This window comes from Paraglaciecola sp. L1A13 (assembly GCF_009796745.1).
In the GTDB taxonomy this organism is placed as follows: Bacteria; Pseudomonadota; Gammaproteobacteria; order Enterobacterales; family Alteromonadaceae; genus Paraglaciecola.
In genome coordinates this window covers 4,554,937-4,670,279 of sequence record NZ_CP047024.1, presented here as the reverse complement: position 1 = coordinate 4,670,279, position 115,343 = coordinate 4,554,937, and the positions used below count along the sequence as shown (strand labels likewise).

Sequence of the window (115,343 nt, the reverse complement as noted above, 5' to 3'; positions counted from 1 at the left end):
TTCTAACACTTCACGGTAGCTTAGTTTGTTAGTGTCAAAATTAACTCGTACTACTTCTGCATGCCCAGTCTGTCCGCTACATACAGCCTCATAGGTTGGGTCTTGAGTTTGCCCACCGGCATAAGCACTAACGGCCAGTTCTACGCCATCAACTGTGTTAAATGCAGATTCTAAGCACCAGAAACAGCCGCCGCCTAGAGTGGCCTGTTGAATATTTGCCATGACTTACCTCGTTAGATTCGTAAACCCTTAATGTGGTCACGCTCGTGCCTTGGTTCAAGGTGTAAAAGAGATTAATCTATTTTACACCTTGAAGCGTACTTATCTTAGTACACATATTGTGACGTTCGTTAGGAGAAATGCATGCAAATTAGGATATTTTACGATGGCTATTGTCCTTTATGTTTAGCCGAAATGAATAAGCTGAAAAAATACGATACGGCGCACAAAATTACGTTTGTAGATATTCAACAGCCAGACTTTGTAGAACATTTTCCTGATCTTAACTGGCACGACTTAGATGCCCGTATTCATGTGCAAAAGCTAGATGGAACTATGGTGACTGGCCTAGATGCAACTTATTTAGCATGGAAGATCGTCGGAAAAGGCTGGTTGTATGCTTGGCTTCGCTGGCCAATCATCCGTTGGTTTGCGGATGGATTTTACAGCATTTTTGCTCGAAATAGATATGCCATTTCATATTTATTGACTGGAAAGAAGCGCTGCCAGTCCTGTAAAATTCCAAAGCTTGTTGGTACCGATACAAGCCGGTCAGCATCAAGCAAAGTTAATAACGGGAGTGCCCAGTAATGGAGCAAAAAGGTAATGCACTAGTCATTGGCGCGTCAGGTGGCATTGGTCAAGAAGTGTTTCGGCAGCTTATCGATTCAACTCGTTATAATATGGTATATGGTGTGAGCAGAAAATTGCAGCAACAAGCTGGCGCCGATATATCGCACTTCGTGAAAGGCGCTCAGCTAATTGAACTTGATTATACTGAAGAGTCGGCGGTTGCCCAATTTTGTCAAGAGCAGCAAGGAACGGGGCAATTTACCCGTGTTATCTGTTGTAGTGGTGTTTTGCATGGATCCAGTGGCGACGGAATTAACTTACAGCCAGAAAAACGCTTAGAGGAAATGTCGGCGGATAAGCTTAGCGCTTATTTTTCAATCAATACGATTCAGCCTGCTATGTGGTTACGATATTTACTGCCTTTGGTTAAAGGCAATCAGTCAGCTGACATTAGTTTTTTTAGTGCGCGGGTAGGCAGTATCCAAGATAATCGCTTAGGCGGCTGGTATGGTTATAGAGCGAGTAAAGCAGCGCTAAATATGTTGGTAAAAACCGCGCAGGTAGAATACCAACGGCGTGCCAAAAATGTCAGTTTGATCTGTTATCACCCTGGCACGGTTGATACGGCCTTATCAAAACCCTTTCAAGCGAATGTAAAAGCACAGAAACTGTTTACCCGTGAATACAGTGTATCCCGCTTGCTAAGCTATTTGAATGGGCTTACCCCAGAGCAAGGGCCATATTTTATTGATTGGGACGGCAAAGCGATCCCTTGGTAACTAAGCACGTTTACACATTGTAAATATTTTAGGCTTTTTACCATCTTTATGAATGCACCTGAGCAAAGACTTTTTAATTATCTGCTGTTAACATCCGCTCATTACAATAAAAATATAACAACAATAAAGGATGACACTATGGGTGCACCTCGCGAACAGTTTGGGTCTCGTTTAGGTTTTATTCTCGCGGCAGCAGGCTCAGCTGTTGGGATCGGAAATATGGTTGGGTTTCCGGTTGCGGCAACAAAAAATGGTGGCGGCGCTTTCCTGCTAATGTATGCCATTTTCGTTGCATTTATCTGTTTACCTGTGATGCTAGCCGAAATGTCGATCGGCCGTGCTAGCCGTAAAGATCCCCTCGGCGCTTACAATGTGCTTTCTGGTGGTCAGTGGCATTGGAAAATAGCCGGTTGGCTTGCCATTATTACCCCTTTTATGATTGCCATATTTTACTTGGTACTGACGGTATGGATTTTTGGTTATTTAGTACAAAGTGTGCTGGGAAATCTTGATTTATTAGCCGATCCAAACACCTTTGGTGTATTTATTAACGGTTATGAACTTTTTTATTACATGATAGGCGTTCTGATTATCGTGTATCTGATTCTGCAAGGCGGGGTTAAACAAGGTATAGAGAAAGCTGCAAAGCTGATGATGCCTGCACTTTTTGTTATGTTAATAGGTTTAGTTATTTTCGTATTGACACTAGATAACGCTTTCGAAGGCGTCAAATACTACCTTATCCCAGACTTTAATAAGATTGATGCGGCAGTTGTTAGCGCTGCGTTGTCCCAGGCATTTTTCTCCTTATCATTGGGCATGGGGATCATGCTCACATACGGTTCCTATTTAGACAAACACAGTGATGTGCCCGGTTCGGCGAAACTGGTTGCCTTAATGGATACGGGCGTTGCGTTTATTGCAGGTCTACTCATATTACCCGCGGTGTTTTCGTTTAACCCAAATACCAACACGGAAAGTTTAAGCGACTCCTCTGTAGGTATGATTTTCACTTTCCTGCCAAAAATATTCTTAGCACTGCAAACAACGATTGGCTACGCAGGCGCAAGCGTGGTGGCAAGTTTGTTCTTCTTGTTAGTATTTTTTGCTGCGATTACGTCTTTGGTGTCCATTTTCGAAGTACCGGTTTCGGCTATGATGGATGAAAAAGGCTATAGCCGTAAGAAGTCTTTGGGGCTGCTTGGTGCTTTACTGGTCGTACTGTCCATTATGGCGGCTACGTCGTTTGGTATTTCATCCTTCTTCACCGAGTTTGTGAGTTATGCGGGCCAAACTAAATCTGTTTTTGACGTGATTATTGACGTGTTTTACGACACTATATTGCCGTTTAATGGCTTGTTAGTTTGTTTATTCGTTATCTACCGGTGGAAGAAAAGTAACTTAAATGCCGAACTGGATATAGGTGCGCCAAAATTTGCTAAAAGCTGGTTCGAAAGGTATGTCAATTTCTCTTTAGGTACCTTTATTCCCGTTATTTTACTGTTAGTATTTATTAATACCGTAGCCCTCAAATATTTTGGTAATGCATTGATTGGCTAGACACAAAAGGCAAGGGCATTACATGTCTTGTTAGCGCTATAACATCCGTCTATATGGGTGTTATAGCATGTCGTAGGGGCTAGGGTATTCGAGGGTCAGCGATAGTCTCTGTAAGGAATAACTGGCATCAATTCGTTTACCGAGTTTAGGCTTAGTCTCACTTACAAAATGAGGCGCTGGTAAGCCAAGCTTATTCGCAGCCCACGTGTAATATTCTTGACGCGAAGGATGTGCTTGAGCGGCTAAATGCAGTGTTTCTCCCCATACATGCCCACCTATTATTTTTTCAATTGCGCTGATGACATCTTGCTGGTGGATAAGGTTAACGACCTGACTTGCTCCACTTAAGTGTTGCCTTCCCGCCAGAAATTTACCCGGGTGACGAGCAGGCCCTACCAAACCAGCCAAACGCAATATACAGGCTGACTGTTTAAGGTGTTGAAGAATAAACGCTTCTATTGCTTGATGGGCACGGCCCGACTCGGTTGTAGGTGCTACTTCACTTTGCTCGGTGACATCCTCTAGCGCATCGGAGTAAACAGCACTAGTACTTATGAATATAAGCTTGGCAGATTGATTTATACTGACTTGAGTGATCAACATACACATATCGGCGACAAACTGTTGGCTAGCTTGAGGGTTGTCGGCGAGATGTTTGCGTCCAGGCGGAATATTAATAATGACAACATCATTGTTGAGTAATTCCGCAGCGTCCTTGTGAGTAAAAAGACTTTCACCTAGAGAGAAAGGGTAAGCATTTAGGCCATCCTCTTTAAGGGTAATGATGGTTTGTTCGCTGCGCGCAGTAACACGCACGTGATAACCATTTTGATTTTTTGTTGAGTTGGGAGTCTTGCTCATTTTAACGCTAAGCGTTGTCGCGAGGGGCTGACCTAGCCAGCCACCGCCAAAAATAGATACGTTCATAGTAAACTTTGTAAAATTACATTGAGTAGTGTTTTACCTGAAGTACGTCCATATCTGCAAGCTGAGGGACGTCATTTTGCAGTTTTTCTTCTAAGCGATCGATATTTGCCAAGCTAGCACATAATACTTCAGCACGTGCTTCAAGGGCTTCGCTTTGGTGATCGAATTTATGTTCCATGTCCTCGGCAAAGGTTTCCATACGCTGCTCGAACTCGTCAAAATCGCCACCGTTGAACATCAGCTCGCTACCAATTGTAACCATTATTTGACCAATTGAGTGCGTCACGATAGTTTCTATGGCTTTTTCGAATTTATCTTCGAACGCTTTACTTAAAAATTCATCTTCACCGAATTGGGCTGAATTTAAACGTATTTTACCATCGTCACCGTAAAAACTGCGGTCTAGCTCTCGTTTAAGTTCTTGTAATTGCTCAGTGATGTCAGCCACCACTGCGCTGTCTTCACCTAGTAATTGGGTGAAGGTTTCATCTAATGCATATGTGGCTAGTTCAATTGCGTCCGAGGCTATACCCGCAGCTGCTGGTACAGCCGCATTAATACTGTCGTAAAATTCATTTAAGTGTGCCTGTTGCTTGGCAGACAAACTGGTTTTCTGATCATTAACATACAGCTGCTTACTTTGGTTAATAACGATTTTATTTTCTTGCTCTGTAGTAAGGGTTAGTACTTGATTTTCGAGTTGCAAAGCGCCGTTGAATTCTACGTCGCATTGTTGTTCTGCAGCTGTTGCAGTGGTGCTTAACATAAGAGCGGTACAAAAAATAAAATTACGCATGGCCATTTTTCCTTTGACGTTAATTTAATTAGTTCACTTAGCTGTGAGATGAAAGTTACCAAGCAAGTACTGAACCAAACTAATAATATTCTTTAAAAACAGATGGTTGATTGTCAGGCGTGTAACGTGAAAGACGATTTTTATACTGTGTTGCTATTAAACCTACTAATAGTTAGGCAATTTCGCCAGTCTATGTTTTCTTGTCAAAATTAATATATAATTCCGGCATAATTTGTGTGGGCTTTTAGAATCGTTATACTATTTTGAGGAACAAAGATGAGTAATTGGACTGATGCAATATTGTTTGGGTTTGGTTTAGTAGCGTTTGTTTTAGGCGTAAGCAGTATCATCATGGGATTTATCGCTCAACCAGCAGCTCAAGAATCGGCTATGAAATCACGTGTTGAATATGGCTTCTTCGGTGTATCTGGCGTGGTATTGTTTATGTTATTTTGGTATGCCTTGTCTGTAAGCTAAATGCCTACAGACAATTGTTAGTTACCTAGTGAGGCCTATCACTGATGCGTTGATAGGCTCGCAATCCAAATACTGGCAACATCGCTAGTGCATGATCAAAAATATCCGCCTGAATACCTTCATAAGCGATCCAATCTTTATTGGCGCTAAAACAATATATCTCTAGTGGTAGGCCCAGTTCAGTGGGAGGGAGTTGACGCACCATCAAGGTCATATCTTGATTTATGCTTGGGTGGTGATGTAAATAGGATACTAAGTATGCGCGAAGTGTCCCTATATTGGTTAAACGGCGACTGTTTAGAAGGTCTTGAATATCAATTTTTTGCTCTTTGTGATAAGCGTCTAATTCGGCACGTTTATTCTCTATGTACTCGTTGATAAAGCGTATGTTACAGAAGTCATTAAGCATATCTTGATCGCAAAATTTAATGCTGTTCACATCAATATATAACGAGCGCTTAATGCGCCGTCCCGCTGACTCTGACATGCCCCGCCAGTTTTTCATCGAATCAGTGATCAGGCTATAAGTCGGTACGGTAGAGATAGTTTTGTCCCAGTTTTGAACTTTAACCGTAGTAAGCCCGACTTGTAAAACAGTACCGTCGGCTCCGTACTTAGGTAATTCAACCCAATCACCAGTGTTCACCATACGGTTAGCGGCAATTTGAATGCCTGCTACAAAACCCAAAATTGTATCTTTAAAAAGCAACAGTAATATGGCTGTGACTGCACCTAATCCAGATAGCAGTAATAGTGGCGATTTATCTAATAAGTTGGATATGATCAGTAAGCCAGCAACGATCACGATAAATAACTTACCCACTTGAATAAACCCAGTGACTGGCGCGCGTTTAGCTAATTCTGAGGCGTTATAAACATCTTCAACGGTATTAAGTAAGGCACTACTGGCGGCTACCGCGGCGATTAACATGTAAATGACCGCAATTTTTTGGAGCATTGAAAAAAGAATAGGGTCTTCAACAAGCATACTGCTGCATAGATAAATCACCATAGCTGGCACAATATGAGCGATCCGTCTGAATACACCATGTTCGTGCAGTTCGTCGTCTATGGTGTTTTTACTATGAAAAATGACCCGAGTAAGTCTGCCGGTTAATGCCATCCGTGCTAATAGAAAACTAAGCCATGCTAAACACAACAGTAGCACCACCGCCGTTATGGCAAATAACCCCCCATCATTGCTTACTGTTAGGCCAATCAATTCATAGCCTTGGATGATATAGTCACTTAGTTGTGCACTTTGTTCCACTTATTTGTCTCCGTGTAATTGCTTGATTTGGTTATCTTTATGCGCCCAGCGTGCATTCAGCCAAGATTGAAAATTATCTCTGAAGTCATTATCACTAAAATAATCACCAATAATCCCCTGCTCAATTGGCATCACGCTTGCGCGCAATATAACCTTACTTAGTCTGCCTGCTAACATATCTAACATGGGCCGATTCGGGTTGTTAGGGTACATCAGCGTGACATCTAAAATACCTGTGAATAACTCACCCATTGCAGCGAGGGTAAAGGCTATTCCGCCAGCTTTTGGGGGTAACAAATGGGTAAAAGGGCTGCTGCGATGTTGGTGTTTTTGCGTGGTAAATCGACTGCCCTCGACAAAATTAATGACTGTGGTGGGACATTCTCTAAATTTTTCACAGGATAGCTTGGTAGTTTGAATATCTTTACCTTTCAAGTGAGGATATTTTTCAACGAATTCTCGGCTGTATCTTTGCATAAATGGCATATCCAGCGCCCATGCGCCTAAACCCACAAAAGGTAACCAAATTAATTCTTTTTTAAGGAAGAATTTTGGGGCGGGGATCTTATCTGCTGCAAAGTCCACCAGCAAAATAATATCTAACCAACTTAAGTGGTTTGGCATCATCAGATACCATTCTGTTTTGCTCAGAGTGCCTTCAATTTCTACATCTATTTCAATCCGATTAAACAGACGAATAAGGTGTACGCTCAGCACTCCGAAAGCGCATAACATGTAGTCGAGAAGGTGATTAACAGGTCTAGAAACTAATGCAAAAGGCAGTATGAGCTTGATTAGTCCAAAGAAAATAATTAACACTGCCCAAAACGATAAGTTAATGATTTGCAGACAAAGATGGACCGGGAAAATAAGCACACTGCGTAATATCGAAAGCATCGGCCTACTGCTCTGCCGACATTTGCTCAATTCTACGGTCTTTTTCCGCCCAAACACTATTTAGCCAGCGCTGAAATATCACGCGCTGTGCTGGGTTATCGAAGTAATCTTTTGCGAACGCGTCACTTTGCAATAACTCACTGATTGGCGTTACAGATACATGGACTTTGATTGATTTAACTTTCCCGCAAACAAAATCCCAAAAGGTAGGTATTCCTTGCGGATAGTAAATTGTCACATCAAGCAATTTATGTAATTGAGTACCCATAGCACTTAACACAAATGCCATGCCGCCAGCTTTGGGTTTTAATAAATGTTGAAATGAGGGGGATTGACGCTGATATTTTTCAGGCGTGAAGCGTGTGCCTTCAACGAAATTCATAATGCTTACTGGTTTAGTTTGAAACTTTTCACAGGCTTTTTGAGTGGTTTCCAAGTCTTTACCTTTTAGGTGTGGGTTTTTCGCCAAAAACGACTTAGTGTAACGACGCATAAAAGGGAATTCCAAGGCCCACCAAGCAATTCCTAAAAACGGCACCCATATAAGTTCTTGCTTTAAAAAGAATTTAAGAAAAGGAATTTTGTGATTAAACACCCGTTGCAGAATAAGAATATCCACCCAAGATTGATGATTAGCGATGACCAAATACCAGTCTTGCAGGGTGAGTGATTCGGTGCCGGTGACTTCGATTTTTGTGCGGCTAAATATATTTTGATTAATGTTATTAACCGTTATCCATGACGTTGCACATCCATCCAATGGATAAGACAATGCTGTGCGCCAAATTTTTATAGGGATAAGTTTCAAAAACGACAGTAATACGATGGGGATCACCCAAAAAACTGTATTAATGAAATACAAAATAACCGAGAGCACACCCATAACATTGCCAAACAACCGCGCCACTACATTCACCCCAATACCAATCAAATACGAACAATTGCGTAGTGTAAACTAAAGTTGAATAAACCTAATAGCGAAGTATCACTGTTTTTAACCAATTTCGCCCTAAGTTGACCTAAATACCGACAGTATTGAGGTTATATGATGTTTCCCATTCTCGGTTTTTAGAAAAGTGACTGCCCAAAAATGCCATCTGATCGACGCGTATTCGCCGATTCATTAAATAGAATCTTTCATAAATATTAGGCGTAAAGGGCACGGCGATTAACGTTAACCCAGCTTCCTCTGGCGTGCGATCGGCTTTAAAGCAATTGCAGCGAGTGCAAGCTGATGCACTGTTGGTCCAAATATCACGCCCTCCTTTTGAACGGGGTATAATGTGGTCCCGAGTGAGTTCTGTAATACGGAATTTTTGCCCACAATACATGCACAGATAATTATCTCGGCGAAATAGGTAACGATTGTTTAGTGGAACCTTGCCGGAAGGTCTGGTGACTTTACCTTCGCAACCGATAATAGATGATAAGGCTAGGCGGCTTCGTAAGCCTTGATTATTCCAGCCTCCACGTAATACACGTTTACTATCACCTAATTCGAACAGCACTCTGTCTTGAGCATAGTATTTGGCCGCTTCTTCTAAGGTTATCCATGCCTGAGGTAGGCCAGATTTGTTCAATCTTAATACCAACATACACTTGCCTCGCTAAAGGTAGACAAAATAAATTTTGCTTGGGTAATCCTGAAACACTTCGGCTACGCTTAAAAATCGATCTTACCACTGTACTGTGTACTTATTTTGACCAACTGTCATTAATTGTTATTTTCCAATACGTATGTATCGCATATAAAAGTGAAGCTAAAACAAATTATACAAGCTAGGGCCGGATGGATTCTTCATGCCAATGAGATTGCGCGTCTTGACGGTATAATACGCGCAAATGAGGAGCAGGCATTAGGCGTAAATAATCTACTTGAGTGATATGCAATCTCAATAGTACGAAGTGTTCGCTAGGATTGGCCGCATCATAATCGTCAGCATAACTTTCACGCAATGCGTCGCTTAGATTTCGCCAATGGGCATGTCGCAGCTTTTGAGTATAATAATTAGAATGTTCATTCATATTATCAGTATGCTGACTCTCTATGCTAGGCTGATGCCCGATACAATCCATATGGCCGCTAAAACGAAATTGCTCTCGGGTTTTTTCGAAGTACCAGCATGCCTCGACCTGACTTTCTTGGGTTAGATGAGACACCTTTTCACTGCGATTGTCTGTGTGCAGGTATATTTGGTTTTTACTTTCATTGAACCCTCTAAATACTATAGTACGGCAGTGGGGGTGGCCATGATGGTCTACGGTAGCCAATTGTAAATAACGACTTGTCGCTGAGGATAAATGTGCTTCTAATGCACGTTCTATAGCAGATTGCCAAGATGGATGTTGCTGCATAATTGCTCCTAACAGATAAAACCTAGGTAAAGCTTAATAAGCGTATATTGATGATATCTTAAATTTAAAAGTCTCAATCTTAATATATTTGTAATGGCTAGTTATTTATTATTAATTCTTACAAATCAACTACTTAAAGGAATAAGTAGAGTAAGAGGAAATGCAAATTGAACGCTTGCTCAAATAATAATTGAACGATCGTTCATTCATGTGTATCTTAATACCACTGGCTAGGCAGTAGTCATCTTATTAATTTTATAAACTGGAGAATTAACAATGGCAGATTTCACCCTTCATACAGTAGAAAGTGCACCAGAAAAAAGTAAACCTATTCTTGAGCAATCTCTAAAAACCAATGGCATGATACCTAATTTGCATGCAGTAATGGCAGAAGCGCCTGGTTTGCTTGAGGGTTACCAAGTCTTGCATAAGTTATTCATGGATTCTTCTTTCGATGCAGAAGAGCTTACCGTCGTATGGCAGACCATAAATGTGGAGCACAATTGCACTTACTGTGTTCCTGCTCATACCGCTATCGCAAACTCAATGAAGGTTTCATCTGAGTTAACAGAAGCGCTACGTAATAAAACTGCTATGCCTACTGATAAATTACAAGTACTTCACGACACTACATTGGCGATGGTACGTGGTCGTGGTGTGATATCAGATGACGTTATAGATACGTTTTTTGCCGCGGGTTACGGACAAAGACAACTACTCGAAATTATTTTAGGTTTGTCACAAAAGGTAATGAGTAACTATACAAATCATATAGCGAAAACACCTGTTGATGCGCCATTTAAAAAATTCGCGTGGTAGTAGTGTGAATTAGTAAAAACTTAGGCCGCTGTATAGCGGCCTTTTTTGTGGATGATATGCATAACATGTATAGAGTTGCTTACTAATGCTATAATACGCCGCTAGTTTATCCTCACAGGCATGTAGTGAGGGTCTCGGGGATAACTACTAGTGTCTGGCGTTTATTAAAAATTCTAAATATCAAAGGTTTGCAGTGAATAATTCATCCTCTTCAATCAACCGCACCATCTCTGTCGCTCCAATGCTTGATTGGACCGATAAGCATTGTCGTTATTTTTTGCGTCAAATATCTAAGCATGCATTGCTGTATACCGAAATGGTGACCACCGGCGCTATTATTTTTGGTAAAGGCGATTACTTAGCATACAACGATGCGGAACATCCAGTTGCGTTGCAATTAGGTGGTTCTGACCCGACAGATATGGCGCGTTGTGCTGCACTTGCGCAAGAGCGGGGCTATGATGAGGTAAACATCAACGTAGGGTGCCCATCAGATCGAGTTCAAAACGGACGATTTGGCGCATGCTTAATGGCAGAGCCAAGTACTGTGGCTAAGTGTATTGAGGCGATGCAAAAGGAAGTAGATATACCGGTGACAGTTAAATCACGTATCGGAATCGATGATATGGATGAGTATCAGGATCTAACTAATTTTATCCACGTTGTAGCTGATAGTGGATGTAATATTTTTACTGTGCACGCTCGAAAAGCATGGCTAAAAGGTCTAAGCCCGAAAGAGAATCGTGACATCCCTCCATTGATGTATGACCGAGTATATGCCCTTAAAGAAGAATTCCCCCAGTTGAATATAAGTATCAATGGTGGCGTGAAAACATTAGACGATGCTGCATTGCATTTAGAAAAGCTCGACGGCGTAATGATTGGCCGCGAGGTATATAGTAATCCTTATATTCTTGCCGATGTAGACAGACGTTTTTATCAAAATGATAGTGCAGTACTTACTCGTGAAGAAATAGTACACGCCATGTTGCCTTACGTTGAAGCCCAAATGGCCAGTGGCGCTAGAGCATGGAATATCGCCAGACATATGTTAGGTTTATTTCAGGGGCAGCCTGGAGGGCGCATTTGGCGTCGGTATTTGAGTCAACATGGAACAGGACAAAGTAAAAATGGTTTGCAAGTTGGGCCGGAGTTACTTATCAACGCCCTAGCTGCTGTTAATGAAGCACGAGCGACGGCCAAAGCATATCAAGATACGAGAGTTAGTTAATTTAACCACCTAGGTGGTTATTTTTACGAATCTGTTGTTTTTTTCACTTAACTTAAGTTTTCTGTGTGCTGTTATTTTATTTAAAATTCAACCTAATCAATTGATTACGAAAAAATATCACTTGGCACAACTCTCGCAATAATTTCTTCGACTTAACTGTGACAAGCAAAATAAGCATCGTCACATTACTTTTAAAGATGAGGAATATTATGTTTACTAAATCAACTATCGCTGCCATTGCATTAACGTCTACTTTTGCTTTTAGTTCACACGCTTCGGCTGCTGAAGTTAACTTAGAGCAATTCGTAAGCCACTTAATGGTGAAAACCATCGAAAGCACTAAAACAGAGCTTCAGTATGGAATACAAGAGGCGGTGTTAACCGCAAGTAATATGTTTAGCATTAATGATGAGCCAGTCATTGCTAGTAAGGTAACCATCACTGATTTAGATGAAATAAAAGTGACAAAAAACCGAACTGAGTAGGATATGAATATGTTTGATCATCATGCCCTTATTACGCTTTTACTCGCACCAGTGGTCGCTTATTTAGCGGGTGTAATTTTGTTTTCAGTCGTTGCCTACCTGCAGGAAAACAAGGCAGTAGCTTTGGGCTTTACAGTTTCAAATATAAATAGCGGTCACTCTTTGTAGTATTGATCGCTGTAATATTGTTGAAGATAATTTACTTAGCAATCATTGGCATCCAATGAACTAACTTACCCCATCCCCATTTTTTTATTTCATCCACTTTAATCGCTTTACATAATATTTCAGACACCCAAGAAAGCCCGATATACATAATTAGCACAATGCATAAGCGCTTGGGCCAGCCAGTAGAGAATACCAAATTGACAATTGGCTCTATTACAAAGTAAAGAGGCATATGTCCTATGAAAACAATGATCGTGTTACGTGAAAAAAAGCGCACGATACGCCCAGCTTTCATGCGACTAAACACCACAATACTAAAGATTGTATTACATAAATAAACGATTGAAACTGCAATAGATGTGTACAGCGCATTCATCAAATCAGTGCTAACTTGAATATTTTTAAACGGAAAGCGGCGTGTAACATTTATCTCATTTAATATTACAGCCCAAAGAATTATGAATGTTGCCCAAGCAATTACGCCTAGAATTAAACCTTTGGAACTGTCTTGATCTTTCTGTTGGCACATATACATACCGAGCATAAATAGCGTGAGCCAATTCGGTAATGACATGTAAGCTATAAAAGTGGAATGGTCATGAATAAAATAACTGCGTGTTAGAATTTCTACTATTAGACTTAATATAAGTATCAAAGGGGTTACCTTAATACGGTATAGAACCAGTGCCCAAAGCAAAATAATATGAAAATACGTACCGATAAACCATGTGGTGGGATTGGCAGGAAAAAAATTAAAAATGACATTAATGCCGAACACAAACGGTGCGTAATTACTCTCAGAAATATCGTTGATGACAAAATAACTGATTACGCTAATAAATAGCGCAATGACAATTCCCCAGAAAAACATTGGAAATAAACGATTATAGCTAACTTGGTACCTAGGGCCGGTCGCTTTGCCCAGCCCCCAGCCCATAATGAAGACAAACATCGCTACACCTAGTTGCTTCGGATAAACTGGCTGGGTAAATTGATCAAATGGATCACCAAAAAAATGCCCAAAAACGATTAAAAACATACCAACCGCTTTCATCCAATCGACGAAGTCGCAACGTTTCATATTATTTCCTCAGCGTTAAGCCTGTGATTTTAAGGCTGGGTTCTTTAGTTCTGTGGCAGTTGCTTCTTCAGTTGCCGTTGGCGCGAAGCTTTTAACAAATCTTGCAGGGTTACCAGCGACCACAACATTCGCTTTTACATTGGTGTTAACCACGGCTCCCGCTGCCACCAGTGAGCCTTTTCCAACGCTAGCTAGTATTATTGCACCCTCTCCAACCCATACATTTTCGGCGATATTTATGCGATTAATATTGCTTGACGAGAAAGGCATCCATTCTCCACTTTCGTCGTTACGCAAATGTTGGGTGTTACCGCTGAGTAAGCTTGAATGGCTGCCTATTAGGCAATTCTTCCCTAAATGCGCTGAACCTATAGAACAGTATATGCCGGTGTATACGTTGTCCTCTACTACCGTACTGCGGTGCGCGAATATTGTGCCAAAGCCTATAAAACTATTTAAAGAGCACTTTTCCAGAGTTAAAGAATAAAATGCCCTACGTAAGAACACGCCTGGCAGTCCTGGCAATATGGAGAATAGGTGAGTCCAGAAGGAAAAAATGGCCTCTGAATGCTTACTTAATGAAGACTCTAACCAACAGGTGATTGCCATGGGTAACACTAATAATTGACATAAGCGGTTTATAAATAATTTAAGTGCGTGGTACATAGTAAATATCCTTAATTACGAGTAGCTCCGATTCAATTTGTGGCAAATTGGTTAAGAGCGTTTGCGCATCCTTTTGAACCGTGCATTATGAGTATAGCTATCAATCAGCGTTATTTTTTTAGGAATTTTGTAGGCCTGTAAAAGACCTTCGCAATGCCGTCTCAATCTAACTTTGAATTCCGTTAACGTCTCATCAGTACTGAGTTTAACTTCTATGGCCACAATCATCCCCGTAATCGTGTGTGGTAAAGAATACACAGCTGCATCTTCGACACCTGGCATATCTAGCACAACACTTTCCACCTCAGCAGGGTAGACTTTTTCACCGCCAACGTTGATGATTTCACTTTGTCTGCCAAGTATTTTAAGCCACTCCCCATCTTGCTCAACTTGATCGCCAGTGTCCAAAAAACCATCCTCATCGAATGGCGACGGGGCATTCAGGTAACCAAGCATCGCTGACTCAGATTTTATCCAAAGACGACCATCGACTATTTTTGTCTCAAATTCTGCGCCACCGACCTTTACCCAGAGTGATTTAGAGTCTCTAGATTTAGAGCGTAATATACCGACTTCTGACAGCCCATATGTTTGCAATAGTTTAGTTTCCGGGAACCTAGTCGTTATAGCTGTTAGCGTGCTATCAGGCATGGTCTCAGTCCCGTAGGTAATGAGTTTGAGGGAACTTAAATCAACATTATCGGCGGCGCCAGATAATAAAAGCAGGTTGAGAAATGTAGGTGACGTAGGTAGTACTTCCACCTTGTGTTTTTCAATGGCCTGGCAAACCGACTCTGGCGTGCGGTGAGACGGCACCACTGCGGTGCCCCCATTAGCCAATGTGTATAGTAGTGTGTTCACTCCACCAATATGGTCAAACTGCAAAAATGCTAGCGTACGCATCATTTTTCTTGGCACGGTAAATTTATTTAGCAGTTGTGACAGATCATGAAATATCGCTTTACTTTTACCCGTCGAGCCAGAAGAAAATAATACCAGCCCAGGGTGGTTTTTTTCTCGTAGTACATCGTATAAAGGGTGTGCTGGCCGGTTATTTGTTCTTATTAGCTGAGTGTCGTTTTCACTGACAATAATATCATATTGATTTTGAGCTATATCGCAGAAGGTTTCAAAATGCGCCTTCGAATCATTGGAAAGCGGCACAATTATATTGCGGTTATGGGTCAATGCTAAAAATAAAGAGATACTTTCTGCACAATAGTCAGACTTGATGCTGACCACCTCACCTGGTCTTATATTTTCCGTTGCTATCCAGTCCAACCAGTTATGGTATTTTTCTAATAATTCACCGTAAGTAATAATATTGCTGCCAACCGCAACTGCCTCTTGGGTTTCGAGTTCAGACATTTTGTCTAATAGAAATTGCACTGTCATGATATCCCTCCTAGATAAATTATCTGCCCGGTAATCATGTTGCTCTGGGGCTTCATGAAAAAGTCGACCAGGTTCAGTACATCCTCTGGTTTTGCCATTTTTTGTATAGATTGCTGCTCTACTAAACGTGAAATTTTTTCTTCGCTAACACCGCTAATTAAATCAGTAGCGATAGGTGATGGGCCGATGGCATTGCACGTAATATTAAATGTACTGAGTTCTTTAGCAATCACTCGAGTAAGAGATTCAACGGCACTTTTTGAGGCTGCGTATGCAGCTTCACCTTGCAAATTCATGGGAACTGCAACTGTGCTCATATTTATAATTCGCGGATTGGGCGACTTTCTGAGCAAGCTAATTGCTTTCTGACTGCACATAAACGTGCCTGCATAATTGACGTCCATGGTTTCACGCATATTTTTGAAGGGGGTAAGTGCAAACGCATTCATTCGAGCAACGCCAGCATTGTTTATTAACACATCTATATATTTGAAGGCTTTTCGGATTTTAATAAATAGTTCTTGAACGTGCTCTTCGATTGCAACGTTGGCTTCAAAGTGATGGTAATTGGGGTGTGAAACTTCACTCGTACTTCTAGAGCACCCAATAACCAAATGCCCCTGAGCTAATAGATGCTGCACAATAGCTAAACCAAGCCCACGGCTTGCTCCTGTAACCAATATGTGTTGCATGGGGCTATTCCCCTTTTAACAAGTGATCAATATGCTCAACGAGTGAACTGACGTTCTTAAAAGGACTGTTTGCCGCTGACATTGCTCGCTCGTCACTTAAGGATACATTTATATCTTGGTCTTGCAGCATATCTTCAATGTCGATGAGTAGTGCAACTAACCCCATAGAGTCTAGATATCCTTGTCTACCGAATAATGGAGTGTCAATCGATACGGGAACTTGTTCCGCGTCTTCTCGTGATTGGTTTGTCAGTTCAATTGCTGCCAAGACTAGAGATTGTATTTCGTTATGGGTCATATGCTTATTCCTTAGCGTGAGTTAAACGATTGTTCAGTCATTAATCATAATACGTTCAAGAAACGACCTCCTGCAATCCTTAATTTCCAATTAATGGCTATATTTCATTCTCTAAAAGTGGTTTTTTTCACTAATGAAATTAGTGGTTTTAACCACTTATTGCTGCATATAAATATCGTTACTATTACTCATCGAATAAATAACCTTCAATTTCAGATGCTTACAGTTGCTTAAGTGATTGGCATAACACTTGTAAATAGCAATAGATAATAGGTGGCATCTAATACAGATAAACCTACTTTGATAACGCCAATATAGTGGCGAAGAACCTAACCAAGTGGAGAATCATCATGGGAATCATTTCTAGAGTGTCAGACATAGTACAGTCGAATATTAATGCACTACTCGATAAGGCTGAAGATCCTGAAAAAATGATTAAGCAGCTGATTTTAGAAATGCAAGATACCCTAGTGGAAGTGCGTTCTGTGGCCGCCACGGTATTGGCCGATAAAAAACACATCGAGCGCAATATGAGTAAGCTGAACGTTGAAAGCGAAAATTGGCAAAATAAAGCTGCAATAGCATTAACCAAAGGGCGTGAAGATCTTGCTCGAGCTGCCCTCGCTGAAAAGCAACGTGTTGATGCTGCACTAAAAGGATTGCATGGACAGTTGAGCGATGTGCAAGAGTCGATTGAAACATTGCAGAATGACAGTAGTAAATTAAATGAGAAGCTCATCGAAGCGAAAATAAAACAAAAAAGTTTATTAATTAAACACCGTACTCTAGGTGCGCGTTTGAAACTTAAAAGCACCGGCGGCTGTGACAAGGTCGACAGCGCTATCGTGAAGTTCGATCAATATGAACGTCGAATTGATGACTTAGAGGCACAAGTCGATGCGTTTGACCTAGTTAGCGAATCAAAGAACCTGACGACTGAGCTGACGCAACTTGAAGCGAGTGATGACATTGAAAGGCAGCTTGCTGAACTGCGTAAAAATGTTGCTTAGTAAATAACTATTAGCAAGAACTTAGCACCGTATAACTATTTATACGGTGCAGCTTATATTAGGAGAGCAATATGAGAGAATACATAAATGTGAATCGCTTACATCGCGATACGTTACACGCGAAAGTTTCTGGTGTCTGTGCTGGGCTAGCCAAGCACTGGGGTCAGCCCAGGTGGGCTATAAGAGTAGCAGCAATTGCATGTCTATTATTGCTGCCAGTTGCAACGGCAGTCGCCTATGCTATGGCCGTTGTATTGTTGCCAACACGCTCATGAATGTGTTGAAAAACTTAGCGTTAGCGGTGCTTATCGCTATTTTAATTACCTACAGCCTTGGGTATGCGGCATCTGATTTACTCGATATACGGGTGCAACTTGATGATAGTTTCGTTGAGCCTATGACCTCTCTCGCTATATTGGTGGCGGTGGGTGTTGTGCTCGTGATGGTGGGCTTCGCTGTGGCATTAAGTGTCGTCGCCGCAATAGGCTTTACCTTATTTGCTATTTTAGGGGCATTAGTCTTTGCTGGTTTAAGCAGTATTTGGCCGATACTACTTGCAGCGGTCATAATAGTTTGGGCGCTCAAAGGCAAGACGCGAGAAGATCATTACCGGTAGTGCGCATCGAAAATAAGTCTCAGACATGATCTAACATGAGTGGGAATGGGTAGCATATTTAACAGATTTGCTGAATAATTCCGTTCTGATTTATTTAAAATGGAATTGCAGATGCTTGTGAATGTTAGACGTATAATCGCTATGGCAATGATTTTAATATCGAACGCGGCTCTTGCTGAACTAAATATCACTGATGCGACAGTAAGATTGTTGCCTCCAAGCGTACCCAACACCTCAGCATATTTTACGCTACAAAATATTAGTGATAAAAACGTAACGTTAGTTGGCGCCCAAGCAGGTATTGCTAATAAGGCTGAATTGCATAATCACATTATGCATGGTGATGTTATGCGAATGGAAAAACAAGATACAATAGTCGTTCCTGCAGGAAAAATAGTGAATTTTACACCGGGCGGATTACATATGATGCTCTTCGGTTTAACAGAACCTCTTAAAGAAGATCAAGTCGTTACACTCATCTTGTTAACTGAAGATGACCAACAGATCAGTTTCGACGCAGTCGTCGCTTCGCCTAAAAAACATAGTCATCACTAGGAGGTGAACATGCAAAAATATCTAACCCCAAAATGGTTGCTTAGCATTGCAGCTCTACTCTTTATTATTTTTTGGCTGATTGCTGTTTACTGGAGTTTTGAACCAGAAACTTTCGATCCGCGCCAGACAGCACAGAGTTACGCGCAGCAGCATAATGAAAAAATTGTGCCTGGGTATACCTTAACGACAAGTTTAGTTACCGTAATTGAAACGTTGTTGAATAAATCAGGTGGTTATCTGTCAAATGATGTGATGCCCCCAAGCCTCTTTATGGACAATATGCCGAGCTGGGAATTTGGGGTATTAGAAATGACTCGAGATCTAGCATTATCTATGCGCAAAGACATCAGTCGCTCTCAATCCCAGTCCAGCGAAAATCCATTTTTGACTGATGCGCAACCTAAGCTAAATATTGACCATCGTAGCTGGTTGTTGCCCTCTGCCGAATCTCAGTATCAGGATGCGATTGATAAGCTATACCAATATCGTTCTAGCTTATCTACAAGTCGCGAAGGCACCGCGCAATTTTATGCTCGTGCGGACAACTTAAGAGACTATGTTAAACAAATCGAAAAACGTTTGGGTAGCCTGTCACAGAAGTTAAGCGTCAGCGTTGGCCAAGACCGCCTCAATACTAATTTCGCCAAAGTCAGTAGCGCAGATAATATTCCCGCCGCTGAGTTGCGTGAACAAACAAGTTGGTTTCAGTTAGACGACAACTTCTATGAGGCGCGAGGTGCAAGCTGGGCGTTAATCCATTTTCTTAAAGCGGTTGAAGTAGATTTTGCTGATGTACTAGATAAGAAAAATGCACGAGTCAGCGTTCAACAGATTATTCGCGAGCTAGAGTCGACCCAAGAATCTATTTTCAGCCCTATGATATTAAATGGTAGCGGCTTTGGCATGCTGGCTAATCACTCTTTAGTTATGGCGAACTATATTTCCCGAGCGAATGCTGCTCTAATTGAACTTTCTGAACTATTAAATCAAGGATAAACCATGAACAAACCTCTTTGTGCCGGCGTACTGGCGATGGCCTTAACGAGTTTATCGAGTCAGGCTGATACGTTACTAGGCGTATACGCGGGCGCTCAGGCATGGGATATGGAGACCACAGGCGGGTTTTCAGATAGTAATGACAATGTAGACTTCAACTTTGACGACGAAACCAAAGGGAGTTTTTATGTTGCATTAGAGCACCCAGTGCCCTTTGTCCCGAATATTAAGTTACAACGTACGGGTCTAGATACAAATGGACAAACCGTTTTGTCTTCGAGTATGACGTATGGTGGTGAACTATTTTCGGCTGATACTACCGTTAACACTAATCTTGACTTAGTAAGCACCGATTATATTGCTTATTATGAATTGTTTGATAATGACTTGGTTAGCTTTGATTTAGGCATAAATGCGAAACACCTAGATGGTGACATTTATTTAGAGGCTCAAAACGATGCGACCCAAAGTGCGGCTCGCGATTTTTCTGGATTTGTTCCGATGTTGTACTTGCGCGTAGAAGTTGGTGTGCCGTTTACTGGATTTGGTGCGTTTGTAGAAGGGAGTTTCTTAGCTTTTGATGACAACAAGATTACTGATTATCAAGCCGCTATTACTTACGGACTCCTCGATAACTTAGCAATTGATGCCACGTTGCAGCTTGGTTATCGCTCGTTGGAAATGGAATTAGATGACTTAGATGGGATTTACACTGATTTCGAATTCAGTGGAGCATTCATTGGTGTTGAAGTACATTTCTAATTCAAGTGGCCTGTAATGGAATGTTGACTTTTCTCTCATTCCATTAAGTAATAAAAAATCAGTATTTATTCTTTCCAGTTATGATTATAGATCGCTAACCTAGTGCAATAGCATTCGAGGTTAGCGATATTATGTCATCAAATACACAACAAAATTTAGGTTCTACTACCGCTCTTAACGACACTCAGTGGGCTCAACTTAATCAGTTGACACCTTCACTTACTCCGGCCCAACTAGGTTGGTTAAGTGGGTATTTAGCTGGATTAGCGCAGACGCAATCCGCTGATAATTTACCCCAGGTAAATCCATCGGCAGGTGAAGCTCAGAGGCCGGAAAAATTCATTACTATTCTTTATGGCTCTCAAACGGGCAATGCTAAAGCGTTGGCCCAAGGCTACAAAGCAAAACTTGATGCGGCAAATATTCCAGCCAAGCTAGTCAATATGGCTGACTACAAGGTCAAGCAACTTAAAAATGAAACGCATATCGTTGCTATCGTCAGTACTCATGGCGAAGGTGATGCGCCAGACGATGCCGTTGAGTTACATGATTTTCTGTCTAGCAAGAAAGCGCCGAAGCTAGCTAACCTAAGCTTTTCAGTTTTGGGATTGGGTGATAGTAGTTATGAATTTTTCTGTCAAACAGCAAAAGATTTCGATAAAAAACTAGCTGAGCTAGGGGCTACACGTCTTGTGGATCGTGTCGATTGTGATGTTGATTATGATGAAGCATCAGACATTTGGGCTAAGCAAGTGTTAGATAAGGTTCAAGACGAGCTTAAAGCAAAAGGCCATTCACATGTCGTGGCTATGCCACACTTGGGTAAGCCAACCTTGTCTGTTGCCACTACGCAATACTCAAAGAAAAATCCGTTTACTGCGAGTTTGCTTGAAAGTCAAAAAATTACCGGTCGTGATTCAGTTAAAGATATCAGGCACGTTGAAATATCTCTTGAAGAATCAGGTATTCAGTACCGTCCTGGTGATGCTTTAGGTGTTTGGTTTAAGAACGATCCTAGCATGGTGGATGAGTTACTTACTTTACTTGCGATTGACGCTACCGCTCAGGTAACCGTATCTGGTGATGTTTTATCTGTTCGTGAAGCCTTAATTGAAAAGCGCGAATTAACTCAGAGTTATCCTTCGTTTGCAACTGCATATGGCCAGATTGCAAATAACCCTGAACTTAATGCGTTGATTGAAGATAAAGCCGGATTACGCGCTTTCTTAGGCGAGCGCCAAATTATAGATATTGTGCGCCAGTATCCTGTTAAAACAGATGCTCAGTCCTTAGTTGATATGTTGCGTGGTATGACGCCTCGCCTTTATTCAATTGCTTCAAGTCAAGATGAAGTTGAAGACGAAGTTCATTTAACGGTGGCGCTGGTGGAATACGATGCCCATGGGCAAGTTCATCAAGGCGGTGCTTCTAGTTATTTAACTAAACGCTTGGAAGAAGGTGGAGAAATACAGGTTTTCGTAGAAAAAAACGATAACTTCCGTTTACCTGAAAGCAACGACACGCCAGTGATTATGGTGGGGCCTGGTACTGGCATAGCACCATTTAGAGCGTTTATGCAAGAGCGAGAAGTTCAAGAGGCAGCCGGCAAAAACTGGTTGTTCTTTGGTAATCCTAACTTTACACAGGATTTTCTGTATCAAACTGAGTGGCAACGTTTCGTAAAAGACGGGGTACTTAACAAGGTCAGCTTGGCATTTTCTCGAGACCAAGAAGATAAAATTTATGTTCAACATCGTTTACTTGAGCAAGGTGCTGAAGTATTTGAATGGTTAGAGCAAGGTGCGCATTTTTATGTGTGCGGTGATGCAAATCACATGGCTAAAGATGTACACGCAGCACTTGTTGAGATTGTACAGAAGCATGGTGCAAAGAGCGCCCAAGCAGCAGAAGAATATTTAACTGCATTACGCCGAGCAAAACGTTATCAGAAGGACGTTTATTAATGACGACAGACAATAATAATTTAGTTGTACAAGGCAAACAGGCCGACAACGAGCGCCTAAAAGGCGAGAGTAATTTTTTACGTGGCACAATTGCACAAGACCTGAAAGATGATCTTACCGGCGCTTTCGTTGGAGATAATTTCCAGTTGATTCGTTTTCATGGCATGTATCAACAGGATGATCGCGATATTCGAGCGGAGCGGGCTAAGCAAAAACTTGAGCCGCTGCAAAACGTTATGTTACGTGCACGTTTGCCTGGTGGGATAATTAAACCGCATCAGTGGTTATCAATTGATAAATTCGCCGACGAAAAAACGTTGTACGGCAGCATTCGATTAACGACTCGACAAACATTTCAGTTTCATGGCGTGTTAAAACCCAATATTAAATTGATGCATCAGACCTTAAACCAAGTCGGTATCGATTCTATCGCTACCGCTGGTGACGTTAACCGGAATGTACTTTGTACATCTAACCCAATTGAGTCAGTTGTTCATCAGCAAGCTTATGAATGGGCGGTAAAAATAAGTGAGCATTTACTACCAAAAACCCGGGCGTACGCTGAAATTTGGTTAGATGGTGAGAAAAAAGAAACTACCGACTATGAGCCTATTTTGGGTTCACATTATTTACCACGTAAGTTCAAAACGACGGTCGTAATTCCTCCACTTAATGACATTGACGTGCACGCCAATGACCTCAATTTTGTCGCGATAGCGAAAGACGGAAAATTGATAGGTTTCAATGTGTTAGTTGGTGGTGGACTTGCCATGACCCACGGTGATGAAGCCACATTCCCGCGTAAGGCTGATGATTTTGGCTTTATTCGTGTTGAGGACACATTAGCTGTTGCTGAAGCGGTAGTCACTACGCAACGTGACTGGGGTAACCGTGTTAATCGTAAGAATGCGAAAACTAAATATACCCTTGAACGTGTCGGTGTTGAAACGTTTAAAGCTGAAGTTGAAAAACGTTCGGGTGTAATTTTCGCTGAAAGCCAGCCATATGAGTTTACCGAACGTGGTGACCGTATAGGTTGGGTTGAAGGTATTGATGGTAAACATCATTTGACGTTATTTATCGAAAACGGCCGCATTTTAGATTATCCCGGTAAGCCTCTGAAAACCGGCTGTGCAGAGATAGCAAAAATTCACGACGGGGATTTCCGTCTAACGGCCAATCAAAACCTAATCGTGGCAGGCGTCAGTGAAGCTAACAAAGAAAAAATTGAAGAAATTGCTAGAGCACACGGTTTGATAATAGATGACCTATCCGCTCAGCGCCGAGACTCAATGGCATGCGTAGCGTTACCCACTTGCCCATTGGCAATGGCTGAAGCTGAGCGTTATTTGCCAGAAGCAGTGACGCAATTGGAAGGGATCTTGAGCAAACATGAAATAGCGCAAAAGAGCATTATTTATCGTGTAACGGGTTGTCCAAATGGATGCGGTCGCTCAATGTTGGCTGAAATCGGCTTAGTGGGTAAAGGCCCAGGTAAATATAATTTGCATTTGGGCGGTAATCGTCAAGGTACGCGGATCCCTAAAATGTATAAAGAGAACATCGGTGAACAACAGATCATGGATGAACTGGACGTGTTAATTGGCCAATGGGCTAAACAAGGACAAAACGAAGAGTCATTCGGAGATTTTGTTATTCGAACCGGTGTTATCGCAGAAGTGGTTAATTCCGCTGAGGATTTTTATGCGTAACCTAGCATTGCAGTCGTCGCAAAATGCTGAGCCAAACGACGGAACACCTAAAATTTTAACGCAGGTATCATTGGAAGAACTGAACCAGCAGTTGGAAGCAAAAAGTGCGGTTGAGCGAGTGACATGGGCCCTAGATAACTTGGAGCCAACTTTTATGTTGTCTTCAAGCTTCGGTGCTCAAGCTGCAGTTATGTTACATATGTTGACTCAACAATTTCCTGATATACCCGTTGTATTAACCGATACAGGGTATTTATTTCCTGAGACATATCAGTTTATTGATGATTTGACAGAGCGCCTAAATCTAAACTTACAGGTTTATCGAGCTCCTATGTCAGGTGCATGGCAGGAGGCTCGTTTCGGTAAATTATGGGAAAATGGAGCCGATGGGATAGAACAATATAACAAGATGAATAAAGTTCAACCTATGCAGCAGGCTCTTGGTGAACTGGAAGTAAAAACTTGGTTTGCTGGCTTGCGTCGTAGCCAATCAGAAATGCGTGAGTCGTTGTCAATTTTGCAGAAACTTAATCGCCAAGTGAAAGTTTATCCAATCTTAGATTGGAGCAATAAAGATGTTCATTATTACCTGAAAGATAATAACTTACCTTACCACCCATTGTGGGAGCAGGGATATGTATCGATCGGTGATTGGCATACTACGCGCTCGTTACAAGAAGGTATGGACGAAAAAGATACCCGTTTCTTTGGTTTAAAGCGAGAGTGCGGTCTACATGAGTTTGGTGACGGTGATGGTATCTAGTCGATTGTAAAAGCACTGATTAATGTTAGCTTGAGTGCCTCTAAGTATTTTTCCTGCTTATTGGCACCGACTAGTGTAAAAAGTTCTGCCCCGGTAGTGGTAAATTTATAGTATTTTAACGTTGTTCCATTTTTCCTCGCCGTTAAATTAAAGATTTGACCGTTACTTCTCCATTCAAATTTGGCATCCATTGGCCATTCCCCTGACTCAATCTCGGTTTGATGAATTAAACCTAAATCCATTAAAGAGAGTAGATCTGGATAACTTAACCCAAACATTGCTAAGTTTAGTTGTTGTTCTTTGCGCAAACTAAATAAAGCGAACATAGATGGTTTCTGATAGAAACCGGTCAGCAACTTTGGAGTGGTATCGTCTCTTCGTCTGCTCGATAGCGATACGGCTCGGCGAAAGGTTTGCGCATCTTTTTGGGTGAGTTGCTTCAGCGTAAGCAGAGTGCGCAACGAAAAGCTTCCTGGGCGGCTTGTTTCAACTGCAAATATTTTCCCCCACAACTCCTGCATAGACGAAGAATGTATCTCTTCGGCCATAGATACAAAATTGTAGAACCAATCAGGATCAATTCGTTCATTTTTATCCTGCTCGATGCAAAATGCTAATGCCTTTTCAAATACTCTCTCAATATTATTTAATTTGCGCTGTGCCGCTATTTTTTCACGCTTATGTACACGGCTTTCAATGCTATTAGTTCGTAAGCCTTGGTATGGCAAGGACACGCCTACTTGGGCAAACCACTGGGTAATACGTGCCGCAGTACCTTTTATCTGCTCTTGGGTGCCTTTTGGGGCTTCTGCAGGGGCAAGAGAAGACTTAGATGATTTAACGGATTTTGTTTGTGCCGTTATTGCGTGAGGATTATTTTGGTTTTCGATTTTCATTCACATATCTTATTTAGTAAATATTATTTACCATAGTATGCTTATCCCTAGTAGCATTGCATCAGGTAATAGATTGGCAAAATCATTTTGATTTATTCAGGAATTAGCTAAGCTTAAGAAATACTGCTGCACTAAGCAGATAAACTCAAGAGAATCGTAAATTAAATGTGTCCGATGGAATATGAAAATGATGAGCTAATTTTTCTTTCTGAAGAAAATACAGCAGACAATACTGAATATGCAGGAAGTTGGAATGTTTTAGTCGTCGATGATGACGAAGAAATCCATTCGGTCACTCGCCTAGCTTTGTCTGATCTCGTTCTAAATAACCGGAATTTAACTTTTTATCATGCGTATTCTAAAGCTGAAGCGTTAGAAATCATACAAACGTTGGGTTCTGAGTTAGCGATAATTTTGCTCGATGTAGTGATGGATACTGATGATGCTGGTTTGCAAGTAGCGCGTATTATGCGTAACGAAATGAACCTGACAGAGCCACGCATTATTCTTCGTACAGGGCAGCCCGGTTACGCACCTGAAGAGAGTGTAATTAAAGAATATGACATCAATGATTATAAAACTAAAACAGAGCTAACGCGTAGCAAATTAGTCACTACTATCATTGCCTCACTACGTTCCTACCAGCAAATATTGACCATAAATCAAAGCCGAATAGGTCTTGAAAAGATTATTCGTGCCTCAGCTAATCTATTGGAAGAACACTCCATCAATCGCTTCTGCGAAGGTGTTGTGACTCAAATCAGTTCGCTTATCGGGCTTGACTCATCCGGGGTCGTTTGTGCGCGCGCAGGTTCGGTATTAAATAAAGATGATGATGCGGTCTACGTACTCGGGGCGGCGGGAGAATTCGCCAGTTACATTAATAAAAAAATTGAACATTTACATGATGTAAAAATTGTACAAGTGGTAAACGAATGCTTGCAACAAAAACAGCATATTTATGAAAATAACTATACGGTTTTATACCTCAAGAGCACTGATTACGATGCTGCCGTTTATTTGAAAATAGGCCAACAAATTTCAGATGCTTATAAACAACTTATTGAGGTTTTTTTATCAAGTATTTCAGTCGGCTACGAAAATGTTAATTTATTTCACCAGTTACATTCTGCGGCCTTTAAAGATTGGCTGACTAAATTGCCCAATAGGGTGGAGTTTATCAATCAGCTGGATAATATCAGTACTGACAAAAAGCACGCTAATGACGTTGTGGCGTTGATTGATATTAATCACTTTGCGGATATTAACGATGGTTTGGGGCAGGATACCGGCAACGATACCTTACTTGCATTAGCACAGCGTATTGAAAGCTCATTTCCTAATGCGGCTGCCTTAGGACGCATAGGTTCAGATGTATTTGCCGTTGTTGGAACAGAGCGAGAGGTTAATTCTGCGACCCTTCAAGCGCTTTTTAATCACGCATTTGAAGCTGGTGACCAAATGCTGCCCTTAAGTGCAGCATTTGGTTTTTATCGTTTTAACGGCAAGGCACAGACAGGTATTAATATACTTAAACATGCCAATATCGCGTTAAACCGCGCCAAAAAGAGCCTTAAAACTAACTTCGAATACTATGCCCCTGAAATGGAAGAACAGACAACCTGGCGATTGGAGATGATCCGTCAACTGCGCAGTGATTTTAATCAACGAAAATTACAGTTGTGGTATCAGCCTCAAATTGACCTTGTTACTCAAAATATAATTGGCATGGAGGCTCTTTTGCGTTGGCCGTCTTCAGATGGAGGGTATGTTTCACCTGTTGTATTCGTGCCTTTAGCTGAATATTCTGGACTAATCATAGAGATTGGGGCTTGGGTGATGCAGGAAGCTTGCGAAAAACTGCGCTTGTTGACTGATGAAGGTTTTAATAATTTGCGAATGGCTGTCAACATTTCAATGCCGCAATTTCGCGATTCAGCGTTTATAGAATTGGTGAAAAGTGCCATTAACGATAATAACTTAGCCCCAGAGAGTATAGAGCTCGAAATTACGGAAAGCATTGTAATGGACGAACCTCATATTGTGGTAGAAGCACTGCAAGAGCTTAAGGAATTTGGCGTAAAAGTTGCCCTGGATGATTTTGGAACTGGCTTTTCATCTATGAGTTATCTACAACAGTTGCCGCTAGATCGTCTGAAAGTTGACCGAGCATTCGTCAACGAAATAAGTCCTAATAAGTCGGCCTTTATCGCTGAGACTATTGTAACGCTAGGCGCAAAATTGGGGCTACGCACAATTGCGGAAGGAATTGAAAAACCTGAGCAAGCTAATTTTTTACTCAAGTTAGGCTGTGATGAAGCACAGGGCTTTATGTATGCGAAACCTATGCCTTTTGAAGATTTACTGATATTTATGAGCAGCAATCTAAAAAAATAGCGAATAACCTGAAGTTAAGGTGTAACTAGCGGCGCTACTACGCTTTGTATTTTTGGCACAACGTTCTCTTCAAACCAAGGATTTCTCTTTAACCAAATGTTGTTTCGTGGAGAAGGGTGTGGCAAAACAAAATAGTTTGGCTGATAGTCCTGCCAATTTTCAACGCGCTTTGTCAGACTTAGCTTATCCTTCAGGTAATATGTCTGTGCGTACTGACCTATCAAGAAAATATACTTAATTGACATATTTCCTATGAGCCTTTTGTGCCATAACGGTACGCATTCTTTACGAGGGGGCATATCACCACTCTTTGCTCTACCAGGATAGCAAAACCCCATAGGCAAAATGGCAATGTTATCTGCATCATAAAATTGATCATCGCGTAAACCTAGCCATGCACGTAATCGTTCTCCCGACGGATCGTTCCAAGGCTTTTCAGTTTGATGGGCTTTTATACCAGGAGCTTGACCGACAATTAGTATCTTAGAATTATTATTCCCTTGAATAATCGGCCTTGGCTCAAAAGGTAAATGAGCCTTGCATACGCGGCAATTTCTAGCTTGCTGAAAGTCGTTATTCAAAAAGATCTACCAAAAGTACCTGATTTGTCATATTATTGTAACAATCCTGTGGTTTAGCATCTTTAGTCTGTTTCCAAATAGGATTGTGATGCTTGACGTTCTGTTGAGCGATTTATCAAGGAAATCATTATGTTAAAATTAAAATCATCTTTTATTATTGTATTCTTGGGCACATTGTCCTCTGCCGCTACCTTTGCCAACACACAAAACAATAGATTGTTTGATTGTATGGAATCAAGCACGTTCGCCATCGATGGTTCATGCATGGCAAATAAAATTCAGCAAAATGTACAATTTCGTCAAATGCAGTTAAATATAGCTGAAAAATCACAAGTTCAAGACAGTAATGCTATGGCAACTATGCAATTCTTTGAAAAAGATATGCGCATAAATATAATTGCTCATAAAGATGCGTTAGATGCTTCTGAACTACTTGTACTTAACGTAGCTGAATAACACAGCGCTTTAAAATCGTTCAATATAAAAGCTTAGCCAATGTATTGAACGAATAGTCCTACCTTTATTCTGCCCGTTCAAAATCCATTTCTTTTATGATATTTCTCATTCACTGCAGTACTGTGCATATTTGAGGAAGTTGCTTTGAGAATTGAGAAACAAAAAAACTCCCGAAGGAGCTTTTTTATGCTAATTGATATTTGACTTGATATAACTGCAGCCATTTTTGTTTGTGCAGCTCTAAGTTGTACTTCAACTCGCGGTATTTAAAATCCAGTTCAAGCTTTTCATAATTCCGTTTTATTTTGTATTTACGGATCTCCATCAAACGTTTTTTGGTAGCATACATCTCTGCCATCTTCTGCAAGATTAAGTCGTATTCTTGTTGCAAGCTATGCAAAATTTCATCAGCATTAGGCAGTACAGATAAGCGTTTCTGAGCGCGTTGCAGCTGCATTGCTATTTTTGCTTTTTCGATACGCTCTTCAGGACAGCGACGTAAATTTTTGGTCCAACCGATGAAAGACAATCCGCGGATAAGCCATTTTGTTGGGTCAAATTGCCACCATTTTATTCCGTTCCGATAGTCATATTCAAAAATATGATGGTAGTTATGATAACCCTCTCCAAAAGTGAAGAAAGCTAATATATCGTTATCGCGCGCACTATTTTTGTCTGTATATGGTTGACGACCCCAAATGTGTGCCAGTGAATTAATGAAGAATGTGACGTGATGAACAACCACTAAACGGAAGAACCCAGCGAGTAACAACATTCCTAAAACATCGCCATTGAGCAGTCCAAGTAACATTGGAATACCAAAATTAGAGACTAACATAATAGGTAAATAATATTTGTGCTGCCAAACGACCACTTTGTCTTTTTGCAAATCTTTACAGTTACTATAGTCCGAATAACGGTGTACTTGATATTCACGTAACATCCAACCCATATGAGAATACCAAAAACCACGTTTTGCTGAGTAAGGGTCTCTGTCATTGTCATCTACATGACGATGATGGATACGATGATCAGATACCCAATGTAGAATGCTATTTTGCAGTGCCATCGCGCCGCCTATGGCTAGCACTACTCTGACAAATGCATTTGCCTCAAAGGCTTTATGTGCCCATAGCCGATGGTAACCAGCTGTAATCGACATACCAGAGAAATAAATGAGAATAATACAGGCGATGATCTCTGCACTGTCGAATCCCTGAGTTAGCGCTACATAAGGTACGAGAATCAAGGCGACTAAGCCAGTAATCACAAAGACTAATAAATTGGTGATAATTAAACGGGGTTTTTTCATTTCAAATAAGGGATCTTTATTGAGCTTACACTTGTACGCTAATCTATCTAGCAAATGTACATATAGCAAGCTATTTCTGTGAGGTAACGGCATTTCTTGGTGTAGATTTACACTAAATGCAGATAATATATAGGAATTCTGTATTTCATTTTGGAGCGCCCTTTGAGTCGTCAAGAACAAAAACTTAAGACGAGACGAGCAATTATAGAGGCTGCTTTTAGTTTGCTTGATGAACAGCGAAGTTTGTCCAGTATTAGTTTGCGAGAAGTCGCGCGCGCTGCTGGTATCGCGCCCACATCATTCTATCGTCACTTTAAAGATATTGACGAACTTGGTTTGACCTTAGTTGATGAGGCGGGTTTAAATCTTCGCCAACTGATGCGCCAAGCTCGGTTGCGTATAGCTTCTGGTGGTGGGGTTATCAATACCTCGGTAGATACTTTCATGGAATTTATTTGTGCTCACAGCAATGTATTCAGACTATTACTTCGTGAACATACAGGTACATCGTTGGCCTTTCGGGCGGCAGTACTAAGAGAGATACAGCATTTCATTGTGGAGCTAACCGATTACACCATGGCAACAACTGGGCTGCCTCACCAATTTGCCAATCTACAAGCCGAGGCGATGGTGAAGCTAGTTTTCAGTGCCGGAGCTGAGGTTTTAGACTCAGGGCCTGAACAACAGGCCGTGTTAGCTCAGCGCGTGAAATTACAATTACGTTTTATCGCAAATGGAGCTAAAGAAGCCGCAGGTATTTAACGCTTTTGCAGATAGACCCCTGATTCAACATGATGTGTATAAGGAAACTGATCGAATAACGCGAAGCGTACTATGTCATGGGTTTCTTGCAAAACGGCAAGGTTGTCTTTTAGTGTGTCAGGGTTGCATGATATATAGACGATATTGGCATAGCCTTGGACCATACGAAGCGTGTCGTCATCAAGACCAGAGCGAGGCGGGTCCACTAATACTGTCTGGCAGTCGTAATCGTGTAAATTGACGCCTTCTAATCGGCGGAAGGTTCGCTCATTGTTCAATGCCTGCACAAATTCTTCACTCGACATGCGCAGTATCGTGACATTATCGATCTCATTTAAGCTAATATTGCATTGCGCCGCAGCGACGGATGACTTAGAAATTTCAGTCGCTAGAACTTGGTTGAAATTCTGGGCTAATGGCAAGCTAAAATTACCAGCCCCACAATAGAGCTCTAGTAAATCACCTTTACAATTTTGAGTCACATTTAATGCCCATTCGAGCATTTTACTATTTACGCTAGCGTTGGGCTGAGTGAAACTGTTTTCAATTTGCTTGAATTTGTAGAGTCTATTATTTACTGGCAATTCTTCTAATATATAATCTTTGTCGAGTAGGATTTTCTGCTTCTTAGAGCGGCCGATGATATCGATTTTAAATTCAGTTCTTAACAAGGTGCAAAGGTTTTGAGCCTCAGACTCCCATTGCTCATCTAGCGGCTTGTGATAAACCAAGGTCACAAGAATTTCATCGGTTAAAGTACTTAAATAATCAATTTGAAATAATTTTCTACGCAACATTTGATTGTGTTTTAGCAACTCAACCAGTTTCGCCATTACTGCATTTATGATTTCACTTGCAGGAGGAAATTGATTAACTGGATATTTTTGTTTAGTTGCTTGATCAAACATAACATGATCGAGGTTATCGCCGTCGTGCCACATTCTAAATTCTGCACGCATCCTATAATGTAAAGGGTCTGAGCAGAATGTTTCCAAATCAGGCATTGTAAACGACTGAAAAGCTTGCTTAATACGACTGATCTTATCAGCGAGTTGTTGGTCATAGTCCGCAGGATTAATTTCAGTTGGGCGCAAGGCAATTCTCCAGTTGATCAATTTATCGAGCGCGGGATTGTAAGTGTTTTCAGCGCTTGTGCAATATTAGTTTTTACTTCTAAAGAATTGTACTAAATTTCGACACTATGCGGCCGATACCCTAATAGAGGAAAGTGAGGTAGCTGAAATGAATATTAACGAGATAAAGGCTTTCATGCGTGAAAAGCCAGCACATTTAGGCGAAGCTAACAGCCTGCAAAATCGGCTGCGTGATAGCGGGCTAGAACAAGCGAGCGCATTAAATGATGATAAAGCGTCTCTAAGTGGTGCATCAGCATCTAAAAGTCTTTTCGGTGCACAGGTCTTGACCAATGCATTGAATCACAGTGTGTCATTGGGACTCATTAAACCAGAGTTGCGAGTACCCCAGGAAGCTGAGCAAGAAAGCGACAATGAAAGTTTGTTCAACTTTGAAGAGGTTGCCCGTAACGTATTGAATTTTGTTGGCGGGGCGATCAAAAATGCACAAGGTAAGGGCGCAGACGATAAAGCACTAGAATCACTGTTTAATCAAGCTAGCTCAGGTGTACTTAAAGGTATTGGCATGGCTAAAAAAGACCTTGCTGGCGTCATGAATGACGATATTAGCGAGGGTATTAGTCGTAGCCAAGAATTGATTGATACAGGGTTGCAGAAATTACGCGAATCGATATTTGGTAACGCTGAGGAAGTAAGCAATTCCGCAGCTTCAAAAGTTGCCTTGGAGAACCAAGTGAGCTATCAGCGCCGTGATACAGGTGAATTAAGCATTCGTACTTTAGACGGTGATGAAGTCAATATTCGCTTCGAAGACTTAAAAGGTTTTGAATTAAATCAAAAATCACTGATTGAAAAAGATAATCAGCAGGTTTTTAAACAACCTGTTGAGCCACCAACAGTGGGTGCTACAAGTGCTCCTCAAACGTCATCAGTAAATAGCGCTAGCGAAGAGAGTGTTTCAAGTGATGTTGAATCTACAGAGTCAACATTATCGCCGGATAATGTCATTCAAGGTGAAAGTGTTGCGAGCACAAAGGTATCGTCTGTTACACGCTATGAGCATTTTAACAGCAGCGCTCTGTCGTTTACTGTTGAGGGTAATTTGGACGAAGATGAATTAAAAGCTATTGGCTCGTTAGTCTCTGATGCTAGTGATTTGGCAGACGAATTTTTTCATGGTGATATTGAGTCAGCGTTTAATCAAGCGCTTAAATTAGGTTATGACGAGAAAGAATTGACCGGTTTTGCATTGCAATTAACAAGGCAGGAGCAAACACAATCTATTCAGGCCTATGAGTCGGTCTCACATTTTAGCGAAGACGATCCTAGAGGTGACCCAAATAAAACAGTAAAACCTGTCGCTCATTATTTGGATAAGATGCTTGATGTATTTGAGGAGTCTAGACAAAAGCTTGAAAGTGGGGAGCAATACGATGATTTAATCAACGGATTGATAAATCAAATGGGGGATGTACATACTCCTGATTTAATCTCTGCTATCCAGCGTTTCCATTCTTTTAATCAGAAATTATTAAATGGCTTACCACTCAATTTTTCTGAAGGCAGTATGAGCGAATAAGAGACACGTTAGGTACATTGACAATCAATGTACCTAACGGATTGGTTAAATCAATCTTCTAAATTTAATTTCTTTAGTAACAACACCGCTTGAGTTCGGGTATTTACTTCTAATTTTCTAAAAACAGCACTTATATGGGCTTTAATGGTTGCTTCGGTGACATTTAGTTCATGGGCTATCTGTTTATTTAATAAGCCATCATGAATCAATTTCAACACTTGGAATTGCTTTGGTGTTAGTTCAGCAATCCTTTGTGCTAAATTCACTCCCTCATCGTCTATGTCAGCAATTTGAGCTCTTAGTTCATCCGTTAACCACGTTTCGCCATTCATAATGGTTTTTAGCGCGTCAGCAATAAGTAAAGTGGGAGTGGACTTAGCGATAAACCCTTTCGCACCAAAGCTCATAACATTAGAAACTACTTCAATCGAATCACTCGCCGATACCACCGCAACAGGTATTTGCGGGAAATCCTGTGTAACACGAATAAGACCATAAAAATTTTCACAACCTGGCATATGCAGGTCGAGTAAAATTAAATCAATATCATTATTCTCTTGAAGCATATTTAGCGTGGAGTCGAGGGAATCGGATTGCAAAATCTCAACTTCTTCGAATAGCGGACTTAACGCACCCACTAAAGCTTCACGAAAAAGCGGATGATCATCTGCGATTAAAAATTTTGCCATTTATATGCCTTCAATAAAAGATTCAATATTAAGATATAAGATTAATACTTTAGTCGTAAATAATGAAGGGATAATTGTTCTCCCTCCGATTTATGTAACACATACTACCAGAAGGCTTTAGTTCGATGTAACTAATACGCCACTCAATTCGCTTATCCCATGACTTATGACAGGTTATTCAGTGGTTAAGGCAGTTGAATCGGTCAACGCAATTGCTTGGTCGATGTCAGGCGGGTAGAATTGAGCCAATTTTTTTCCTAGAAGTTATTAATGACATGCAAACAGGCAAAGACGCCATTTATTCACAGCCTCAGCAGGTCAGTGGATTTCGCTTTGATGATTCAGTAGCAGAAGTTTTTCCGGATATGATTCAGCGCTCAGTTCCTGGGTATAGCACCATTGTTGATGCTATTGGTCAGCTAGCGGGGCGCTATGCTACTGAGCATTCCAATATCTACGATTTAGGCTGTTCTTTAGGGGCGGTGAGCCTTGCTGCTGCGCGTTATGTGGAGGCTAAATCCTGTAATATTATTGCGGTAGACAATTCTGAAGCAATGGTCCAACGCTGTAAACGGCATGTTCAGGCATACAAAGCTAATACACCCATAGAGGTGATTTGTGATGACTTACAAAACGTGCACATTCAGCGCGCATCAAGTGTGGTGATGAATTTTACACTTCAATTTATTGAGCCAGCAAAGCGCGACAAAATCATTAAGTCTATATATAACGGTCTGGCGCCCGGTGGCATTTTCATTCTGTCAGAAAAACTTCGCCATGATTCGGAGCAAGGCAACGAGCTACTAGTCGATTTACACCATGAGTTTAAGCGGCGTAATGGCTATAGCGAACTTGAGATAAGCCAAAAACGCGAGTCGCTAGAGAACGTGTTACGTGCTGAAACGTTTGAAGCACATAAAACGCGTTTAACCAATGCCGGCTTTGATGACGTTATCTTGTGGTTTCAGTGTTTTAATTTTGCTTCTTTAGTCGCGATTAAAAACTAGTCTTTTCATCACTCTATTCAGTAGGGCCTATTTCATGTCAGTAACCTGGTTTAATCAGTTTTATAAAGAAATCGCCGATTCGCCCTTGAGTCCTTGGCTTGAATTGTTGCCCAGACAAATATCGATTTGGCATAAAGAGCAGTTACACGGTGATTTCAATAAGTGGGTGAAGTTACTTAGCAAGTTGCCGCAAACTGCCCCTAGTGAGGTCCAGCTAAAAGATAAAGTGGAATTTGGGCTTGCTGAAGATATAAATGACTACACCCAAAAACAAATTGTTGGTTTACTCAAACAGTTCATGCCGTGGCGTAAAGGTCCATTTTACGTGCATGGTATACATGTTGATACCGAGTGGCGATCTGATTGGAAATGGCAGCGGGTGCAGCCTCATATACAATCCTTAGAAAATCGATATGTGCTTGATGTAGGGTGTGGCAGTGGATACCACATGTGGCGTATGTTGGGCGAAAACGCGAAAATGGTAGTGGGGGCGGATCCTTCACAGTTATTTTTAATGCAATTTCAAGCAATGAAACATTTTAACCCAGACCCCCGTATTCATTTATTACCGGTTGGCGTAGAGCAACTACCTGAGAAAAACGCGTTTGATACGGTATTTTCTATGGGGGTATTTTATCATCGTAAGAGCCCATTAGATTTTTTACAGCAACTTAAGAATCAGTTACGCCCTGGAGGTGAACTTGTGCTTGAAACCTTGGTGGTTGCAGGGGATGAAAATACAGTATTAATGGCCGGTGAGCGCTATGCGCAAATGCGCAACGTTTGGTTTCTACCTAGTACTGATGCGTTATGTCTGTGGATGCGACGACTGGGTTTCAAAAACGTTCGGGTAGTCGATGTAGCCAGTACTACACTTGATGAACAGCGAGCAACGCAATGGATGGACAGCCAGTCGTTGGTTGACTTTCTTGATCCCCACGATCATACCAAAACGATTGAAGGTTATCCTGCTCCGCTAAGAGCAGTGGTAATAGCTGAACGCTAAAAATTACCTTATTGGTTAATGAAAATTCGTTTGGCGCGCGTTGGCATGCGGGTTACTAACTCATAACCTAACGTATCTGACCATTGGGCAACCTCATTAACTAATAATTGTTTCCCCCACAATTCGACTTCGGCCCCAACGTTCACATCGCCTAGGTGGGTGACATCTACGCATAGCATATCCATGGACACGCGGCCCGCTAACGGAGCAATTCTGCCGTTGATCAAAACAGGGGTACCCGACTTCGCAGTGCGTGGGTAGCCATCTCCATAACCAGCGGCAACGGTAGCGATAATGCTGGTTTTTTTTGCAATCCAAGACGCACCGTAGCCCACGGGATCTCCAGTATTCACTTTTCTTATCGCTATGACCTTTGAGCAAAATTGCATTGCAGGGATAAGTGGCAATGCCAATGTGTTTTGTTGATCAAAAGGACTGATACCATAGAGCATGATGCCGGGGCGATTCCAGGTACCGTGACTTTCCGGTATAGCCATCAATGCAGCAGAGTTTGCCAAACTGTTGGGTATCGGAGCGTTGCTTTGCGATATTGCGTTGGCTGCTGTTTTAAAGCTGTCAAGTTGCTGACTAACTAACGGATGGTCGGGTATATCAGAGGTCGCAAAATGTGTCATTAAGACAATAGAAGATACATTTTGACTGTTTGATAGTCTTTGGTAGATGTTTAAGCTGTCTATCAAAGGTACACCTAATCGGTGCATGCCTGAGTCTAACTTTAACCACACACTGATTGGTTTAGACAACTCTGCAGCAAGTAAATCGTTAATTTGTTCTTGGTTATGGATCACAATTTGTAATCCTAAATCGTCTACTACGCTCAATTCACTCTTACAGAAGCAGCCTTCGAGCAGAAGGATGGGGCTGCGAATATGGTTTTGACGCAAAAGAACCGCTTCTTCAATACTCGATACTGCTAGTAAGGTGGTTTTATTTGCTAACGCCCGGGCAGTCGCAACCGCACCGTGTCCATATGCATCTGCTTTAATAACAGCCATCGTCTGGCTGTTATTACCAGCAGATTTATTCCCTATAGCGTGGGCGTAATCGAAGTTCTGACGAATAGCGTCGAGATCAATAGTAATCGAAATGGGTCGTGACATTGTCTGTGTCTAATATTGGTATTTGTATTGACTAAATAGTGCCTGGGCTTGTTGCCAGACATCGCCGACTGTTCCATTACCAACTGGCACCCCATCTAAGGTGATGATCGGAGCAACCTCTTTACTGGAACTGGTCAGCCAGAGTTCATCGGCGTTTTTCACTTCTTCCATGCTGATAACGCGTTCTTCAATTGCGTATGAGCTGTACTCGCGCAGAATTGCTAATAATATTTTTCGCGTTACGCCGGGTAAAAGCTGGTTATCTAATGCAGGCGTAGCAATTACATTGTCTTTCACCAAAAATACGTTACACGAACTCGCTTCAGTCAGTTGCTGCTGCTGATTAAACAGAATAGTTTCTTGCATACCTAAATCTTGGCTTTGCTGATAATGCATTACATTGCCAAGGAGTGACGTTGATTTGATGTTGCAACGCTTCCAGCGCAGATCTTCGCTGCTGGTTACATTAAATGGCTTAACTTTCGATTTGTCAGGCGTTGGCGCCGGTGGAATTTCGAAGGAGAAAGCAAATACGGTCGGGGTGACGCCGGTTGGATAAGCATGTGCTCTTTTGCTATCGGTGCCCCGACTAACGTGTAGATAGATCCCACGGTTACCTGCATCATTTTTATTTAATAAGTTGTCGATAATCGCCTGCCAATCGTCATGGCTGTAGTCAAGTTCAATACCGATAGAAGCTAGGCCGCCCTGCATTCGTTCTATATGAGCTGTGAAACCAACCGTTTTGCCTAGATAAGTTGGGATAACTTCGTAAATTCCATCACCAAATAAAAAACCACGGTCCATAGGAGAAATTTTTGCTTGTTCTTGGGGTAGGTAATCCCCATTTAAAAATACGATGCTCATAGTAAGGACTCAAAAAAATAGCATTAGAAGAAGGTCGACTGGTTGCGGATTATGCCACGAATTTTGACGTCGAATTAAGCTTCTTTGTTAGCAAATTTGAATTTTTACCGTCTACATCTATGTTATCAGGTACAATAAGGTTCGCTTTTATTCCTCAATACAGACAGGTTTTATGCTGCAAATAGGTAAGTTCAACTCATTAAATGTAATTAAGCAGGTTCCTTTCGGGTTTTACCTCGATGGCGGAGACGACAAAGAGGTGCTTTTACCCACTAAATTTGCCGATGAAGCCTGCAAGATTGGCGACACGTGTCGAGTATTTGTGTATCACGACAGTGATGGCAGATTAGCGGCAACGACTCAAATACCTCTAGCAGAAGTGGATGAGTGTGCATTTTTGAAAGTCGTAAGCGTTAATAATGTCGGAGCCTTTGTTGAATGGGGCATCGATAAAGATTTGCTCGTACCCTATAGTGAGCAAGATTTTCCAATGGCGGAAGGCGTGTCTTACGTTGTTTTTATCTATTTCGATGATGAAACCGGAAAAGTCGCAGCCTCGACTCGACTACGAGATTTTCTGTTTGAAGAAGGCGAGAACTTTGTGCCTAAGCAAGAAGTTGAGTTACTTATTTGTGGGCTCAGTGATATGGGTTATAAAGCAGTCATAAATGGCACCCATTTAGGACTGCTTTTTAAAGATGAAGTATTCAAACCCTTGCGTATAGGTGAGAAGACCACCGGATTCATTAAGCGAGTGCGTGAAGACAACAAAATCGACTTGTGTTTTCAGTTTCATGATGACAACGCCCGCAAAGATTTAGCTGAGCAAATTATCGACGATTTAGAAGCCCATGGGGGCATATCTACACTAACGGACAAAAGTTCAGCTCAAGAAATATCCAAGCGTTTCAATGTCAGCAAAAATGTTTATAAAAGAACACTCGGTGCTTTATATAAGCAAAAACGTATTTTGCTAGATAAAAGCAAGATAACCTTAATTAAACAAGACGTTTAAAATATTATTTGGTGCGGAGTGGAATGAATGAAAGCGACAGTTAGCTGGCAAACTGATATGAAGTTTATAGGTGAAACAGACACCGGTAAGCGTATTGAAATGGACGGTAATGGCAGTCAAGCAACTCCTATGGAAGCGGTTTTGTTGGCTGTTGGGGCGTGCTCTTCAATTGATGTGGTAGAAATTCTTAAAAAATCACGACAAGCCATAACGGCTTGTGAATGCCAACTTGATGCCCAGCGTGCCGACGAAGCACCACGGGTGTTTACGCAGATCCATGCGCATTATGTACTCAGCGGAGAAACTTTAAACGAGAAGCATATTCAGCGTGCAGTGCAGCTTTCAGCCGAAAAATATTGCTCGGTCATGTTAATGCTTGAAGGGACAGTAAAGATTACGACCAGTTTCAGCATAAATTAACAAATGGACGAGCGTCGTTTCTCGTCAATTTGCTAAATTAGACAAGCCGCATCATTATAATGCGGCGAAGGCTTGTTCAAAGTCAGCCACGATATCGTCGACATCCTCAATACCGACAGAAAAACGTAGCATATTGTCATTAATGCCCATCTCAGCCCTTTGTGCCGCAGTATTTTCAAAATAAATTGTCTGTGCTACGGGTAATCCTAACGTTCGTGTATCACCTAAGTGTGTTGCACAAAGCACGAGATTAAGTTCGTTTAAGAACGCGAGAGGATCGATATGCTCCACTAAATCGATGCTTACAATACCGCCGTAACCTGCAAATAATTCACGGGCGATATAATGCTGAGGATGATTTGCTAATCCAGGATAATAAACATGCCGAACATGCTCATGACCATGGAGATAACTTGCTAGACGTAAGGCATTTTGACAAATTCGCTCGACGCGTAAGGCTAGTGTTTCTAAGCCAATTGAAATGCTGTGAGCTGCTTCAGGTGACAATGTGGCACCCATATCGCGTAAACCGCGCTTTTTAATTTGGGTTAGACCCCATTGCTGGGTATCAGTGGAACGGTAAATTGGCAGTATATTGTCAAATACACGCCAATCGAACAAGCCGGTATCAATCACTACACCACCTAATACATTACCGTGGCCAGAAACGTACTTCGTTAAGGACGCTATAGTAAGTGAAGCTTTAACACTTTTTGGTGAAAAAATATTGGCTGGTGTCATAGTGTTATCTACGATAAACAGCATTTTATTCTCTTCGCATAACTGACCTATCGCACTTAAATCCGCCACCTGCGTCGCCGGGTTAGCAATAGTTTCTGCATAAACCAGCTTGGTTTCTGGTGTCATCGCCTTGGCAACATTTTGCACATCGGTGACGTCTACATAACTAATTTGAATGCCTAGCCCTTGTAACGTACTGGCTAAACTACTGGTATTACCGAATAGAAACTGGCTCATAATGATATGGTCACCAGCACGTAATAAGCTTAAAAATGTTGCGCTGATTGCTGCCATACCAGTTGAAAAAGTGACTGCGCCAATCCCTTCTTCTAATTCACATAGGATATTTTGCAACGATACACTGGAAGCCGATGATGAACGAGAATAGACATGACCTGCGGCCTTGCCTTGAAATACATCAACAAGGTCTTGTGCGTTGTCGAAGGCAAATAATACGGAATTATTTGTTGCTTGATGCACAGCGCCATTTTGCGGTTTGTTAATAACTCTATCTGCGTGTACTAAACGGGTGGTGAAACCTTTGTTTTTCAATCTTGATCTCCGCTGGGGGCGTTATGGTGGTCGCTACTTTATCAGGAAATTTAGCATGCTCAGTGCTGAAATACTGTTAAATGCAGGTTAATTCATGCTCGATACCTTTCAATTTCTAATACAGAAAAGAACTCAATTGGTTTTTTCCCATAAAATCTCGAAAGAGCTGTTTTATTCGCAATAGGTAAATCAATCTGCGTTCTCATTACCTGTCGACAACAAGTTTAAGCTGGGTCTAAGCACATGGTCATTTTATCGACTTCTCGAATTTTAGCGAACATTTGATCTGCCAAACGATGGGCATTATGGCGTTTAATTGATCTGCTACCCAATATTTAACGGATCTTGCGAATAAATAAATTGGTTTGAGGGCGAAGGTTGATTTCACTCTAGGCGCAAAGCGACGGCGATAATCAGCTTTTTAAATTCGCTGAATTCATCGCCAAATTGCTAGCTTATAGGCTGTAAAATGCAGTTCTTTAAGAAATAACTAAAAGCATTAGCAATTGGAGGTAATTCATCACTCACAGTAAGAGTATTTAATCTGCTAGCCATTTCTTTCTTTGCTGGTCCACTTTACACTAGGCTTGATGATCCGCTATGTCACCCAAATTGTCGAGAACTCTTCCTCAGTGCGTATTACAGCGGTTGCCCGAATAAGATAAAAAGGAAAATATAATTTTGAGATATTTGTTATTTGCTCTGTCCTTGTACAGTGCTTTAGGATTTGGTCAGCAAACTGCACAAAATCTTTTCAGTCATTATCAAACCGCACTCTACCAAATTCGTATTATTGAATTAGGCTCTGGCAACAAATCGTCCATTGGATCTGGTTTTCAAATTAATGATTCGGGCGTATTGGTAACCAATTATCATGTTGTTTCTGAATATGTTTATTTTCCTGAAAAGTACCGGATCGAATATCTCGCAGCAGATGGGTCTGTGGGTGATTTATCTGTGGTAAATATTGATGTGGTTAATGATTTAGCGCTTGTACAAGTTCAAACTGATAAAATAAGCACGGACTTTTTTGCGCTATCAGAGTCTTTACCAGAGCAAGGCAGCAGTATTTATTCATTAGGTAACCCCCATGATTTAGGCATGATCGTTGTTCCTGGGACGTTTAATGGTATTAAGAAGAATAGTTTTTATCAGCGCATTCACTTTACGGGTTCAATTAATCCCGGCATGAGTGGGGGACCTGTAGTTAATCCTGATGGTCAAGTCGTGGGGGTAAATGTGGCAACCGCTGGGAATCAAATTGGCTTTTTAGTACCGCTAACTAAAGTGTACTCGCTGATTGAAAATAGCGACTTGACAACATTATCACCTAAAGAATACAAGCAGGTTATCGCTACTCAGTTGATGGAGAATCAACGGCAACTTTTTAATCGTCTTGAACTGGGCGTGTGGAAATCAAGCAACTTAGGTGGAGCGATAATCCCCACCCTAGACGAAGAGTTACTGGCTTGTTGGGGGGACTCAAATAGTGCCGACCAAGAAGCTCTGTACTTGTCAGTTGAAAAGAGATGTCGCTTAGACGAAGAAATTTTTCTTCATGGCGGTCTGCGTACAGGTGGCGTTGAAATTGAGTTTGAATGGCTTGAAAGCGAAAAGTTAGGGTCACATCGTTTTTATGAATTTTTTAGCGACAGTGTCGCTGGTGCTGGAGCAGGAAATCAAGCGAGTAAAAATGATGTCAATAATTATCAGTGTAAGCAAGACATAGTGACTAACCATCATCAGGTCAAAACCAAAAGTACCTTTTGTTTGCGTGCCTATAAAGAGTTTCCACATTTATATGATGCTCTATATATAGGGGCAACGTTGAATCATGATTCTCAAGGATTAATTAGTCATTTTACATTAGCGGGTGTTAGTCAGGACTCAGCTATGCGATTTACCAAGCAGTTTATGGGAGCTATAGCATGGCAATAGTGCTCGAATTACTGTCGCGTAAAGACCAAACTCTGAAGTATTTCAAATTCAATAAACCTGAGATTGTGGTTGGCCGTGATCATCATTGTGACTTACGTTTAGAGGATCCTTATATTAGTGCGGAGCACATTCGTATACGTCAAGATAGCGTCGAAAATTCAATTTATTTTGAAGACTGCCAAAGCATCAACGGTACATTTGTGAACAAGCGATGTTTAGCTAGCGGTAAGCTAGAAGGCGACGATATTCTGAAGATTGGAAGAACCCGTTTAAAAGTGGTTAACACCAATCAGCCAGTTTCTCCAGCATTGCCTCTTAGCCAATTAGAAGAGAGTTTGAGTTGGTTGTCGAATAGCGGAATAGCCATACTGTTGACGTTGGGGTACTTAGTACTCTCGATGGTCTCAGGCTATCTAAACAGTATCACAGATTATAGCATTTTCGATATGTTACCCAAAGAGATGGGGCAAATGGCAATACTCAGTGCTTGGCCTGTTGCGTTTGCAGTGATGGGGAAAGTTTTTAATAAAGAGAGTCGGGTAGTCAGTCAGTTTTCTATACTATGGCTCACGCTATTCATTGTTTATGGCCTATATTTACTAGAAAAATTATTATCGTTTAATTTTAACGCGCCCGTATTGTTTCTATGGTTAGAGCTAACTGTATATACACTTATTCTGTTTGGTTTCGTGTGGTTGTCACTGTTTATAGCCTTTCACCAAACCAATCGGCGTCGTAACATCGTTGGCACAATGATGACTCTGGCTATTGTAGTACCCATCGTTAGTATTGGCATGTTAGGGAATGGCGATTTCAGTGCAAATCCTGAATATGACAGCACCATGTTGCCCCCTGTTTATCAATTACGCCCTGCATCGGATGTGGCGTCGTTTGTTGAAAATTCTGGGACGTTATTTGAAGAGCTTGACAAACAAATTGAAGTCGAAAATTTAAGAGCTAAACGCAAAGATGAAAAGGCTCATTAACTTGGTAGTGTAATTGCTATGTGCATTTTATTTATTGCGGTAAATCAACATCCTGACTACCCGCTGATTGTCGCGGCTAACCGTGATGAGTTTTTTGAACGTCCTACCCAAGCTTCGGCATTTTGGGAAGATCATCCATATCTGTTAGCAGGTAAAGACTTACGTGCTGGTGGTACATGGATGGGTATTAATCGCCGAGGAAAGCTTGCAGCGCTAACCAATATTCGAGATCCAGAGCGTATCGATCCAGATGCTCTTAGTAGGGGGGAGCTAGTGAGTCACTATCTACAGGGCTCACCAGATAGCGAATCTTATCTTTGTCGTTTAAGTGATGAAGCTGATAACTACAATGGATTCAATTTATTGTTTGGAGATTGGAACAACCTATACGTGTTCAATAATCACACCTTACAATCCGAAAAATTGATAACCGGTGTGTATGGTTTATCTAACGCAAGTTTAAATACACCTTGGCCTAAAATATTACATGGTATGGCTCAATTAACTCAATACTGCCAAGATCCTCATAAGTTAGAGAGTGAGCATCTTTTTGCTTTACTTAAAAACCAAACAAAGGCGCCGGATAATACATTGCCTCAAACTGGCGTTCCAATCGATTGGGAACGCAAGCTATCATCAATATTCATTAAAAGTCCCGAGTATGGAACACGCTCATCTACTCTACTATTAGTCGATAAATATCAGCATGTAACCTGGCAAGAACGAACTTTTAATAATGAAGCGCAATGTGTTGCCGAAAATAGCTATGATTTCGATATAAAATAGCAGTATTTTAAGTTCGAAAAATCATCAGGTGATGGCATAATGTCCACCGTTTTAGCCATCTCACCATAAATTCAAAGGAATATCATGTTTGAAGTATTGCCCCAATTGCCCGCAGATCCTATTTTGGGATTATCGACTGCCTATAAAGCTGACCCTAATCCATTGAAAATCGATTTGGGCGTCGGTGTATATAAAGACGAGCAAGGGCATACACCTATTTTATCTTCAGTTGCCAAAGCGCAACAGATATTATTGGCTAAAGAAGACTCTAAAACCTATATCACTCCCCAAGGTGTGCCCGGTTATATTGACGGCATGCTGCAATTATTATTGGGCAAAGGTAGTAAAGTGTTATTGGAAGATCGGGTTGCTGCGGTTCAGGCACCTGGCGGATGTGGCGCGTTGCGTATATTGGCTGAATTGATTAAGCGCTGTAACAGTGAACTAACTGTATGGGTGAGCGATCCTACTTGGGCAAACCACATTCCGTTAATTGGAAATGCTGGGCTTAAAATCCAGACCTACCCATATTTTAATAAAGCTGATGCCAGTATCAATTTTGAAGGAATGGTTGAAACCTTATCTCAGGTTAAATCTGGTGATGTAGTCTTGCTTCACGGATGTTGTCACAACCCAACCGGTGCCGATTTAACGCCTGATCAATGGCAAGTCGTATTGGAGCTAGCGCAAAAAACAGGATTTATTCCTTTTGTTGATGTGGCTTACCAAGGTTTTGGAGATGGTCTTGAGCAAGATGCTTATGGACTACGCCTTCTTGTTGATAACCTACCCGAAGTGATTGTTGCCGCTTCTTGTTCTAAAAACTTTGGCTTGTATAGAGAGCGAGTAGGTTTGGCAGTCATGGTTACTGCCAACACACAAGCACGTAAAGCAATACAGACGCAAATCCAATCTATCGCTCGGGGTATTTACTCAATGCCGCCATCCTATGGTGGTGCTTTGGTTGATATTATCTTGAATGATGTATCTCTTCGCACAGAATGGGTTGCAGAAGTAGAAGCGATGCGTACACGTATGCAAGCTTTACGGAGTTTATTAGTGGACAAACTCGTGGAAAAGGGCGCGCAAAGAGACTTCAGTTTTGTGAAACAACAAAAAGGCATGTTCTCTTATTTATGCATTACTCCTGAGCAAGTTCAAGAAATGCGTAATAAGCATAGCGTTTACTTCGTCGATTCGAGTCGTGTGAATATCGCAGGGATCAGCAAAAGTAATGTAGACGCCTTAGCATTAGCTTTAGTCTCTGTTTTATAAATTGCAAAACTTCAGCGCTAAAGTTCCAAACCTTTAGACACAAAAAAAGCCGATGCAATGCATCGGCTTTTTTATTTGGACTAGATATAGCGGGAAATTATTCCTCAACTTTGTCCTTCGCCATGCGTACCTTCAATGTCCTTTCTTGAAACTCAGAATCATTCAGGTTTTCAATTGCCTTTTCAGCTCCAGCTGATGTCATTTCCACAAAGCCGTAACCTTTGCGTTTGCCTGTACGACGATCTTTCATCAATCGAACAGAGTGAACCTGTCCCTGCAGTTCGAAGTGCTGTTGAACAGCTTGTTCATTCGCGCGATAAGGCAAGTTGCCAACATATAGTGTTTTACTGTTTTCATCATCAGCTTGAACTTCAACCGACGAAGAGGTACCTGAGAATTGTGTACTAATAACGGGTACAAGAATACCGCCAAGTAATAAACCAATGGCTAACGCAAGGTTAGGTTCAAGGTTTGCTGCTATTACTGGTAATAGGAAATAGCCCGCAACAGCAAGGACAACGGCAAGGATTATATTTATTATAGTGGGTGAGTTCATGTGTCTACCTAAAAGATTGTATGTTTATAAGAATATAAGGCCTAGCTATGTTAACCATTTATTACAAAATCGCCAACTAATAACACTTTACATTTTTATATTACGGAGTAAATAGCGATTAGTTGCCCTAACCTTAGACAGGTTGAGTATAAAATGAGCGGTCGAATAGTTTTATTCAATAAAGGGTTGCGCTGTCAGTTTTGATCTCTATAATGCGCCTCTCGCTTCGGGACAGCCGCTAAAACAGCTGCACCGACACTGGGTTTACCCAGGTAATTGCGGACTCTTCGGAGTCAAGTGGTTAGCGTGATGCAGGGCAGTTTAGTTTGCTGATTCGGTTTGAGATTTACGTCAAAAATTGATTCGAAATTAAATGAAGTTAAAGCCTTGACATCGAAACTTGAGAGCGTATTATACGCCTCCCGCTTAAGAGGGTCTTCGGACAGCATCTTAAGCCGCTTCTCCGGAAGCACGCTACGAAGTAGCACTGCTCTTTAACAATTAATAACAAAATAATCTGTGTGGGCACTCACTTGATGAGTGTCTACCAAAAAAAATTCATGTTCGATAAATATTTAATTGAAGAGTTTGATCATGGCTCAGATTGAACGCTGGCGGCAGGCCTAACACATGCAAGTCGAACGGTAACATTTCTAGCTTGCTAGAAGATGACGAGTGGCGGACGGGTGAGTAATACTTAGGAATATGCCTTTGCGTGGGGGATAACTATTGGAAACGATAGCTAATACCGCATAATGTCTTCGGACCAAAGGGGGCTTCGGCTCCCGCGCAAAGAGTAGCCTAAGCGAGATTAGCTTGTTGGTGGGGTAAAGGCTCACCAAGGCGACGATCTCTAGCTGTTCTGAGAGGAAGATCAGCCACACTGGAACTGAGACACGGTCCAGACTCCTACGGGAGGCAGCAGTGGGGAATATTGCACAATGGGCGCAAGCCTGATGCAGCCATGCCGCGTGTGTGAAGAAGGCCTTCGGGTTGTAAAGCACTTTCAGTTGTGAGGAAAGGTTAACGGTTAATACCCGTTAGCTGTGACGTTAGCAACAGAAGAAGGACCGGCTAACTCCGTGCCAGCAGCCGCGGTAATACGGAGGGTCCGAGCGTTAATCGGAATTACTGGGCGTAAAGCGCACGCAGGCGGTTTGTTAAGCTAGATGTGAAAGCCCTGGGCTCAACCTGGGAATTGCATTTAGAACTGGCAGGCTAGAGTTTTGGAGAGGGGAGTGGAATTCCAGGTGTAGCGGTGAAATGCGTAGATATCTGGAGGAACATCAGTGGCGAAGGCGACTCCCTGGTCAGTAACTGACGCTCATGTGCGAAAGTGTGGGTAGCGAACAGGATTAGATACCCTGGTAGTCCACACCGTAAACGCTGTCTACTAGCTGTTTGTGGATTTAATCCGTGAGTAGCGAAGCTAACGCGATAAGTAGACCGCCTGGGGAGTACGGCCGCAAGGTTAAAACTCAAATGAATTGACGGGGGCCCGCACAAGCGGTGGAGCATGTGGTTTAATTCGATGCAACGCGAAGAACCTTACCTACTCTTGACATACTAGAAACTTTTCAGAGATGAATTGGTGCCTTCGGGAATCTAGATACAGGTGCTGCATGGCTGTCGTCAGCTCGTGTCGTGAGATGTTGGGTTAAGTCCCGCAACGAGCGCAACCCTTGTCCTTAGTTGCCAGCCTTAAGTTGGGCACTCTAAGGAGACTGCCGGTGACAAACCGGAGGAAGGTGGGGACGACGTCAAGTCATCATGGCCCTTACGAGTAGGGCTACACACGTGCTACAATGGCGAGTACAGAGGGAAGCAAACTTGCGAGAGTAAGCGGATCCCTTAAAGCTCGTCGTAGTCCGGATTGGAGTCTGCAACTCGACTCCATGAAGTCGGAATCGCTAGTAATCGCAAATCAGAATGTTGCGGTGAATACGTTCCCGGGCCTTGTACACACCGCCCGTCACACCATGGGAGTGGGTTGCAAAAGAAGTAGCTAGTTTAACCTTCGGGAGGACGGTTACCACTTTGTGATTCATGACTGGGGTGAAGTCGTAACAAGGTAACCCTAGGGGAACCTGGGGTTGGATCACCTCCTTACTATTAGGTTAGGCCTCATCAGGTCGAGTGTTCACACAGATTATTTTGTTGTTAGTAAAGAAGAGCAAAAAAGAAATGCTTGGGTAACAAGCAACTATAATGCGAAAGCGAAAGCGTTCGTAAGAATAGGCTTGTAGCTCAGCTGGTTAGAGCGCACCCCTGATAAGGGTGAGGTCGGCAGTTCAAGTCTGCCCAAGCCTACCAAATCTTTTCGTTAGTTAGAAAAGATATCGATGTGACCGCATCGACCTGCATAGTTATGCGGGGCCATAGCTCAGCTGGGAGAGCGCCTGCCTTGCACGCAGGAGGTCAGCAGTTCGATCCTGCTTGGCTCCACCACTTAATGTGGACGGTCTTGCTCGCACAAAGCTAAGCCTTAATCAATACGTACTTATTAAGTATCTATTGATTAGGGTTTTTTAAACGCTAAATGTTCTTTAACAATATGGAAAGCTGATAAAGTAATCAAAACTAAGAGAACTCTTTTAAGAGCTTACTCTATCTGATTTGAAAATGAATACTTGTCACGCATACAAAGCAGAAATGCTAATAACTTCGGTTGTTGGTAATGTCTGTACGTCAAATAAATAAAAGGTTATTTGGGGTTGTATGGTTAAGTGACTAAGCGTATACGGTGGATGCCTAGGCAGTTAGAGGCGATGAAGGACGTGTAAGTCTGCGAAAAGTTGTGGGGAGCCGACAAAATGCTTTGATCCACAAATATCCGAATGGGGAAACCCACCGCTTCGGCGGTATCGTACAGTGAATACATAGCTGTACGAGGCAAACGAGGGGAACTGAAACATCTAAGTACCCTTAGGAAAAGAAATCAACCGAGATTCCCCTAGTAGCGGCGAGCGAACGGGGATTAGCCCTTAAGCTAATTACAAGCGAGTGGAATGTGTTGGAAAGCACAGCGATACAAGGTGATAGCCCTGTACACGAACGCGAATTTTAAGTGAAATCGAGTAGGTCGGGACACGAGTTATCTTGACTGAACATGGGGGGACCATCCTCCAAGGCTAAATACTCCTAACTGACCGATAGTGAACTAGTACCGTGAGGGAAAGGCGAAAAGAACCCCTGTGAGGGGAGTGAAATAGAACCTGAAACCGTATACGTACAAGCAGTAGGAGCAGACTTGTTCTGTGACTGCGTACCTTTTGTATAATGGGTCAGCGACTTATATTTTGTAGCGAGGTTAACCGAATAGGGGAGCCGTAGCGAAAGCGAGTGTTAACTGCGCGTTTTAGTTGCAAGGTATAGACCCGAAACCCGGTGATCTAGCCATGGGCAGGTTGAAGGTTGAGTAACATCAACTGGAGGACCGAACCGACTAACGTTGAAAAGTTAGCGGATGACTTGTGGCTGGGGGTGAAAGGCCAATCAAACCGGGAGATAGCTGGTTCTCCCCGAAAGCTATTTAGGTAGCGCCTCGGACGAATACCACTGGGGGTAGAGCACTGTTAAGGCTAGGGGGTCATCCCGACTTACCAACCCTTTGCAAACTCCGAATACCAGTGAGTACTATCCGGGAGACACACGGCGGGTGCTAACGTCCGTCGTGAAGAGGGAAACAACCCAGACCGCCAGCTAAGGTCCCAAAATTATTGCTAAGTGGGAAACGATGTGGGAAGGCTAAGACAGCTAGGAGGTTGGCTTAGAAGCAGCCACCCTTTAAAGAAAGCGTAATAGCTCACTAGTCGAGTCGGCCTGCGCGGAAGATGTAACGGGGCTAAGCAATATACCGAAGCTGCGGACGCAAAGTTTACTTTGCGTGGTAGGGGAGCGTTGTGTAAGTGGCTGAAGGTGAACTGAGAGGTTTGCTGGACATATCACAAGTGCGAATGCTGACATGAGTAACGATAATGGGAGTGAAAAACTCCCACGCCGGAAGACCAAGTTTTCCTGTCCCATGCTAATCAGGGCAGGGTAAGTCGGCCCCTAAGGCGAGGCAGAAATGCGTAGTCGATGGGAAACGGATTAATATTTCCGTACTTGGTATATCAGTGATGGGGGGACGGAGAAGGTTATGCAAGCATAGCGTTGGTAGTCTATGTGAAAGTGTGTAGGGTTGAATCTTAGGTAAATCCGGGATTCTACATGCCTGAGACACGAGACGAGATTCTACGGAATTGAAGTTGCAAATACCCTGCTTCCAGGAAAAGCCTCTAAACTTATGATATATCGAACCGTACCCCAAACCGACACAGGTGGTCAGGTAGAGAATACTAAGGCGCTTGAGAGAACTCGGGTGAAGGAACTCGGCAAAATCGTACCGTAACTTCGGGAGAAGGTACGCCCCTGTTTGTGATTGAACTTGCTTCATGAGCGAATGGGGGCCGCAGTGAAAAGGTGGCTGGGACTGTTTATTAAAAACACAGCACTGTGCTAAATCGAAAGATGACGTATACGGTGTGACACCTGCCCGGTGCCGGAAGGTTAATTGATGGGGTTAGCGCAAGCGAAGCTCTTGATCGAAGCCCCGGTAAACGGCGGCCGTAACTATAACGGTCCTAAGGTAGCGAAATTCCTTGTCGGGTAAGTTCCGACCTGCACGAATGGTGTAACCATGGCCACGCTGTCTCCACCCGAGACTCAGTGAAATTGAAATCGCAGTGAAGATGCTGTGTACCCGCACCTAGACGGAAAGACCCCGTGAACCTTTACTATAGCTTGGCACTGAACATTGACCCTACATGTGTAGGATAGGTGGGAGACTTCGAAGCATCGTCGCCAGATGATGTGGAGTCAACCTTGAAATACCACCCTTGTATGTTTGATGTTCTAACGTTGACCCCTTATCGGGGTTGCGGACAGTGCCTGGTGGGTAGTTTGACTGGGGCGGTCTCCTCCCAAAGAGTAACGGAGGAGCACGAAGGTTGGCTAATCCTGGTCGGACATCAGGAGGTTAGTGCAATGGCATAAGCCAGCTTAACTGCGAGACAGACACGTCGAGCAGGTACGAAAGTAGGTCATAGTGATCCGGTGGTTCTGTATGGAAGGGCCATCGCTCAACGGATAAAAGGTACTCCGGGGATAACAGGCTGATACCGCCCAAGAGTTCATATCGACGGCGGTGTTTGGCACCTCGATGTCGGCTCATCACATCCTGGGGCTGAAGTCGGTCCCAAGGGTATGGCTGTTCGCCATTTAAAGTGGTACGCGAGCTGGGTTTAGAACGTCGTGAGACAGTTCGGTCCCTATCTGGTGTGGGCGTTGGATGATTGAAGGGAGCTGCTCCTAGTACGAGAGGACCGGAGTGGACGAACCGCTGGTGTTCGGGTTGTCATGCCAATGGCATTGCCCGGTAGCTACGTTCGGAATCGATAACCGCTGAAAGCATCTAAGCGGGAAGCGAGCCCTAAGATGAGTCATCCCTGGCAATTTAATTGTCCTAAAGGGTTGTTGAAGACTACGACGTTGATAGGCAGGGTGTGGAAGCGTTGCAAGGCGTTAAGCTAACCTGTACTAATTGCCCGTGAGGCTTAACCATACAACGCCCAAGTAGCTTTATGTTATTTGCGTAAGTATGAAGACAAGTATTGATAATCAAGAGTAAGACTAAAGAGATTTAGCGATGATTACGGCCTGACCTGAAAAGGAACGGCATCAGCTTTTTACATATTGATTTATTGAGTGCAAGCTTGATAGATAACAGTTTATGTCTGGCGGCCATAGCGATGCGGCCCCACCTGATCCCATCTCGAACTCAGAAGTGAAACGCATTAGCGGCGATGGTAGTATGGGGTTTCCCCATGCGAGAGTAGCACACTGCCAGACTCCCATTTAGAACAAAGCCACCTTAATCGGGTGGCTTTTTTCGTTTCTGGGCTAATGAAAATACCCAAGACAATCTACACAGCATCATCAAGGTGGCTTTATTCTAAAGCGCCATCGCGCAATGCCACTCCCGTATGAGAAACCTAATCCATCGAGTGTGATGCGGGGGATCCCATGCAATACTGGTTCACGTAATACGCGGTATCCGAAAGACACAGCCAGCGTCCCATTAAGAAGAAGGGCTATCCTCAATCGCGCAGCGACCAAGGTAGCCCTTTTTTTATGTCTGGAATTTGTTTAATGGTTAGTCTCAATTAGCTATGCTGAAGATCATTAATATAATGCTTAGTGCTAGTGCTACGTTCGTACTTATGGGATGTGCACTTCAACTACGTGACTTAGACGCGCTTTTATAATTCTGCGAAAACGGTCAGCAAGCTCTCGAAAAAATACCCGTGAAGGGGATGTATTTCGCCAAGCGAGTGCATGCTGACGGAGTATGGGTTTATCTTTTATTTCACATACGTGAAGTGACTCAGGTACGTGCATTTCTGAGTGCACATATAATCCAGGTAAAAACGCCGCGCCCATGCCCATTACGACCATTTGGCGTAACGTATCTAAACTCGTTCCTTCATAATCTTGTTGTAATACAGCCCCTAACTCATTACATATGTCTAACACTTGATGGTGGAAATGGTGTTTATCCTCTAATGTGAGGATTGTTTGTCCTTTTAGGTGTCTCGGTTCTATCAGTAAGTCTTTACTCATTGGATGCTCGCTAGAAAGCACTAGTTTAAGCGGTTCGGTAAACAACGGTTCGGTGACAAAATCGTCAGGAAGGCTAGAAAATGGAGAAATAATGAGATCATAGTCCCCTTTGTACAGTCCAGTATATAGCTCGCTGGGTGCCGACTCGCGAACGTAAAATTTAAGTTTATCGTAAAGTTGATGAAGTTGAGGTAAAACAAAAGGTAATAAATAAGGGCCTAATGTGGGTGGAATGCCTAATTTGAAGGTGGTTTTTGGGCCTTGAGATAATTCCCTAGCGACATTTTGGAACTCCGTCATTGTCTGCAGTAGGTGTTCGGCATGTTTCAGCAATTCCCTACCTTCAGGTGACAGCATTGTACCGTTCCTTGAACGTTCAAAAAGCGTTAGACCTAGACCTTCCTCCAGCTTCATAATTTGATTGGTTAATGTTGGCTGGCTTATGTGTAAAATGTGAGACGCTCGGCGAAAATTAAGGTTTTGAGCGACTGCAACGAAATATTTAAGCTGTTTCAGTGAAGGCTGTGGCGCAATAATTGGCATAACGGCATTTCCAAATGTTTCCTTTATAGATAAAAGCTATCACGAATCTCTGTATTTTTCTATTACGCTATCAGGTAAAACTATTGCCTGATAAATACTCTAACTGTGTTTATCACTTTCAATATTAGGAGTGTGTCATGGATCATGTGATCTCAGGTGTAGCAAAATTTCAAAAAGATGTTTTTCCAAAAAACAAAGAAGTCTTCCAAAAGCTAGCGACGAGTCAGAATCCAGAGGTGTTATTCATTACGTGCGCAGATTCGCGTATCGATCCAAATATGGTGACACAAACAGGTCCGGGCGATTTATTTATTTGCCGAAATGCGGGTAATGTTGTTCCGCCTCACAGTAATCAAACTGGAGGCATGACCGCATCCATTGAGTTCGCAGTAGCGGCTTTAGGTGTTGAGCACATTATAATATGTGGTCATACAGATTGCGGTGCTATGAAAGGTGCGTTGGCACCTGAAGCATTAGAAGGGCTGCCACACGTAAAGGAGTGGTTAGGCCATTGCAGGGGAGCCACTGAAGTTGTTAGACATAGACACGGCTGTGTTGGTAGCGAGCATTTAGGCGAAATAACTAAAGAAAATGTGTTACTACAGATTCAGCATCTTAAAACGCATCCTTCAGTTGCAGGTCGTTTAGCGTGTAAAGAAGTGCAAATACATGGATGGGTGTACAACATCGAGACGGGTGAAGTTCTTTGTTACGAGCCATCAAGCGAAAGTTTTATGCCGATGGCAGAGCGTTATTCGAACGACAATGCATTTAAGTCGACTATTGGTTTAAAGCAACAGGCAGGATAAAGAATTAAATGAAATTAGATTTATCGAATTTACGCGGCGATCTGACCGGTGGTATTACTGCCGGTATAGTTGCTTTACCCCTTGCCTTAGCATTAGGCGTAGCATCAGGACTCGGCCCTTTAGCCGGTTTATATGGTGCAATTGCTGTGGGCTTTTTTGCCGCATTATTCGGTGGCACGCCATCACAAATCTCTGGTCCTACAGGTCCAATGATAGTAGTTCTTGCAGGCTTGTTTGCGAGTTTGTCAGGTAATGTTGAGTTGATTTTCACCGCAGTCATTTTAGCCGGTATTCTTCAAATTATATTTGGCTTTCTTGGCGTCGGGCAATACATCCGTTTAGTACCTTATCCTGTTATATCAGGTTTTATGACGGGCATCGGTGCGATTATCATAATATTGCAATTCGGTCGTTTGCTGGGTCACGAGCCTCCTGGAGGAACACTAGGTGCTCTGTCTTATTTGCCGCACGCCGTTGCGAATACTAATTTCGTTACACTTGCGCTAGGTGGGCTTACGTTGGCTATCGCTTACTACTGGCCTGCTAAATTAGGCAAATACATGCCTGGAGCACTGGCTGCGTTGATTATTGGTACGCTTGTTAGTTTCGCAGTTGCCAGCGTACCTGTTCTAGGCGCAATCCCGAGTGGCCTTCCTAGTTTGCATATACCAGTGTTCGAGCAAAGTCACTTTTGGCTTGTGTTAGAAGCGGCGTTTATTTTGGCCGTGTTAGGCGCTATCGACAGCTTATTAACGTCACTTGTTGCCGATAACATGACTCGTACTCGTCATGAGAGTAATAAAGAGTTAATTGGTCAAGGTATTGGTAACACAGTTGCAGGATTGTTTGGTGGCATTGCTGGTGCAGGTGCGACTATGCGTACTGTAGTTAACATTCGTTCTGGTGGTAAGACTAGATTATCAGGTATGGTACACGCACTAGTACTGTTAGCCGTTGTATTGGGTTTGAGTCCTCTAGCTGCAAATATTCCGCATGCTGTTTTAGCTGGTATTTTGGTTAAAGTTGGTCTTGATATCATCGACTGGCGCTATATTAAACGAGCGCATAACGGACCCCGTTGGGATTTCGCACTAATGGTGCTTGTACTTGGCTTAACCGTTTTTGTCGATTTAATCACAGCGGTTGGAGTAGGTGTTGTGTTGGCGGCATTAGCGTATGTGAGACAAATTGCTCAAATACAAATTGCTCAACTACGGGCTATTCCTCAGGTGTCGAATGATCCGGTAGAGCAAGCTTTACTCGAAAAAGGTCATGGAAAAGTAAACGTATTTAATTTCTCAGGTCCATTGAGTTTTGGTGCGGCTGCAGACTTAGGTCATCATGTACGACAGCATGTTAAACCAGGGTCTGAAGTACTAATTTTAGATTTTTCCCGGGTGCCAGCAATGGATGTATCGGCAGCGATGGCCGTTGATACGATTGCATCTGATACCCACGCAGCAGGTAAATTAATGTATATCTGTGGTATGAACGAAGATGTCAAAGAGGTACTGGTGGCGATTAACGGAAGTACACTCGCCGATTTTGAAAGCGTTACATTAATTGAAGCATTGGAAACGGCGGTCAGAGTTATTGATGGTCAGCCAAAAATGAAAATAACAGGGGCACCTAAACCTCTGGAAAATTAAATCAATATAGCCGTCTCAATCGAGGCGGCTTTTTTATCTGTGCTCTATATTCCTGCCTGTTAGACCTTAGCAAACAACACTTACATATCATTTGTTCTTATTAGACTAAAGTCTAGGCGAATTTGAACGCTATTCTTTTACGATGTAAAAATAATAAAAAGTGTTTAAACGCTTACTTTCACATAATAAGAATAATAAAACGTGAATACATCTGTTGCTAAAACTCAGCATATACATTAGTGGCTAACGTCCTGTACGCCGCGAGTAATTGGCTATTATTTTGTGATTATAGCTAAGTCCTATTTATGCCTAGCCGTCCTATTCCATCTGATGTTCTGGCTTGTACCTCAAAACCAAGTTTTGCGCATTCCTGTGAAAGCTGAGGAGTTATTACCAGCCGGTGGTAATTGAAAACCACCCATTGATACTGTCAGTATGCTATTGCAGTAGGTAAGTATGTAGATGGTATTATGATTGTCTGCGATGTCAAAAAAACGAGAGTGCCGACTTGCTGCTAGCACTACAACGTGTGCATGCGGCAGAGTTACCTATTTTAGGCGTGGTATATAATCGGGTAAAAGACTTTCGCTCAAATATTCATAAGGACTCAGCTTAATGAGTCGTATTAAGCGTGCTTTTGGTTTGAGCGCAAGCTAACACCTCTTGGTTGAAATCAAAAACACGCCTTTGTTTTCCCTCATCCCTTGGCTAGAATGGCGCAAAATAGTCAATGGGTTGTCATATTGAAATCTCTACAACATCTACATACCTTTGGACTGCGAGCGAGCAGTAACGACTTAGCCTGTATTCAAACCTTGAGCGATGCGCACGACTTTGTCGAACATCATAAATACGCTCCATTTTATTTACTTGGTCAAGGCAGTAACACTGCTTTTATCGAGGATTATGAGGGAACAGTAGTTGAAATGGCGCTCAAAGGAATTACCGTAAGTGAAGATGACGGTCATTACACGCTAAATGTTGCCGCTGGTGAAAACTGGCATCAGCTCGTAATTTGGTGTTTGCAGCATAATATACGTGGATTCGAAAATCTCGCGTTGATACCCGGAACAGTAGGCGCTGCCCCTATTCAAAATATTGGCGCTTATGGTGTTGAAATAGAGCGCTTTATCCAATCTGTACAATACATTGACTACGCCAATAATCAGTTATGTCATATTGCGAACAAGGATTGTGCGTTTGGTTATCGAGATAGTGTTTTTAAAAATAAATTGTGGCAAAAAGTGATGATTGTCGGCGTCACGTTCTCTTTAGCAAAAAGTTGGCAACCTGTGGTTACCTACGGCGAGCTCGCGGCGTTAAGCGCTCCGAGTGCTCAAGATATATTTAATAAAGTTGTTGAGGTGAGGCAAGCAAAATTGCCTGACCCTAAAAGACTGGGTAATGCGGGAAGCTTTTTTAAAAATCCTATTATCAGCCGCACAGCACTGGGTTTACTTCAACAACGTTTTCCCCATATGCCGTATTATGAGACGAATATCCATGAGGTGAAAATTCCAGCGGGATGGCTGATCGAGCAACTTGGTTTTAAAGGACAGCAGGAGGGCGATATTCGTTGCCACCCTGAACAGGCACTTGTACTGACTAATTTAGGGCAAGGTACCGGAACACAATTGGTCACATTAGCTCGCAAGATTAAACAAGCGGTTGAGCGACAGTTCAATATTGTATTAGAACACGAAGTTCAATTAATCGGCGCCAAGGGAACCGTTTTACTATGAGACATGGCACAAACAAACAAACAGATATGATCCGTAACCATATTGTAAAGGCATTGGCGGATGGCCAGTTTTACTCAGGCGAAACCCTAGGCGAAGAGTTGGGGATTTCTAGAACCGCGGTATCTAAATATATAAAAGCGTTAAGTGAGTTGGGACTAAATATATTCAGTGTAACGGGCAAGGGCTATCGGCTCGCTGAACCTATTCAACTACTAAACAGTGAATTAATTGCCACGCACTGCCAACACTTTGATGCTAAGCAACTTATACTGCTTAATGTAATAGATTCCACGAATCAGTATCTCAAAGAACGTATTGCTACATTGAAAAATGGCGACGTGTGCCTTGCTGAAGCACAAACCGCAGGGCGAGGTCGCCGAGGGCGCACATGGGTTTCCCCCTATGGTGCAAGCTTGTACTTATCACAGTTTTGGCAATTTGCTGGCGGTTATCAATCTATTTCAGGACTGAGTCTGGCCGTCGGTGTGGCAATTACACGGGCATTAGAAAAGGCGGGCTATCAAGATATTGCACTTAAGTGGCCAAATGATATTTATGCCAGAGGAAAAAAATTAGCCGGCGTCTTAATTGAAGTGGAAGGGCAAATGGGCGGTGCTTGTGACTGCATCATAGGCGTGGGATTAAATATGGCTTTAGATGTAGGTAGTGAGAAAATAGACCAACCGTGGATTGATTTAACAACGTTAAATCCCGAAGGGTTTGAGCGTAATCGCATCAGCGCCTTATTGCTTGATGAATTGACTTGTTGTATGGAGGTCTTTAGTCACTCGGGGCTTGAAACTTTTATAGAAACTTGGCGTGAACGCAATGTGTTTCGCGACAAGCCTATTACATTAGTCATAGGCAATAAAACGGTAAAGGGTATTTGCAAAGGTATAGATGCAACTGGTGCACTGCTGTTACAACAAACTGACGGTGTGCAAGCTTACAACGGTGGAGAAATCAGTGTCAGAGCGAACTAAGGCTTTACTCTTGGATATTGGTAACAGCTATATTAAGAGCGCAATGGTAGAAGCAAGCAAAGAGGTTTTCGGTCAACCTTTAGCTATTATGCGTAGTAATAACGTGAAGGCTCTTAAAGATAATATCAACCAAAGTCAGCGGGTGATCGTGGCAGCGGTAGGACAGGGCGAACAAGTTGCGCGACTGCGGATCTTATGCACAGAATTGGATGTTCCCCTAACGATAGTGAAAACCCAAACTAACGCCTTTGGCATGCAATGCGCGTACAGCAATTATGCCACATTAGGCGCTGACCGCTGGCTGGCTGTATTGGCTGGCCGCAGGTTATGTCAAACTCAAGCCTATGCTGTTATTGATTTAGGTACGGCTAATACCTGTGATCTAGTGTTAGGGAATAGGCATCTAGGGGGATGGATAGCCCCAGGTTTTAGTTTGATGCGCGATAGTTTAATTAACAATACCGAGTTAGTGTTTGCGAATGATGTTTTTCCAAACGATTTGTCGTTAGGAAAGCAAACAGTGGATTGTGTCAATATGGGATGCGCTGCAGCCGTTAAAGGGTTTATTTTTGCTGCTGAGCAAAAAGTTGCCGAGGTAAATTCCGAATATTCTGTGATTATTACAGGTGGTGGACAGAGAATGGTGAAAAATAACGCACCTGTACATCACTATTTTCACGAAAATTTAGTTTTATTTGGCTTACTGGAATATTTATTCATCTAAATTTAATATGAATAACTGTTCTAAAAACACCCAAATACGTAACTTAATAGCAAATTAGCTGAATTTTTAAGCAAACAACACAAAAAAAGTATTTTTTTAATAATTGCCTCTTGCACGATGGCAAATGTTACTCTAATATCCGCACCCACTTGATGACGTGCCGACTTAGCTCAGTTGGTAGAGCAACTGACTTGTAATCAGTAGGTCACCAGTTCGACTCCGGTAGTCGGCACCATCAATCTGGAGGGGTACCCAAGCGGTCAACGGGATCAGACTGTAAATCTGACGGCTCAGCCTTCGCAGGTTCGAATCCTGCCCCCTCCACCACTTTTTACTTGATATGTATGAGAGTAGATCGTGCGGACGTCGTATAGTGGTAATACCTTAGCCTTCCAAGCTAAAGCTGCGAGTTCGATTCTCGCCGTCCGCTCCATTTTGTGAAATGCTGATATGGCTCAGTTGGTAGAGCGCACCCTTGGTAAGGGTGAGGTCGGCAGTTCGAATCTGCCTATCAGCACCACTCTTCTCTTTCCCATCTCAATAATAATTTTTTCTTAATGTATATTTGCTGAGGAATAGACAATGGCAAAAGCAAAGTTTGAACGTACTAAACCGCATGTAAACGTCGGTACTATCGGCCACGTTGACCACGGTAAAACAACATTAACAGCTGCAATTACTACTGTACTAGCTAAAACGTACGGCGGTAACGCATCTGCATTCGATCAAATCGATAACGCTCCTGAAGAGCGCGAGCGTGGTATCACTATTTCAACGTCTCACGTTGAATACGATACTCCTGCACGTCACTACGCACACGTTGACTGTCCTGGACACGCCGATTATGTTAAAAACATGATCACTGGTGCTGCTCAAATGGATGGCGCAATCTTAGTAGTTGCAGCGACTGATGGTCCTATGCCACAAACTCGTGAGCACATCTTGTTAGGCCGTCAGGTTGGCGTACCTTACATGATCGTTTTCATGAACAAATGTGACATGGTAGACGACGAAGAATTATTAGAATTGGTAGAAATGGAAGTACGTGAATTACTTTCTGAATACGAATTCCCTGGCGATGACTTACCTGTTATCCAAGGTTCAGCTCTTAAAGCCCTTGAAGGCGAAGAGAAATGGGAAGCTAAAATCATCGAGCTTGCAGAAGCCCTTGATTCATACATCCCAGAGCCAGAGCGTGATATTGATAAGCCTTTCCTACTTCCAATTGAAGATGTTTTCTCAATTTCAGGTCGTGGTACGGTTGTAACTGGTCGTGTTGAACGTGGTATTGTTAAAACTGGCGACGAAGTTGAAATCGTTGGTATGAAAGACACTACTAAGAGCGTTTGTACAGGTGTTGAAATGTTCCGTAAATTGCTTGACGAAGGTCGTGCAGGCGAGAACATCGGCGCATTGTTGCGTGGAACTAAGCGTGAAGACGTAGAGCGTGGTCAAGTATTGGCTAAGCCTGGTTCAATCAACCCACACACTAAGTTCGAAGCAGAAGTTTACGTGTTGTCTAAAGATGAAGGCGGCCGTCATACTCCGTTCTTTAAAGGTTACCGTCCACAGTTCTACTTCCGTACAACTGACGTAACAGGTGCTGTAGAGCTTCCTGAAGGCGTAGAAATGGTTATGCCTGGTGACAACCTTAAATTCGTAGTTGAATTGATTGCACCTATCGCGATGGACGAAGGTTTACGCTTCGCTATCCGTGAAGGTGGCCGCACAGTTGGTGCTGGTGTAGTATCTAAAATTCTATAATCGTTTAGATTAAGAATTTAATAAGGTCACTTCGGTGGCCTTTTTTTATGTCTGAAGAAAAGTGACTGGCGCAAAATTTCGAATCGATCCTTGATGTGTCGCCTAGTCAAATAAACCGAGGTATGTTTTCATATGCTTAATGATTAATTTGGGTTGCTATAACGACTATGTTTTTCTGTACTTCGTTTATCGGTTGCGTATTATTAATTTAGTGAACCATAAATAATCAATAACCTTCATTTTGGGCGATAATTTAGTGATGAAATATGTTTAAGTGGCTACTGTTGTGCTTTATCTTTTGCGCTTTTTCAGCTCAGCTTGTTGCCAAAACGCCACCTCAAACGACTACATTAAAAGTAGGTGTACCTGGATTTGCGCCATTTGCTTATGTTAACAGCGAGAATGAACTAACTGGTTCAGTCGTACGCTACCTTGATTTGTTAAGCGTCAAAACGGGTATCAAGTTTGATATCGTACTTTGGCCATACGCAAGAGTGATTTCCGGCGTCCAACGAGGAACATTAGATGGAGCCCTTATTTTTCGAAACGCTCAGTTAGACGACTATGTAACCTTTATAGGGCCTATCTCAAAGTCGAAGGTTATTGTGCTACCTCAAGCAGGTAGAAATTTATCTACTTATAATCAATTATTGTTGCTGAATCATATTGCTGTCATTCGCGGAGCGAGCTTTTCAACAGCTTTTGATGAAGACACTCAATTGCGTAAGCTCCAAGTAAGTGATTATGCTCAAGGTCTTAACTTGCTTAGATTGAACCGGGTTAATGCGGTGGTGGGCTCTTTACAGGGAATTGAATACAACCTAATAGCATTGGGCGAAAATATACAGGATTTTGGTACACCACTGGTACTTGCCGAAAATTCAAATTGGTTTCATTTTTCCAAAAAATCATTACATCAAAATGTAATCCCCGATCTAACCAAGGCGATCGAAGCTTTATATCAACCTGATTTGCTATATAAATTGTATAAGTTACCTGAGTCGCCTAGTCCAATGAATAATGACTGACGGTAATATCTGATAACATTTCCAGCTGCGCGCGCAAAAAGATAGGCAAGTATAATAGGTCGAACCATCCCGCAAATGCAGAAAAATAAGGAATATAAATGAATTATTCGGAATTAGGCCATAGTGGTCTGTCTGTTTCCCGAGTGTGCTTAGGTTCAATGACTTGGGGCGTGCAAAATACACAGCAGGACGCAGATCAGCAAATTGAATATGCCCTTGAACAAGGCGTTAACTTTGTCGACACTGCTGAATTATACCCGGTACCTCCATCGGGGGAAAAATATGGTCAAACAGAGAGGATTATTGGTGACTGGCTGGGGCGTCATCCTGAGCGTCGAAAAAATATCATTTTGGCTTCAAAAATTGTCGGGCCGGGCTTATCTTATATTCGTCAAGGGAGCCCAATTTCTCCAGCATCAGTGATAAAGGCGGTAGATGATTCATTAAAGCGTTTAAACACCGATTATATTGACTTGTATCAGCTGCATTGGCCAAATCGAACATCACCACATTTTGCCAAACACGCGGTGGGCCGCGTTAGTTTCTCTAAGACTGACAGTGCCGCAGAAACCGCACAAATGCTAGCGGTTCTTCAAGCTTTGAACACCTGTGTCGAACAGGGCAAGATCCGTTTCTGTGGTTTATCAAACGAAACTCCGTGGGGGCTAACGCAATACTTAAATTTGAGTAAGCAATATGATTTGCCACGTATGGTGTCGATGCAAAACGAGTTTAATTTGTTGCACAGCAAGGATTGGCCGTATCTTATAGAACATTGCGTAGCAGAAAATATTGCTTATTTACCTTGGTCACCTCTTGCTGGCGGCGCGCTAAGCGGAAAGTATCTGAACAATCAACGTCCAGAAGGAAGCCGATGGACGTTAGAACAACGTAACGGTATTTTCAGAGATACCAAGAATACTGAGTTAGCCGTTTCAGGCTATGTGGACGTTGCTAAGGCACATGGTTTAACACCTTGTGAATTAGCATTAGCTTGGTGTAATAACGTTGATGGTGTGACATCAACTATTATTGGCGCAACAAATATGACGCAATTACACGAAAATATTGCGGCGTTTAAAAAGCCACTTAGTGAACAGGCTAAAGTCGATATCGCCACTGTATTAAAACAATATCCAGCTCCGTTTTAGTTTGCATTACCGAGTGACATATAGACTTGGTAAATCCAGTAACACCTGATTTTGAGATAAATATGACTAATCATTCAACTGCTAAATTTAATTGGCAAGATCCTCTTAATCTTGATGGCATGTTGCAAGATGATGAACGTCTTATTCGCGATACCGCTCATCAATATTGTCAACAAAAGCTTATGCCCAGAATATTAAAGGGTAATCGCCATGAATACTTTGATCGAGACATCATGTCAGAAATGGGTGAGCTTGGATTACTGGGTTGTACCTTACCTCAAGAATATGGCTGTGCTGAAGTGAACAACGTCAGTTATGGATTGCTAGCCAGAGAGGTGGAGCGTGTTGACAGCGGTTACCGCAGTGCGATGAGTGTGCAGTCATCATTGGTTATGTATCCTATCTTTACGTTTGGTAGCGATGAACAAAGGAAGCGTTATCTGCCTAAGTTGGCGCTTGGGCAATGGGTGGGCTGCTTTGGCCTAACCGAGCCGAATTCTGGCTCGGATCCAGCCAGTATGCTCACTCGTGCTCAGGAGGTAGATGGAGGGTATCTATTAAACGGCAACAAATTGTGGATAACCAATTCTCCGATCGCCGATGTTTTCCTAGTCTGGGGGAAGTTAAATGGTGTTATTCGCGGATTTATACTTGAGAAAAACATGCCGGGGTTGTCTGCACCTAAAATTGAAGGGAAGTTTTCATTAAGGGCGTCGGTAACAGGCGAAATTGTGATGCTTGATGTCTTTGTGCCAGCCGAAAACATTCTGCCAAATGTACAAGGCTTAAAAGGTCCTTTTAGCTGCTTGAACAAAGCGCGTTTTGGCATTGCTTGGGGAAGTTTAGGCGCAGCGGAGTTTTGTTGGCATCAAGCACGACAATATTGTTTAGACCGAGAGCAATTTTCTCGTCCATTAGCAGCCAATCAATTGATCCAAAAGAAACTGGCCGATATGCAGACTGAAATTTCTATCGGATTGTTGGCATGTCTGCAAGCAGGGCGTTTAATGGATGCTAACGCACTCGCACCGGAAGCTATTTCTTTAATTAAACGTAACTCTTGTGGAAAGGCGCTTGATATTGCACGCACCTCCCGAGATATGCATGGTGCAAATGGGATTTCAGATGAGTTTCATGTAATTCGGCACGTACTCAACTTAGAAGCAGTGAATACCTATGAAGGTACCCACGATGTACACGCGCTTATTTTAGGTCGTGCTCAGACTGGTCTATCAGCTTTTGGTTAGTTAGGTTGCCCAAGTATTCGCAGAATTCCATAAACGGAAGCGGGCGACTAAACAAATAACCTTGGGCAAGGTTACAGTGATTTAACCGTAAAAAATCACGCTGTAGTTCTGTTTCTACCCCTTCAGCAATAACATTCAATTTCAAACTATGGGCCATGGCGATAATAGCCATAATAATGGCTCTATCATTTTCGTCATTAACTAAATCCTGCACAAAGGATCTATCTATTTTAATATGATCTATCGGCAATTTTTTTAAATATGAAAGTGAACTGTATCCAGTACCAAAGTCATCAATAGACACGCTGACACCTAGTTTTCTGACTTCAGTGAGTAAAAATTGGACTCTATCATAGTTATCTACTAACACCCCTTCGGTGAGTTCTAGTTCCAATTGATTGGGTTGAATATGGTGATTTCTAATTTCGTTTTGAATAAAAGTGAGTAGGTTTCTATCGCCGACTTGTCGTGGGGATAAATTGACTGATAATTTACAGCTGTGTCCTCTGTGATTGAGTGTACTTATCATTTCACAGGCTTTTGAAATGACCCATTTACCAATAGGAATGATTAAACCTGTTTGTTCCGCGATAGGGATGAATTCGTCGGGGCCAATACGTTCACTATCGAAACGATTCCAGCGCAATAGCGCTTCTGCTTTAAGGATAGTGCCGCTGGTAAGGTCAAGCATTGGTTGTAAAAATAGTTCGAACTCATGATTAGTAATGGCGGTTTGTAATGCAGTTTCTAGTTCGATAATACGTTGTGATGCATCTTTGAGCTTTTGCGAATAAAACTGTACGCTGCTTTTTTCGAGCTTCTTAGCATTAAAAACGGCGAGATCGGCAAACTTCATCAATGTCTCAGCGTCATCAGCGTCTCTGGGAAAGCTCGCGGCCCCAATGTTTAAACCCACTTCACAATGCGCACCATTGGGTAGATAAAATGGTTGGGTTGCCACTTCAATAAGCGCGTTACCTAAATCGATACACTGCTGCTGGGTAACCGTTTTTTGACGAATAATGGCAAATTCACCACCACCGATGCGGGCGAACATATCACCATTGCTCACATGAGGTGTAATGCGTTCAACTAGTTCCTTAATAATCTTATCACCGCGCGAATGGCCGTGAACTTCATTGATGCGCTTAAAGTTCTTAATATCTAAATATAATAAATAGAACGGCACCGCATTATTGACCGATTGCTCAAGCTGCATCCAGAAATATTGCCTATTGGGAATGGCCGTGAGCGCATCGTAGTGGGTCAGTTTTTCGTTATTTTGTAATAAGTGTTTAACTTGAGAAATATCGCTGATAATAAAAACCCAATGGGTAATTTTTTGGAAGTCTGTTTTAACTGGATATACCGCTAATTTAAGCCACTTCTCACTGTTTGGTGGTTGTAACCAAAAGAGTTCACCGCTCCAACGACTACCTGTGCTAATTACGCGCTCAAATTCAGGATATTGCTTCTCAAACAATTGAAGAATTAGCTCATAAGGTTCTGTTTTCACTGAGGCTAGGTGGGAATCAAAAACACTGTATAGGGCAGGATTCTGACTAACAGGTTTAAGGTTAGGTGATAGGATAGCCACACCTATTTCTGTCTTCTCGATAACTTCGGTAATGGGTTGCTGCATGTCTTTTAGCGTGGAGGATTGACTAAGAAGTTCGTCTAGACGTTGATGAATATATTCTTGTTGAGCTACGATTTTATCATTAGATAATAATAATTCGCGCGCTGACTGAAGCGTTTTTTGACGTCGTTTGTATTGTTCAACTATGTTGTCGATGATTAAATAAAAGTCGCCTTTATCTGTGGTGGCATAGGCGTTCAACTTTAATTCTTGGTCATCAATTTTTTCACTCCATATACCAGACTCTATTCTCCCATCAGTTGCCAGTTCGAAAAACTCCTCCGCCTGCGCTATAAAGTCATCTAAAAACGGACTACCGCAGGGAGTGATAAATATATTTTCATCCCGCGCATGGGGCAGCAATATATCTATCCATTCGTCTTCAGCATAAATGACTTCGTAGCTACGTGAAGCAATACGTTTGAATATACAACAATCAACGATACCTAATGTTTTAAAAAGAGATATGTTCACCGGCTAGCCTCACTTAGTAAGTGTTGGGCAAGGACAGAGAAGAGTTGGTCAACATTTTCTCCAGTTTTCGCGCTAGTGTTAAATGTATGGATAAACGGACGGGAAAAATCAACTAACTCCTCGTCACTCCAGTGCCACGCGGTACTTAGATCTGATTTATTGATGACTAAGATAGCTGGAATATCTGACACATCTCGAGCTAATCGAAAAATCTCTATTCCTTCAACCAAAGATTGTGAGCGAGTGTGATCGACCACTATAATAAGGGCAGAAGCGCCGCGGATATATTTTGGCTGAAAACCGCAGTAACGATCAATTCCCTCTATATCCCACAGCATAAGTTGTACAGAATCGTCTTCACATACAACGAGCTTTTTGTCTATTTTGACCCCTATTGAAGTCAGATATTTCTCAGAAAAGATCCCTTCAACATATTGTTTGATGAGACTCGTTTTTCCGACACCTGAGGCGCCTAGTAAACATATTTTCTTCTGAATCATAATTATTTATTGTCCATTACTGCTGTGCGGCTTGAGTTGTAATGACGTTAAATAAAACCTTGCGTGTGTCATTACTCGCAGCAGGTAAATCGATTACGCCGATACCGATGGCATTAAGCTTATCGGCAGGTATTCCACCATCTTGTATGGCATCTTTTACGGTTTGGGCACGCTTGACACTCAACATTTCATTGTAGGACTGTGAGCCATTAGTGTCGCTAGCGCCTATAAGTAAAAAGTTTACGTCAATATGGACTTTACTGGCTAGCATTAGCAAGGATTTGGCTTGTGCAGTAATAGCGGCAAGTTTTTCTCGAGCTTGTGGACTTAGCTCAGTACTGTCGATAGCAAACTCGATTGAAGTGCTATTGATTTGGCCAATTTTTAGTTTGATGAGCGTATTGAAATCTGCACTGTCATCAATGTTCACCCGCTCAGGGCTAGTTACCTCAACGTCTTGCAACATTGTCTGGGCATCAGTTAATCCTGGCAATTTTGACAGGGCAAGGTTGAGCTTATTGAATTGCGGTTGATTCAGTTTACCTATTAGTCGCGTGGATTCACCTTGTCTAGTAACTGTGATACTAGGAAACTGAGCAGCAACGACGTTTACCCGTTCTTGCACTATTTGCGGTTCTAAGGATAAGTACGATTTTTCGTTCAAGCTAATAATTTTTGTGGGAACATTTTGTTCCGACAGCCATTTTATGATGGGCTTCGCGCTTGGGTCACGCATCACATCCATTTTAATCTGCTGTATGCCCTTTCTTTCTAACTGTACTAGCATGATGCCAGGCTGCTCATTGATCGCTTGAATTTGTTCAACATAGTCTTGGAATATCCACAATTTATAGGCGTAGTAACTCAGCCCTAATACAACAAATAGCAAAATGCTCCAGGCCATCCACGGCTTAGATTTTTTTTGTTTAGCCGTTTCTTTAAGTTCCGATACTAAGCAGTCCATTAGCTGTTGGTCACAATCTACAAATGGGGCTGCATCACCTTTAAATTCATGTAACTGCTTTTCGTAAAGGCTATGCAGTTCTTCTATCGTCAGTTGTAGCTGGTCTGCTATTTTTTGCGGCATATTGCCCGTTACCGCTGCGACCAACACCGCACTAGGACCAGCTTTAAGTACTAATGTGAAATCGTCGGTTTTCACAATATTTAACGTTTGTTCACGACCTTCTATATTGGGTTTAAATGAATCGGATACGAAGTCATTTATAGCCGTTAACATAGAGGAAATAAGGTCGGCATCCTCGGAATATTGCTGATTATATGACACATTTCTAAGCAGCAAACCGGTCTCCCGATGGATTAAAAAAACTTGTTCCACGCGGTAGTTAAAAGTTTGACTGGCAACGTAGTTTGCGTAAGGAACGCCCGCCTGACGCGCTTTTATTCGCCAAGTGAGACCTTTAATCGTTAAACTATTCTCGAGTAACTGATTGGTCCGCTCTATAAATTCGCTCAAAAAAGCGGTAACTGATTTACGTACCACGCTGCCAACTATGGGATATAAATAGCCAACAAACTGTTCTTTTCGATTAGTGACAGAATATTCGACCGACTTATCAACCAACGGCGCCATAACCTTCTTAACGCTACCGTCTTTGTCTTGACGATCCTTTAAGGCTTCTGAAAATACGTCGCTGACAATTTCTCTAGCATTGTGTCGCAGAGCATCAGTGAGATGTTGATTGTTTTTACCAAACAGAATTCTCCGCAACTCTTGAAGTTGCAGTTCTTGGTCATGCTGGTTGTTACTTCCCTGAGACGACATGATAGAGATTACTCGTCATCGCCAGTTTCCAAGTTGGAGGCGACAGTCGCAAGCAACTTCGCCAGGGTTTTACGATCGGTTTTAGAGGAATTTAAATCATTTGAGACTTGAGTTAGCTGTGCAAGTGCTTGTTTTAACTGCTCAGAAAACTTCATTGAGAGGGCATTTAGATCGTGATCAATTCGTTTGTGTAACTCGTCGGTTTCTTGTTTGTTAGCCGCTTCTGCCATTTCGAGTTCAGATGATAAGTTCTTGTTCAAAGTAAATAATTCATTTGCTTTGGCATCTTGATCTTTGTCTGCGTTTAATAGCTTGTCTTCGAGTTGATGCACATGACTTTCAATTGCCCCTTGGAGTTGACCAAACTGACGAGATGTTTGTTGTTCGAGATGCTTGAGTTGAGTCTGCAAGCTGTGTCCGAGTTGGTCTATTTTCTGCTCAAGATTTTTTTGCGCATCACCAAAAACAATTTGTCGAAGTTGTGCTAATTCAGTAGCGGGTGATTGCTTGTCGTTTTTATCTTGAAGTTGCTTATCTGTCATCTGAATTTCCTTTTGGCAGCAACAATTTAAAGCCTAATTTTTTTCCTTATAACAATAAAGCGTTCCGCCCGAGATACAAATACTTTTTTACTAAAAAACAACCGTTTTGACTGAAATATCATCAGAAAACTAGCACTCTCATCTCGACTCTAACGTTTGCTGAGTGAATTAGGTACTATGGGTAGGTAACCGTAAAAACGCATAGGGACAATTAAGGAGTCGGTTTGCAAGACACTAATATACAGAAAAACCAACCGAATCAAGAAAGCCAGTCAGGGTGGTTTTCACGATTTTTAACAACAGTCGAATGGCTAGGGAATTTGCTTCCTCACCCGATTACCTTGTTCGCGATATTAGCCATGTCGATTGTCGTTCTCAGCGGTATCTTAGGATATTTTGATGTCAGTGTAATTGACCCAAGACCCATTGGTGCCAAAGGGCGTTCACCCGATGGCATGATAGAAGTAGTATCGCTGTTAAATGCACAAGGGTTGCAAAGAATTGTTACCCATTTAGTCACTAACTTTACGGGCTTTGCACCCCTTGGCACCGTATTGGTGGCATTACTGGGTGTCTCTGTTGCTGAGCACTCAGGCTTATTATCAACCGCAATGCGTGCCATGGTAATGAATGCATCGAAGCGCATGGTCACAGTCGTTATCGTATTGGCAGGCATTTTATCTAATACGGCTGCTGAGTTGGGTTACGTAGTGTTAATACCGCTAGCAGCAATGATATTTCATTCTTTGGGCCGTCATCCATTAGCGGGTTTGGCCGCGGCCTTTGCGGGTGTATCAGGCGGGTACAGTGCTAACCTATTATTAGGAACTGTTGATCCTTTGTTATCCGGTATTACAGAAGCGGCAGCCCATATAATCGATCAAGATTATGTTGTTGGTCCGGAAGTAAACTGGTACTTCATGTTTATCAGTACTTTTCTGATTGCAGGATTAGGCGCATTTGTTACCGAGAAAATTGTAGAGCCTCGTTTAGGAGAATATGACCCGAGTGAAGCGTCTATCGAACTTGATAAGCAAGAAATGACTGCGCCTAGCGCTCAGCAGAGAAAAGCCTTGCGCTGGGCTGGTATAAGTTTTGTACTGTTATGTGTAATGCTTGCTTTAACCATAGTGCCAGAGAACGGGATTTTACGTCATCCAGAAACAGGTGCCATAGCGGGCTCGCCTTTTCTAAAGGGTATCGTGGCATTTATTTTTATCACGTTTGCTGTTCCAGGCTTTGTATATGGGAAAGTGGCTGGCACGATGAACAATGATAAAGATGTGATTAATGCGATGTCTAAAAGTATGGGCGCTATGGGCCTATATATTACGTTGGTGTTTTTTGCTGCTCAATTTGTGGCATTCTTCAATTGGACGAATTTAGGTACCGTCTTGGCGGTAAAGGGTGCTGAGCTTATCCAAACTATTGGCCTTGATGGGCCAGGCGTTTTTATATTCTTTATCTTAATGTGTGGCATGGTGAACCTATCTCTTGGCAGTGCATCTGCCCAGTGGGCAGTCACTGCGCCAATTTTTGTGCCCATGCTGATGTTAGTAGGTTTTTCACCTGAAGTGATTCAGGCGGCATATCGAATTGGTGATTCGGTGACCAATGTTATTTCACCTATGATGAGTTACTTTGGGCTGATATTAGCCATTGCCGCTCAGTATAAGAAAAACCTCGGGATGGGAACACTCATTGCCACTATGCTGCCATACAGTTTGGTTTTCATGGTGGGTTGGAGCGTGTTATTTTACCTTTGGGTATTTATCTTCGGTATGCCTGTTGGACCTGGCGCTGCAACTTACTATCCCGGATAACCATGAGTAATGGCTAAATTCAAAATGCAACAAGTCCGATAGCGATTTTACGACGTATTTGTTGCACAGATTTATTGATTAATAGAAGTTGAGTAAACAAATGAAATATCTCTCCAATGGCACATTTACCCATAAACAAGAAGATAAAATTGGCGTACTAATCACTAATCTCGGTACACCACAAGCCCCTGAAAAGGGAGCGTTAAAACGTTATCTACGTGAGTTTTTATCTGACCCAAGGGTAGTTGAGGTACCCAAACTTCTTTGGTGGATGATCCTGAATTTAGTGATTTTGAATATTCGACCTAAGCGCTCAGCGCATGCATATAGTACCGTGTGGACGGATCGAGGCTCGCCCTTAATGTTTCATACTCAGGATCAGGCCGCGGCATTAACACTAAGCATGAAAGAAAAGTACGGTGACAAAGTCGTCGTAGATTTTGCTATGCGTTATGGCTCGCCGTCGATAAAATCGGTTACGCAAAATATGCTTGAACAGGGCGTTCGGCAGTTGTTGGTGTTGCCACTTTATCCACAGTATAGCGGTGCAACAAATGGCTCCACCTTTGACGCTCTAGGAAACGTTCTACGCCAAACACGCTGGATACCGGATGTACGTTTTATCAGTCATTATCATGATTTTGACCCTTATATTGATGCACTCGTTAAAAGTATCGAGTCTCACTGGGCCTCGAACGGTCGTGCTGATAAGCTTATTTTTACTTACCACGGAATACCCAAGCGTTACTTAACCTCCGGTGACCCTTATCACTGTGAGTGTTATAAAACCTCGCGATTAATTGCAGAAAGATTGGGCTTGGCTAAAGAAGAATATATGGTGACATTTCAATCTCGCTTTGGCCGAGAAGAATGGTTGCAACCTTATACTGATCACACACTTAAGGCATTACCTGAGCAAGGTGTCAAATCGGTACAAATGATCTGTCCTGGTTTTTCCGCAGATTGTCTCGAAACCATTGAAGAAATTGGTGTCGAAAATAGAGATTATTTTATGCAAGCGGGCGGCGAACGCTATGAATATATTGAAGCTTTAAATGCCCATCCTGAGCACATTTCTGCTTTGACTCAGTTAATCGAAAAAAATCTTGCTGGCTGGGCGTTGCCGCAACGAAATGTGCAATTAAGTGCTGAATTAGCCACTGAGTTAGGAAGTGATAAATAATGGAAACGACTTCTTTAAAAGCCCCTAAAGCGTTGCGTAAAGCACAAAGAATGGCGCATATTCTTGATTCTGCTGTAGCGATACCTTTTACCAAAATCCGCTTCGGTTTAGACGGCGTTATCGGGTTGATCCCTGGCTTAGGCGATCTGGTCGGGATGGCGCTTTCGGCACATATTGTTCATTTAGCAGGCCAGATGGATGCCCCTAAATCTCTGCGAATAGCGATGATACGCAACACGATTTTTGATTTTCTGATTGGCCTGATCCCTTTTGTTGGGGATATAAGCGACATCTTTTACAAAGCAAACCGTAAGAATATTAGATTATTGGAAAGCTGGTGGGTAAAAACGCATCATAAAACATTAAAGAAACAGGCGGAAGAACATCTGCAGAATTGGCAAACAACCATTAAACACGATGAATAAGACTAAAGTTAATGTATTTTTAATCGTTAGGTGTAATAAATGACCTTTGGTCTAATGTCAAAGTAACATCTAAGCACCTAAAATTAGCTTCGAATACATATTTTTCTTGCGGAAAAACGTTGCAGTTTCAAGCTCTGGTTCTTATTCAGTGTTTATATTTTGCAGGGCGAGGATACCTTTTTTTATGATCAAAATCATTTGGTTCGTTTGGGGTTTATGCTGTTACATCGGCATCGCTACAAATGTATCAGCAGCGCAGACCCTATCCGTTGCTGTGCTGACTACAAGTGAAAATCAAAGTGACGTTTATCGTCAGGTCTTCGATGACTTTGAAACAAAATCCAGCAAATTTCGTATTAAATTAGCTTTTTTCAATGACAATGACTTTAAGAGATTATTACCCAGTTGGTTAGAAACCGGCGAATACGATCTTCTATATTGGCAGGGCGGCCAGCGCTTACGCTCCCTCATTGCTCAGGATGTTATTCAACCAATCGATACACTACTGCCCAAGGCTGAATTGCAAAAGGCACTTCAACCCGCTGTTTTGAATAGCGTTACAAATGAAACTGGCACTTATGCTCTCCCTTTAGCCCAATATGGTTGGGGTTTCTATTACAATAAATCGGTTTTCAAAGAACTTAACGTCCGACCGCCAAAGACGTGGAGTGAGTTTGTAACTTTATGCCGGCAGATAAAAAATCAAGGCGCTAGCCCTTTAGTTCAAGCGATTCAAGAAAGTTGGCCTTTACTTGCTTGGTTAGATTATTTATCAGTGGATGTTGGAGGAACTGCGTTTCGGCAGCAGCTAATCAACGCAAGTCTTTTAGAGCAGCAGAATGCATCTAGTTTAATAGGGCAATTCAATCAATTGTTAGGTCAGGAATGGTTTCTCGCGCCAGAGCGTCGCTGGACTTGGCAGCAAGCAATTAAAGTGGTTGAGAATAAACAGGCGGCCATGACGCTTATGGGGCAATTTGCAGAAAGCACTATTGATAGTACTCAGTCAGAAAATATTGGTTTTTTTCCTTTTCCTAAAGCCAGAGAAGATAATCATAGTGAGGTCGCCCCTTTAGAGTTATGGGTAGTTCCCCGGTCCGCTAAAAATAAAGCACAGCTCACCGACTTACTTAGATTTTTATTGAACAATAATGCGTCCATGGCGATTGGTTTGGGTTCGCTACCGGTGACTACCGATAGTTTTTCTGAATATCTGCCAAGCGAACGTATGAAAACGTCGGCCGAGTCATTAGCACAATCAGACACCTTACTGCAGTTCTTTGATAGAGACGCCGACGCAAAAATTTCCTTAAATGCTGCGCGTAGTTTTGCAAAAAGTATCCATGACGATAATAGCGAATCATTAGTTAATGGTGTGATTAATGGTGCTCAAGTCGTCTATGATATGAACACAGATGTCGATACCCAGCAGCAGCCTCAATTATATTTTTCTTCGATAACAGGTATGAAAGAAACATTTTTTGCATCAAATTTAATGCAAAGTATTTATCGGCAGCTTGGTTACGACATAACCATTACCCGATTCACATCAATTGCAGCATCACTTAATTCATATCGTTTTGGTAGTGATGGAGAATTGATGCGCGTAGATGCCTACAGCAGGCTATCACCATCTCTGTTGCGGATACCTGAACCACTGACAAACATCACTTTTTATTTAGTCTGTAAAAACCTAGATATGTGTTCAAGTAGCCTTTCTAAAGGAAGCGATGTGTTTGTCACTAGCGAATTGCTTGTAGTGAAAGATTGGGCGGCTGAAAACCATGTGAACCTTAAGCGATACAATTCGGTAGAAGCGTTGTTTAATGCCTTTAATTTAAGCGAAAATGGCTTATTGGTGCTCGGTGCCAGTGAAATCATTGATAACAGTTCAATGTTGAGCGAAAGCACTTATAGAACAATTATTTCTGTACCCTTGTATCACTATGTGCATAATAAACATAAGGAATTAGTTCCTTTGATAAATAATGCACTAAAACAATACAAAACCACAGAGCAGTACCAAGCGCTCAAACAACGCTACTGGTTACAGCATAACTGATTAATGGTGTCCATTGCCCAGTGCAGCAACTGACACTGGAGCCGTGAAATGAAAATATATGAAACTAAGACCGCACCTACACCACGCAGAGTGCGGTTTTTTTTAACCGAAAAAAATATTCCGATGGACTACGTTCAGGTTGATATACAAGGTGGTGAAAACCTTAGTCCTGTTATGCGAGCTAAAAATCCAATGGCAAAGGTACCTGTATTAGAATTGGATGATGGGACGTGTATCTATGAATCCGTGTCTATCTGTCGTTATTTTGAAGAGTTGTATCCTCAAATACCATTGATGGGGACTACTCCCCTTGAAAAAGCGCAAATTGATATGTGGCAACGCCAAGCAGAGTTTGGCTTGTTTATGCAAATTGGTATGTGTTTCCAACATTCAACAGGTTATTTTAAGGATCGTATGACGCCCGTAGCAGAATTTGGAAAAGTGGCCGGCGAAGAGGCGACTAAGTTTCTAGAAATAATGAACGACAGATTAAGTGAGCATACATATCTCGCTGGCGAAAAATTTAGTATTGCTGATATTACCGCTGTATGCGCCATAGATTTCGGTCGAGTCGTTAAGCTACGTATTTCACCAGAGCAAACTCACTTACAACGTTGGTATGACTTAGTTAGTTCTCGTCCTGCAGCACTAGCTTAAAAGGATTTAGCATGTTTGATTTATATACATCGTCTACACCAAATGGCTGGAAAGCTTCCGTGGCATTAGAAGAAATGCGTTTACCCTATGAAGTACATAGCATTAATTTGATGGAGCAAGAGCAGAAAGCTCCAGCGTTTTTAGCACTTAATCCAAATGGACGCATTCCGGTATTGGTTGATAGAGATAATGGCAATTTTTCTGTTTTTGAGTCTGGTGCCATTATGCTTTATTTGGCTGAAAAGACAGGTCAGTTCCTGCCAAGTGATGCTAAGGGGCGCTCGCAAGTTATCCAATGGCTAATGTTTCAGATGGGTGGTATCGGCCCGATGATGGGACAAGCAAATGTATTTTACCGTTATTTTCCAGAAAAAATTCAACCTGCTATCGATCGGTATCAAAAGGAAGGCAGAAGATTGTTTGAGGTATTAGATACACAATTGAGTCAGCATGAGTATTTAGCAGGGGAATACAGTATTGCAGACATGGCAAATTGGTGCTGGGTACGAACGTATGAATGGTCAGGAATTGATATTAACGGGCTCGAACATTTGATCCGCTGGAAAAACAGCATTGAAGCACGGCCTTTGGCACGTAAAGGCGCACAGGTGCCAGAAAAAATAGACCGAGACAAATTGGTCGAAGGTGCGCAAACAATTGTTACACGTTAGTCATGTTGTCTCTGTCTCCATAGCAAATCGAGGTCATCAGGGTGTCTAAATTACGTTCGTTCTTTGATATCACCAGCTTCGGTATTTATAAGCACTGGAATGAGAAAGAAAAAGCTTTACCCAAAATAAAAACCTTTACCACTGATATACCCGCCGAACTTGATATTGAGTTCGGCTTTATCGTTAATTGTAAAAAAGCCAAGGGTAAAAAGCTCACCTATTATATTTATCATCCTGATATTCCTGATGCGTCGGGCCAGATATTGCCGCCATTTACCGGTGAGGTATATGTGGCAAACAATGACTGGGACTTTTATTTAGGCGATACCATTTGGTTACCGCTCAATAATAAAGTAGGGGATTGGCGTATGGTCATTAAACATGATGATCAGGTCTTAGCAGAAAAAACGTTCAGTGTCCTAATGGAACATGGCGACGGTGAAATTCAATTTTGGAAGCATAGAGGTTATTAGGTAGTTGCCAATGTTGGTCGGCCGAGAACTAGCGTCTTAGCTGTTTCAGTTGAGAATCGTTTTTCTGTCGATACATATCGGTATCCGCCGCACTGGAAAGTTGTTCTCTATTTATGCCGTCAAGTGGATATATGGCCAAGCCAATACTAGCTGTAATGTTGATGGTGTGTCCGCGTATTCTCATCGGCTTTTCAATTGATTCGTTGAGTTTGGCTGCAACCAATTCTACGTCATTTTGGCCATGAATATTGACCAACAATAGCGTAAATTCGTCACCGCCCATGCGCCCAGCCGTATCAGAATAACGTATGCCAGCCACCAAGCGCTGACTAAATTCAACTAAAACCCCATCGCCCACTTCATGCCCTAGGGTATCATTGATCAATTTGAACTTATCTAAGTCGATATAAAGTAATGCCATTTGCTGGTTTTCACGGAGTGCTTGTTTTAATGCAAAATCGAAGCGCACATTGAATAGCGAGCGATTCGCCAGATTAGTCAATGCGTCGTGGTTAGCCAAGTGCAACAGACGGGTTTCCGTTTGCTTGCGCGTAATCGCATTGGCAATTTGCACCGAAACAAAATGCAATAGCTGTTCACTTTGTTCAGAATAGTCACCGCTGTCAGTAGAATGTTGCAAGACAAGCGCACCGATCACACTGTTAGCAGAAATTAGTGGCACACCAAGCCAATCCAAACCATTTAATTTATTGGGCGGCAATTGGCTGCTAGACGCTCCGCTTAGTGGCCCATGTATTAACAGTGGCTTGCCATCTAAGATGACCTTGGATAGAGGCTCACCTTCAACAAGTTCACGGCTGTGATAGCTACGCTCGAGTAGATCGACATAGTAAGGAAAAACCACCTCATTGTTATTTGAATTATATAGCGTGACGCAAAAGCTCTGGGCAGGTAACAAAGTGGTGATAATTTGATGTATATGTCGATACAGCGTCGTTAAGTTTGCTGCAGTATGTGCTGCTTCTGATATATCGTATAGTGCTTTTTGCAGCCGCTCAGCACGTCTCACTTGGGTGATATCCCGAGCAACCGCTAAGCGCATGCCTTCGGTGGCAGACCAAGATGCAGACCACATAATATCCACCAGATGTCCGTTTTTATGTATATAGCGGTTTTCGAAATGGGGGATTGCTTGTCCGTTCATTACTTGTTGGGCGGTATTGAGCGTTCTCTCTCGATCGTCCGGATACACAAGATCAAGCATCGGCGTGCCAATCAATTCGCTCGAGGTATAACCAAAAATGCGTTCGCTGGCAGCATTCACAAATACAAACCGACCTTGCGTATCTACCACACAAACTGCATCAAGGAGTAAATCTAAAAATTTCGGCAGTAATTGTTGAATATCTTCGCGCATTAATCAGCGTCATACATTAGGCACAATGGGGCGATTCTATCATCATCAGCGGATGAATCACCTAGGGATATTTGACTAAAGGAAATTGTTAATCAGGGGAGGGTAACGAAAAGGCCTGTTTGGGTGTTATACACAAACAGGCTTAGATAAAGCTTTATAACATGCCCCAGTATATGGGGCACTTAGGTAAACAATTATTATGGCTTGCCTGATTCACTCTTCATGTATTTGAAGAAGTCACTGTCAGGTTCAAGCACAATAACATCTTGCTTGTCGTTAAAGCTGTTTTTATATGCGTCCATACTACGTAGGAAGTTATAGAATTCAGCATCTTTGGTATATGTTTTAGCATATATTTCAGCTGCTTTTGCATCGCCTTCACCGCGCAGCTTACGTGCGTTACGTTCAGCATCAGCTAACATTACTGTCACTTTTGCATCCATATTCGCCTTGATGAATTCTGCTTTTTCTTTACCTTCTGAACGGTGCTCACGAGCTACCGCGTCACGCTCAGTACGCATACGTTGGAAAATATAGTTACGTACTTCTTCAGGTAAATTAATCTGCTTAACACGCACATCAACAATTTCAATGCCAAGCTCATCTGAACTATCAGAGGCCTGTGCCATTGCTTCATCCATTAACTCTGAGCGCTCGCCAGATACAATCTGTGAAATGGTACGAGTACCAAATTCAGATCGTATTCCGTTGTTCACTTTTTGCTGTAGTAAGATTTCAGCGTTATCTTTAAATCCGCCTGTCGCTAAGTAGTATTTAGCAAAATCTTTGATCTTCCATTTTACATACAGATCTACGATTAAATCTTTCTTCTCTGAGGTAACAAAACGGTCAGCGACTTCATCCAAGGTTTGAATACGCGAATCCAAATTAATGACGCGGTCAATCAAGGGTAGTTTAAAGTGTAGACCAGGTTCGAAAACAACGGTTACACCATTGTCGCTATCGCGCTGTACTTTACCAAACTGTATAACGATGGCCTTTTCACCTTCGTCTACAACGAAAAGTGAACTGAAAACTAAAGCGCCAAGGGCGATAATGATGACTAATATGAAATTTTTCATCGCTTAGTTTCTCCCACTGCGTGAACGGTCACTACGGATGCCGTTATCTTGAGTAATATTGCTCGATACGGGATCCTGATTACGCAAACCTTCTAAAGTACTTCTGTTAGTCGAAGGGGCGTTAGTGGCATTTTGTTTTTCCAATATTTTATCCAAAGGTAAATACAGCATGTTGCCAGTGCCTTTAGTGTCGACCATGATTTTGCTGGTATTGGAATACACAGACTCAAGAGTTTCAAGATAGATCCGGCTACGGGTAACTTTAGGTGCTGCTTGATATTGAGGTAACAACTCTTCAAATCGGGCGATTTCACCTTGCGCTTTTAAGATAGATTGTTCTTTATAAGCTTGAGCTTCCTCGGCCATACGATTTACTTGGCCTCGAGCACGAGGTTCAATTTCACGAGAATAAGCTTCAGCTTCATTGATAAAACGCTGTTCGTCTTCCTGAGCTGCAATGGCATCATCGAAAGCCGCTTTCACTTCTTCCGGTGGACGTGCATCTTTAAAGTTCATATCAACAATAGATATACCCATATCGTAAGGTTCAATAATAGCTTGTAATTCTTCGCTTACATTCTGACGAGCAACTTCTCGGCCGCTGGTTAGAACGTCATCCATTTTTGAATGGCCCACTACATAACGGATTGCACTATCAAATGCCTGACTTAAGCTAGTTTCCGGGCTAGTTACCGAGAAATTGTACTTATAAGGTTCCAGTATCCGATACTGCACTTCCATTTCAACCCGCACAACATTTTCATCTTGTGTAAGCATAGAGCCAGAAGAAGGCAATGAACGAACAGTTTGTACATCCACGGGCAGAACAGAGTCTATGAAGGTCGGTTTCCAACGTAGGCCCGGCTCAACGAAGTGACTAAACTCACCGAAACGCAAAACGACACCGCGCTCAGCTTCACGAATGGTATAAAAACCACTAATAAACCAAACAATAACTAAAAGCCCAACTACAAGACCTAGGCCTAAGCCGAAGCCTTTGCCACTAGAAGACCCGCCTTTTCCGCCGCCAAATTTGCCGAACTTATTTAAGATATTCTTAAATACTTCGTCTAAATCTGGTGGACCTTGGTCGCGACCACCGCGGTTTTTCCACGGATCGTTATTGTTACCACCGGGCTCATTCCAAGCCATCATTACTCTCCAAATAGTTAATCATATTCATTCTGTTAAAAAATTCAGCATTGTTACGCTTCTAGCTCATCTACGATATAAGTCGTTAAGTCTGCATCAGCATGTTTAGCTAAGCGCTGCCAATCTGCAATTGGCATATGTATCTCTACTAACCAGTCACCATTTTCGGCATAAGACTCTGCAGAGATGCAGTTTAAATTAAACAAATCACCCCGTAGTTTACCTTCTTGCGGTGGAATGCGTAACTGATGGCGAACCATGTTATTTGCTAAGCAATCACTTAGCGCCTCGAACAATAATTCAGTACCTAGGCCTTGTTGGGCCGACATCCATACTCTGGTAGGTACTCCATCTTCGTCTCTATCGATCCGTGGCTCAACACCATCCATACGGTCGATCTTGTTACAAATCATTAATTGCGGTATTTCGTTCGAGTCTATCTCGCCTAACACCTCGTTAACCTGGTCGATATTCTCACGAAATTGATCGTCGGAATAGTCAACCACGTGGAGTAATAAGTCTGCCTGTTGGGTTTCTTGTAACGTTGCTTTAAATGCCGCCACTAAATCGTGTGGCAGGTGACGAATAAAACCAACGGTATCAGCTAAAATTGCTGGGCCTACATCGCGTAACTCAATGCGCCTGAGCGTTGGATCCAACGTGGCGAACAATTGATCCGCTGCATATACGTCAGATTCAGTAATCGTATTAAATAATGTTGATTTACCCGCATTGGTATAACCCACTAAAGCCAGGGTAGGGATTTCAGCACGTACTCGTGCTCTGCGGCCCTGCTCACGTTGCTTCTGTACTTTACGCAGACGTGCTTGAATGCTCTTAATACGAGCACGAAGTAAGCGTCGATCAGTTTCTAATTGGGTTTCACCAGGACCACGCAAACCAATCCCGCCTTTTTGTCGTTCAAGGTGGGTCCAACCGCGAATAAGGCGAGTTGACATGTGTTTGAGTTGGGCGAGCTCTACCTGTAACTTACCTTCGTGAGTACGTGCGCGCTGAGCGAAAATATCTAATATTAACCCCGTGCGATCGAGTACCCGGCATTTACATAATTGCTCTAGGTTACGCTCTTGAGACGGCGATAAGCTGTGATTAAAAATAACGACATCAGCTTCGGTTGCTCTGACGGTGTTAGCTATTTCCTCAGCCTTACCACTGCCGACAAAATAACGGGTATGAGGAGCACTGCGGCTGCCAGTAACGACATCAACCGCATTTACTCCCGCAGATGTTACCAACAATTGAAGTTCGTGTAGATCTTCTTTGCTGTTGTCATCAGAAAAATTAATATGTACTAATACAGCCTGTTCGCCTGCTTCATAACGATCAAACAAGCCGTTCTCCTGAAAACTTCACTAACTATTGATTCTCGTCAGTATCCGCATGGGGATTAGTCGCCGCAACCGGTAACGCTCTTGAAGGAACGACGGTAGAAATTGCGTGCTTGTAAACCATTTGGCTGACAGTGTTTTTAAGCAAAATGACAAATTGGTCAAATGACTCGACTTGACCTTGCAATTTAATCCCGTTAACAAGATAAATTGATACAGGAATACGCTCTTTGCGTAGCGCATTTAAAAATGGGTCTTGTAAAGACTGCCCTTTAGCCATCATTTATCCTTTCTTTTTATTATCAAATTCGTCTTTTCGTTCAGTATACAGAAATTAAAAAGGCTGTATAGATCACGGCTCACGTACGAATTCTGCTGAGTTTCATAACATTAGTCAAATTGTCTTTTGAAAAGGTGTCCAACCAATGTAAGTTTTGCCAGCTGCGTAACCATGTCAGCTGACGTTTTGCTAGTTGTCTGGTGGCCGCAAGGCCTTTTTCTCGCATTTCTTGGTAACTATTTTCACCTTCCAAGTATTGCCACATTTGTCGATAACCTACACAACGCATTGACGGTAAATCAAGGTGTAAATCTTTGCGCGCTTTTAGCGCTGCCACTTCGTTTTCAAAGCCTGATTGCAGCATAATGTCAAAGCGCTGAGCTATCCTATCGTGTATAACGTGCCGGTCTTGCGGCGCTATAGCGAAATGCGAAAAATGATATGGGGCCGAAGGTTGTTTATTTAAACTCAGCTCAGTCATAGATTTACCGCTAATCTGATAAATTTCTAAGGCGCGGCTTAATCGTTGCGGATCATTGGGGTGAATCCGCTTGGCTGAAACTGGGTCGATCTCTTGCAGTGTCTGGTGTAGCGCTTGCCAGCCAAATTCGTTGGCTTGTTTTTCTATTTCTGCTCTGACCAGTGGATCTGCTTGTGGTAAAGTGGATAAACCTTCCGTTAATGCCTTGTAGTACATCATAGTGCCGCCCACTAATAACGGAATACGTCCACGCTGAGTAATTTCTTGCATAGCAGTAAGGGCATCATTTCTAAACTCCGCGACGGAATAACTCTGCACAGGATCCAGAATATCGATTAAACGATGAGGGGCTTGGGCTAATTCCTGGGCACTGGGCTTCGCCGTGCCTATATTCATATCTCGATAGATTAACGCTGAATCGACACTGATTATGTCGCAAGGCAAAGCCTGACACAGTTCTATAGCCAACGCTGTTTTACCCGAAGCTGTTGGCCCCATCAATAAAATTGCTGGCGGAAGATCTTGCTTATCGGTGTTTTTGTTCGACATGGGCACTTATCAGTTTAGCCAGTGGTAACGCTACGGCTGCATTTATTAAAGAATCTGACGCTTGGGGCACTACACATAACTCGCTCCATATTTGCTGAACTTGAAGTGGGGTAAGTTTTGGTGAATACAATGCGATGCAGCGAAATAAATATTCTCTCAATACCGGTTCGTCGTTAATTTTCTCGTCAAATAATGCAGGCAAAATGTTAGCCCATGGTAAATGACGCATCCCGCTAGGGACTTTGCGTAGAATAATGCGTTTCTGGCTCCAGCCAATTTCTACTTTATTATTCAGCAGAGGCTCATATATTGATTGTGCGTGTGCCAATATAGGCTTATCAACGGCAATGGATACAGGCATTAACAAGGGCTGAGCAATCGCGCTTTTTTCATCAAAGAACAGACCAATATGTGCCGCGAGTAAGGTATTAATGGGTATGAGATAGTGTTTTTCATTACAAAAGATCAGCACGCTTTTATCGTCTAGCGGGAAACAAACCGAACTATTATCCAACGGATTTGATAAGGCTTTATCAGGATCAACATTGGTACTCATAAGCTGTTGATAACCTTTCAATGCTTGTGCTGACAGATTATTTGATGAATTTGCGCTTCTACTTGGCGTGAGGCTTCTACTATTCACCTGATGACGACTTCCATGGTTACCCACTTTACCAGAAGCCAGATAGTTCTGTTCATCCTGGGTCGTTGCGGTCTGCTGCTGATAAGAGTTTACTGATGGACTGTTTATGTCTTTCAACTTATGAGCCTGAACATGGTGAGGCGTGAATGGCTCGCGGACGATTTGATTATTAGATTGGTCTTCTGTTCCTACCGATGCATTTTCGGATGTGCCAGTTGAAAAGCCCTGCAAAGGGGTGATGTAGTCATGCTGAGGAGTCACTTCACTTAATTCGCTCGGACCGTCCTGAACTGCACCACTATTAAAATATTGATTTATGCCTTCGGAAATTGCACGAAAAATAAAGTCGTGAACTAAACGTGCCTGATGAAAACGAACCTCATGTTTAGCGGGGTGTACATTTACATCGACCTCATTATGGGGAATATGCAAATACAATACATAGTTAGGTGATGTCTCTGGATTAATTACCCCTTCGAATGCCTGACGAATAGCATGGTTGATTAACTTATCTCGCATCATACGGTCATTCACGTAGAAGTATTGCACATCTGATTGTCGATCTGCCATTTCGGGTGGTGCAATCCAGCCTGTCAGCTGCATATCTTGATAGTGAGAGTCTAAGGCGATGGCACTATGGGCAAAGTCTTTATTACAAATGGCCGCTAAGCGTTTTAGGTGATCAGTTTGTGCAGTTAATGCGGGGTATTTACGAAGTAGCTTACCATTATGTTTTAGGCTAAAACTGACATCAAAACGACTCAGTGATATGCGTCTTATGACTTCATCGATATGATTAAATTCAGTTTTTTCAGCCCGTAAAAACTTACGCCGCGCTGGCGTGTTGAAAAATAAATCGATGACTTCAACACTGCTACCATCGGGATGAGCGACAGGATTGAGCTGCACTTGCATGTCTCGGCCCTCGGCGTGAGCTTGCCAGGCTTGTTGTTGCTGTTTGGGTTTCGACGTTAGGGTTAAGCGTGCTACCGAACTAATACTGGCAAGTGCTTCACCACGAAAACCCAAGCTGTGGATATGCTCTAAATCATCCAGAGAGCTGATTTTGCTAGTCGCGTGCCGACTAAGGGCTAACGCAAGTTGGTCTTTTTCTATTCCCCCGCCATTGTCACGAATACAAATGCGCTTATGGCCACCTTTGTCGATTTCGATATCGATCTGACTGGCACCTGAATCTAAGCTGTTTTCCACAAGTTCTTTGACCACTGATGCGGGTCGTTCGACCACTTCACCGGCTGCAATTTGGTTAGCTAGTTGTGCGGGGAGAATACGAATAGTTGCGCTGATGGCTGACAAAAAAAGACCTTATATAAAACGGGTTGCTAAAAATAGCTCTATTGTATAACGGACTAGGTGCGGGGAATAGTCAGGACTTGACCAATACGCACTACATCAGAATTCAAGTTATTGGCTGCCTTAATCGCCCCTACATTGACATTGTACCTTTTTGCTAACAATGAAAGAGACTCACCGCTACTGACTCTATGGGTACGATTGTAGCGTTTTTGCTTAGCCCATAATGAATCGTCTGGCGGAGACTCAGTGAAATGCGTTTTGACCGCTCCAAAAATAGACTGGGCCAATTGTTGACGAAACGTAGACCAATTTAAGTTTTTCTCTTCTGTTGGATTTGAAATAAAACCGGTTTCGACCAATATAGATGGAATATCGGGCGCAGTTAATACAGCCAGACTTGCCGCCTGAGGTATTTTTTTGTGCATCTTGGTAATGCCACGCAATTTAGTGATCACCTTACGACTCAAGTCATAGCTGGTCGTTAGTGAGTGATCCATCGACATATCTAAAAGAGCTTGGGTTAAATAACGTTCGCTTGCGGTATTTTGAATGACCTCAGCTGCCCCACCAAGTAGTTCAGAATGGCGTTCTGATTTTTCCATCCAGCGACCTAGTTCAGAATTTGCTCTGCGCATGGACAGTACCCAAACCGATGCACCTCGAGGTTGAGCTGTGGTGAAGGCATCAGCATGGATAGATATAAGTAAATCGGCCTTGTGTTTGCGGGCAATATCAGGACGCTTATTTGGTGAGATGTAATAATCACCTGAGCGGGTCATAACGGCTTTCATGCCTGGCTCTGCATCAATCAGCTTCGCTAACCGCTGGGCTACATTTAGGGTGATGTTTTTTTCAAATGTGCCGCCACGCCCTATTGAACCAGGGTCTTCTCCGCCGTGGCCTGCATCAAGCACTATAACGATATCGCGAGACCGCTGAGAGTTGTTATTTTTAACAACGGTAGGTGCATTCTGTGGCGCATTTTTATCATCTAAGTCAATTACTAAACGATTACGATAAGGCTCTGTAGGCGGCAAAGCAAAGAGGGCGGTTTCAAGTTTTCGGTTCAGCTCAATGACTACTCGGATGCCATCTTTGTCTTTGGCCGTACTGTAACGCAGCTTTTTGACTAGCGGACTTTTACTGGCGAGTTTGGCAAAATCGAAATTCTTTTCGGTATTGGCTAAATCGATTACTAATCGCTCAGGGCCACTCAAGGTAAAGTAGCTATAATCTGGGGTATCTTCTAAATCAAAAACAATCCGCGTACTGCCTGGTGACGGCCAAATTCGAACGCTGTCTATGGCATTTTTGGCGTAACTAACAGGAACGACCAATAGCAGCATAGTGCTGAGGATCCCTGCTAATATTCTTTGCCAAAGGTACGTCATTTTTGGGCCAAATCGCTAAGTAGTTTTTGTCCGTATTCGTTATTTGCTTGCACAGTTATCGAACGACTATTATCAATAAATTCAATACTAATGTGTAAATCTGCCGCTGCCAATAGGCCGTAACCTTTATCCGGCCATTCGATCAAACAGATACAGTCATCATCGAAATAATCTCGAATACCAATATATTCGAGTTCTTCTGGGTCTGACAGACGATAAAGATCAAAGTGAAATATGCGCCAGCCGTTAATTTCGTATGGTTCAACAAGCGTATAAGTTGGACTTTTCACTCGTCCAACGTAACCCAAACCATGAATAAACCCCCGACAGAACGATGTTTTGCCGGCTCCCAAATCCCCTTCAAGATAAATAACCGTAGCTGTACTGCAAAGGATTGCGAGTTTCGCCGCTAATTCAGTGGTGGCCTGTTCGTCCGCCAAATAAAAAGAATGCTTCATGTGGGATTAACTAATACTCGTAAAGGTTCAAATAAATCGCTGGCAAGCATACCACGTTGACCATATTGTTGGGCAATGATATCAGCTGCAGCCCCATGTAAACATACACCATATAGAGCCGCATCGGTGGCGCTCATGCCTTGTGCTAATAGCGCAGCAATAATCCCGGTTAACGTATCACCCATACCCGCGGTTGCCATACCGGGGTTTCCGTCGGTACAGATCCAGCTTTGTTCACCATTACTTATAATACTGCCAGCGCCTTTTAAAACGCAGACGGCATTATAGTGTTTAGCGAGTGATTGGGCAGCTTTAAGACGATCTTGTTCTATATCGGGCACACCGCAGCCTAGCAGGCGAGCAGCTTCACCCGGATGTGGGGTTATTACGCAATGCTTAGGTGAAAAAATAGTACTGAATTCATGCTGTGACTCTGCGAGTAAGTTAAGCCCATCAGCATCTATTACACACGTTTTTTGTTCGGATTCAAGGTGCGCCATGGTCTCATTGAAAAGCTTCGTCGCCCACTTGTCTGTTCCCAGTCCGGGACCAATGGCTAAACACGTTGACCATGCTAACTGAGAGCTAAGCTCATCGCTGGTCAACATGAGTTCGGGCCGTCCAATTGATATACTTAACCGGCTATCTGTATGACAATATGCACGCACTAGAGCAGCCCCCGTGCGTAAGGCGGCCTCGCTCGTTAGACGCAACGAGCCGGGCATACCGGCATTAGCTCCTAACGTAAGTAGCCTACCAAAATTGCCCTTATGGGCATTCGCTTGTCGTTTTTCCAATTTTGGCAGTTGCTCATAGCTGACTAAATAAGCGCTTGGTTGGGCAATTTTGTCGAATGTGAGCGCAATGTCTAAATCATCGTATATGAGTTTACCCGTATACGCTTTACCTTGTCCGGTGTGCATACCTTGCTTCTTAGCAACAAGAGTGACGGTGCAGTCAGCATGTACGCATATTCCCAATGGCACGCCGGTATCTGAATCTAATCCGGAGGGCACATCTATGCTTAATACAGGTAAGTCAGTTTTATTCAATGCGCAGATAAGTTCGCTGGCATCCTTTCGAACTTGTCCTTTTAATCCTGTACCAAGTATACCGTCGACGATGACATCAAAGTTTTTAAAATCAATATCTCGCCAAGGTCTTATCGTCCCTCCTTCTGCTATCCAAGCCTGTTGTGCTGTATCGGCATCACCAGATAACACTTTGTGCGGATTGAGTGCAGCGACGGTTACTTGCCAGCCAAAAGATTTGGCTAGGGTGGCCACCACATAACCATCACCCGCATTATTACCTACCCCAACTAACACTAAAATATTATGGGCATAAGGATAGGTTGCTTTTAAATGTCCGAAAACTCCTCGCCCAGCACGCTGCATCAACATATACATGCTAAAGCCACACGGTTGTGCGGCTGCTGCTTCGTGCTCGCGTACTTGCTGCGCGAGAAAAACTTTCTGTGATAAACTGCTCGGCGCCCAATTATTTGTCAAGGTTGATAATGTCTTTTGCACAATATGATCTCCATCAGTTAGTCCAAAATATCAAGGCTTGGGGCGAAGCGCTAGGCTTTCAACAAGTTGGGATCGCGGATATTGACTTATCTGCCCATGAAGAAAAACTTAAAGCTTGGTTAGATAGTGACTATCACGGGCAAATGAACTTCATGGCAGAGCATGGCATGAAACGCGCCCGGCCAGATGAGTTGCTACCCGGTACCCTTAGAGTCATTAGCGTGCGTATGGATTACCTGCCACCAGATGCGAAGTTCGCTCAAACCTTAAAAGATAAAGACACCGCTTACATTAGTCGTTATGCCCTCGGTCGTGATTATCATAAATTGTTACGCAATCGGTTAAAAAAATTAGGTGAAAAGATTCGTTCACAGTGTACCACTGCCAACTTTCGTCCCTTTGTAGATTCTGCTCCCGTGCTTGAACATGCTTTGGCACAAAAAGCGGGTATTGGCTGGACAGGCAAACACTCGTTAACGCTCAACCAGCACGGCGGGTCATGGTTTTTCTTGGGTGAGTTATTTATCGATATTCCATTACCGGTAGATGAGCCTGTCGTTGAGCAATGCGGTAGCTGTAACGCGTGTATCACAATTTGTCCTACGCAGGCTATCGTTGCGCCCTATGTTGTGGATGCCAAGCGCTGTATTTCGTACTTAACGATAGAGTTAAAAGGTGCGATCCCTGACGAATTTCGTCGCTTATTAGGTAATCGTATTTACGGCTGTGACGATTGCCAACTGATTTGCCCATGGAATCGTTATGCCCAACTGACTAACGAAAGTGATTTTCATCCCCGCCAGGTCCTGCAAGATAAAACATTAGCTGAGTTGTCATATTGGGATGAAACAACGTTTTTACGGGAAACGGAAGGTTCGGCTATTCGACGTATTGGGCATGAGCGGTGGCAGCGTAATATCGCGGTTGCGTTAGGTAACGCCCCATATTCGCATTCGACCTATGTGGCACTCAACAGGTTAGCCGAAAAAGGCACTGAGCTTGTTAAAGAGCATGCGCTATGGGGATTGAAAGAGCAGGACCAAAAGCGCGCTCAACACATAGACGCAATTGACATTAGCTTGGCAGAAGAGGATATAAATTTACTGCCTAAGCATTCCCAACGACTCAATCAGCGCTTGATCCGCAGTATAGAGAAAGGGTTAAAAAGAGACGCGTAATGCTAATTGATATGTATATTTTCATATGTGTACCATTTCGTGAGTCTCGTTCGTGGTAGGTCTACCGTTCCTCGCTATATAAAATACTGCACAATACGCGGTACATTTTCATGATCCATCGGAAGCGTAAACGCTAGGCCTTCGCAATCTGTCGGAAATCCGTATAAGCCAAAACGATTTCCTCTTGCAACGCTGACAATCGCCACATAATCAGCTTGGTCGTCTAAATCATTTTCTAGTGGATCAAGAATGGGTAAGGTGTAGCGGCCAAACTTCATTATGGCAATTTGCCGATGATGGCGTTGCACAAAACAGCTAAATATTGGGTTGGGGACGCAGGCATATAATGCGAATTTAGGTATCTGTATGCCCACACCATGCCAATGAAACTCCAGCACGTGTAAGCGGTCAGTCAAAGATGAAACAGAGTTTGGTAGTTGTACCGCACGCATAAAAACCTCCCCGTGTTGAGTAAACACTTTAAGTTTACTCTGTTTACACCTTAGGCAATTTTCAATGAATTTTCTAGCGTTTTAGGTTTGCTTCGCCGACCTAGGGTTTAAAATTTCAGATAATAATCTTGGCATAATGCTTTGTAGTCTTCTGAGTACTGCTGGTGCTGAGTATAAATAGTAAGGTTTTCGCTTGTAAGTGGTGCTTGCTGCGCACAAAAGGCTAGTAGGCAGCGTAATGCCGGTGAGTTGGGCTTGGAGTAAACCATTAATTGCGCACAAAGATGCAAGTTTACTGTACTCGCATAAGCGATCAGGGACGTGCAAAAATCTGTTGGTAGTATGCAATAGAACTTGCCATTATTGCTCAGTAATTGCGCTACACAATCCAAGAGAATTTGATGACTTAAATCAACCGTTTGTCTTGCTCTGATACGTTTTTTCGCTTCACTAGTCGCCTTAGGTAAGGGACTATTGAAATAGGGTGGGTTACTGATGATAAGGTCAAACTTACCGCTATTTTCAGCTTTAGTGAATGTTTGTAGCGAGCACAACTCTGCATGGATGCTTTTTGCCCAAGGGCTGGCAGCAATGTTGCACTTGGCTTGGTTTATTGCATCGTTATCAATATCAATTGCGGTAATGTGCGCGTTATCTCTACTTTTTTGTGCAAGCATTATCGCCAGCAAACCGCTGCCAGTGCCGATATCCAATATTCTCATCGGATTTGGGTTTAACATATCTACTTGATGTGGCAAAGTCACCCAACTGCCTAGCATGATGCTGTCAGTACCGACTTTCATGGCGCAGTCTTGGTGTTCAATAAAAAACTGCTTAAATTGAAATCCCTTGCGCTTCATTTATTCAAATACCTGCAAGCGAACCATATGCGCGGCTACCTGAGCGGCTGAAACAGGTTTATATTTGGCAAGTCGACCAAATAATAGAGGCGCTACAAGTTGGCCAAACCAAGCGCCAATTTTTTCCGCAAGGCGAGGCTGCGCACGCTTCCCAAGTAGTAATGATGGGCGCACTGCGCTGGGGTTTTTTAAGTTAGTCATAGCTAAAATGGCATTTTCTAGTTCGCCTTTTACCCGTAAGTAGAAACTTTTACTTTTAGCATTAGCGCCTACAGATGATATCCACACAAAACTTTTGGATTGTTGTGATCTAGCCAATTGAGCGGCTATATGGATGTATTCAAAATCTACCTTTCTAAAAGCAGCTTTAGTTTTTGCTTGTTTGATGGTGGTGCCTAGACACACATAAATATGTTCGGCCCGGAAGTAACCCCGATAGTCCTGTAACGCGTTAAAGTCGATAACGATGGGCTCTAATTTATGCTGCGGATCCACGTAATCCGCGTTTTTAAGGGGCTTTCGGACTAGACATATGACTTTATTGTACCTTGGGTCAGCAAGTAGCTGTGTCACTAAAGCTTTACCTACCAAGCCTGTTGCGCCCAATACTAACGCACTATTTATGCTTTTCATGTTTTACCTATTCTGATCAAGTCTTTACAATGCGCAGCTTATGGTTAAAGGATACTAATATTAATGAAAAACCTCATTTTGATCTTGTTATGTTCACTGGCGGTACCGACAATGGCAACTGAAAATCTTACGATAGAACGCATTTTTGAATCTCCAGCCTTAGAAGGCAGTTCACCCAACAGCGTTAAAGTCTCTCCAGACGGCAAGCGCGTGACCTTTTTACAAGGCAAAACCACCGATTACGAACGTTACGATTTATGGGAGTACAACATATCCACGGGAAAAACCCAGATGTTGTTCAACTCTGATGATTTACACAGCGGCCCTGAATCTTTATCTGATGAAGAGAAAGCTCGCCGTGAGCGTATGCGCTTAAGTGGCTCAGGTATAGTAAATTATTTTTGGTCAGATGATGGCAAAGCATTGTTGTTCCCGCTGGCCGGTGACGCTTACTACTTCCGATTAGGTGATGAAAAAGCACAAAAAATATTGGATACCGATGCTTTCGAGACAGATATTCGCTTCTCACCGAAAGCTAACTTCATTTCATATGTACGCGAGCAAAATCTATATATCAAAGATATCAGCACGCTAACTGAAACCCAGCTTACCTTCGATGGCGAAGGGACGATTAAGAACGCCATGGCTGAATTTGTAGCTCAGGAAGAAATGGGTCGCATGACGGGTTATTGGTGGTCGGCGGATGAAAGCAAAATTGCGTTTACTCAGGTAGATGAGTCCCCGGTTGAGGAAATTACCCGCAGCGAGATTTACGCGGATTCTATTAAAATGATTAATCAGCGCTATCCCAGCGCGGGAACATCGAATGTTAAGGTTAAATTGGCGATTAAAGACATTGCCAGTGGTGACACCCAATGGGTTGATTTAGGTGAAGAACAAGATATTTATCTGGCCCGTGTTAACTGGATGAAAGACAACCATACGCTGACTTACCAATGGGAAAGCCGCAATCAGCAGCAATTAGAACTGCGAGCCTACGACACCCAAAGTAAGAAGCAAAACGTATTGTTAACCGAGACAAGCAATACCTGGGTTAATTTGAATGATGACCTGCATTTTTTGAACGACCAGCAGCATTTTATTTGGGCATCGGAAAAAAGTGGCTTTAAGCATCTTTATCTCTATAAAAATGATGGCGCTTTAGTTCGACAGCTAACTCAAGGTGATTGGGTGGTCGATGAAATTGAAGCGGTCAATGAGAAAAAGGGCTTGGTGTATTTCACTGGACGTGCTGATACGCCTCTAGAACAACATATATATTCTGTATCGATTGCTGGTGGTGACATTCATAAGATTAGTCAAAACAGCGGCACGCATGCACCTAGTTTCAGCGACGATGCGTCAGTCTATGTAGATAAGTTCTCAACCACGAATACACCTTGGCAGGTAAGCTTACATCAAGCGGATGGTAAGCATTTGGCTTGGCTAAGTGAAAATGCGATCAAAGCGGGACACCCGCTAGCCGATTTACAACAGGATTGGATAGAGCCGACACTCGATAGTTTTATGACTGAAGATGGCGTTGAGCTTTACTATCGATTGTACAAACCGAAAAAAATGCAAGGCAAGCACCCTGTTATTGTTTACGTATACGGTGGCCCTCATGCCCAAGTTGTGACAAATAGCTGGGGCGGAAATCGTGGCTTGCTGATGCAGTATTGGGCCAAGCTAGGTTATGTAGTGTTTTCTGTAGATAACCGAGGATCTAATTATCGGGGTAAGGCATTTGAAGATCCACTGTACAAAAAAATGGGCAGCACCGAAGTGGAAGACCAAATTGCAGGCGTGAAATTTTTGCGCAAGCTGCCCTATGTCGATGCACAGCGCATCGGTATTTATGGTCATAGCTATGGTGGGTATATGTCGTTAATGAGTATGTTTAAAGCGGGTGAATATTTTCAAGCCGGTGTTGCAGGCGCGCCAGTTACCGACTGGTCGTTATATGACACGCATTATACCGAACGTTATATGGGTAACCCTATGCAAGATGAAGATGCTTACATTGGTTCGTCCGTTTTCCCCTATGCTAAGAACCTAACAGGTGATTTAATGATTTATCACGGCATGGCAGATGATAACGTATTGTTTACTAACAGCACCAAGTTATATAAGCACTTACAGGACTTAGCCATTCCGTTTGAGAGCATGGATTATCCGGGTAAAAAGCACAGCATTCGTGGCAAGCAAACGGGTATTCATTTGTACCATACGATCACTAATTTCTTTAATCGTCACTTCGATATTAAATAAAAATTGATACTTGAGTGTTGGCGCTGTGCCTAAGCGCAGCATAAAAAAGGCGACACACTAGTCGCCTTTTTTATGTTATTTGAAACTTGCTGCGGGGACAATGTTAGGCAAACATATGGGTAGCCAATGTGCGCTGAATGCCTACCACGGTATCTTTCTTAAGTTCTTTTTCGATGGGGTTATCTTGCCCTGACACCCAAATTTTCAATTCAGCATCTAGGTCAAAATGCCCTGCAGTTTCAATTTTAAATTGGGTAATAGCGCGATAAGGAATCGAATGGTAATCCACTTTTCGCCCAGTCAAACCCTGTTTATCAATAAGTAACAAACGTTTGTTGGTAAACACGTACATGTCACGTACAACTTTGAACACTTGTTGAATTTCTTCTGTGGCACCGATAATGGGTGCTAGTTCTTCACTTACATCGCTTACATCGATTTCTGACGCATTGCCCATGATGGCATCAAGTAATCCCATTTTGCTCTCCTTATATGTTTTGCTCAGTAAACCTGATTTTGCTTTAAAAGAGAACTGATAACCGTCGTTTGCTCATGCTAAAGTTCTTATCCGCTTATTTTACAGAGGAGTTTTATCTAAATGCCCAGTGTTACTTTTGCTGATATCGAAGCGGCCAAGCTGCGTATTGCTGACTATGTGCGAATTTCTGATATTGTGTCTTCTTCACTGCTCAACTCGTGGTTGGGTCATGAAGTGTTTTTTAAAACAGAATGCTTACAGCACACAGGTGCGTTTAAAATTCGCGGTGCATTGAATACCCTTTTACATGCGCGAGAGCAAAATAGAACAATAAAGCGAGTGGTAGCTAGCAGTTCTGGTAATCATGCTCAGGCCGTTGCTTATGCAGCATCCTTATTTAATATACCCGCCACGATATATAGTGCCCAGAATATCTCTTCAATTAAGGCGGCTGCAACTCGATCTTACGGCGCAGAGTTGCGGTTGTTTTCTCTTCGTGAAGAAGCGGACGATGCCGTATCAGGCGCTGCGAAAGAGCCTGATACGTTGTGGATCCCGCCATTTAACCATCCAGACGTTATTGCGGGGCAAGGTACAGTGGCAGCAGAGGTTTTTGCTCAAACAAATGATGTGAATGCGCTATTTATGCCATGCGGCGGTGGTGGATTAGCATCAGGTAGTATGCTCGCTGCTCGGCAATTAAGCCCTGAGACTAACGTCATCGCTTGCGAACCTTTGGCGGGTAACGATGCGGCTCAGTCTTTAAGACTAGGCAGTATTCAACGTTTGCAGGCACCAGCAAAAACGCTTGCCGATGGTGCAGCGACACCTGCTGTTGGTGAGTACACCTATCCATTGATTAAACAGTTAAACGGTTTTTATGAAGTGGATGAAGTACAAATAGCTTATTGGACTCAATGGCTACAACATTTATTAAAATTACATATCGAACCTACCAGCGCCATGAGTATGCACGGAGTAGTAAATTATTTAGCTAAACAAACCAAGCCTCAACGGGTGGTGGTGATTTTGTCTGGCGGTAATATCGACGTGCAAAAAATGCAGCAAATTTGGCACGATGATCATTTGTTAAAAACACCTGCATTACCATTAAATCCACAGGCATCGGTTATTTAATAAAGTGAATAGCCCTTAACAAAAAGCCCCTATTACTTAGTTTTTGGGGCTTTTGTGTATTGTGCGTTAAGGCTTTTTAATTAATCGCGCCAGCGTTTTGTTATATCTTCGTAGGCATCGATGCGGCGATCACGAAAATACGGCCAAATGCGTTTAACTTGCTCGGTGCGCTCTAAATCCAGTTCTACCATAAGATTTTGTTCGCCGTCGGCATCGGCCTGAGCCAGTATTTCACCCTGAGGCCCTGCTATAAAGCTTTGTCCCCAGAATTGAATACCGTTATCGCCTGGGACCGGAGATGTTTCAAAGCCTGTGCGATTTGCCACAATCACGGGCACTGAATTGGCCACTGCATGAGAACGTTGAATAGTTTGCCAAGCACCAAATTGGCGCTGTTGCTCATCGTCGGTATCCGCTGGATCCCAACCTATCGCTGTCGGGTAAAACAGCATGTCTGCGCCGCGCATAGCCATCAAGCGCGCAGCCTCAGGATACCATTGATCCCAACATACCAGTACGCCCAGTTTCCCCACGCTCGTTTGAATAGGTTCAAAGCCCATATCACCAGGAGTGAAATAAAACTTCTCGTAGAAGCCTGGATCATCTGGAATATGCATTTTGCGATATTTTCCGACCATACCTAACTGTCGATCAAACACGACAGCAGTATTGTGATACAAGCCAGATCCTCGTTTTTCAAATAAAGAAGTAATTAGTACAATATTGAGCTTGGTGGCTAGTTCAGCAAAAAATTCAGTCGCTGGTCCAGGAATAGGTTCCGCTAAATCAAAGAAATCGGTATTTTCCTGCTGGCAAAAATAGAGTGTGCTATGCAACTCTTGCAGCATCACCAGTTCACAACCTTGTTCAGCCAATTTTGTTACTTGTTCAGCACTTCGTCGCCAACTTAGTTGCTTATCATTACTGGCAACGGCTTGTTGAACGACCCCGACTTTAAGGGTTTTAGCTGTGTGTGGGGTACGGCTCATAACTCACTGACTCCTGTAGCTAATTTATTGCTAACTTCAAATGTTAACGTACTCACGGGAACTTGCATGCTAATGCAATGCAAACTGCCGAACTGCTGTACTAACGGTAAACAGTTTATGGGTACTATTTTATATTGTGGATATGCCTTAGCCATTATTTGCATAGCCAAGTTATCTTCGGCTTGTTGATATACAGGACATAAGATCTGATCATTATTTATCAAGTAGTTGGCATAAGAAGCGGGCAACCTTTCTCCTTGGGCATTAACTATATGGGGCAAGGGCAGTTCAAATATTTGATGCTCAGGTAAAGCGGCGCGACATTCAGCCACTAGCGCGGCTAGGCCACTATAATGAGAGTCTTGGGGTACGTTAAAAGCCGACTGCACGACCAAGCCGCTATTTGGAGTAAAGCGAACCAATGTATCGATGTGGCCATCCGTGTCATCACCTTCTAAATGACCTTGCTCAAATATATGAACGCTGGTGGCACCCAAAGCTTCTTTAAATACCTGCCGATATTGCATCATGGTCATATCGCCGTTGCGCTCAGGATTCGATAGACAGAACTCAGTAGAGAGCAGAACACCGGCATCGTCGATTTCTAAAGCACCGCCTTCAGCTACAATATCAAAGCTTTGCAACGGTAGTCTGCAAAGGTTGGCTAACACTTGTTGGTTGATTTTATTATCTTTGCGGGCGTTAAATTTATTACCCCAACCATTAAAATTAAATTCTACCGGTTGCATACCTGGTGAACTGTGACACGTTAAAAAACCATAATCTCGCACCCAAGTGTCATTGTAATCTGCTCGCACTAGCAAAACTCTATCTATTGCTAGGTCGGCTTGTTGATACAAAGACGTAAATGTAGCAATTTCTTCGGGGCGAATAAGCAGTATGACACCCGTATTTGCCTGATTAAGTACGCTGATAATAGTGAGGTATACCTGCCTGACGTTTTGCAGCCAAGGTTGCCAATCAGTTTTTTGGTCAGGCCAAGCTAGAATAACCGCTTCTTGGGGGGCCCATTCAGGGAGTAGTCGCATATAAATTTACCATCACAGATTAAAGTTACTCAATATTCGCGGAGTATAATGATAACGCAGATGCGGGTCTTGTAAATTTTATAGTGAAACGCGCTTCTATATAAGTAATGAGTTAAATTTGGGTGTTTGATCTATAGGAAATTCACATTATTGGCTTATCAATTTCTGAAATAAAAAAACCAAAACTGTAATTTAACAACATTTTAACGCATTAAAATTGACTAAATAGCAATAATTGCTCATTAAATATACAAATTTTGACTTTTATGGAATTTCACTTTCAGTTTTTTGTAGAGTTTTTTGGAATGAATAGGAATATTCACATTGCTTATGGATATATATAAATAAAAAATACACTTACAAATCAATTAGTTAGAAATGTTATTTTAATGTAACCCCTTGTTTTACATCATTTTTACTACTTTCGAACAATAAAACCACAGACATGATCATCAAATTCATGGATATTTCAGTGGCAGGCAGAACCTGTAATACACCTAACTAGCAAACCTATTTTGGAGCACACCATGAAAAAAGTACTTATATCTCTAATCGCATTGTCAGCTTTTAATGCAAGTGCTGGCATGGAATCTAGCAGCAAAGTTCGCTTCGCCGGTGATAGTGAATATTCAAGCTTCTGTAAAGCAGTAGTAAATGATGACCTTGGCATGCTTAAACGCAGCTTACGCAGTAAAGTTGGTTATGTTGCAGCGAGCTCAAACGATGTTCTTCGTAAACTTGTATCTTCTGAAGGTATGAAGTGTAACGGTGTTGATTTAATTCAATTCTCTGAGCAACGCGAAGCATCACAAGTTAGCGCTTACCTAAAGACCAAGAAAAATGCTTAAAAGGTATCACGATACCTCATTCAGCATAGGCAAATAGCCTGCCCAGCAGGCTATTTTAGCTTCCCTTCTCGCAGGTTAGCTAATCAGTATCATTAGTGCGTAAAGCCCTAATGCTCAACTCTTTTCGATTTAGACTTATTTGAATGTGACGTGGAATGTGAATTAGTATTACGCCGCGCACTCGATTGAGATCGTTGTTGTTGTTTAGATGACGTCATTCGTTCTACCTTTCTATTCGACTGTACCTGTTTATTACGTACACGGTCCGAAGTTGCTCTTCTCACTTTTTCAGTTTTAGTCGCAGAGCGCTCATTTTTGAGATTATTTTGCTCAGAACGCTGTACTTTATATGTGCGATTTTCTTTCTTTTGCTCTTTACCGACAGTGAAATTCTTACTGTTTGAAGATGTCTTGTGCTTTGTATACACGTCATGTTTGTTATTCTCGTTCGGCTTGCTTTTGTATCTAGGGACGCCGTTGTGGCTCTGCTGTTTTTTTAAGCGTGATATTACTTGTTTCCGATGATTCAGGTTTTGTTGAGATTCATAATTACGGCTAGTAACAGCACGCTGATGACTATTGTTATGATCTGAACGGTATTTTACTGAGCGTCTGTGATGACTGTTATGCTGCCAACGCGGGTATTCACGCACCTTGCTATAGTTATATCTATGATTGGATCTGCGATAACGATAATCGTTATTAATCACAACATAATTATTACTCCATCGGAATCCACCAAAAAAGAAACCACTGCTGATATGGAATCGCGGACTCCAATAAAAACCTGATTGGTAAGCATAATGTCGAGGCGAACGCCAATAGATTGGCTGAGTTACTGTCCACCACCAATCACCGTATACCACGCGAGTATCATAATAGGGCACGTAGACGGTTTCGCGCTCTACGCTGTGAATGACGATTTTGTCTTTTTCACGTTCAATGTTTTGGTATTGGTTGTCTTGCAAATTACCTTTCGCATATGCTCGGTTACGCAGACTTTGCACGCTATCGAGTACTTGGGCTTCGTTTGTTAGAAAGGCATTTCCTAAGTTTTGCAGCCAATCTAAATCTTTGCTCATTCGCTCAAGTAGTTCAGTGAAAGGTGTAAGGGCAATCACGCTGGGGTCCCAATCTTGTTCTTCGGCTAGATCCAGTGCTTGCTGTTCTGACAAATCACTATGCTCTTGACGCCACCGAGCAGCTTGAACCACCTCTAGTGGATAGGTTGCAGCGATTAGTATGTGTGACAAAAGAGAATCGGGATATAAAGCAATAGGCGCTAACATCTGGTCAAGTTTGGCCTGATGTAACTCAATTGCCGGTTCTTGTTGCGTTTCAGCGTTAGCCAACTGAGCCGTGATAGCGGTAAATAGGCTTATCATAGCGATATAAATAATGATGTACTTAGCGGTTTTACCCATAGGGATACCTCAATTGGTCGTGCCTTTATTATTAATAATAAAGGTCAGTCGGTATGCTTAGTGTTGATGACTAAGGCTTAACCAAAACTGAATCAAGGTTAAATACTAATCGATAGGAGAATGCTAAGTGAAGCGAAATGCTTGGCTCATTACCCAGATTAGGCCGTTACATATACGGCCGTCTGGAAAATATTACTTCAGTAGGTGTGAGTCAAACTCGTGGCCGAGTTTTTCAGTTTTGGTACGAATGTAGTTGCGGTTGTCATCGGTAACACCGTGATCAATGGGTGTGCGACTTACCACTTCAATTCCCATGCCCTCTAGCGCAATGCGCTTTTTGGGGTTATTGGTCATCAAATTTACCCGTTGCACATTGAGTGTGTCTAACATGATTTTACATATATCGTACTCGCGCAGGTCAGCATCAAAACCCAAGTGCTCATTTGCCTCTACGGTGTCTAGACCTTGATCTTGTAATTGATATGCTCGGATTTTATTTAGCAAGCCAATACCACGACCCTCTTGACGAAGATAGAGTAATACACCACTACCGTGCTCGACTATATTTTGCATGGCCTTTTTAAGCTGGGCACCACAGTCACAGCGAGTGCTAAAGAGCGCGTCACCGGTTAAGCATTCAGAATGGACCCGAATAGGTACCACATCACCAGCTTTCCATTGGCCAAAGGTCAAGGCTACATGTTCTTGTTGGATAGCGGTTTCAACGAAACCATGGATGGTGAATTGTCCCCAGCGTGTGGGTAAAGAGGCTGAGCTGACAAATTCATACTTCTGATGTTGTTTCATATATTTACTTGCTGACTTGTAAAGTTTATTCAAAGAGCGTGTCACATTGGATGAAAATATGGGTACGGATTATTCAAATACAAGTGTGATTTGTTGCTCTATTTCTGTTTAAGGGGATTTATTTCATCTGCCATGGTACTTAATGATGCGGGCTTATTCACCCCAAAACCTTGGACAAAGTCGACGCCAATTTTGCCCAGTTCAACCATTATTTCTTTTGATTCAACGTATTCCGCTATAGTTTCTATATGCATCGCGTTAGCAATATCTTTTATTGAGTTGACCATAGCCATATCCACCGGGTCGATTAAAATATTCTTAACAAAGTCCCCATCAATTTTCACCTGATCAACCGGCAGGTTTTTCAAATAATTGTAAGAGGAAAAGCCACTTCCAAAATCATCGAGCGCAAATGTACAGCCTAAGTCTTTGAAGGTGTTAATGAATTCCACCGTTTCATCGAGTTTTAATATGGCCATGCTCTCAGTAATTTCAAAGCAAATTTTATTGTATGGGATTTGATATTTTTCAAATGCGCTGAGAATAAACAGCTTTAGGTCTTGGTCCCCTAACGAATGACCGCTGAGATTAATATTACCTCGATGCAAATCTTTTTTGTGCTGCGGATTGTTACTCAGCCAAGTAAAATAATTATTGATTACCCAACGATCAATTCTGGGGCTTAAATTGTAACGTTCAGCGGCAGGTAGAAATTCATTTGGTAAGATGCGTTGGTCATGTTCATCTACCAAGCGCAGTAGTATTTCATAGTGATGACCCTTAGCTATAGTGGTCATTGGCATATAGGTTTGACAATATAATTCGAAACCGTTGTGATTAAGAGCATGCTGGATGCGTGGTAACCAGCTGAGCTGTGTCTCATATTTAGCGATGTGTTTGTCTGTGGATGAGTATGTGTGGAGACGATTCCGACCAAGTTTTTTGGCCATATAACAGGCTGAATCTGCCATGGTTAACAACTGTTCAGAACTGGAAACTGAATTATTCCATGGTACTTGTCCAATGCTAATACATAAATTTAAGCGTCTATCTTCCCAAGAAAAATGAAACTCTTGTACGCTAATCAGTAATTTATTTGCCAGCATAAAACTATTTTGAGCATTGCTACCAGTGAGTAATATGCCAAATTCGTCTCCTCCAAGTCGTCCGATAATCCCATTACTGGTAACAACTTTTAGCATCAATTCAGAAAACTGCTTGAGTATGGCATCTCCTGCTTTGTGGCCATGGGTATCATTAATGGTTTTAAACTGATCAATGTTGACGTGTAGCAAAGTGAGCTCATCTTGTTGCTGTGTGGCGACATTTATCGCCATGTGTAGTCGTTTTTCAAATTCTTGACGCTGATAAAAACCTGTTAGCGTATCGTGACTGGCCATGTATATCAGGCTTAAGTCTGCTGATTTTTGGCCGCTAATATCTAATACAGCGCCGCAAATGACTTTCTCATCATTATCGAAATTCTGATTAAGGTGAGCTGAAACCGCTAACCATATATCTTGATCTTGCCGAGTTTTTCCACGTAATTCTTTACCCACGGTATATTGGTTTTTATGTAACTCACCAAGCAGTAATTCACGTTCGCCCGGCTCAGCATATAACTGTGACATTGAGCTAAGTAGATTTTGCATCTGCCCTGAGTCTTCATAACCAAATATTTTTGCCAAAGCATTATTCGCTCGCAAAAGCCGACCGTCTAAGCTTGAAATGAAACGTCCTTCAGGGGCGTCTTCGAACATATCCACGAATTGTTGCAAGGCGCGAATATCGTCTTGTTGTTCATTATGGTGACGGAACGCAATGACCTTTTCATGAGCCGCTATGGCGACTGCAATCAGTACAATACCCAATACGATAAGGGTGCTTAGAGCTAGAGAAAGTTGTTCGGGGAAGGCTATCCAATTTAAATACAGACCTAGTTGCGCGACGGTAGTGAGTGCAATAAGACATAGTCCTAAGGCAAACACCCGATTACTAATAGTGTGCTCTTTGTAGCGATAGAATATGGCCAACAAGCCAATGGCGATTAGGGCTGAAATAGACGCCCCAGATACGATAAGGATTTGTTGATAACTATCAACAATAAACGCTGAAGCCGCGCTTATCCAGCCCATTGAATATAGAAAATAACGGTAATAAGTAGGCAAAGGGCGAAAAATAGTAAACGTTATTTTGGCTAAAGAAAATAATAACAACGCACCTAGCATCGTGCTTATCTTATCGATATAAGCATTAAACCCAGACACATGACTGATAACGCCTTGGCTGTTTAAAAACAACAGGAGATACCCTGCACTTGCCACCGAAAACCAGAATCGTACCGGGCTACGTAATAGGGTGTACGTAACCAAAAAATACAGCACCATCATGGCAAGCGCACCGCTAAATAATGCGAAAATCGTGCTGTAGCGCTGTTCTTTTATTATTAAAGCGGATTCAGAAAAGAGCTGGAAAGAGAACACTAAAGGCCCTTCGTCATGCACTTTAATGTATATATTCCGAGGTTGAGCGTAGGGCATATCAATAGGCACAACAAATAGTCTGTGTCCGTAGGCGCGGTTTTCCATTGGTCGTGATGTGCCCAACCGATAGGAATTAATAATGCGTTCGCGTTCATCCAGAACATAGATATCAAGCGCATCGATACGGGGATTATCGATACTAATAAAATAGGGTTGATGTGTACTGTCACTTTGCAGTGTTATTTTGCCCCACAGGCTTTGATTAGCACTAAGCGGTTGAGGCGAAAACGCTGCACGCCAAGTTTGCAGTTCTTGTACGTCGGATAACTGCACTCGATTATCAGCGACTAACCATTGGCTTTTACTTAACAAGTCGGTGGTAGATGACGCGCTATCGATTTTGATGACACCAGGAGTTAAAACAGCCTGTGCATGCACAACCTGAAGTAACTGCATAGCGACAAGCAGTATCAGGCAGAGCACCAAATTTACGTGTTTTAAATGGCGTATTTTCACTATCTAAGAAACCATCGCTGTATGAGTTGCATCGATAGAGTACAACCTTAATATGTATCGTGAAGCGTAGCCTAACATCGGATATTCATTTTCAACAAAGGGTTTATCCTTAGTTATTTCGATTAACTGCTGCATGAAATTTCCATATGTTTTCCCCAATCAGGTGGCGGTTTTGCAAAATCTGCATATTCAGACTTAGATTCAAATGGCTGTTGCAGCACCTGCAAGAACTTTTTAAAACGAGAAAAGTCCCCTTCTTCTGCAGCGTCAATAGCAAGCTGAGCCTGATAATTACGTAAAACATATTGCGGATTTACGCCACGCATTTTGTTCTGGCGGTCATCGACAGGAATGTTTTGCTCAATTAAAGCGTGCTGATATTGGTTTAGCCAGCTTTGTGCCGCCTCTCGTTGAATGAAGTGATCCACAAGTTGTGTATTGGGTTGATGTTCATCTACCTCACATAGCAGGCGAAAGCTTATGTGATAGTCTCGTTTATCTTGAGAGATTAAATCTAACCAGCGATTAACTAATTCAGCGGTAGATGGGCTTGCGGTATATAGGCCGAGTTTCTGACGCATGAGATGAGAAAATTCACTTAACAGTTGTCCTTCGTATTCTCCTAAAGCATCTTTAATTTGTTCGATACTTAAATAAGGTGTAAATGCATGCGCCAGAGCATTTAAGTTCCATAAACCGATACCCGGTTGCTGCTCAAAAGCATATCGTCCTTGGTGATCAGAATGGTTACACACAAATTTTGGGTCGAAATCATCTAAGAAGGCGTAAGGACCAAAATCGAAGGTAATACCGTGTATCGACATGTTGTCCGTATTCATTACTCCGTGATTAAAGCCGAATGCTTGCCATTTTGCGATCATGCTGGCGGTATCCATTACGATACGTTCGAGCATAGCGAAATGCGGATTTTCTTGTTTTGCACAGGTTGAAAAGTGATGCTCTAAGCTATAATTAAATAAACGCTCAAGCTTATCTGTTTGGCCACTGTGGTAAAAATATTCGAAATGACCAAAGCGAATATGACTTTGGCTGATGCGGATCATCATCGCCGCTCGCTCTTGTTTTTCCCGGTACACGGGTTCATCACTCGTTATCAAGCACAGAGCTCTAGAGGTAGGGATCCCTAAATGATGCAAGGCTTCGCTGGCAAGATACTCGCGTAAAGTTGAGCGCAGTACCGCGCGGCCATCAGCAAAGCGAGAGTACGGGGTTGGTCCCGCGCCCTTTAGATGTAAATCCCAGCGCTGACCATTATTGTCTAGTGTTTCACCAAGCAGTAAACCTCGACCATCACCTAAGTCAGGATTCCAGCCGCCAAACTGATGACCACCATACTTTTGTGCAAAAGAATGCCTCGTAAATGAACTTGTGTTGTCAAATAGCATCGACGTTATGGTAGATTGCGTAAACCATGATGCAGGGAGTTGCAGCGCTTCGCGTAAAGTGTGGTTGACCTCAATGAGTTTAGGGTTAGCAACCTCTAGAGGTTGAGCATAGGCACCTAAGTCACCTAATTGCGTTGCATATGAATGATCTAAATTCACGTTCTGCCTCTATTTTATTACGAGTAAAATGGGTTATTGTAAAACTGACGTTATTTTAAGGACCAATTATGAATCTAATATCAAAAACATGTGTAGTGGTGAGTCTGTCAATGACCGCCATCCTATCAACTAACGTTTTCGCTGGCGACATTGCAGCTGGTAAATCTAAAGCGGCGACGTGTGTGGCATGTCATGGCGCTAACGGAATATCGCAAATTCCTATGTATCCGAATCTAGCAGGGCAAAAAGAGCAATATTTATCGATTCAACTAAAAGCGTTTCGCTCAGGCGAACGTAAAAATATGATTATGGCACCTATGGTTGCGGGTTTAAGTGATACCGATATCGATAATTTAGCGGCATATTTTTCTAGCTTGGACCCATCTGGAAAATAGTACAAGCTTTTGTTTTTAAAGTGAATTATCAAAGAGCTGGATGATGCGATATCTTCAGCTCTTTTTCTTTTAAGGTATCAACTAAGATAGCTTCGTATGCGCACATATTCATAAATTTGATGAGCCAGTTTCATGTTTTGCGCGTAGCTTACTTAATTATATAACTAATTAAACTAAGGCTCCTTTATGATCATACTCCACCATCTAAATAATTCCCGTTCTCAGCGTATTCTATGGATGTTAGAGGAGCTGGGGGTTGAATATGAGATTCAACGCTACCAACGTGATGGGCAGACTAATTTGGCTCCAGAGTCGTTGAAAAAAATTCACCCGTTGGGGAAATCCCCAGTGATCACTGATGGTGAAGTGACGGTCGCTGAATCTGGAGCAATTATTGACTATTTAGCCCGCAAATACAGTGATAAAGCACTGATCCCGCAAGCTGATACTGAAGCGTATCGTCAATATACTTATTGGTTACATTTTGCCGAAGGTACATTGATGCCTCCCATGGTCGCGAAGCTGGTGTTTGATAAAGTACGTCAAAACGCCAAGCCGTTCTTCGTCAAAATGGTGGCTAATAAAATTGCGGATAAGGTAATGGATGGCTATTTTGGCTTAAACCTTGTTGCCAACCTTAAATATGTTGAGCAGCACTTGGCTGATAATAAGTGGTTTGCCGGTGAAGCGTTATCAGGTGCAGATATACAAATGAGTTTTCCGCTAGAAGCGATGGCATCACGCAATATTTCTGGGGAGTATCCAAATATCGACGCGTATGTAAGACGTATTCATGCCCGTCCTGCTTATCAACAGGGGCTATCACGTGGTGGGCAATACGACTACGCTTAATTAAAAATTCTGCTTAGTGTTACACATAACTGAATAGCCCAATTAAATGGGCTATTCTTCTGAATCAATATCTATTCCCATTTCTTGCATGATACGCAAGGCATCACTAGGAATACGATTGTCGTTGTCTTTTTGCAAGTCGTTATCGTTTGGCAAAGGCTGCCCAGTGAAAGCATGCAAAAATGCTTCACACAATAATTCTGAATTCGTCGCGTGACGAAGATTGTTTACTTGTCTGCGGGTTCGCTCATCCGTTAATACCTTAAGCACTTTAAGAGGAATCGAGACAGTGACTTTCTTCACTTGCTCGCTCTTCTTTCCATGTTCAGCATAGGGATGAATGTATTTCCCGTTCCATTTAGTCGTTTTGGCCATCGGTTACTCGTTTTTTTCTTTCTTATAAGGGGAAATTCTAACCATTAAACAATAAAGGTCAACGATAGACTGCTAAACATCTTGACGGCTTTACGTACAAAGTTTAGTTTAGACGTCTAAACGTCCAGATAATTACGGAGCTTTCCATGGTCTCTTATGCACAAGGTATCGATGCCCTCAACCAATCACTGTCAGAAGTGAAAGGGATCAATGTATCATTTGAATTTTTTCCACCGAAAACAGAAACGATGGAACAAACATTGTGGAAATCGGTTGAACGATTGGCCCCGTTAAAACCCAAATATATGTCGGTCACTTACGGTGCGAATAGCGGTGAACGTGATCGTACCCATGAAATTGTTAAACGCATTCAAAGTGAAACTGGTATTGCAGCAGCTCCGCATTTAACGTGCGTTGATGCAAGTCGCGAAGAATTGAAACAAATCGCCAAAGACTACTGGGCTAGCGGTATTCGTAAAATTGTAGCCTTACGCGGCGATTTGCCAGAAGGATATACCGAACATGTATCCTATGCATCCGATTTAGTGGCCTTGCTCCGGGATGTGGCTGATTTTGATATTGCTGTTGCCGCTTATCCAGAAAAGCATCCAGAAGCACCAAACAGCCAGTTTGATTTGTTAAACCTAAAGCGCAAAGCAGAAGCAGGAGCGAATCAGGCAATTAGTCAGTTCTTTTTTGACGCTGAGGTATTTTTACGTTTTAGAGACAGAGCCGCAGCGGCTGGTATCGACATGGACATAGTGCCTGGCATTCTGCCTGTTACCAACTATAACACTTTGCAGCGTTTTGCCGGTTTTACCAATGTGCATGTGCCCAGTTGGCTTCACAAAATGTATGACGGCTTAGATTCAGATGATCAAACTACGCGTAATTTGATGGGGGCGAGTATCGCTATGGATATGGTCAAAGTATTGGCTAAAGAAGGCATTCGAGATTTTCATTTTTACACATTGAACCGTTGTGAATTAAGTTATGCTATTTGCCATATGTTAGGTGTTAGAGCAGACTAGGGCACTTACTCTTAGCTTGTTAATAAAGGAAAAATATGCAGCCCAAGGTTTTCTTATCGGGTCTATTCGAGCGCTGGTTGCCTAGAGCAAACATATTTGCGCGAATGTTTATTCGCGGTTGTCAGGACGACGGGATTACCGTGTCTGCAGGGCACTTGGCCTATGTCTCTTTATTATCCTTAGTACCCTTTATTATGGTGTTTTTCACTATTTTGTCGGCATTCCCAGCGTTTTCAGAGGTAAGAGGTGAAATAGAAGCGCTGATTTTCGGTAATTTTATTCCCACATCAGGTGATCTGATTCAAGGCTACGTCGCACAGTTTGTAGGTAATGCCTCTAAAATGGGGGCTATCGGTATTTTGTCTTTGGTGGTCGTCGCCTTACTGCTGATTTCAAACATAGATAAAACGTTGAACCGTATCTGGCAGGCAAAAAGTGAGCGACCCATTATCTTTACGCTCGCGGTGTATTGGATGATCCTGACATTGGGGCCTTTGTTAATTGGCCTAAGCGTGATTATGAGCTCCTATTTGGTGGCTTTCGCCAACTCAGCTGAGGCTTACACTATGGGGGCTACTACGGCTATGCTTAAAATCGTGCCGTTCATAGCCTCAGTATGCGCTTTTTTCATTTTATATATGATTGTACCTAACAAGCGTATAAATCCTCGTCACGCCATCGTGGGGGCGTTTGTTGGGGCATTATTATTTGAGTTGTCTAAGAAGGGTTTCTCGTTTTACATTACCCACTTCCCGTCTTACCAAATGATTTATGGTGCGATGGCAGTGATCCCAATTCTGTTTGTATGGGTTTATTTATCGTGGATAGTAGTACTACTTGGGGCTGAATTAACCCACGTAATCGAAGTGTTTTTCCATGAAGAGTCTGAAGAAAGCTTTACGCCAGTCGACGAGGGCAAACCCTAGTCGACAGCGTATTCACTTTTTATGTATTTCGGCGTTAGTCTCGCATGCTGGATATAAACGCATTCGATTCTTTAATGGCATTATTCATTTCAGCAATTAACTGATTAATATCATTTTTAACACCGTTAAATTCACTTTGTAGCGCGCCTATGGCCGTCGCATTCAAATTATGTTTTAAATACAAGACGTTATCTTGTAACGCAGATAAAACAGGATCCATTTTAGCTTCTGCTTTACGCATGCTTTTCACCAAGCTTTGATAGCGGCGTTGGGTATCTTTCAACTTACTCGCGCTTTCTCGGCGCAGGCCAGGATTTGTATATTTATCTAATTCAGTCTCCCATTCATCAAACAATGCATCAGCTAAGCTTTCAACTTTATTGATACGCTTTGTAACCTCAGCAGCAGCTTGGTTACTCTCTTCATATTGATTTTTTAGCTCTTCGTATACATCCTGTAATTCGCCGCCATCGTAATTCATTAAATGGGTAAACTGCTCTAATGCGTCACTAAATTGTTGTTGGGCATCTTCTTGTGATTCTTTAGCATCCTCAACACGGTCGACCATAATATCGCGCTTTTCAACACCGACTTTTTCCCATGCTGCATAGTAAGCACTCTGACAACCAGTCAGTAGCGTGAACAGAAATATTGTAGGAATAATTTTCTTCATGAAATCCTCTTTTGAAATGTTTATCCGCGGTACTTTGCCGCATCGATAATTGACCATACCTGAAATATAAAACCGAAAACCGCCATAAAAAATAAAATGCCGGTGGCGGCCAATGCATAGTTTGTCCACACTAAAACGAAAAAAATCAATGCAGCTAAAATTCGTCCTTGGACCAACTGCCCTAATCCTGGAATAAACAGGTTACATATTGCTGCAATTACATTTCCGCCTGAACCTTGTCCTGCCATCTGTTGCCCCTAAGTTATTAATTCATTATTGTAGTTACACTTTATCAAATTATTGCGATCGGGTGGAAGAAACAATGTCAAAGTGGTTGTTCTTATGAGTGAACTCTATCCTGCGATTAAGCCTTTTTCTAGCGAGATGTTCCCCGTGGATAACGGTCATTCGCTGTATCTAGAGCAAAGTGGCAATCCTAAAGGGATACCTGTGCTGTTTTTGCATGGAGGCCCAGGGGCGGGTCTTTTTAGCAATTATCGGCGTTTTTTTGATCCTCAGAAATACTGGATCATTGGTTTTGACCAAAGGGGCAGCGGTCAATCAACTCCATTTGGTAGTATAGAATGCAATACCACCCAAGAATTACTCAATGATATCAAACAAATAAGAGAGTATCTGGGCGTTGAACAGTGGGTATTGTTTGGCGGTTCCTGGGGGGCTACATTAGCGCTTTTAGCTGCTATCGATAGTCCTGATACCGTAGCAGGCTTAGTGCTTAGAGGAAGTTTCCTGGCACGTCGCGAAGATTTTGATTGGTACCTTGATGAAAAAGGCGGTGCCGCGCAGCTATTCCCTGATTACTATGCAGAATTTGTGCTGCCCGCAGGCGGGGCACTCACGACTCATACGCTGGTGGAAGCCTACTACAACCTTTTCACTGGTAGTGATGAAGTTCATAAGATGGCGGCAATCAAAGCGTGGTGTCTATGGGAGGCAAGAATTAGTCGTCTGCATTGTAAAATGCAAGATGATGAGCTGGTTCCGGATGTGCATCGAGGTATAAGCTTGGCGATATTAGAATGCCACTATATTAAATATCAGTGTTTTATTGAGCCTAATTATATTTTAGATAACATTCGTAAAATCAATCATATACCAGCCACGATTATTCATGGTCGATACGATTGCGTATGTAAAATACAAGGGGCATATGCACTTAATAAAGCATGGTCCGCCAGTCAGTTAACCATAGTGCCTGAGTCTGGTCACAGTGCGAATGAGCCTAAAATAACTGCGGCACTATGTTTGGCCGCAACTGCCATGGCGAATTTTATCAAGGAAAATAAATGATTGGCTTGATACAAAGGGTTAGCGAAGCAAAGGTGATGATCGACACTGAGGTAGCAGGAAAGATTGATAGAGGCATATTATTGCTTCTTGGCGTAGAAAAAGATGACGATGAAGCAAAGGCAAAAAAATTGTTTGAACGCGTGTTGAATTATCGGATTTTCAGTGATCAAGACGGTAAAATGAACCTTAATCTCAAACAAGTTGGTGGGGGATTATTAGTGGTATCCCAGTTTACTTTGGTGGCCCAAACCAATAAAGGCAATCGGCCTGGTTTTTCCCAAGGCGCATCTCCAGAGTTGGGAGAGGCTCTTTATAATTATTTTGTAAAATTAGGCGAAAGCAGCGAAGTATGCTGCCAAACTGGTAAATTTGGCGCTAATATGCAAGTTAGTTTGGTAAATGATGGACCCGTTACTTTTAGTTTGCAGGTCTAATAGCCATTTGCTCAAGAGCTGGTAATGATATTTAATGCTGTGCTAGCCGATTCGATATAGCTACAGGTTAGCGATATTTCCACAAGGATAAATGCATCGTAATGTATAAAATTGAAACCCCTGAAACTGAAGCTGATTTTGACGCTTACTTTGATTTTCGTTGGGAAATGCTCCGGAAGCCTTGGAATTACCCGCAAGGTTCGGAGAAAGATGAGTACGAACAGGTCAGTGAACATCGCATGATCCGTAACAATAAAGGTGACGTGATCGCCATTGGTCGTGTGCATATGAACAACTCAGAAGAAGCACAAATTCGACATATCGCCGTAGCAAATGAAGCCCAAGGCAGGGGCTTAGCAAAAATGATTATGTCTTCTCTGGAAGCCGTGGCTCGACAAGAAGGTGCCGTGCGTATGGTGACTAACAGTCGGGAGTTATCTACACCGTTCTTTGAAAGCTGTGGTTTTGAAGTTGAAAAAGAAGCATCCGCTGAATTAGGGAAACTGAAGCGCCAACAAATGGTAAAGCGCCTATTGGAACATAATTCCATACTGTTGCATCCTAAGTGGTGTAAAGAGCTTCAGGATACCTGGCACGATTCAATACCTATCAGCGAACAAATGGGCATTAAGCTTTACCAATACTCAGGTAAAACCCTAGAAAATCGTGCCTCGCTAAATAAAAACATTAATCTACACGGGACTATGTTTGCTGGCAGTATTTTTTCACTCGCGACCTTAACGGGCTGGGGAATGATTTTTTTACAGCTCAAAGAAAAGAACTTAATGGGTGAAATTGTATTGGGTGATGGCAACATTCACTACCATAAACCGATTACCATGCAGCCGCGAGCCTTGTGTCATATAGAAAGCTTAAATGGTAAATTTGATGGATTGTCCAAAGATAAGAAATGTCAGATTAAGCTTAAGGTTGATATTTTAGATGGTGATACTGCCGTTGCCGAATTTAGTGGTGTTTACTGGATTTTACCACTAGAGCCGGAGAAGCAGGATGAGATTGCGCACTAGATGATTGTTCGTGTATGACTAAAAATAAAATAAGTCATGCATCTTAGCGAGTTTCAGACAATAAAAAAGCGCGTTATAAACGCGCTTTTTAAGACTAAGTTACCGAGTTATACCATCGCACTCTGTAATTTTTTCATAGCATTTTTTTCAATTTGACGAACACGCTCTGCAGATACTTGGTATTTGTCTGCTAGATCTTGCAGCGTTGTCTTATCATCACTTAACCAACGGGTTTGGATAATGTGCTGACTACGCTCGTCAAGGGTCTTAATGGCTGAATACAATTTTTGCGAAGCAAGCGCGTCCCAATCAGCATTAACTACATCGGTTTCAACATCTGCGCTTTTGTCCTCTAAGAACTGTACAGGTGCGAAGCTACCGCTTTCGTCGTCATCGGCTGATAAGTCAAAAGACTGATCGTGGCTGCTCATACGAGCTTCCATTTGTAACACTTCTTTTTCACTTACCCCTAGAACGCTTGCCACATTTTGCACTTCCGCATGGGTAAACCAACCTAAGCGCTTCTTATTTTTACGCAGGTTAAAGAAAAGCTTACGTTGTGCTTTGGTCGTAGCAACCTTCACGATGCGCCAGTTACGAAGCACAAACTCGTGAATTTCAGCTTTGATCCAATGTACTGCAAAAGAAACTAATCTTACGCCTACAGTGGGGTCGAAGCGTCTTACCGCTTTCATTAGGCCAATATTACCTTCTTGAATTAAATCTGCTTGAGGAAGGCCATAACCAGAATAAGACCTAGCAATATGCACCACAAAACGTAGGTGCGACATGATTAGCTTTCTTGCTGCTAATAAATCGTCGTCCTGTTGTAAACGTTCTGCTAGACCACGTTCTTCCTCGGCGGTAAGCATATTAATGCTGCTAACGGCCTGAACGTAAGTTTCGATGCTACCGGTCTGTGGAACGGTTAACGTTAATGCACGCATATCTGTTGTCATAATCACCTCGTGTAACGATTTGTCCTAGGATCTATGCAATGACTCTGCCATCCAAGAACTGCTTTGAGTTTAGCTTGCTGTAATAGACCACTCAAAGACGAAAAAATTTCATGTAGCGGTCAATATATTGGTACGATAATATACGAAAATAATATTTAAATGATCAAGATCAATTGAAAAGTTATTAAAGCGCTACATTTGGGGGCTGTTCAAGCTGTTTCAAACATATCGAACAACGAATGATGCCACCATAATAACAGAAGCTATTGTACGCAAGCACTATCTTAGCAATATTAATATCCTATTACATATGATGGTACTTCATAACGTTTTGCCTTATAAATTGATCCATGTTGTTTTATTGATGCAAAAACAACGATGGGCGTTATTTACAAAGTTCAAATTAGTCTGCTAGTCTGCACTTTGTTTGAAAATTAAACGATGGTATAGCTCGAGCCATTTTCAGTTCGTAAGCACCGCTTCAGTGCTATATTTTTAGGTTTAAAAGCTTAAATAAAATGATTTCAAAGGGATGTAAATGTTCGCCTTTATTGCTCGCCAGCCTATTTTAGATCGTCAGCGTGATGTGTTTGCCTATGAATTGCTATTTCGCGATGGCAAAAACAATTGTTATCCAGACGAAGTTAGAGATGAACGCACTGAAAGCTTAATTGCTAAGCACTATCTTACATTGGGCTTAGAAGATATCTCATGTAATAAGAAGTCATTTATTAATTTTCAGAAGGAAACCTTGGTGAAAGGGCTTCCCTCTGTTTTAGACCCTTCAAACGTGGTGGTTGAGTTATCAGATGCGTTATTGCCCCACAGCATGTTGTTGGATGTGTGCCGTCAGGTTAAGAATTCTGGTTTTACTATTGCGCTAGACGATCATAATCTCGATCCTAAATGGAACGAGTTTTTGCCCTATGTGGATATCGTTAAAGTTAATGTGATGCAAGGTGATTATGATGGCGTGGCGAAAAGCATGCCTAGATTATTGGATGCCAATGTAAAACTTGTTGCAGAGCAAATCGATACTCAACAAGACTTCGAGATTTATCGGGATATGGGCTTTGATTATTTTCAAGGATACTTTTTCGCTAAGCCAGAGGCGATAAAACAGCAGAACTTACCCACCTCTAAATTAACGCTAATAGAGTTAATGGGCGCCAGCTCGAGTGAAAAGTTTGATATTGAGCGAGTCAATTCAGTTATTGAGCACGATGTAGGCTTGTCTTATATGCTGCTGCGTTTTGTAAATAATCCAATGGTTAATAAACGCTATAAAATCACTTCTTTACGACATGCTATTACCTACATGGGTGAAGTAGAATTAAAGAAGTTCGTTGCGCTGTTGGCATTAGCAAATTTAAATGATGACAAGCCCATGGAGCTATTACATTTATCTCTCGTTAGA

The 115,343-nt window shown here is 42.4% G+C and carries 108 protein-coding genes, 6 tRNA genes and 3 rRNA genes (2 of these 117 only partly in view); 66 read left to right on the top strand and 51 right to left on the bottom strand.

Going from position 1 to position 115,343, the window contains the following annotated elements:
- Positions 1-222, bottom strand: the 5' end (the start) of a protein-coding gene (msrA, locus tag GQR89_RS19880; protein ID WP_158771829.1) for a peptide-methionine (S)-S-oxide reductase MsrA. 321 nt of this gene lie to the left of the window's left edge; the window shows 222 of its 543 coding nt (coding positions 1-222); its start codon is at positions 220-222; its stop codon lies off the left edge, out of view.
- Between the two features lie 141 nt (positions 223-363).
- Between msrA and GQR89_RS19875 the strand changes: the two genes are divergently transcribed.
- From GQR89_RS19875 to GQR89_RS19865, 3 genes are all read left to right on the top strand, one after another.
- Positions 364-810, top strand: a complete 447-nt coding sequence (locus GQR89_RS19875) for a thiol-disulfide oxidoreductase DCC family protein (protein WP_158771828.1) — start codon at positions 364-366, stop codon at positions 808-810.
- The gene (locus GQR89_RS19870; RefSeq protein WP_158771827.1) at positions 810-1,571 is read left to right on the top strand and encodes an SDR family NAD(P)-dependent oxidoreductase; all 762 of its coding nucleotides are present in this window, start codon (positions 810-812) and stop codon (positions 1,569-1,571) included. The genes GQR89_RS19875 and GQR89_RS19870 overlap by 1 nt, the downstream gene beginning before the upstream one ends.
- Before the next feature lie 138 nt (positions 1,572-1,709).
- Positions 1,710-3,131, top strand: a complete 1,422-nt coding sequence (locus tag GQR89_RS19865) for a sodium-dependent transporter (protein WP_158771826.1) — start codon at positions 1,710-1,712, stop codon at positions 3,129-3,131.
- Positions 3,132-3,191: 60 nt separating this feature from the next.
- On the opposite strand, the gene GQR89_RS19860 is transcribed toward GQR89_RS19865, so the two are convergent.
- Positions 3,192-4,058 (bottom strand): NAD-dependent epimerase/dehydratase family protein, encoded by an 867-nt coding sequence (locus GQR89_RS19860; RefSeq protein ID WP_158771825.1) that lies wholly within the window; start codon positions 4,056-4,058, stop codon positions 3,192-3,194.
- A gap of 16 nt (positions 4,059-4,074) precedes the next feature.
- Positions 4,075-4,854, bottom strand: coding sequence for a DUF2884 family protein (locus tag GQR89_RS19855; RefSeq protein ID WP_158771824.1), 780 nt, complete (start codon positions 4,852-4,854; stop codon positions 4,075-4,077).
- Positions 4,855-5,130: 276 nt separating this feature from the next.
- Between GQR89_RS19855 and GQR89_RS19850 the strand changes: the two genes are divergently transcribed.
- The gene (locus GQR89_RS19850; protein ID WP_158771823.1) at positions 5,131-5,331 is read left to right on the top strand and encodes a hypothetical protein; all 201 of its coding nucleotides are present in this window, start codon (positions 5,131-5,133) and stop codon (positions 5,329-5,331) included.
- Positions 5,332-5,356: 25 nt separating this feature from the next.
- Here GQR89_RS19850 and GQR89_RS19845 read toward each other — a convergent pair whose 3' ends face one another.
- The 5 genes from GQR89_RS19845 to GQR89_RS19825 form a co-directional block, all read right to left on the bottom strand.
- A complete protein-coding gene (locus tag GQR89_RS19845; RefSeq protein WP_158771822.1) occupies positions 5,357-6,601 on the bottom strand; it encodes a mechanosensitive ion channel family protein in 1,245 nt (414 codons plus the stop codon).
- Complete coding sequence (locus GQR89_RS19840; RefSeq protein WP_158771821.1) at positions 6,602-7,498, bottom strand: acyltransferase; 897 nt, start codon at positions 7,496-7,498, stop codon at positions 6,602-6,604. It lies immediately after the preceding gene.
- A gap of 4 nt (positions 7,499-7,502) precedes the next feature.
- On the bottom strand, positions 7,503-8,405 hold the full coding sequence (locus GQR89_RS19835) for an acyltransferase (protein ID WP_158771820.1): 903 nt from the start codon (positions 8,403-8,405) through the stop codon (positions 7,503-7,505).
- Between the two features lie 112 nt (positions 8,406-8,517).
- Positions 8,518-9,093: an HNH endonuclease gene (locus GQR89_RS19830; protein ID WP_158771819.1), complete on the bottom strand. Its 576-nt coding sequence runs from the start codon at positions 9,091-9,093 to the stop codon at positions 8,518-8,520.
- Positions 9,094-9,277: 184 nt separating this feature from the next.
- A complete protein-coding gene (locus tag GQR89_RS19825; protein ID WP_158771818.1) occupies positions 9,278-9,853 on the bottom strand; it encodes a pyridoxamine 5'-phosphate oxidase family protein in 576 nt (191 codons plus the stop codon).
- Between the two features lie 276 nt (positions 9,854-10,129).
- On the opposite strand from GQR89_RS19825, the gene GQR89_RS19820 reads away from it, so the two are divergent.
- The 4 genes from GQR89_RS19820 (at position 10,130) to GQR89_RS21395 (ending at position 12,556) form a co-directional block, all read left to right on the top strand.
- Positions 10,130-10,672 (top strand): carboxymuconolactone decarboxylase family protein, encoded by a 543-nt coding sequence (locus tag GQR89_RS19820; RefSeq protein ID WP_158771817.1) that lies wholly within the window; start codon positions 10,130-10,132, stop codon positions 10,670-10,672.
- A gap of 193 nt (positions 10,673-10,865) precedes the next feature.
- Positions 10,866-11,903 carry a tRNA dihydrouridine(20/20a) synthase DusA gene (gene dusA, locus GQR89_RS19815; RefSeq protein WP_158771816.1) on the top strand — a complete coding sequence of 346 codons (1,038 nt, stop codon included), beginning with the start codon at positions 10,866-10,868 and terminating at the stop codon, positions 11,901-11,903.
- 209 nt (positions 11,904-12,112) lie between these two features.
- The gene (locus GQR89_RS19810) at positions 12,113-12,388 is read left to right on the top strand and encodes a hypothetical protein (protein ID WP_158771815.1); all 276 of its coding nucleotides are present in this window, start codon (positions 12,113-12,115) and stop codon (positions 12,386-12,388) included.
- Between the two features lie 9 nt (positions 12,389-12,397).
- Positions 12,398-12,556 (top strand): hypothetical protein, encoded by a 159-nt coding sequence (locus GQR89_RS21395; RefSeq protein ID WP_199271345.1) that lies wholly within the window; start codon positions 12,398-12,400, stop codon positions 12,554-12,556.
- A gap of 31 nt (positions 12,557-12,587) precedes the next feature.
- Here the strand turns inward: GQR89_RS21395 and GQR89_RS19805 are convergent, their stop codons facing one another.
- Genes GQR89_RS19805 through GQR89_RS19785 form a run of 5 tightly spaced genes read right to left on the bottom strand, consistent with a single transcriptional unit; the run spans position 12,588 to position 16,688 of the window.
- The gene (locus GQR89_RS19805) at positions 12,588-13,637 is read right to left on the bottom strand and encodes an acyltransferase (RefSeq protein ID WP_158771814.1); all 1,050 of its coding nucleotides are present in this window, start codon (positions 13,635-13,637) and stop codon (positions 12,588-12,590) included.
- 15 nt (positions 13,638-13,652) lie between these two features.
- Entirely contained in the window at positions 13,653-14,303 is a 651-nt protein-coding gene (locus tag GQR89_RS19800; protein WP_158771813.1) for an acyltransferase, read from the bottom strand.
- A gap of 51 nt (positions 14,304-14,354) precedes the next feature.
- Positions 14,355-15,698, bottom strand: coding sequence for a fatty acid--CoA ligase family protein (locus GQR89_RS19795; RefSeq protein ID WP_158771812.1), 1,344 nt, complete (start codon positions 15,696-15,698; stop codon positions 14,355-14,357).
- A complete protein-coding gene (locus tag GQR89_RS19790; protein ID WP_158771811.1) occupies positions 15,695-16,390 on the bottom strand; it encodes an SDR family NAD(P)-dependent oxidoreductase in 696 nt (231 codons plus the stop codon). The genes GQR89_RS19795 and GQR89_RS19790 overlap by 4 nt, the downstream gene beginning before the upstream one ends.
- A gap of 4 nt (positions 16,391-16,394) precedes the next feature.
- Positions 16,395-16,688: a hypothetical protein gene (locus GQR89_RS19785; protein WP_158771810.1), complete on the bottom strand. Its 294-nt coding sequence runs from the start codon at positions 16,686-16,688 to the stop codon at positions 16,395-16,397.
- A 350-nt stretch (positions 16,689-17,038) separates the two neighbouring features.
- Between GQR89_RS19785 and pspA the strand changes: the two genes are divergently transcribed.
- The 9 genes from pspA to GQR89_RS19740 all read left to right on the top strand — a co-directional run bounded on the left by pspA (position 17,039) and on the right by GQR89_RS19740 (position 25,066).
- Complete coding sequence (gene pspA / locus GQR89_RS19780; RefSeq protein ID WP_158771809.1) at positions 17,039-17,698, top strand: phage shock protein PspA; 660 nt, start codon at positions 17,039-17,041, stop codon at positions 17,696-17,698.
- A gap of 71 nt (positions 17,699-17,769) precedes the next feature.
- The gene (locus GQR89_RS19775) at positions 17,770-17,973 is read left to right on the top strand and encodes a PspC domain-containing protein (RefSeq protein ID WP_158771808.1); all 204 of its coding nucleotides are present in this window, start codon (positions 17,770-17,772) and stop codon (positions 17,971-17,973) included.
- Complete coding sequence (locus GQR89_RS19770) at positions 17,898-18,314, top strand: hypothetical protein (protein WP_233269026.1); 417 nt, start codon at positions 17,898-17,900, stop codon at positions 18,312-18,314. The genes GQR89_RS19775 and GQR89_RS19770 overlap by 76 nt, the downstream gene beginning before the upstream one ends.
- A gap of 111 nt (positions 18,315-18,425) precedes the next feature.
- Positions 18,426-18,869 (top strand): copper chaperone PCu(A)C, encoded by a 444-nt coding sequence (locus tag GQR89_RS19765; protein ID WP_158771806.1) that lies wholly within the window; start codon positions 18,426-18,428, stop codon positions 18,867-18,869.
- Between the two features lie 9 nt (positions 18,870-18,878).
- Positions 18,879-19,865, top strand: a complete 987-nt coding sequence (locus GQR89_RS19760; protein WP_158771805.1) for a DUF2333 family protein — start codon at positions 18,879-18,881, stop codon at positions 19,863-19,865.
- Between the two features lie 3 nt (positions 19,866-19,868).
- On the top strand, positions 19,869-20,627 hold the full coding sequence (locus tag GQR89_RS19755; protein WP_158771804.1) for a TIGR04219 family outer membrane beta-barrel protein: 759 nt from the start codon (positions 19,869-19,871) through the stop codon (positions 20,625-20,627).
- 131 nt (positions 20,628-20,758) lie between these two features.
- Complete coding sequence (locus GQR89_RS19750; RefSeq protein ID WP_158771803.1) at positions 20,759-22,591, top strand: assimilatory sulfite reductase (NADPH) flavoprotein subunit; 1,833 nt, start codon at positions 20,759-20,761, stop codon at positions 22,589-22,591.
- Positions 22,591-24,303: an assimilatory sulfite reductase (NADPH) hemoprotein subunit gene (gene cysI, locus GQR89_RS19745; protein WP_158771802.1), complete on the top strand. Its 1,713-nt coding sequence runs from the start codon at positions 22,591-22,593 to the stop codon at positions 24,301-24,303. The genes GQR89_RS19750 and cysI overlap by 1 nt, the downstream gene beginning before the upstream one ends.
- A complete protein-coding gene (locus tag GQR89_RS19740; protein WP_158771801.1) occupies positions 24,296-25,066 on the top strand; it encodes a phosphoadenylyl-sulfate reductase in 771 nt (256 codons plus the stop codon). Before cysI ends, GQR89_RS19740 begins: the two co-directional genes overlap by 8 nt.
- Here the strand turns inward: GQR89_RS19740 and GQR89_RS19735 are convergent.
- A complete protein-coding gene (locus tag GQR89_RS19735) occupies positions 25,063-25,962 on the bottom strand; it encodes a TIGR03899 family protein (RefSeq protein WP_158771800.1) in 900 nt (299 codons plus the stop codon). The genes GQR89_RS19740 and GQR89_RS19735 overlap by 4 nt on opposite strands.
- 165 nt (positions 25,963-26,127) lie before the next feature.
- Here GQR89_RS19735 and GQR89_RS19730 point away from each other — a divergent pair, with 165 nt between their 5' ends.
- Entirely contained in the window at positions 26,128-28,359 is a 2,232-nt protein-coding gene (locus GQR89_RS19730) for an EAL domain-containing protein (RefSeq protein ID WP_199271344.1), read from the top strand.
- A gap of 14 nt (positions 28,360-28,373) precedes the next feature.
- On the opposite strand, the gene GQR89_RS19725 is transcribed toward GQR89_RS19730, so the two are convergent.
- Positions 28,374-28,940: a uracil-DNA glycosylase family protein gene (locus GQR89_RS19725; protein WP_158771798.1), complete on the bottom strand. Its 567-nt coding sequence runs from the start codon at positions 28,938-28,940 to the stop codon at positions 28,374-28,376.
- Between the two features lie 129 nt (positions 28,941-29,069).
- Between GQR89_RS19725 and GQR89_RS19720 the strand changes: the two genes are divergently transcribed.
- A complete protein-coding gene (locus GQR89_RS19720; RefSeq protein WP_158771797.1) occupies positions 29,070-29,396 on the top strand; it encodes a hypothetical protein in 327 nt (108 codons plus the stop codon).
- Positions 29,397-29,580: 184 nt separating this feature from the next.
- Here the strand turns inward: GQR89_RS19720 and GQR89_RS19715 are convergent, their stop codons facing one another.
- Positions 29,581-30,708 (bottom strand): fatty acid desaturase, encoded by a 1,128-nt coding sequence (locus GQR89_RS19715; protein ID WP_158771796.1) that lies wholly within the window; start codon positions 30,706-30,708, stop codon positions 29,581-29,583.
- A 162-nt stretch (positions 30,709-30,870) separates the two neighbouring features.
- On the opposite strand from GQR89_RS19715, the gene fabR reads away from it, so the two are divergent.
- Entirely contained in the window at positions 30,871-31,470 is a 600-nt protein-coding gene (gene fabR, locus GQR89_RS19710; RefSeq protein ID WP_158771795.1) for an HTH-type transcriptional repressor FabR, read from the top strand.
- Here the strand turns inward: fabR and trmA are convergent.
- Positions 31,467-32,564: a tRNA (uridine(54)-C5)-methyltransferase TrmA gene (gene trmA, locus GQR89_RS19705; RefSeq protein ID WP_158771794.1), complete on the bottom strand. Its 1,098-nt coding sequence runs from the start codon at positions 32,562-32,564 to the stop codon at positions 31,467-31,469. The genes fabR and trmA overlap by 4 nt on opposite strands.
- Before the next feature lie 148 nt (positions 32,565-32,712).
- Here trmA and GQR89_RS19700 point away from each other — a divergent pair, with 148 nt between their 5' ends.
- Positions 32,713-34,143, top strand: a complete 1,431-nt coding sequence (locus GQR89_RS19700; RefSeq protein WP_158771793.1) for a DUF5610 domain-containing protein — start codon at positions 32,713-32,715, stop codon at positions 34,141-34,143.
- 50 nt (positions 34,144-34,193) lie between these two features.
- On the opposite strand, the gene GQR89_RS19695 is transcribed toward GQR89_RS19700, so the two are convergent.
- Complete coding sequence (locus GQR89_RS19695) at positions 34,194-34,832, bottom strand: response regulator transcription factor (RefSeq protein WP_158771792.1); 639 nt, start codon at positions 34,830-34,832, stop codon at positions 34,194-34,196.
- A gap of 275 nt (positions 34,833-35,107) precedes the next feature.
- Here GQR89_RS19695 and cmoA point away from each other — a divergent pair, with 275 nt between their 5' ends.
- On the top strand, positions 35,108-35,839 hold the full coding sequence (gene cmoA / locus GQR89_RS19690; protein ID WP_158772335.1) for a carboxy-S-adenosyl-L-methionine synthase CmoA: 732 nt from the start codon (positions 35,108-35,110) through the stop codon (positions 35,837-35,839).
- Between the two features lie 34 nt (positions 35,840-35,873).
- Positions 35,874-36,845, top strand: coding sequence for a tRNA 5-methoxyuridine(34)/uridine 5-oxyacetic acid(34) synthase CmoB (cmoB, locus tag GQR89_RS19685; RefSeq protein ID WP_158771791.1), 972 nt, complete (start codon positions 35,874-35,876; stop codon positions 36,843-36,845).
- 8 nt (positions 36,846-36,853) lie between these two features.
- Here the strand turns inward: cmoB and alr are convergent, their stop codons facing one another.
- Positions 36,854-37,966 (bottom strand): alanine racemase, encoded by a 1,113-nt coding sequence (gene alr / locus GQR89_RS19680; RefSeq protein WP_158771790.1) that lies wholly within the window; start codon positions 37,964-37,966, stop codon positions 36,854-36,856.
- 9 nt (positions 37,967-37,975) lie between these two features.
- Complete coding sequence (locus GQR89_RS19675; protein WP_158771789.1) at positions 37,976-38,833, bottom strand: aminotransferase class IV; 858 nt, start codon at positions 38,831-38,833, stop codon at positions 37,976-37,978.
- A 172-nt stretch (positions 38,834-39,005) separates the two neighbouring features.
- Here GQR89_RS19675 and GQR89_RS19670 point away from each other — a divergent pair, with 172 nt between their 5' ends.
- Both GQR89_RS19670 and GQR89_RS19665 read left to right on the top strand, forming a co-directional pair.
- Entirely contained in the window at positions 39,006-39,848 is an 843-nt protein-coding gene (locus tag GQR89_RS19670; RefSeq protein WP_158771788.1) for a S1 RNA-binding domain-containing protein, read from the top strand.
- A 27-nt stretch (positions 39,849-39,875) separates the two neighbouring features.
- Complete coding sequence (locus tag GQR89_RS19665; RefSeq protein WP_158771787.1) at positions 39,876-40,268, top strand: OsmC family protein; 393 nt, start codon at positions 39,876-39,878, stop codon at positions 40,266-40,268.
- A 54-nt stretch (positions 40,269-40,322) separates the two neighbouring features.
- Here GQR89_RS19665 and GQR89_RS19660 read toward each other — a convergent pair whose 3' ends face one another.
- Positions 40,323-41,561 carry a cystathionine gamma-synthase family protein gene (locus GQR89_RS19660; RefSeq protein ID WP_158771786.1) on the bottom strand — a complete coding sequence of 413 codons (1,239 nt, stop codon included), beginning with the start codon at positions 41,559-41,561 and terminating at the stop codon, positions 40,323-40,325.
- A 681-nt stretch (positions 41,562-42,242) separates the two neighbouring features.
- Here GQR89_RS19660 and GQR89_RS19655 point away from each other — a divergent pair.
- From GQR89_RS19655 to GQR89_RS19640, 4 genes are all read left to right on the top strand, one after another.
- Positions 42,243-43,499 (top strand): serine protease, encoded by a 1,257-nt coding sequence (locus GQR89_RS19655; RefSeq protein ID WP_158771785.1) that lies wholly within the window; start codon positions 42,243-42,245, stop codon positions 43,497-43,499.
- On the top strand, positions 43,490-44,485 hold the full coding sequence (locus GQR89_RS19650) for an FHA domain-containing protein (RefSeq protein WP_158771784.1): 996 nt from the start codon (positions 43,490-43,492) through the stop codon (positions 44,483-44,485). The genes GQR89_RS19655 and GQR89_RS19650 overlap by 10 nt, the downstream gene beginning before the upstream one ends.
- Positions 44,486-44,503: 18 nt before the next feature.
- The gene (locus GQR89_RS19645; RefSeq protein ID WP_158771783.1) at positions 44,504-45,271 is read left to right on the top strand and encodes an NRDE family protein; all 768 of its coding nucleotides are present in this window, start codon (positions 44,504-44,506) and stop codon (positions 45,269-45,271) included.
- Between the two features lie 84 nt (positions 45,272-45,355).
- Complete coding sequence (locus tag GQR89_RS19640; protein WP_158771782.1) at positions 45,356-46,546, top strand: amino acid aminotransferase; 1,191 nt, start codon at positions 45,356-45,358, stop codon at positions 46,544-46,546.
- A 97-nt stretch (positions 46,547-46,643) separates the two neighbouring features.
- Here the strand turns inward: GQR89_RS19640 and GQR89_RS19635 are convergent, their stop codons facing one another.
- Positions 46,644-47,102 (bottom strand): RNA-binding protein, encoded by a 459-nt coding sequence (locus GQR89_RS19635; RefSeq protein WP_158771781.1) that lies wholly within the window; start codon positions 47,100-47,102, stop codon positions 46,644-46,646.
- A gap of 576 nt (positions 47,103-47,678) precedes the next feature.
- Here GQR89_RS19635 and GQR89_RS19630 point away from each other — a divergent pair.
- The 5 genes from GQR89_RS19630 (at position 47,679) to rrf (ending at position 52,994) form a co-directional block, all read left to right on the top strand.
- Positions 47,679-49,211, top strand: a 16S ribosomal RNA gene (locus GQR89_RS19630).
- Positions 49,212-49,338: 127 nt separating this feature from the next.
- Positions 49,339-49,415 (top strand) — tRNA-Ile (locus tag GQR89_RS19625).
- Between the two features lie 59 nt (positions 49,416-49,474).
- A tRNA-Ala gene (locus GQR89_RS19620) sits at positions 49,475-49,550 on the top strand.
- A gap of 272 nt (positions 49,551-49,822) precedes the next feature.
- Positions 49,823-52,707: ribosomal RNA gene (locus GQR89_RS19615) — 23S ribosomal RNA — on the top strand.
- A gap of 171 nt (positions 52,708-52,878) precedes the next feature.
- Positions 52,879-52,994: ribosomal RNA gene (rrf, locus tag GQR89_RS19610) — 5S ribosomal RNA — on the top strand.
- Together the 16S, 23S and 5S rRNA genes with 2 tRNA genes alongside form the textbook arrangement of a ribosomal RNA operon.
- 369 nt (positions 52,995-53,363) lie before the next feature.
- On the opposite strand, the gene GQR89_RS19605 is transcribed toward rrf, so the two are convergent.
- Positions 53,364-54,308, bottom strand: coding sequence for a hydrogen peroxide-inducible genes activator (locus GQR89_RS19605; protein WP_158771780.1), 945 nt, complete (start codon positions 54,306-54,308; stop codon positions 53,364-53,366).
- A gap of 137 nt (positions 54,309-54,445) precedes the next feature.
- On the opposite strand from GQR89_RS19605, the gene GQR89_RS19600 reads away from it, so the two are divergent.
- The 13 genes from GQR89_RS19600 to GQR89_RS19540 all read left to right on the top strand — a co-directional run bounded on the left by GQR89_RS19600 (position 54,446) and on the right by GQR89_RS19540 (position 65,405).
- Positions 54,446-55,117: a carbonic anhydrase gene (locus GQR89_RS19600; RefSeq protein WP_158771779.1), complete on the top strand. Its 672-nt coding sequence runs from the start codon at positions 54,446-54,448 to the stop codon at positions 55,115-55,117.
- Between the two features lie 8 nt (positions 55,118-55,125).
- On the top strand, positions 55,126-56,766 hold the full coding sequence (locus tag GQR89_RS19595) for a SulP family inorganic anion transporter (RefSeq protein ID WP_158771778.1): 1,641 nt from the start codon (positions 55,126-55,128) through the stop codon (positions 56,764-56,766).
- 743 nt (positions 56,767-57,509) lie between these two features.
- The gene (gene murB, locus GQR89_RS19590; protein WP_158771777.1) at positions 57,510-58,508 is read left to right on the top strand and encodes a UDP-N-acetylmuramate dehydrogenase; all 999 of its coding nucleotides are present in this window, start codon (positions 57,510-57,512) and stop codon (positions 58,506-58,508) included.
- Positions 58,505-59,491, top strand: a complete 987-nt coding sequence (birA, locus tag GQR89_RS19585) for a bifunctional biotin--[acetyl-CoA-carboxylase] ligase/biotin operon repressor BirA (RefSeq protein WP_158771776.1) — start codon at positions 58,505-58,507, stop codon at positions 59,489-59,491. The genes murB and birA overlap by 4 nt, the downstream gene beginning before the upstream one ends.
- Positions 59,475-60,215 carry a type III pantothenate kinase gene (locus GQR89_RS19580; RefSeq protein ID WP_158771775.1) on the top strand — a complete coding sequence of 247 codons (741 nt, stop codon included), beginning with the start codon at positions 59,475-59,477 and terminating at the stop codon, positions 60,213-60,215. Before birA ends, GQR89_RS19580 begins: the two co-directional genes overlap by 17 nt.
- A 159-nt stretch (positions 60,216-60,374) precedes the next feature.
- A tRNA-Thr gene (locus GQR89_RS19575) sits at positions 60,375-60,450 on the top strand.
- 7 nt (positions 60,451-60,457) lie between these two features.
- Positions 60,458-60,542: transfer RNA gene (locus GQR89_RS19570), tRNA-Tyr, on the top strand.
- A 32-nt stretch (positions 60,543-60,574) separates the two neighbouring features.
- Positions 60,575-60,648: transfer RNA gene (locus GQR89_RS19565), tRNA-Gly, on the top strand.
- 11 nt (positions 60,649-60,659) lie between these two features.
- Positions 60,660-60,735 (top strand) — tRNA-Thr (locus GQR89_RS19560).
- Positions 60,736-60,797: 62 nt separating this feature from the next.
- Positions 60,798-61,979, top strand: coding sequence for an elongation factor Tu (gene tuf / locus GQR89_RS19555; protein ID WP_158771312.1), 1,182 nt, complete (start codon positions 60,798-60,800; stop codon positions 61,977-61,979).
- Positions 61,980-62,245: 266 nt separating this feature from the next.
- On the top strand, positions 62,246-63,007 hold the full coding sequence (locus tag GQR89_RS19550; protein WP_158771773.1) for an ABC transporter substrate-binding protein: 762 nt from the start codon (positions 62,246-62,248) through the stop codon (positions 63,005-63,007).
- Between the two features lie 98 nt (positions 63,008-63,105).
- A complete protein-coding gene (locus tag GQR89_RS19545) occupies positions 63,106-64,158 on the top strand; it encodes an aldo/keto reductase (RefSeq protein WP_158771770.1) in 1,053 nt (350 codons plus the stop codon).
- A 62-nt stretch (positions 64,159-64,220) separates the two neighbouring features.
- Positions 64,221-65,405, top strand: coding sequence for an acyl-CoA dehydrogenase (locus GQR89_RS19540; protein WP_158771768.1), 1,185 nt, complete (start codon positions 64,221-64,223; stop codon positions 65,403-65,405).
- Here GQR89_RS19540 and GQR89_RS19535 read toward each other — a convergent pair.
- The 4 genes from GQR89_RS19535 to GQR89_RS19520 are packed head-to-tail and all read right to left on the bottom strand — an operon-like array spanning position 65,362 to position 70,346.
- Positions 65,362-67,518 carry a bifunctional diguanylate cyclase/phosphodiesterase gene (locus GQR89_RS19535; protein WP_158771766.1) on the bottom strand — a complete coding sequence of 719 codons (2,157 nt, stop codon included), beginning with the start codon at positions 67,516-67,518 and terminating at the stop codon, positions 65,362-65,364. The two genes, GQR89_RS19540 and GQR89_RS19535, sit on opposite strands and share 44 nt — an antisense overlap.
- Positions 67,515-68,018 (bottom strand): Rab family GTPase, encoded by a 504-nt coding sequence (locus tag GQR89_RS19530; protein ID WP_158771764.1) that lies wholly within the window; start codon positions 68,016-68,018, stop codon positions 67,515-67,517. Before GQR89_RS19530 ends, GQR89_RS19535 begins: the two co-directional genes overlap by 4 nt.
- A gap of 16 nt (positions 68,019-68,034) precedes the next feature.
- A complete protein-coding gene (locus GQR89_RS19525) occupies positions 68,035-69,804 on the bottom strand; it encodes an OmpA family protein (protein ID WP_158771762.1) in 1,770 nt (589 codons plus the stop codon).
- Positions 69,805-69,812: 8 nt separating this feature from the next.
- Positions 69,813-70,346 (bottom strand): hypothetical protein, encoded by a 534-nt coding sequence (locus tag GQR89_RS19520; protein ID WP_158771760.1) that lies wholly within the window; start codon positions 70,344-70,346, stop codon positions 69,813-69,815.
- 224 nt (positions 70,347-70,570) lie between these two features.
- On the opposite strand from GQR89_RS19520, the gene GQR89_RS19515 reads away from it, so the two are divergent.
- The 7 genes from GQR89_RS19515 (at position 70,571) to GQR89_RS19485 (ending at position 77,640) form a co-directional block, all read left to right on the top strand.
- Positions 70,571-72,169, top strand: coding sequence for an AbgT family transporter (locus tag GQR89_RS19515; protein ID WP_158771758.1), 1,599 nt, complete (start codon positions 70,571-70,573; stop codon positions 72,167-72,169).
- A gap of 100 nt (positions 72,170-72,269) precedes the next feature.
- Positions 72,270-73,352: a ferrochelatase gene (hemH, locus tag GQR89_RS19510; protein ID WP_158771756.1), complete on the top strand. Its 1,083-nt coding sequence runs from the start codon at positions 72,270-72,272 to the stop codon at positions 73,350-73,352.
- Positions 73,352-73,777, top strand: coding sequence for a DUF4112 domain-containing protein (locus GQR89_RS19505; protein ID WP_199271343.1), 426 nt, complete (start codon positions 73,352-73,354; stop codon positions 73,775-73,777). The genes hemH and GQR89_RS19505 overlap by 1 nt, the downstream gene beginning before the upstream one ends.
- A 184-nt stretch (positions 73,778-73,961) precedes the next feature.
- Positions 73,962-75,839: an ABC transporter substrate-binding protein gene (locus GQR89_RS19500; RefSeq protein WP_158771754.1), complete on the top strand. Its 1,878-nt coding sequence runs from the start codon at positions 73,962-73,964 to the stop codon at positions 75,837-75,839.
- Positions 75,840-75,887: 48 nt separating this feature from the next.
- A complete protein-coding gene (locus GQR89_RS19495) occupies positions 75,888-76,496 on the top strand; it encodes a glutathione S-transferase family protein (RefSeq protein WP_158771752.1) in 609 nt (202 codons plus the stop codon).
- 11 nt (positions 76,497-76,507) lie between these two features.
- Positions 76,508-77,167: a glutathione S-transferase family protein gene (locus GQR89_RS19490; protein WP_158771750.1), complete on the top strand. Its 660-nt coding sequence runs from the start codon at positions 76,508-76,510 to the stop codon at positions 77,165-77,167.
- Positions 77,168-77,208: 41 nt separating this feature from the next.
- Positions 77,209-77,640, top strand: a complete 432-nt coding sequence (locus GQR89_RS19485) for a DUF3859 domain-containing protein (protein WP_158771748.1) — start codon at positions 77,209-77,211, stop codon at positions 77,638-77,640.
- 28 nt (positions 77,641-77,668) lie between these two features.
- Here GQR89_RS19485 and GQR89_RS19480 read toward each other — a convergent pair whose 3' ends face one another.
- The 10 genes from GQR89_RS19480 to GQR89_RS19435 form a co-directional block, all read right to left on the bottom strand.
- Positions 77,669-79,018 (bottom strand): diguanylate cyclase domain-containing protein, encoded by a 1,350-nt coding sequence (locus tag GQR89_RS19480; RefSeq protein ID WP_158771745.1) that lies wholly within the window; start codon positions 79,016-79,018, stop codon positions 77,669-77,671.
- Positions 79,019-79,215: 197 nt separating this feature from the next.
- A complete protein-coding gene (hflC, locus tag GQR89_RS19475; RefSeq protein WP_158771743.1) occupies positions 79,216-80,100 on the bottom strand; it encodes a protease modulator HflC in 885 nt (294 codons plus the stop codon).
- Between the two features lie 3 nt (positions 80,101-80,103).
- Positions 80,104-81,252 carry an FtsH protease activity modulator HflK gene (gene hflK / locus GQR89_RS19470; protein WP_158772333.1) on the bottom strand — a complete coding sequence of 383 codons (1,149 nt, stop codon included), beginning with the start codon at positions 81,250-81,252 and terminating at the stop codon, positions 80,104-80,106.
- Between the two features lie 53 nt (positions 81,253-81,305).
- Positions 81,306-82,604 carry a ribosome rescue GTPase HflX gene (gene hflX, locus GQR89_RS19465; protein WP_158771741.1) on the bottom strand — a complete coding sequence of 433 codons (1,299 nt, stop codon included), beginning with the start codon at positions 82,602-82,604 and terminating at the stop codon, positions 81,306-81,308.
- Between the two features lie 25 nt (positions 82,605-82,629).
- On the bottom strand, positions 82,630-82,881 hold the full coding sequence (gene hfq, locus GQR89_RS19460) for an RNA chaperone Hfq (RefSeq protein ID WP_158771739.1): 252 nt from the start codon (positions 82,879-82,881) through the stop codon (positions 82,630-82,632).
- A gap of 79 nt (positions 82,882-82,960) precedes the next feature.
- Positions 82,961-83,911, bottom strand: coding sequence for a tRNA (adenosine(37)-N6)-dimethylallyltransferase MiaA (miaA, locus tag GQR89_RS19455; RefSeq protein WP_158771737.1), 951 nt, complete (start codon positions 83,909-83,911; stop codon positions 82,961-82,963).
- Entirely contained in the window at positions 83,889-85,871 is a 1,983-nt protein-coding gene (mutL, locus tag GQR89_RS19450; protein ID WP_158771735.1) for a DNA mismatch repair endonuclease MutL, read from the bottom strand. The genes miaA and mutL overlap by 23 nt, the downstream gene beginning before the upstream one ends.
- Positions 85,872-85,924: 53 nt before the next feature.
- Positions 85,925-87,262 carry an N-acetylmuramoyl-L-alanine amidase gene (locus tag GQR89_RS19445; RefSeq protein ID WP_158771733.1) on the bottom strand — a complete coding sequence of 446 codons (1,338 nt, stop codon included), beginning with the start codon at positions 87,260-87,262 and terminating at the stop codon, positions 85,925-85,927.
- A complete protein-coding gene (gene tsaE, locus GQR89_RS19440; protein WP_158771731.1) occupies positions 87,259-87,720 on the bottom strand; it encodes a tRNA (adenosine(37)-N6)-threonylcarbamoyltransferase complex ATPase subunit type 1 TsaE in 462 nt (153 codons plus the stop codon). Before tsaE ends, GQR89_RS19445 begins: the two co-directional genes overlap by 4 nt.
- Positions 87,717-89,252 (bottom strand): NAD(P)H-hydrate dehydratase, encoded by a 1,536-nt coding sequence (locus GQR89_RS19435; protein ID WP_158771729.1) that lies wholly within the window; start codon positions 89,250-89,252, stop codon positions 87,717-87,719. The genes tsaE and GQR89_RS19435 overlap by 4 nt, the downstream gene beginning before the upstream one ends.
- Here GQR89_RS19435 and queG point away from each other — a divergent pair.
- Positions 89,240-90,430: a tRNA epoxyqueuosine(34) reductase QueG gene (gene queG / locus GQR89_RS19430; protein ID WP_158771727.1), complete on the top strand. Its 1,191-nt coding sequence runs from the start codon at positions 89,240-89,242 to the stop codon at positions 90,428-90,430. The genes GQR89_RS19435 and queG overlap by 13 nt on opposite strands.
- A 74-nt stretch (positions 90,431-90,504) precedes the next feature.
- Here queG and GQR89_RS19425 read toward each other — a convergent pair whose 3' ends face one another.
- The 3 genes from GQR89_RS19425 to GQR89_RS19415 form a co-directional block, all read right to left on the bottom strand.
- On the bottom strand, positions 90,505-90,882 hold the full coding sequence (locus GQR89_RS19425; RefSeq protein WP_158771725.1) for a hypothetical protein: 378 nt from the start codon (positions 90,880-90,882) through the stop codon (positions 90,505-90,507).
- 107 nt (positions 90,883-90,989) lie between these two features.
- The gene (locus tag GQR89_RS19420; RefSeq protein WP_158771723.1) at positions 90,990-91,742 is read right to left on the bottom strand and encodes a tRNA1(Val) (adenine(37)-N6)-methyltransferase; all 753 of its coding nucleotides are present in this window, start codon (positions 91,740-91,742) and stop codon (positions 90,990-90,992) included.
- Positions 91,743-92,375 (bottom strand): NAD(P)H-binding protein, encoded by a 633-nt coding sequence (locus GQR89_RS19415; RefSeq protein WP_158771721.1) that lies wholly within the window; start codon positions 92,373-92,375, stop codon positions 91,743-91,745. It abuts the gene before it with no gap.
- Between the two features lie 63 nt (positions 92,376-92,438).
- Here GQR89_RS19415 and GQR89_RS19410 point away from each other — a divergent pair, with 63 nt between their 5' ends.
- A complete protein-coding gene (locus GQR89_RS19410) occupies positions 92,439-94,646 on the top strand; it encodes a DPP IV N-terminal domain-containing protein (protein ID WP_158771719.1) in 2,208 nt (735 codons plus the stop codon).
- 103 nt (positions 94,647-94,749) lie between these two features.
- Here GQR89_RS19410 and GQR89_RS19405 read toward each other — a convergent pair whose 3' ends face one another.
- Positions 94,750-95,124 (bottom strand): PH domain-containing protein, encoded by a 375-nt coding sequence (locus GQR89_RS19405; RefSeq protein WP_158771717.1) that lies wholly within the window; start codon positions 95,122-95,124, stop codon positions 94,750-94,752.
- Between the two features lie 120 nt (positions 95,125-95,244).
- Here GQR89_RS19405 and GQR89_RS19400 point away from each other — a divergent pair, with 120 nt between their 5' ends.
- Positions 95,245-96,261, top strand: a complete 1,017-nt coding sequence (locus GQR89_RS19400; RefSeq protein ID WP_158771715.1) for a serine/threonine dehydratase — start codon at positions 95,245-95,247, stop codon at positions 96,259-96,261.
- Between the two features lie 80 nt (positions 96,262-96,341).
- Here the strand turns inward: GQR89_RS19400 and GQR89_RS19395 are convergent, their stop codons facing one another.
- Positions 96,342-97,250, bottom strand: a complete 909-nt coding sequence (locus GQR89_RS19395; protein WP_158771713.1) for a carbon-nitrogen hydrolase — start codon at positions 97,248-97,250, stop codon at positions 96,342-96,344.
- Positions 97,247-98,299, bottom strand: coding sequence for an agmatine deiminase family protein (locus tag GQR89_RS19390; protein WP_158771711.1), 1,053 nt, complete (start codon positions 98,297-98,299; stop codon positions 97,247-97,249). Before GQR89_RS19390 ends, GQR89_RS19395 begins: the two co-directional genes overlap by 4 nt.
- A 527-nt stretch (positions 98,300-98,826) precedes the next feature.
- Here GQR89_RS19390 and GQR89_RS19385 point away from each other — a divergent pair.
- Complete coding sequence (locus tag GQR89_RS19385; protein WP_158771709.1) at positions 98,827-99,147, top strand: DUF3718 domain-containing protein; 321 nt, start codon at positions 98,827-98,829, stop codon at positions 99,145-99,147.
- 107 nt (positions 99,148-99,254) lie between these two features.
- Here the strand turns inward: GQR89_RS19385 and GQR89_RS19380 are convergent, their stop codons facing one another.
- From GQR89_RS19380 to GQR89_RS19365, 4 genes are all read right to left on the bottom strand, one after another.
- Complete coding sequence (locus tag GQR89_RS19380) at positions 99,255-100,571, bottom strand: DUF3300 domain-containing protein (protein ID WP_158771707.1); 1,317 nt, start codon at positions 100,569-100,571, stop codon at positions 99,255-99,257.
- A 192-nt stretch (positions 100,572-100,763) separates the two neighbouring features.
- The gene (ribA, locus tag GQR89_RS19375) at positions 100,764-101,378 is read right to left on the bottom strand and encodes a GTP cyclohydrolase II (RefSeq protein ID WP_158771705.1); all 615 of its coding nucleotides are present in this window, start codon (positions 101,376-101,378) and stop codon (positions 100,764-100,766) included.
- Between the two features lie 98 nt (positions 101,379-101,476).
- Positions 101,477-104,332, bottom strand: coding sequence for an EAL domain-containing protein (locus GQR89_RS19370; protein WP_158772332.1), 2,856 nt, complete (start codon positions 104,330-104,332; stop codon positions 101,477-101,479).
- 167 nt (positions 104,333-104,499) lie between these two features.
- Positions 104,500-105,942: a YdiU family protein gene (locus GQR89_RS19365; protein ID WP_158771703.1), complete on the bottom strand. Its 1,443-nt coding sequence runs from the start codon at positions 105,940-105,942 to the stop codon at positions 104,500-104,502.
- A 68-nt stretch (positions 105,943-106,010) separates the two neighbouring features.
- Between GQR89_RS19365 and GQR89_RS19360 the strand changes: the two genes are divergently transcribed.
- Together GQR89_RS19360 and GQR89_RS19355 are read left to right on the top strand one after the other, a co-directional pair.
- Complete coding sequence (locus GQR89_RS19360; RefSeq protein WP_158771701.1) at positions 106,011-106,337, top strand: cytochrome c; 327 nt, start codon at positions 106,011-106,013, stop codon at positions 106,335-106,337.
- 186 nt (positions 106,338-106,523) lie between these two features.
- Complete coding sequence (locus GQR89_RS19355) at positions 106,524-107,189, top strand: glutathione S-transferase family protein (RefSeq protein WP_158771699.1); 666 nt, start codon at positions 106,524-106,526, stop codon at positions 107,187-107,189.
- A gap of 51 nt (positions 107,190-107,240) precedes the next feature.
- Here the strand turns inward: GQR89_RS19355 and metJ are convergent, their stop codons facing one another.
- Positions 107,241-107,564, bottom strand: coding sequence for a met regulon transcriptional regulator MetJ (gene metJ, locus GQR89_RS19350; protein WP_006992936.1), 324 nt, complete (start codon positions 107,562-107,564; stop codon positions 107,241-107,243).
- 146 nt (positions 107,565-107,710) lie between these two features.
- On the opposite strand from metJ, the gene metF reads away from it, so the two are divergent.
- Entirely contained in the window at positions 107,711-108,595 is an 885-nt protein-coding gene (gene metF / locus GQR89_RS19345) for a methylenetetrahydrofolate reductase (protein ID WP_158771696.1), read from the top strand.
- 35 nt (positions 108,596-108,630) lie between these two features.
- Positions 108,631-109,521 (top strand): virulence factor BrkB family protein, encoded by an 891-nt coding sequence (locus tag GQR89_RS19340; RefSeq protein WP_158771694.1) that lies wholly within the window; start codon positions 108,631-108,633, stop codon positions 109,519-109,521.
- Between the two features lie 34 nt (positions 109,522-109,555).
- On the opposite strand, the gene GQR89_RS19335 is transcribed toward GQR89_RS19340, so the two are convergent.
- Together GQR89_RS19335 and GQR89_RS19330 are read right to left on the bottom strand one after the other, a co-directional pair.
- The gene (locus GQR89_RS19335) at positions 109,556-110,194 is read right to left on the bottom strand and encodes a DUF2959 domain-containing protein (RefSeq protein ID WP_158771692.1); all 639 of its coding nucleotides are present in this window, start codon (positions 110,192-110,194) and stop codon (positions 109,556-109,558) included.
- A gap of 20 nt (positions 110,195-110,214) precedes the next feature.
- Positions 110,215-110,442, bottom strand: a complete 228-nt coding sequence (locus GQR89_RS19330; RefSeq protein ID WP_158771690.1) for a hypothetical protein — start codon at positions 110,440-110,442, stop codon at positions 110,215-110,217.
- A gap of 94 nt (positions 110,443-110,536) precedes the next feature.
- Here GQR89_RS19330 and pip point away from each other — a divergent pair, with 94 nt between their 5' ends.
- From pip to GQR89_RS19315, 3 genes are all read left to right on the top strand, one after another.
- Complete coding sequence (pip, locus tag GQR89_RS19325; protein WP_158771688.1) at positions 110,537-111,505, top strand: prolyl aminopeptidase; 969 nt, start codon at positions 110,537-110,539, stop codon at positions 111,503-111,505.
- Complete coding sequence (gene dtd, locus GQR89_RS19320) at positions 111,502-111,939, top strand: D-aminoacyl-tRNA deacylase (RefSeq protein WP_158771686.1); 438 nt, start codon at positions 111,502-111,504, stop codon at positions 111,937-111,939. Before pip ends, dtd begins: the two co-directional genes overlap by 4 nt.
- Before the next feature lie 101 nt (positions 111,940-112,040).
- A complete protein-coding gene (locus GQR89_RS19315) occupies positions 112,041-112,967 on the top strand; it encodes a bifunctional GNAT family N-acetyltransferase/hotdog fold thioesterase (protein ID WP_158771684.1) in 927 nt (308 codons plus the stop codon).
- 107 nt (positions 112,968-113,074) lie between these two features.
- On the opposite strand, the gene rpoH is transcribed toward GQR89_RS19315, so the two are convergent.
- Positions 113,075-113,926 carry an RNA polymerase sigma factor RpoH gene (gene rpoH / locus GQR89_RS19310; protein ID WP_158771682.1) on the bottom strand — a complete coding sequence of 284 codons (852 nt, stop codon included), beginning with the start codon at positions 113,924-113,926 and terminating at the stop codon, positions 113,075-113,077.
- 538 nt (positions 113,927-114,464) lie between these two features.
- Between rpoH and GQR89_RS19305 the strand changes: the two genes are divergently transcribed.
- Positions 114,465-115,343: the 5' portion of an EAL and HDOD domain-containing protein gene (locus GQR89_RS19305; RefSeq protein ID WP_158771681.1), read on the top strand. 363 nt of this gene lie beyond the right edge of the window; 879 of the gene's 1,242 nt are visible here — the first part of the coding sequence; its start codon is at positions 114,465-114,467; the stop codon falls past the right edge of the window.

Coding starts and splice junctions, on each gene's coding strand:
- miaA (WP_158771737.1), bottom strand. CDS start 83,911: ATGTCGAACAAAAACACCGATAAGCAAGATCTTCCGCCAGCAATTTTA.
- GQR89_RS19730 (WP_199271344.1), top strand. CDS start 26,128: ATGTGTCCGATGGAATATGAAAATGATGAGCTAATTTTTCTTTCTGAA.
- GQR89_RS19525 (WP_158771762.1), bottom strand. CDS start 69,804: ATGTCGTCTCAGGGAAGTAACAACCAGCATGACCAAGAACTGCAACTT.
- pip (WP_158771688.1), top strand. CDS start 110,537: ATGAGTGAACTCTATCCTGCGATTAAGCCTTTTTCTAGCGAGATGTTC.
- GQR89_RS19395 (WP_158771713.1), bottom strand. CDS start 97,250: ATGAGCCGTACCCCACACACAGCTAAAACCCTTAAAGTCGGGGTCGTT.
- GQR89_RS19410 (WP_158771719.1), top strand. CDS start 92,439: ATGAAAAACCTCATTTTGATCTTGTTATGTTCACTGGCGGTACCGACA.
- GQR89_RS19480 (WP_158771745.1), bottom strand. CDS start 79,018: ATGCGCGAAGATATTCAACAATTACTGCCGAAATTTTTAGATTTACTC.
- cmoA (WP_158772335.1), top strand. CDS start 35,108: ATGCAAACAGGCAAAGACGCCATTTATTCACAGCCTCAGCAGGTCAGT.
- GQR89_RS19640 (WP_158771782.1), top strand. CDS start 45,356: ATGTTTGAAGTATTGCCCCAATTGCCCGCAGATCCTATTTTGGGATTA.
- GQR89_RS19530 (WP_158771764.1), bottom strand. CDS start 68,018: ATGATTCAGAAGAAAATATGTTTACTAGGCGCCTCAGGTGTCGGAAAA.
- GQR89_RS19675 (WP_158771789.1), bottom strand. CDS start 38,833: ATGAGCATCGTATTTTTAAATGGGGATTACCTACCCCAAGAACAAGCA.
- GQR89_RS19340 (WP_158771694.1), top strand. CDS start 108,631: ATGCAGCCCAAGGTTTTCTTATCGGGTCTATTCGAGCGCTGGTTGCCT.
- hfq (WP_158771739.1), bottom strand. CDS start 82,881: ATGGCTAAAGGGCAGTCTTTACAAGACCCATTTTTAAATGCGCTACGC.
- GQR89_RS19805 (WP_158771814.1), bottom strand. CDS start 13,637: ATGAAACGTTGCGACTTCGTCGATTGGATGAAAGCGGTTGGTATGTTT.
- GQR89_RS19795 (WP_158771812.1), bottom strand. CDS start 15,698: ATGACAGTGCAATTTCTATTAGACAAAATGTCTGAACTCGAAACCCAA.
- GQR89_RS19520 (WP_158771760.1), bottom strand. CDS start 70,346: ATGACAGATAAGCAACTTCAAGATAAAAACGACAAGCAATCACCCGCT.
- GQR89_RS19540 (WP_158771768.1), top strand. CDS start 64,221: ATGACTAATCATTCAACTGCTAAATTTAATTGGCAAGATCCTCTTAAT.
- GQR89_RS19500 (WP_158771754.1), top strand. CDS start 73,962: ATGATCAAAATCATTTGGTTCGTTTGGGGTTTATGCTGTTACATCGGC.
- GQR89_RS19800 (WP_158771813.1), bottom strand. CDS start 14,303: ATGTACCACGCACTTAAATTATTTATAAACCGCTTATGTCAATTATTA.
- GQR89_RS19755 (WP_158771804.1), top strand. CDS start 19,869: ATGAACAAACCTCTTTGTGCCGGCGTACTGGCGATGGCCTTAACGAGT.
- cmoB (WP_158771791.1), top strand. CDS start 35,874: ATGTCAGTAACCTGGTTTAATCAGTTTTATAAAGAAATCGCCGATTCG.
- GQR89_RS19855 (WP_158771824.1), bottom strand. CDS start 4,854: ATGCGTAATTTTATTTTTTGTACCGCTCTTATGTTAAGCACCACTGCA.
- GQR89_RS19775 (WP_158771808.1), top strand. CDS start 17,770: ATGAGAGAATACATAAATGTGAATCGCTTACATCGCGATACGTTACAC.
- metJ (WP_006992936.1), bottom strand. CDS start 107,564: ATGGCCAAAACGACTAAATGGAACGGGAAATACATTCATCCCTATGCT.
- GQR89_RS19875 (WP_158771828.1), top strand. CDS start 364: ATGCAAATTAGGATATTTTACGATGGCTATTGTCCTTTATGTTTAGCC.
- GQR89_RS19850 (WP_158771823.1), top strand. CDS start 5,131: ATGAGTAATTGGACTGATGCAATATTGTTTGGGTTTGGTTTAGTAGCG.
- GQR89_RS19670 (WP_158771788.1), top strand. CDS start 39,006: ATGCTGCAAATAGGTAAGTTCAACTCATTAAATGTAATTAAGCAGGTT.
- tuf (WP_158771312.1), top strand. CDS start 60,798: ATGGCAAAAGCAAAGTTTGAACGTACTAAACCGCATGTAAACGTCGGT.
- GQR89_RS19750 (WP_158771803.1), top strand. CDS start 20,759: ATGTCATCAAATACACAACAAAATTTAGGTTCTACTACCGCTCTTAAC.
- GQR89_RS19390 (WP_158771711.1), bottom strand. CDS start 98,299: ATGCGACTACTCCCTGAATGGGCCCCCCAAGAAGCGGTTATTCTAGCT.
- GQR89_RS19385 (WP_158771709.1), top strand. CDS start 98,827: ATGAAAAAAGTACTTATATCTCTAATCGCATTGTCAGCTTTTAATGCA.
- GQR89_RS19335 (WP_158771692.1), bottom strand. CDS start 110,194: ATGAAGAAAATTATTCCTACAATATTTCTGTTCACGCTACTGACTGGT.
- GQR89_RS19445 (WP_158771733.1), bottom strand. CDS start 87,262: ATGACGTACCTTTGGCAAAGAATATTAGCAGGGATCCTCAGCACTATG.
- GQR89_RS19595 (WP_158771778.1), top strand. CDS start 55,126: ATGAAATTAGATTTATCGAATTTACGCGGCGATCTGACCGGTGGTATT.
- cysI (WP_158771802.1), top strand. CDS start 22,591: ATGACGACAGACAATAATAATTTAGTTGTACAAGGCAAACAGGCCGAC.
- GQR89_RS19495 (WP_158771752.1), top strand. CDS start 75,888: ATGAAAATATATGAAACTAAGACCGCACCTACACCACGCAGAGTGCGG.
- pspA (WP_158771809.1), top strand. CDS start 17,039: ATGGGAATCATTTCTAGAGTGTCAGACATAGTACAGTCGAATATTAAT.
- GQR89_RS19770 (WP_233269026.1), top strand. CDS start 17,898: ATGTCTATTATTGCTGCCAGTTGCAACGGCAGTCGCCTATGCTATGGC.
- GQR89_RS19840 (WP_158771821.1), bottom strand. CDS start 7,498: ATGCTTTCGATATTACGCAGTGTGCTTATTTTCCCGGTCCATCTTTGT.
- GQR89_RS19415 (WP_158771721.1), bottom strand. CDS start 92,375: ATGAAAAGCATAAATAGTGCGTTAGTATTGGGCGCAACAGGCTTGGTA.
- GQR89_RS19695 (WP_158771792.1), bottom strand. CDS start 34,832: ATGGCAAAATTTTTAATCGCAGATGATCATCCGCTTTTTCGTGAAGCT.
- hflC (WP_158771743.1), bottom strand. CDS start 80,100: ATGAAAAATTTCATATTAGTCATCATTATCGCCCTTGGCGCTTTAGTT.
- GQR89_RS19315 (WP_158771684.1), top strand. CDS start 112,041: ATGTATAAAATTGAAACCCCTGAAACTGAAGCTGATTTTGACGCTTAC.
- GQR89_RS19505 (WP_199271343.1), top strand. CDS start 73,352: ATGGAAACGACTTCTTTAAAAGCCCCTAAAGCGTTGCGTAAAGCACAA.
- GQR89_RS19425 (WP_158771725.1), bottom strand. CDS start 90,882: ATGCGTGCGGTACAACTACCAAACTCTGTTTCATCTTTGACTGACCGC.
- metF (WP_158771696.1), top strand. CDS start 107,711: ATGGTCTCTTATGCACAAGGTATCGATGCCCTCAACCAATCACTGTCA.
- GQR89_RS19355 (WP_158771699.1), top strand. CDS start 106,524: ATGATCATACTCCACCATCTAAATAATTCCCGTTCTCAGCGTATTCTA.
- GQR89_RS21395 (WP_199271345.1), top strand. CDS start 12,398: ATGTTTGATCATCATGCCCTTATTACGCTTTTACTCGCACCAGTGGTC.
- GQR89_RS19810 (WP_158771815.1), top strand. CDS start 12,113: ATGTTTACTAAATCAACTATCGCTGCCATTGCATTAACGTCTACTTTT.
- birA (WP_158771776.1), top strand. CDS start 58,505: ATGAGACATGGCACAAACAAACAAACAGATATGATCCGTAACCATATT.
- GQR89_RS19665 (WP_158771787.1), top strand. CDS start 39,876: ATGAAAGCGACAGTTAGCTGGCAAACTGATATGAAGTTTATAGGTGAA.
- GQR89_RS19605 (WP_158771780.1), bottom strand. CDS start 54,308: ATGCCAATTATTGCGCCACAGCCTTCACTGAAACAGCTTAAATATTTC.
- GQR89_RS19860 (WP_158771825.1), bottom strand. CDS start 4,058: ATGAACGTATCTATTTTTGGCGGTGGCTGGCTAGGTCAGCCCCTCGCG.
- GQR89_RS19820 (WP_158771817.1), top strand. CDS start 10,130: ATGGCAGATTTCACCCTTCATACAGTAGAAAGTGCACCAGAAAAAAGT.
- ribA (WP_158771705.1), bottom strand. CDS start 101,378: ATGAAACAACATCAGAAGTATGAATTTGTCAGCTCAGCCTCTTTACCC.
- hflK (WP_158772333.1), bottom strand. CDS start 81,252: ATGGCTTGGAATGAGCCCGGTGGTAACAATAACGATCCGTGGAAAAAC.
- alr (WP_158771790.1), bottom strand. CDS start 37,966: ATGTCACGACCCATTTCGATTACTATTGATCTCGACGCTATTCGTCAG.
- GQR89_RS19545 (WP_158771770.1), top strand. CDS start 63,106: ATGAATTATTCGGAATTAGGCCATAGTGGTCTGTCTGTTTCCCGAGTG.
- GQR89_RS19600 (WP_158771779.1), top strand. CDS start 54,446: ATGGATCATGTGATCTCAGGTGTAGCAAAATTTCAAAAAGATGTTTTT.
- GQR89_RS19650 (WP_158771784.1), top strand. CDS start 43,490: ATGGCAATAGTGCTCGAATTACTGTCGCGTAAAGACCAAACTCTGAAG.
- GQR89_RS19490 (WP_158771750.1), top strand. CDS start 76,508: ATGTTTGATTTATATACATCGTCTACACCAAATGGCTGGAAAGCTTCC.
- GQR89_RS19360 (WP_158771701.1), top strand. CDS start 106,011: ATGAATCTAATATCAAAAACATGTGTAGTGGTGAGTCTGTCAATGACC.
- GQR89_RS19830 (WP_158771819.1), bottom strand. CDS start 9,093: ATGTTGGTATTAAGATTGAACAAATCTGGCCTACCTCAGGCATGGATA.
- GQR89_RS19865 (WP_158771826.1), top strand. CDS start 1,710: ATGGGTGCACCTCGCGAACAGTTTGGGTCTCGTTTAGGTTTTATTCTC.
- GQR89_RS19400 (WP_158771715.1), top strand. CDS start 95,245: ATGCCCAGTGTTACTTTTGCTGATATCGAAGCGGCCAAGCTGCGTATT.
- GQR89_RS19635 (WP_158771781.1), bottom strand. CDS start 47,102: ATGAACTCACCCACTATAATAAATATAATCCTTGCCGTTGTCCTTGCT.
- GQR89_RS19645 (WP_158771783.1), top strand. CDS start 44,504: ATGTGCATTTTATTTATTGCGGTAAATCAACATCCTGACTACCCGCTG.
- GQR89_RS19720 (WP_158771797.1), top strand. CDS start 29,070: ATGTTAAAATTAAAATCATCTTTTATTATTGTATTCTTGGGCACATTG.
- rpoH (WP_158771682.1), bottom strand. CDS start 113,926: ATGACAACAGATATGCGTGCATTAACGTTAACCGTTCCACAGACCGGT.
- queG (WP_158771727.1), top strand. CDS start 89,240: ATGTCTTTTGCACAATATGATCTCCATCAGTTAGTCCAAAATATCAAG.
- GQR89_RS19735 (WP_158771800.1), bottom strand. CDS start 25,962: ATGAAAATCGAAAACCAAAATAATCCTCACGCAATAACGGCACAAACA.
- GQR89_RS19550 (WP_158771773.1), top strand. CDS start 62,246: ATGTTTAAGTGGCTACTGTTGTGCTTTATCTTTTGCGCTTTTTCAGCT.
- GQR89_RS19765 (WP_158771806.1), top strand. CDS start 18,426: ATGCTTGTGAATGTTAGACGTATAATCGCTATGGCAATGATTTTAATA.
- GQR89_RS19405 (WP_158771717.1), bottom strand. CDS start 95,124: ATGGGATTACTTGATGCCATCATGGGCAATGCGTCAGAAATCGATGTA.
- GQR89_RS19825 (WP_158771818.1), bottom strand. CDS start 9,853: ATGCAGCAACATCCATCTTGGCAATCTGCTATAGAACGTGCATTAGAA.
- GQR89_RS19420 (WP_158771723.1), bottom strand. CDS start 91,742: ATGAAGCGCAAGGGATTTCAATTTAAGCAGTTTTTTATTGAACACCAA.
- hemH (WP_158771756.1), top strand. CDS start 72,270: ATGAAATATCTCTCCAATGGCACATTTACCCATAAACAAGAAGATAAA.
- GQR89_RS19790 (WP_158771811.1), bottom strand. CDS start 16,390: ATGCAACACATATTGGTTACAGGAGCAAGCCGTGGGCTTGGTTTAGCT.
- dtd (WP_158771686.1), top strand. CDS start 111,502: ATGATTGGCTTGATACAAAGGGTTAGCGAAGCAAAGGTGATGATCGAC.
- GQR89_RS19715 (WP_158771796.1), bottom strand. CDS start 30,708: ATGAAAAAACCCCGTTTAATTATCACCAATTTATTAGTCTTTGTGATT.
- GQR89_RS19785 (WP_158771810.1), bottom strand. CDS start 16,688: ATGACCCATAACGAAATACAATCTCTAGTCTTGGCAGCAATTGAACTG.
- tsaE (WP_158771731.1), bottom strand. CDS start 87,720: ATGAAGCATTCTTTTTATTTGGCGGACGAACAGGCCACCACTGAATTA.
- GQR89_RS19380 (WP_158771707.1), bottom strand. CDS start 100,571: ATGGGTAAAACCGCTAAGTACATCATTATTTATATCGCTATGATAAGC.
- GQR89_RS19870 (WP_158771827.1), top strand. CDS start 810: ATGGAGCAAAAAGGTAATGCACTAGTCATTGGCGCGTCAGGTGGCATT.
- GQR89_RS19330 (WP_158771690.1), bottom strand. CDS start 110,442: ATGGCAGGACAAGGTTCAGGCGGAAATGTAATTGCAGCAATATGTAAC.
- GQR89_RS19740 (WP_158771801.1), top strand. CDS start 24,296: ATGCGTAACCTAGCATTGCAGTCGTCGCAAAATGCTGAGCCAAACGAC.
- GQR89_RS19760 (WP_158771805.1), top strand. CDS start 18,879: ATGCAAAAATATCTAACCCCAAAATGGTTGCTTAGCATTGCAGCTCTA.
- GQR89_RS19700 (WP_158771793.1), top strand. CDS start 32,713: ATGAATATTAACGAGATAAAGGCTTTCATGCGTGAAAAGCCAGCACAT.